Raw genomic sequence first — 108,723 nt, forward strand, 5'->3', positions numbered from 1 at the left:
TGCGCGAGGTATCGAGCTTCAGCTCGACATCTACGACAGCAGTCGCGACTGACGGGCGATTGGAGCGAGACCGATCGCCCCCGCGTCTGATCAGTTGATCGGCTGGGCGTCCAGAACACCCGGCGCCGGCGCCGTCATATAGGCCTCGATCCCGCCGGGGCCGACCGACGGCTGGCTCCATTGCTGGACCACCATTCCCATGGCGGCGATCAGGCCCGCCATCAGCAGCGCCCACAGAGCCGTCTTTCGTTCCTGAGGTGAAAAGACCCCGTTCGACCTACGCATACCAGCCTCCAAAGCTGATTGATCAACGCAAGCTACGCACCACTGTTCCTCAGGGGCGACGCTACACCCGTTGCCTGCTGATTCGCGTGGCGGGAGAGCCACACTCGCCGGTCAGGCGAGTGGGTTCGGGTCAGGATTCGATGATCTGACGGGCGCGCTGAAAGATCACTTCGAACATGGCGGGGGTCAGCCGGCCGGTGTTCGTGTTGAGGCGCGAGCAATGATAGCTGTTGAGGATCACATAGCCGCCCAGCGCGGCCTCGACGCCATGGCCGGGGGGGGCCGCGGAGCCTGGCAGGCCGAGTGCCTTAAGCACATTGCGCCGCGAGACATCGCCGAGGGTGACGATGACCTTGAGCCGGGGCAGGGCGGCGATGCGGGCGGTCAGGAAGGGGCGGCAGGTCGCCTCCTCGGCGGGCAGGGGCTTGTTGCCTGGCGGGGCGCAGCGGACGGCATTGGTGATCATGCAGTCGACCAGCCGCAGGGTGTCGTCGGGCCGGGCCTCGTACTGGCCGGTGGCGAAGCCGGTCCTGAGCAGGGTTTCGTAGAGAATCCAGCCGGCCCCGTCGCCGGTGAAGGGCCGACCGGTGCGGTTGGCGCCGGTGCGGCCGGGGGCCAGGCCCGCGACCAGCAACCGGGCGTCCGGATCGCCGAAGGAGGGGGCGGGGCCGTTGAACCAGTCGGGGTTGTGGCGCGCGTTCTCGCGGCGGTATTCGACCAGGCGCGGACAGAGGGGACAGTCGCGGGGCGGTTCGGCCACGGCGGTGTTGTGGGCGGTCGGCAAGCGGGCGAATCCTTCGGCGACGGGCGGGCGCGCACGCCTTCATTGGTGTAAGAAGCGGGGATGGAAAAGCCCGGCCCGCAGCACAAGGCGCCGCCGTCCGTTGCGCTCGACGGCGCGGCCGGGCTGGATGACGCCGTCGTCGTGGCCCTGGGCTGCAACGACCGGGGGGCGTGGAGCGACTGCCGTGAGGCGCTGGAAGCGGCGCTGGCGCGGTTCCGGGCTGAGGGCGTCGACGTGGTGGCGCGGTCGTCATGGTGGCGCTCGGTCGCCTGGCCCGATCCGAACGATCCGCCGTTCCTGAACGGGGTTGTCATCGTCCGCACCGAGCATGACCCGCATGAACTGATGGCGGCGCTCGGTCGGATCGAGGAGGCGTTCGGACGTCAGCGCGGCGCGGCCAATGCACCGCGGACCCTTGATCTTGATCTGATCGCCTATGGGCGGACGACCGGCGACCTCGACGGCCTGATCCTGCCGCACCCGCGCGCGGCCGAGCGGTTGTTCGTGATGGGGCCGCTGGCCGAGATCGCGCCGGGGTGGCGGCATCCCGACGGGGAGACAGCGGAGGGGCTGGCCGGGCGGGCGCGGATCGGAAAAGACGCGACCCCGCTGCGCTGACGCCTCATTCCCGCCCATGCGGCGTTGCACAATTGGGCCTGACCCTATAGTTTGTGCGGTTCTCCCCCCGCGCCCGAGGATATTCATGGCTCGCGTCACTGTCGAAGACTGCATCGAGAAGGTGCCGAACCGGTTCGGCCTGGTTTTGCTGGCGGGCAACCGCGCCCGCGCCATCGCCAACGGCGCGCCGCTGACCATCGATCGCGACAACGACAAGAACCCGGTCGTGGCCCTGCGTGAACTGGCCGACTCGACCGTCGTGCCGGATGAACTGCGCGAGACCGTCATCGTTGCACTGCAACGCGTTGACGAGCGGACCGAAGCCGAGGACCAGGCCGAAATCGTGGGCCTGCTGGCTGAACCCCAGCATATGAACATGGCTGAGGCCGAGCTGATCCGTGCGCTGCAAAGCGACCGCGACGGCGGCCAGGAGGAGCGGTACTGACGGCGGACCCCGCCAACGGTATAATCATCCTGCCGGCGCGGCAGCCCGCGCCGTCGCCCGAACCCGCCAATCTGAACGATCCCGGCGGCCCGCGTCCGTATGTGGACCCGGAACCCCATCCCCGCTCAAGGGTGCTGCGCCAGTTCGAACTGGTCGAGGCGGTGCGCGCCTATGATCCCACGGCGGATGAGGCGCTGCTGAACCGCGCCTATGTCTATGCGATGAAGATGCACGGGTCGCAGCTGCGGGCCTCGGGCGATCCCTATTTCGCCCATCCGATCCAGGTCGCCGGCATCCTGACCGACTACCGGCTGGACACGGCCACCATCGTCACCGCCCTGCTGCACGATGTGGTCGAGGACACCTCGGCGACCCGTGATGACATCGCCGCGATGTTCGGCGAGGAGGTGGCTTCGCTGGTCGAGGGTGTCACCAAGCTGTCGCGGCTGGAGCTTCAGGCCGAGCACACGCGCCAGGCCGAGAACCTGCGCAAATTCATTCTCGCCATCTCCAAGGATGTCCGCGTCCTGCTGGTGAAGCTGGCAGACCGTCTGCACAACATGCGGACGCTGAAACACGTCAAGCCGGAGAAACGCGAGCGCATCTCGCGCGAGACGCTGGAGGTCTATGCGCCGCTGGGCCGGTCGATCGGCATCCACTCGATCGCCTCCGAGCTGGAGGAACTGGCGTTCGAGCACCTGAACCCGACGGCCCGCACCGCCATTGAGCGGCGGCTGGAGGCGTTGAAGCTGGAGCACGGTCGCGCCATCGACGGCGTCTCCCGCGAGGTCGAGCGCGTGCTGCAGGAGGCCGGGGTTCGCGCCCAGGTCTTCGGCCGGCAGAAGACCCCGTACTCGATCTGGCGCAAGCTGCAGCGCAAATCCGTGGGCTTTTCGTCCCTGTCCGACATCTACGGCTTCCGGGTCATCGTCGAGGCCGAGGACGACTGCTATCGCGCCCTCGGCGTGATCCACCGCGCCTGGCCGATGGTGCCGGAGCGGTTCAAGGACTTCATCTCGACGCCCAAGTCGAACAACTACCGCTCGCTGCACACGACCGTAGTCGGGCCGTCGGGCCTGCGAATCGAGATGCAGATCCGCACCGAGCCGATGGACCGGGTGGCCGAGGACGGGGTGGCGGCGCACTGGGCCTACAAGAACAAGGCCTACGGCTTTGACCGAGAGGCCATGGAGGCCGACGGTGGGCGCGATCCGCTGCAGAACCTGCGCCACCTCGTCCAGGTCATCGAGCACGGCGAGGGTGGCGAGGACTGGGTCGAGCACGCCAAGCTGGAGATGTATCTCGAACAGGTGTTCGTGTTCACGCCCAAGGGGTCGCTGATCACCCTGCCGCGCGGCGGGATGCCTCTGGATTTCGCTTATGCCGTCCATACCGAGGTCGGGGATACGGCCGTGGGGGTCAAGATCAACGGCGAGCTCAAGCCGATGCGGACCCAGCTGCAGAACGGCGACGTGGTCGAGATCGTGCGCGGCTCCAAGCGGGAGATCCCGGTCGACTGGCGCTCGCTGACCATCACCGGCAGGGCCCGCTCGGCGATCCGGCGGCATATCCGTACGTCCGAACGCGGTGAGTTCCAGAAGCTGGGCCGGGCGACGCTGGAGCAGACCCTGTCGCGGGCCGGCAAGACCTTGGCCGAGGTGTCGCTGAAGGCCATGCTGGAGACTTTCGCGTTCGCCGCCGAGGAAGACCTGTATGAGGCCATCGGGCGCGGCCGGGTTTCGGCGGCCAAGGTCGGCGAGACCCTGTTTCCGGCGTTGAAGGGGCGGCTGAAGGCCGGACCCGACCGCAAGCGGATCGGCGACGAACAGGCGCGGTTGTTCGTGCGCGGGGGCGGGCTGACGCCGGGGATCAGCGTCCATTTTGGCCATTGCTGCTCGCCCGTGCCCGGCGACCGCATCGTCGGCATCCTCGAGCCGGAGGCGGGGCTGACCGTGCACACCATCGACTGTCAGCAGCTGGCGGACTACGCCGACGACGACTCGGTCTGGCAGGATCTGCAGTGGACGCCGCAGGCAGAGCAGGGCGCCGTGGCCTCCGCCCGCATCCGCGCCACCATCAAGAACGCTCCGGGCGTGCTGGGCCAGGTCGCCACCATCATCGGCGAGGCCGGCGGCAACATCCTGAACCTCGTGATGAGCCACCGGCAGCAGGACTTCTTCGACGTCGACATCGACATGGAGGTCGAGGACGCCAAACACGCGACTGCGATCATGGCGGCGCTGCGCACCAATCCGTCCGTCGATACGGTCGAACGGGCGCGGGGGTGACGACGTTGGCCAGATCGAGGAGCCGTGATAGTCTGGCCACCATGATCCACGTGACGATCCCCGAGGATTTGGAAAGTCAGGTCGCCGACCTGTCCGACGACTCGCGCCGTTCACTGGACCAGCGCCTGCGTGAGGCCATCGAGCAGTATCTTTGGGACCAGAAGCACGGTGAGATCGCCTTGCAGCGACTCTCGGATATCGATGCCGGTCGCAGCCAGACGATCAGCATGACCGAAATGAAGACCCGGCTTGGCCTGGTCGATTGAATTCGACGAGGGCGTAGAGAAGCAACTCGCCCGGCTATCGCCAGCCAACCAGCGGCGGATTACGGACTATCTCGAGACACGAATAGCGACCGCTGACCCGCGCGCGCTGGGTCAGGCCCTACAGGGTCGGCTTGCAGGACTATGGCGGTACAGGGTGGGAGACTATCGCATCGTGGCCAGGCTCGAGCATAATCGTCTGGTAGTGCTGGTTGTGGATGTCGGCCACCGCAGCGATGTCTACCGCTGATCGCTTGCAGCCTGCACCTCCACAGCTTAGGTCGGCTCCATGACCTCAGACGACGTTCTCGACGAATTCCGCGGCGCCGGCGCTCTGCGCGAAGGCCATTTCGTGCTGTCCTCGGGTCTGCACAGCCCGGTGTTCCTGCAGAAGAACCTGGTGTTCATGGACGCAGGCCGCTGCGCGCGGCTGTGCAAGGCGCTGGCCGAGAAGATCACCGGGGCGGTCGGAAGGGTCGATGTGGCCATCTCGCCTGCCGTGGGGGGCATCATCCCAGGCTATGAGACCGCCCGCTGGCTGGGCGTGCCGTCCATGTATGTCGAGCGCGAGGGCGGGACCTTCAAGCTGCGGCGTGGCTTCCATGTCGAGCCGGGCCAGAAGGTCGTCATGGTCGAGGATATCGTCACCACGGGCCTGAGCTCGCGTGAATGCATCGCGGCCATCCAGGCGGCAGGCGGCGAGGTGGTCGCGGCGGCCTGTATCGTCGACCGTTCGGGGGGACGCGCCGATGTCGGCGTGCCGCTCGTGGCGCTGGCGACGCTCGATGTGCCGGCCTATGCGGCGGACGCCCTGCCGCCCGAACTGGCGGCCCTGCCGGTCGAGGATCCCGGCAGCCGGCGACTGGCCAGGGCCTGAGCGATGACTGAAAGGCTTCGCTCCCCCTCTCGCTTGAGATTGGGCGTCAACATCGACCATGTGGCGACCGTGCGGAACGCACGGGGCGGGCAGTATCCCGATCCGGTGCGCGCGGCGGAGGAGGCCTTGGCCGCGGGCGCGGACGGCATCACCGCCCACCTGCGGGAGGACCGCCGCCATATTTCGGACGCCGACATCGACAGCCTGTCCGGCCTGCTCCGCGACCAGTCGCGGCCGCTGAACCTGGAGATGGCCGTGACGCAGGAGATGCTGGCCATCGCCCTGCATCATCGTCCCCATGCCGTTTGTCTCGTGCCCGAGAAGCGTGAGGAACGGACCACCGAGGGCGGGCTCGACGTCGTCGGCGGCCATAACTGGATCACCCCCTTTGTCGGCAGGCTGAACGAGGCCGGGTCGCGCGTGTCCCTGTTCATCGGGGCCGACCAGAACCAGATCGACGCCGCCCACCGCACGGGCGCGGCTGTCGTCGAGTTGCACACCGGCGCCTATTGCGACGCCGTGCGCGAAGGCCGGGACGAAGTGGCCGAAACCGAGCTCGCCGCCCTGCGGACGGGGGCCGCCCGCGCCGCGTCCCTCGGCATGGAGGTCCATGCGGGTCACGGCATCGACTATGAGACCGTGCAGCCGATCGCCGCCATCCCCCAGGTGGCGGAACTGAACATCGGGCATTTCCTGATCGGAGAGGCGATTTTCGTCGGCCTGGGCCCGGCCATCGCCCGGATGCGCGCCCTGATGGACGACGCCCGCGCCCCGGATGCGACCTGATGATCATCGGGGTGGGCGCGGACCTGTGCGACATCCGCCGGATCCAGACCTCGCTGGAGCGGTTCGGGGACCGGTTCAAACAGCGCTGTTTCACCGAGCTTGAGCGCGCCCGGTCAGACCGCAAGCCAGACCCGGCCTGGAGCTACGCCAAGCGGTTTGCGGCCAAGGAGGCCTGCGCCAAGGCGCTGGGCACCGGTATGCGGGCCGATGTCTACTGGCGCGACATGGGAGTGGTGAACCTGCGCTCGGGCCAGCCGACCCTGGCCCTGACCGGCCACGCCGCGGAACACCTGTTCCGCCTGACACCAGAGGGTCACGAAGCCCGGATACATCTGACGCTCAGTGACGAGCACCCGTACGCACTTGCCTTCGTGGTGATCGAAGCCTTGCCGATGGCTTAATCACGTTATACCGATTTCGCCGCAAAGACCGCGGACAGCGGCTGGGGGACAGAGTCACAATGAGCGACGAGCACAAGCCGCACGACAATCACGGCCACGGCGCGGGCCACGGCCACGACGCCGGACATGGTCATGACGACCACGGTCACGCGGCTCCCGCCGCTGCGCACGACCACGACGACCATGGTCACGCGGCTCCCGCCGCTGAACACGGCCACGACGACCACGGGCATGATGACCATGCCGCTCCGGCCGCCGCTCCCGGCCACGATGATCATGCCGCCCCGGCGGCACACGGCCATGATGATCACGGCCATGCCGCACACGACGATCACGCCCCGGCCGCGGCCCACGGCGACCATGGTCACGACGATCACGGCCACGCCGCCGCAGCCCATGATGACCACGCTCACGGGGCCCCGGCGCAGGACGCGCACGGCCATGACGATCACGGCGCCCACGCCGCCGCCCCGGCTGTGGCCGCCGCCGCAGCAGCAGGCGCCGCCGCGTCCAGGCCCCCGGTCTGGAGCGACTCCGGCGATGCGCCTTTCGAGGACGTCGACGCGACCCCGGTCTATGCCCGCGGTTCAGGCAAGAAGCGCAAGTCCAACGGCGGTTCGAGCAACGAGGGCATGGAGATATTCAAGACGATCTTCTTCGCCCTGCTGATCGCCCTGGTGCTGCGCGTGGTGCTGTTCCAGCCCTTCACCATTCCATCGGCCTCGATGGAGCCGAACCTCTACGAGGGCGACTACATCGTCGTGTCCAAATGGACCTACGGCTACTCGAAACACTCGATCCCGTTCAGCCCGCCGATCTTCAATGGCCGCATCATGCTGCCAGGAGTCAGCCACGAGCCCCGGCGCGGCGACATCGTTGTGTTCAAACTGCCGCGCGACAATGAAACGGACTACATCAAACGCCTGATCGGCCTGCCGGGCGATCGCATCCAGATGATCGACAATGTGCTGTTCATCAATGGAACGGCCGTGCGCGACGTCGAGATGAGCCGCCAGGACGTCCAGAACCTGTACGGGACCCAGCTGACCATCAAGCTGCGCGAGACCCTGCCGGAAGGCCGCCAAATCAACATTCAGGACTGGGGCCCCGGCAATATCTCGGACAACACCCCTGTGTTCGAAGTGCCCGCCGGCCACTATTTCATGATCGGCGACAACCGCGACAACTCTCAGGACAGCCGCTACGACCAGTCTGTCGGCGTCGGCTATGTCCCGGCGGAGAATCTGATCGGCAAGGCCGAGATCATCCTGTTCTCGTGGTCGCCCGGCGCCTCGCTGTGGAATCCGGTCAGCTGGTTCCAGAAGATCCGTCCGAGCCGGTTCTTCACCGTCCTCGACTGATGGCTGACAGACGGGCCGAGGCTGTTCAGGCGCTGCGGCGCCGCCTCGGCCACGACTTCAGGGATCCGACACTGCTGGATCTGGCGCTGACGCACGCCAGCGTCGGGGAGGGGGCCGAGCGCGACGCCCGCGGGCGCCCGTTCGCCGACAATCAGCGGCTGGAGTTTCTGGGCGACCGGGTGCTGGGCCTGCTGGTCGCCGACCGGCTGGTGCGCGACTTTCCGGGCTCCGATGAGGGCGAGATGTCCTCGCGCCTTCACGCGCTTGTCGACAAGGCGGCCTGCGCCCGCGTGGCCGAGGCCTTGGGGGTCGGCGACGCCATGCGGCTCTCGCCCGGCGAGACCAAACAGGGCGGGCGGCGCCGCGAGGGCGTTCTGGGCGACGCGATGGAGGCCTTGCTGGCGGCGGTCTGGCTGGACGGCGGGTTTGACGCGGTCCGGACGGTGTTCGATCAGGCGTGGAAAGACGAATTGTCCGCACCGCCGCAAAAATCGCTGACCAATCCGAAATCGGCCTTGCAGGAGTGGGCGCTGGGGCTGGGAAAGCCCCTGCCGGCCTACCGGATTGTGGAACGGCAGGGCTCGGACCACGCTCCCACTTTCACGGTGGAGGCCAGTGTGGCTGGATATCCGCCCTTGACCGCGCAAGGCCGTTCGCGTCAGGACGCGGAGAAGGCGGCCGCGATCGGCCTGCTGCAGCGTGAAGGCGTGATTTGACCGATACAGAAACCCAGCGGGCCGGCTTCGCCGCCATCATTGGCGCGCCCAATGCGGGCAAGTCGACGCTGGTCAACCGGCTGACCGGAACCAAGGTTTCGATCGTCACCCAAAAGGTCCAGACCACCCGCTTTCCGGTGCGCGGCATCGCCATCGAAGGCGCCGCCCAGATCGTGCTGGTCGATACGCCCGGCATCTTCACCCCGCGTCGCCGGCTGGACCGCGCCATGGTCGCCTCGGCCTGGGGCGGCGCCTCGGACGCGGATGTGGTCGTGCACCTGATCGACGCCGCCTCGCACATCGCTTCCGAAGGCAAGGAAGGGCAGGCCGCCGACCGGCGCTCGGCCGAGGACACCGAGACCATCATCGCCAACCTGAAGGCGACCAACACCCAGGTCATTCTGGCGCTGAACAAGATTGACGGCATGCGCCGCGACACCTTGCTGGCCCTGTCGCACGCCCTGTTCGAAACCGGCGTCTATTCCGAGGCCTATATGATCTCGGCCCTCAGTGGCGACGGGGTGGGCGACCTGAAACAGCGGCTGGCGCGGTCGATGCCGGTGGGGCACTGGCTCTATCCCGAGGACCAGTCTGCGGACGTGCCGATGCGGGTGCTGGCGGCCGAGATCACGCGCGAGAAGGTCTATCTGCGCGTCCATGAAGAACTGCCCTATTCGGCGGCGGTGGAGACCACAGCCTTCGAGGACAAGGCCGACGGATCAGCCCGGATCGAACAGATCATCTATGTCGAGCGCGAGAGCCAGCGGCCCATCGTGCTGGGTAAGGGCGGCCAAACCCTGAAATGGATCGGCCAGAAGTCGCGTGAGGAGTTGACCGAACTGCTGGACCGCCCTGTGCACCTGTTCATCACGGTCAAGGTCGACCCGAAATGGCAGGACAGCCGCGCGCTTTACGCCCAGTTCGGGCTGGATTTCGACGTCTAGACCCTTGTTTCACATTCCCAGAAAATCCGGGGGGCATCCCCGGCTGGCGATGGCCGCCATCGCCCTGTTGCTTATAGTCGTGGCCGGGCTGACCGCCTGGCCGATCGTCCGGCCCGCGCCGACAGCCCCGGCTTCCTTACCCTTGCCGCCGCACCCGCCAGTCGTCGTGGTCGAGTCCCTTCCGCAGCTGACGGAACAGCTGGACCGCTGGGGCGGTTCGGGCCAGTTCACCGGGGGTGTGCTGGTCGCGCGGGGTGACGAGGTGCTGTTCCGGCAGGTCCACGGGTTCGCCAACCGGAACCTGGGGACGCCGCTGGCCCTGAATTCCCGCTTCCGCCTCGCCTCGATCAGCAAGCAGTTCACCGCCGCCGCCATTCTGAGGCTGCAGGACCAGGGCGTGCTGTCGACCGACGATCCGCTGTGCAGATGGATCCAGCCGTGCCCGCCGGCCTGGGCGCCGATCCGGCTGCATCACTTGCTCGGCCACAGCTCCGGCATTCCGGATCTGATGGCGCGACCCGCCTGGGGCCTACGGCGGGTCATGCCGGCCACAATGGAGGAATTGACAGCAGAATCGACGCAGTATGGCCTTCAGTTTCCGCCGGGGACGAAGGTTCGCTACAACAACGCCGCCTACAATCTGCTGGGCGCCGTGATCGAGAAAGCCAGCGGGGCGCCGTTGCACGACTATCTGCGCACCGCCTTCTTCGAGCCCCTCGGCATGGCTGACACAGGGTATGACGACGGCGCTTCGGACGTGGTCATGGGCTATGCCAACCTGGCCGGCGGCCTGACCGAACAGCCTAACGCCAATGTCAGCATCATCGTGGGGGCAGGGGCGCTGTACTCCACGCTCGACGACCTGCTGGTCTGGCAGCGCGCCTTGCATACCGGCCATCTGTTGAGCCCGCGCAGCTATGCCATGATGATCGCCGATCACGCGCCTGCGGACACGCCTGACGAACGTGGTCGACCGCGGCGTGCCTGGGGCTTCGGCGTCTTCGAGAACAGCATAGGCCAGCGGGTCTCGCCGCCATTCCTCGATCGTCAGATATTTCACACCGGCAGCTGGTCGGGGTTCCGCAACCTGATGACCTACCAGCCGGACGGGGACGTCACCGTGATCGTGCTGTCCAACAATTTCCACCAGCGCGAGGCCGTATTCCTGCTGTCGCAGCAGGGCATGGCCGAAGCCTTGGGTCGCCCGTTCCCAACGGCAATGGCGCGCTGATCCGACCGATACATCCGCGACAAGCGTTATCGGTGATAACCGCGACAACAGCCTCGATATTCGAGACATCATCGACACGGATCAGCGCCTCTCAATGTGGGCCGTCTGACCGAGGAGCTGGACCTCAGCTCTCCCTCGCCCACCGTGCGCGCCGCGCCAGCTCGGCCTCGTCGGGTTCGATCTCGCCGAATGACCCTGTCGGCGGCGGCAGATCGGTCTTCTCCCAGGTGTGGGCCACCACCCCCGAGGCGGACTTCCGGGTCCTCGTCAGCGTCCATGCGCGAGGGTGCGCGCCGTCGTCGAACAGCCGTTTGCCCGCGCCGAGGATCACCGGGAAGGTCAGCAGGGTCAGCTGGTCGATCAGGTCGTGGGCCAGCAGGGTGTGGATCAACTCGCTCGAGCCCTGGATCAGCAGATCGCGGCCTTCGGTCGCCTTCAAGGCCCGCACTGCGTCAGAGAGATCACCGGCGAGGCGATGGCTGTGGGCCCAGGTCATGGGCGTGTCCGGCCCTGCCGCGACGTATTTGTTGATGCCGTTGAACGTGCGGCCGATCGCGTCATCCATATGCGGCCAGTAGGCGGCGAAAATCTCATAGGTCCTGCGGCCCAGCAGGAGATCGTAGTCCTCGCCCATGGCCTCGGCCATCAACCCGCCCGAGGCCTCGTCGAAGTGGGGCCAAACCCACCCTCCAAACCTGAAGCCGCCCGTCGTGTCCTCGTCGGGCCCGCCCGGCGCCTGCATGACGCCGTCGAGACTGACGAAACTCGCGGTTCTGATCTTGCGCACAATGCTTACCCCTTGGGCGGAACGTCGGGACTGTGGGCAAAGACGATCCTTCGCATCTCAGTCCACCAAGACCGTCACGGCGCGGACGTGCGCCGCCAGCTTGTCGAGACTGCCGGTCCAGCCCATCTCCATGCCGCTGAGCGGGCCGAGAGCGTCAGCCCTGGCTTCGAGCACTTCGGCGTTGAAATGCTGGATGGTCCGGCCGTCGATCTCCTCGAAACGAACCGTCGTTTCGACCTCGAACCAGGTCGAGCCGTCGGCGTAGTTGACCCACGTCCTCATCACCAGCCGCTCTGGCTCGTCCAGCGAGATGAAGCGACCGTCGAACGGATAGTCGTTCCCGTCCGGCGCCCGCATGACCATATGAATGGTCCCGACGGGCCGAACGTCCATTTGCACCACGGGCGTAGTGAAATGTTCGGGGGCCCACCAGACCGCAACATGGGCCGGGTCGGTCCACATCTTCCAGATCAGGGCGCGCGGAGCGTCGAACTCACGTCGGATCGACAGTCGGGTCAGGTGTTCGGGAATGGCGACGTCGATGGTCATGACGCGGCCGGTGTCCAGCCTTCCGACGGACTGGTGTTGACCATCCACGGCACGCCGAACTTGTCGATCAGCCCGCCGAAGCCGGGGGACCAGAAGGTCGCCGAGAAGGGCATGGTCGGCTGGCCGCCCTCGACGAGGGCGTCATACCAGCGCCGGGCCTGGGCGGGGTCCTCAGTATGCAGGGTGACGTCGAACCCGTTTTTAAGCTGGTCGAGGGGCGGCGCGAACTCGGGCGGCGAGTCAGAGCCCATGATCGCCTGGTCGCCGACCTGGAGCCAGCAATGCATCAGCCAGTCCTTGTACTCCGGACCGATCGGCATCTCCGGCGGCGCGTCGCCATAGCGCATGGCGGCAGTGATCTCGCCGCCAAGAACTTTCGCGTAGAATTCGAAGGCTTGGCGGCATTCGCCGCGGAAGCTGAGGCTGGTCACGATCTTCATGGTCATTCCTCCTTGAACGGGTTGCATCGAACGCGCGACGCCGGGGCGTTGTTATTCCGCCGGAACCTTGCGGCTCCTCGCGCGGCGGCTAACGGCAGGCGTTTGGCGGCTTTATCCGGCGCCGCCTTCGGCCAGAAAGGCCTCCAGCCGCTCGAAGGTGCTGGTCCAGCCGTGTTTGTGTCCGGTCAGGCTCTGTTCGGACTTCAGGCCCTCGTGGATGAAGTCCATCAGGGTGCCGCCGCCCGACATGTCGCTGAGCTGGACGGTCACCAGGGTGTCGACCGGCGGCCCATCCTCATGCGACTCGTCCCATTTGAAGGTGAAGACCAGTCGCTCGTCCGGGACGATCTCGCGATAGACTCCACCCTGCCACAGGTCCTGTCCGGTGTCGGGCGAGCGCAAACAGGCCCGCCATTCGCCGCCGACCCTCAAATCCCGGGTGGCGCTGACCGCCGGCCATTCGACCGGACCCAGCCAGAGCACCATGACCTCGGGACTGGTCCACGCCTTCCAGACAAGCGGGCGCGGCGCGTCGAAGAAGCGCTGCAGCTGCAGGGTCGGGCGGGTGTCGATACTGTCGACGAAGGTCATCGGGCGGGCTCTCGGCGGGTCCGGTCGCGGCCGGGGAGGGTCTGGGTCTTCAGCAGTTCGGCCAGCTGGTCGGCGCATGTGCCCCAGCCTTCGTGGAAGCCCATGGCTTCGTGCTGCTTCATCGTCTCGGCGTTCCAGTGGCGCGCAGTGGCGACATATACGGTCTTGCCATCGTCCCTCGGCGTCAGCTCCACCGTGGCAACCATGAAGGGCTGTCCGGCCGGCTCCCAGGCCGGGGTAAAGGCGTCCGTCGTGGTCCAGCGGCGGTTCGGAATGGCCTCAAGGAAGATGCCGCTGTTGGGAAAGCGTTCGCCGTCGGGGCCGTGCATGACGAAGTTGAACACGCCCCCGGAGCGGGGATCGACCTGGACGTCGGAGATCGTCCACGGCCGCGGGGCGAACCACTGCTGCAGCAGTTCCGGCGTCATCCACGCCTTCCAGATGGCCTCGGGCGTGGCGTCGATCACCCGGCGCAGGACGAGGGCATGCTGGTGCGCGATGCCGTCGGTGTTGCAGGGGTTGGTTTCAGTGTCCTGGGCCATTGGGGTCCCCCTTCTGGATTTTCTTCAAATAGGCGTCGAGGCGGTCGAAGCTGGCGTCCCAGTAGCGGCGATAGTGTTCCAGCCACTCGGCGATGCCCTTCATTCCCATCGGTTCGAGGCGGGCCGGGCGCCATTGGGCCTCGCGGCCGCGGCTGATCAGTCCGGCCTTCTCCAGCACCTTGAGGTGTTTGGACACCGCCGGCAGGCTCATGTCGAAGGGGGCGGCCAGGTCGTTGACGCTGGCCTCCCCCTCGCACAGCCGCGCCAGGATGGCCCGACGGGTCGGGTCGGCAAGGGCGGCGAATTTGGCGGACAGGGGATCGGTCTGCATGGGGTTGGACTTCGTGTGTAACTGACCGGTTAAATGCACCGGACCGGACGGGCTGTCAACCGTTCGGTTAAATAAAATCTCAGCAGGTAAGCAGGAGCGACCGTTCCGGAGTCCGCCATGCTGTCTCTCATCGCCGCCGCCGCCGCCGCCGCCGCTGCCGTCCTCGCCCTGTCCGGCCCTGCCGCCGCCGCGCCTCTTAGCGATCCGCCCGAAGCGGCAGCCGCCTCGGCTCTGGAGGCCATGCACAGCGCCGCTGCGCGGTCCGACGGCGCCGCCTGGGCCGAGCGCCTAGCGCCGGATCTGGTCTGGGTCGGCAATGAGACGTCCGAGCGCTGGAACCGCGAGGCCTTCCTCGCCTTCGCGGCCCCGGTGTTCGCCCGGGGCGAGGGCTGGGTCTACTCCGCTCGGGAGCGCCACGTGACCCTGGCGCCGGACCCCTGCGCCTGCGTCGCCTGGTTCGATGAGGTGCTGGACAGCGAGACCTACGGCACGGCGCGCGGCGAGGGGATGCTGGTGCGGGACGGCGAGGATTGGCGCGTGCTGCGCTATGCGCTCAGCTATCCGATCCCCAACGACCTGGCCGACGGCATGACGACCGAGATCAAGGCCTTCGAGGCCGCCACGCCGGTGGTCGATGCACCGGGCGAGGCAGCAGATACGCCAGAGGAAATGGCCGCCGCAGCGACCCTGGACGCCCTGCACCGGGCGGCCTCGACGGCGGATGGGACCGCATATTTCGACCTGTTCACGCCCGACGCCACCTATATCGGCACCGATGTCACCGAGCACTGGTCCATCGCCCAGTTCCGCGCCTATGCCGAGCCGTATTTCAACCGTGGCCGCGGCTGGACCTATACGCCGCGCGCCCGCTCCCTGACCCTCGCGCCGCTGGATTGCCGCTGCGTGGTCTGGTTCGACGAGGCTCTGGACAGCGCCAGCTACGGCACCAGCCGCGGTACGGGGGTGCTGGTGCGCGGCGACGACGGGAAATGGCGGGTGGCGCTCTACGCCCTGACCTTCCCCATCCCCAATGCGCTGGCCCGTGACATGACAGGCCGCATACGAGCGGCGGCCGAATAGGGCTCCGTCGGACAACGGAACGTATGGCCAACTCCGGTAGGGCGGGCTAACGGAGGCGATGGATTTCACCGACGACGCCTTCGTCCTGTCCGCCCGCGCCCATGGTGATACGGGCGTCGTGGTCGAACTGCTGACCGAGAGTTACGGGCGGCGTGCGGCCTATGTCGCCGGTGGGGCGTCGCGGCGGATGAAACCCTTCCTGCAGGCCGGGGCGCGGGTGACCGTCGATTACAAGGCGCGGACCCCGGACCATCTCGGCTCGGCGCGGCTGGAGCCGGTGGGGGAGGGACCCAGCGCCCTGTTCGACGATTCTCTGGCCCTGACCGGCCTGGCCGCCGCCGCGGCGGTGGCGCAGGGCGCGCTGCCCGAGCGGGAGCCGCACCCCGGCGCGTTTCTGGCCTTCGAGGCGCTGATGGGGACCTTCGCGATCCCCGACGTCTGGCCGGCCGTCTTTGTGCGCTTCGAGGCCGGGTTGCTGGAGGATCTCGGCTTCGGTCTCGACCTGAGCCGCTGCGCCGTCACCGGCGGCATGGACGACCTGATCTGGGTCAGCCCGCGCACTGGCCGCGCGGTCAGCTCGGACGCGGGCGCTCCCTTTGCCGACAAGCTGCTGAAACTGCCGCCCTTCCTGCTTGGCGCACAGGCCGGGTTGAACGCGGGCGATGTCCGGGACGGTCTGACGCTCACCGGCCATTTCCTGGAACAGTTTGTCTTCCACCCGCAGAACCGGCCGCTTCCGCCGGCGCGGGTGTGGATGCTGGTCAGGCTGGCGAATGAGAGGTGGGCGGATCAAGCGTAGCCTTATTGCTACGGTGGGACGCGAATTCGCGATCGACGCCCTTCGTCACGAAACCGATGAACGTCGTTCACCGCCGCGTCTTGGGCCGGGAATACCCCGTGAGCCGCGCCATCGCGTCTCAATCCCAAGGGGGCTCAACTTGACCAATCACCGTTTCCTGGCCGGAGCGTCTCTGCTCGCCATCGCCCTGGCGGGCGGCATGATGATGCCGAACGCCGCCGCAGCCCAAGCCGTCGTCGCCGGGCCGGACGGCCCGACGAACCTGGACGACGTCGTCGTCTTCGGCCTCGGCCAGAGCCGTCAGCAGGCCTCGATCACGGCAGCGGCGATCGCTACGGAGGCCCCCGGCACCAGCCCGCTGAAGGCCATCGAACGCCTGCCCGGCGTCAGCTTCGAGTCCGCCGACGCCTTCGGCAACTACGAATGGTCGGCGCGCATCACCCTGCGCGGCTTCAACCAGAACCTGCTGGGCTTCACCCTGGACGGCGTGCCGCTGGGCGACATGAGCTACGGCAACCACAACGGCCTGCACATCTCGCGCGCCATCATCTCCGAGAATGTGGGCCGCGTGGACGTGGCCCAGGGCTCGGGCGCGCTGGGCACGGCCTCGAGCGGCAATCTCGGCGGCACCATCCAGTTCGTGACCCGGCGCCCGGCCGATGTGTTCGGCCTCGACCTGGCCGGCACCTACGGCAGCGACGAGACGATGCGCGGCTTCATCCGCCTGGACAGCGGCGCCTTCGGCCCCGCCGACACCCGGCTGTCGCTGTCGTATGTCGATCACCGGAGCGAGAAGTGGAAGGGCGTCGGCGAACAGAACCAGCAGCAGATCAATTTCAACTTCGTCCAGCCCGTCGGACGCGGCGAGATCACCGGCTTCCTGAACCACTCCGAACGTCGGGAAGAAGACTATCAGGACATGTCGCTGGAGCAGATCGCGCGCCTCGGCCGTGACTGGGACAACATCTCGGGCGACTATGCGCTGGCGGTCGGGATTGCCGATGTCTATCAGGCCAACCCCGGCGGCGACTGCCCGCAACTGGGCGGCGGCACGGGGACCAACCGCTACCCCGGCGGCGTGCAGTGCGTGGACGACGCCTATTTCAACGCCTCGGGCCTGCGTGACGACACCCTCGGCGCCCTGACGCTGGACTATCCGATCACGGACAGGTTCAGGATTTCCGTGACCGGCTATGGCCACAAGAACGAGGGCCAGGGGCTGTGGTGGACACCCTATGTCCCGACCGCCACGGGCGCCTTCGACCAAAGCGGCTCAGTCATCGCCAACCCCGGACCGATCTCGGTCCGTTCCAGCGAATACGACATCGAACGCCGCGGCGTTATCGCTTCGGCCACCCTCGAACTGGGTGCCCATACGATCGAGGGCGGCTTCTGGCTGGAGGACAACGACTTCGTCCTGGCGCGGCGCTTTTATGGCCTTTCGCGGCCAGCCCACAATCGCAACGCGCGGGAATTCCAGGAAAATCCCTTCTTCACCCAGTGGGCCTACGAATACGACACCCAGACCCGCCACCTCTACATCCAGGACACCTGGTCGGTTACCGAAGCCCTGACCGTCAACGCCGGCTTCAAGGCGCTGAAGGTCGAGAACGCCGTCGCCACCATCACCGGCGAAAACAAGTCGGGAACGATCGAGGCCGACAACAGCTTCCTTCCCCAGGTCGGCTTCGCCTTCGATCTGAACCCCGATCACCAGGTCTTCGGCTCCTACACGGAGAACCTGCGGGCCTTCTCGTCCTCCAACTTCCAGGGGCCCTTCTCGGCGACGGCGGCGGGCTTCGCGGCGCTCAGGGCCAGTCTGGAGCCGGAAACCTCCAGAACCTACGAACTGGGCTGGCGCTTCCGCTTCGACCAGCTCCAGGGCTCGGTCGCGGCCTATGACGTGCTGTTCGAGAACCGCCTGCTCGGCGTCGCCCTCGGGGCTCCGATCCTCGGCCTCGGCAACGGCCTGCAGAACGTCGGTTCGGTCACGAGCCGGGGCTTCGAGGCCGCCGCGCTCTGGACCTTCACGCCCGCCTGGTCGGCCTTCGCCTCCTACAGCTACAACGACTCGACCTATGAGGACGATGTGTTCAACGGCGCCGGCGCCCTCGTCGCCGCCACGGGCGGCAAGACCGTGGTCAATACGCCCGAGACCCTGTTCCGGGCGGAACTGGCCTATGACGACGGCTCGCTGTTCGCCACCCTGGCCGCCGCCTATACCGGCGAGCGGTTCTCCAGCTATCTGAACGACGAGAGCGTCGATGGCTACACCGTGGCGGAACTGACGGCGGGCTACCGGTTCGACGAGGCGTCGGGCTGGCTGAACGGCACGGATGTCCAGCTGAACGTCACCAATCTGACGGACGAGGACCATATCTCGACCGTGGGCTCGGGCGGCTTCCAGAACACCGCCGGCCGGCAGACCTTCCTGCCCGGCGCCCCGCGTCAGGTGTTCGTCACCCTGCGTCGTCACTTCTAGCGCCGGGACGGGGCGTCCGGTCGCGGACGCCCCGTTCTTGTGTTTCATCCCCAAGGAGCCTCCGATGACGGGAATTTCCAGACGCGGCCTCGTGGCCGGGACCGCGACCGCCGGCCTGATCGCGGGCGTAGCCCAAGCGGCCCGGTCCGACCCGCATCCGCTATCGGAGCGGAGCCTGACCCGTATCGCCTTCGGATCCTGCGCCAAGAGCGACAAGCCCCAACCCATCTGGGACGCCGTGCTGGCGGCCCGACCAGACCTGTTCATCTTCCTCGGCGACAACGTCTATCTGGACACCCGCGACCCTGCGGTGATGCGCCGCAAATATGCCGAGCTGGCCGCCCAGCCGGGGTTTCAGCGCCTGAAGGCCAGCGGCATCCCGATTCTGGCCATCTGGGACGATCATGATTTCGGCGAGAATGACGCCGGCATGGACTACCCGATGAAGGAGGAGTCGCGCCGCCTGTTCCTGGACTTCTTCGGCGAGCCGGCCGACAGCCCGCGTCGCTCGCGCGACGGCATCTACACGGCCCATGTCTTCGGCCCGGTCGGCCGAAGGGTGCAGGTCATCCTGCCCGACCTGCGCTGGAACCGGACGGCTCTGGTCCCGCTGGAACTGGGCGACCAAGGCTATGAGGCATGGGTCAGGAAGCGCTTCGAAGCAGGCGAACCGACGCCCGGCCCCTATGCCCGCAATCCCGAAATGACCGCGACCCAGTTGGGCGAAACTCAATGGCGCTGGCTGGAGGATCAACTGTCGATTCCCGCCGACATCCGCGTGTTCGGTTCCAGCCTGCAGGTGGTGGCCGATTTCGCCGGCTGGGAGGGGTGGATCAATTTCGCCCACGACCACCAGCGGCTGATCGCCGCCATCCGCGACCGGAAGGCGAACGGCCTGATCTGTCTGTCGGGCGACACCCACTATGGCGAGATCTCGCGGCTGGACGTCAACACGCCCTATCCGCTGTGGGACATCACCTCGTCCGGCCTGACCGAGGTGTGGCCGGTCACCCCTCCGAACGCTCTGCGGGTCGGTGAGGTCTTCCGCGACCAGAATTTTGGCCTGCTGACTATCGGTTGGGGCGAGAGCGCCCCGACCGTCCTGGCCGAGGTCCGGGACGTCAACGGCGAGGTCCGGCTGGAACAGGCGATCCGGGTCGGCGATCTGACGGTCTGATCCGTCCACAACGGGGGCGGTCGAAGGGCTGGACTGGCCATTCCTCGAACAGTTCGTCTTCCATCCGCAGAACCGGCCCATTCCGCCCACACGGGTGTGGTTGATCGACAAGCTGCGCGAGGCGGGACGCCTCTAAAAGGTTGCCCAGCAAGTCTTGGGCACCTTACAAGTCCGGGGCGGAGGGGCCTCATGATCTATTTTCTGATTCTTCCGCTCTGGATTCTCGGCCTGCTGGGATGCGGGTTTCTGGCCCTCTTCAAGCCCGTGCGGGTGCTCGCAGCATATCTGGCGTTGATGGGTACGGTGGGGGTCTGGCTATCCTTTGCACTTTCGACCTTGGCGCTTGTAGCGCCGGCCTGGATTGATCTGCCTTTCGATTCCAGCGTCGGCGGGATTCTACTGATCGGGGGCTATCTGGCGGGAATGGCGGGCGGCGGTATTCTAGGCACCGTGCTAGGCGCGCTACTGGCGCGGAAACTGACAGGCAAGCGGCCGATCATTTCGAGACCAGCCTGAGGCGCGCGGGCTAGACTTCAGGCTTCAGACCGCCGATTCGGATCCCATGACCGTTCACACCCCGCCGCCCGAAGGCGGCCGCATCGTCGATGAGCCGATGAGCGAGGCGCTGTCGCGCCGCTATCTGGCCTATGCGCTGTCGACCATCACCAACCGGGCGCTGCCGGACGTTCGAGACGGCTTCAAGCCGGTGCACCGGCGCATCATGTACGCCATGCATGCCATGCGTCTGAACCCCCAGGCGGCGGCGCGAAAATGCGCCAAGGTCGTCGGCGAGGTCATGGGCGGCTATCATCCCCATGGCGACGCCTCGATCTATGACGCCCTGGTGCGCCTGGCGCAGGACTTTTCGCAGCGCTATCCGCTGGTCGACGGCCAGGGCAATTTCGGCAATATCGACGGCGATAACGCCGCGGCCATGCGCTACACCGAGTGCAAGCTGACGGCCGCCGCGGTCCTCCTGATGGAGGGCATCGATCAGGACTCGGTGGATTTCAAGGCCACCTATGACGATCAGGACGAGGAGCCGATCGTCCTGCCGGCCGGCTTCCCCAACCTGCTGGCCAACGGCTCGTCCGGCATCGCCGTCGGCATGGCCACCTCGATCCCGCCGCACAATGTCGGCGAGCTGATCGACGCCTGTCATCTGCTGCTCGACCGGCCCGACGCCACCACCGAAGAACTGGTGACTATCGTTCCCGGCCCCGACTTCCCGACCGGCGGCGTCGCCGTGGAGGGGCATGCCTCGATCCTCGACGCCTATCAGACCGGCCGGGGCGGGGTTCGCCTGCGCGCGCGCTGGGAGACCGAGGACCTCGGCCGGGGCGTCTGGCGCATCATTGTCACCGAGATGCCGTATCAGGTGCAGAAGTCCAAGCTTATCGCCGACCTCGCCGACCTGATCGAGCACAAGAAGGCGCCCCTGCTGGGCGACGTACGCGACGAGTCGGCCGAGGACATCCGGCTGGTCATCGAGCCGAAGAGCCGCACCGTCGAGCCCGAGGTGCTGATGGAGAGCCTGTTCAAACTCTCCGACCTCGAGGTCCGCTTCCCGATCAATATGAATGTGCTCGACGCCACCGGCACCCCGCGCATCATGGGGCTGAAAGCCTGTCTGCAGGCCTTCCTCGATCACCGGCGCGAAGTGCTGGTGCGGCGAGCCGGGTGGCGGATCGACCGGGTCGAGAAGCGACTGCATCTGCTGGAAGGCCTGCGGATCGTCTTCCTTAACATCGATGAGGTCATCCGCATCGTCCGCGAGGAGGAACAGCCCAAGGCCGTCCTGATCGCACGCTTCGGGCTCAGCGAGCTTCAGGCCGACTTCATCCTCGACACCCGACTGCGCCAGCTGGCGCGGATCGAGGAGATGACAATCGAGAAAGAATACAAAGCGCTGGCCGACGAACTTGCAGCACTACAGTCGCTGTCGTCCTCTCCGGCCAAGCAATGGAAACAGGTCGGCAAGGATCTGGAGGCCGTGCGCAAGGCGCTGGTCTCGCCCCGCCGCACCACCATCGCCGAGGCGGTCGACTCATCGGCCTTCGTCTCCGTAGAGGCCTTTATCCCGCGCGAGGCCATCACCGTCATCCTGTCCGAACGCGGCTGGATCCGCGCCGCCCGGGGCAAGGTCGAGGACCCGTCCGAGCTCAAGTTCAAGGAGGGCGACAGCCTGGCCTTCCTGGTGCCCGGCTATACGACCGACAAGATCCTCGTCGCCGCCTCCGACGGCCGCATCTTCACGGTCGGCGCCGACAAGCTGGCCTCAGGCCGGGGCCATGGCGAGCCGCTGCGGCTGATGATCGAGCTCGACGAAAAGGCCGAGATCGTCAATCTGCTGATGCACCAGCCCGGCGGCAAACTGCTGGTCGCCTCGAAAGCCGGATACGGCTTCATCGCCCCCGAGGACGAGCTTCTGGCCCAGAAGCGCGGCGGCAAACAGGTGCTGAACGGGGAGATGCTGGCCGCCCTGCGCGTCGCCGGCGACCACGTCGCGGCGATCGGCGACAATATCAAGGCCCTGATCTTCCCGCTCGCCGACCTGCCCGAGATGGGCCGCGGCAAGGGGGTCAAGCTGCAGACCTACAAACAGGGCGGCCTCGCCGACGTCGCGGTCTTCGACGGCGCCCACGGCCCCGAATGGGTCGACGGCGGCGGCCGCCGCCGCAACTGGCCCGACTGGAAGGACTGGCTCGGCAAACGCGCCGGGGCCGGACGGCAGGGGCCGCGGGGGCTGCGCAAATTCAGGTGACGCCGATTTCACTATCGACCGTCGCCCCGGCGCCCGATAATCGCTGAACGGTCGATCATCGACCGAGGTTGGAGACCGCCATGCTGACCACCCTGATCGTCATCGCCGTCATTGTCGCCGTAGTGCTGTTCGTGGTCGTCGGCGCCTACAACAGGCTGGTTGCGCTGGATCAGCGCGCCGACCAGTCGTTCGCCGACATCGACGTGCAGCTGAAGCAGCGCCAGGACCTGATCCCCAATCTGGTCGAGACGGTGAAGGGCTACGCCACCCATGAGCGCGGCACGCTGGACGCTGTCACCCAGGCCCGCGCCGCAGCCGCCGGCGCGACCTCGGTCAACGACAAGGTCCAGGCCGAAAACATGCTGACCGGCGCCCTGGGCCGTTTGTTCGCGGTCGCTGAGGCCTATCCCGACCTGAAGGCCAACACCAACTATCTGGAGCTGCAGCGCGAGCTGTCGGACATCGAGAACAAGCTGGCCGCCGCGCGCCGCTTCTTCAACAACACGGTCTCGGAGTTCAACGCCGTGCGCCGTCAGTTCCCGACCGTCCTGTTCGCCGGCATGGTCGGCTTCGGCAGCGACAAGCCCTTCTTCGACGTCGGCGAGGCTGATCGAGCCACGATGAACGCCGCCCCGCCCAAGGTCAGCTTCACGGCTTAGAGGATCGTCTCGATGGCCGCCGTCGGGCTTCAGACCCATATCTGGGCGAACAATACCCGCTCGGTCCTGCTGCTGGTCGCCTTTCCGGTGCTGATGGTCGGCATCCTCTACGGGGCGCAGCTGATCCTGATGGGGTTCGGTTTCCTGCCGGGGACCGGCCGGGGGCTCGGCGATGACATGGCGCTGGCGGCGTCGTGGCTGGGCTGGACCGTGCCGATGGCCGGGGTCGCGGCGGCCATCTGGTTCGCCATCGCCTATTTCGGCAGCCAGACCATGGTCGACCTGATGACCGGGGCCCGGAAGGTTGAGCGGCGGTCCGAGCCGGACCTGTACAATCTGCTGGAAAACCTGGCGATTTCGCGCGGTCTGCAGACGCCGACGCTGCGGATCATCGAGAGCGACAGCCTGAACGCCTTCGCCACCGGCCTGCACGAGGGCCAGTACAGCATCACCGTGACCCGCGGCCTGATGACGGCCCTGACCCGCGGCGAACTGGAAGCGGTGCTCGCCCATGAGCTGACCCACGTCATCAACAGGGACGTGCGGACCATGGTGATCGCCTCGATCTTCGCGGGGATCATCAGCGTCATTGCCGAACTGGTGTTCCGGGGCCTGTTCTATTCACGCGGCGGCGGAAAGCGGGACAACAAGAACGCCTTGCCGCTGATCCTCATCGGTTTGGCCTTCGCCGCCATCGGATTCACCCTCGCGATTGTCATTCGGATGATGCTTTCGCGGACGCGCGAGTTCGTCGCCGACGCGGGGGCGGTCGAACTGACCAAGAACCCCGACGCCATGATCTCGGCCCTGCGCAAGGTTGAGGGCCGGTCCAGCCTGAAGGGGCCGGATGAGGTGCAGCAACTGTTTCTCGACAATCAGCCCAACGGCGTGGGGCTGGAAGGGATGTTCGCCACCCATCCGCCGATCCAGAAGCGGATCGACGCGCTGGTGAAGTTTGGGGGCGGGGTGGATCCGGGGGCGTGGTCGGGCGAGGAGCCGCAGGCTTTCGGGACTTCCGTGCCGAGCACAGCAAGGCTGCCGTGATGATTGCGCTCCTGGTGGCAGCTCACAGTCGTAGCGAGGGTGTCCGGACCGCGATCCCGCAGAAGGCTCGCCTAGGCTTGGAGCCGGTCGATAACGGCGCCGCATTCGTCAACCTGATGGTTGAGTTGTTCAACCCAATCGGCAGTGGCTGTCTCGACGTCGGCGTCCGGGTCCAGAAACCTAAGAGGCGCCGTAATGCCGTCCGTGCGCTCCAACACAGCCGATGAGACGTGGTCCCGGTCGATCCCCAAAGGCGCGCCGAGTCTAACGGCGATGATCTCGAACGCACCCGCCATTTGGTTCATCTCTGACTCTCGGTCAGCGTTGCCCATCTGGCCGGAAAGGACGCTGGAGAGCGCATGGACAGCCGAGCACTGTATGGCGACCTCATAGTCCTGCATCGGCGAAGTTACTTGATGGCTAGCGGGCGACGCTACAGCCAGGAGAATTGTCAGGGACAGCAACGTATTTCCAATCAATCCATCCGCTCCCAGCCCAGCTTGGTCAGCTGTTCCATCGGGCGGAACCCGGCCTTGTAATCCATCTTCTTCGAGCCACGAACCCAGTACCCGAGGTACACGAAGGGCAGGCCGACAATCTGCGCTTGGCGCACATGGTCGAGAATGGCGAACCGGCCGAGGCTGCGGGCGTCCAGCGCCGGATCGAAGAAGCTGTAGACCATGGACAGACCGTCCCCGAGCAGGTCGGTCAGGCAGACGCCGACCAGATCGCCGGGGCCGCCGTCGGGCGAGGGCAGGCGGTATTCGATCAGATGTGTCCGGACGGCCGTGTCCTCGACCATGGCGATATAGTCGAGCCACCCCATGCTACTCATTCCGCCGCCCGGATGGCGGCCGTGAAGGTAGCGACGCAGCAGGTCGAACTGTTCTGTCGTGGCCTCGGCCTCGACCAGATCGCGGGACAGATCAGCGTTTCGGTTCAAGACCTTGCGTTGGGACCTTGAGAAGTTGAATTCCGGCACAGGCAACCGCACCGAGACGCAGGCGTCACAGGATTCACAGGCCGGGCGATAGGCGATGTTCTGGCTGCGGCGGAAGCCCGCCTGGGTCAGTTCGTCATTGACGTGAACGCCCTCGCTGAACGGCAGGTTGGCGAACACCTTCCGCTCGGTCTGGCCCGGCAAATAGGGGCAGGGGGCCACGGTCGTCATGTAGAAGCGTAGCTGACGCTGGGGAACGAAGGTCACGGCCTCAGGTCCGCATCCAATTTCGCCGACAGTGGGGCGCTGGCCGTTTCATGCCCGGATTTGCACCCGCGTCGCGGCGCGGGGCAAGACCCTTCGCCCCACACAAGCATGCGGGGCGCCGGTTCACAGGCTGGTGTCCGTCGGCAGGACCGGCGCCTCGCGCAACAGGACGATGGCGATGCGGCGGTTCCCGGCCAGGGTGGGGTCGTCGGGATACAGCGGGTCGGAGCCGGCCTTGCCCGACACCTGATAGACCCGGTCCGCATCCACGCCGGCGCTCTGCAGGATCAGGCGCGAAGCGTTTGCGCGGGCTGAAGACAGGGGCCAGTCCGTCGGCAGGGTCGCCCGGTTTGACCCGGGCGCCGCTGAGGTGTGGCCGGTGATCGAGATGCGGTTGGGAAGTTGGGTGATGACCCGCGATATGGTCCGCAGCAGCAGCTGGGCGCGGGCGTTCGGGCGAGCGGAGGCCGGGTCAAACATCGAGCGACCCTCCTGGTCCACCAGCTGGATGCGCAGGCCTTCTGGCGTCTGGTCGATAATCAGCTGTTTCGACAGCTCGGCCAGTTCGGGCATCGACTGCATCGCCTGGCGCAGCGATTCGGCGGCCGAGGCGAACTCGGCGGCCTCGCGTCGGGCGACCTCCTCGCGCAGGGCTTCCTCACTGGCGGCGGCGAGGTTTGCGTTCTGGCCGACCTCCTGGGGCGAGTCAGCCGGAGCTTCGGGCGCCAGTTCACTGATCACGGATTGCGAACCCGAACTCTTCGCGCCGTCATCACCGAGCGAAGTGCCGCCCAGAATGCCGCCGGAGCCTGACGTGGTCGAGGAGACGCTGGCCGGGGCGAAATATTCGGCGATGCCGCGCTTCTGTTCCGGATCGGTCGTGTTGATCAGCCACATCAGCAGGAAGAAGGCCATCATGGCCGTCACGAAGTCGGCATAGGCGACCTTCCAGGCGCCGCCATGGTGACCGCCTCCGACGACCTTTTTGATCTTCTTGATGAGGATCGGACGATCGCTCAGGGACATGGGGGCGCGGACCTTTGGCGGAGAACTCCGGGGCAGGGTGGGGGCGTCAAGGTTAAGGCCGCGTTTCCCATGGCGCGGCTTGCCCGGACGCAGTCGGTCGCATAGTCGTCAGACGTGAGCAGTTCCGATCCCGCCGCCTTTGACCTTGCCGCCTATCGCCGGGCGCTTGGTGGATTCGCGACCGGGGTCTGCGTCGTGACGGCCCATACGCCGGACGGGCCATACGGCATCACGATCAACTCATTCACCTCCGTGTCCCTGAAGCCGCCGCTGGTGCTGTGGTGTCTGGATCGCGCCTCCGACCGGCACGACGGCTTCGCGGGCGCCGAACGGTTCGCGGTGCATATGCTGCCGGTCGAGGACCGGGAGATGTCGGACCGGTTCGCCTGGGGGATTTGTCGCCTGTCGTCGGACGAATTCGACAATTCCAGCGCGGAGCCGCCGATCCTGAAGAACGCCCTTACACGGCTGGACTGCGTCGCCACGGAGCGAATCGTCATGGGCGACCATCTCACCATCGTCGGGGCCGTGAAGGCGTTCGAGACCCGGCCCGGGGCGGGCCTCACCTATTTCCGTGGACGCTACGGCGTCGCCGAGGAGCCGGGCGTATGAAGATCGGTTTCGCGGGCCTGGGCGTTATGGGCGGGCCGATGGCCCGGCATCTGGTTCGGGCGGGACATGAGGTGGCCGGCTTCAACCGCTCCCCGGACAAGGCGCGCGTCTGGTCGGAGGCGACCGACGGCCGATTCGCCGCCTCGGTCGCGGAGGCTGCCGCCGGCGCAGAGCTGCTGATTCTGTGCGTCGGCAATGACGATGACGTACGGCAGGTCACGGGCGAGGCGCTGCCGCATCTGGCCGACGGGGCCGTGATCCTCGACCACACCACGACTTCGGCCCGGGTGGCGCGCGAAATGGCCGCGCTGGCGGCGGAACAGGGGCGTGCCTTCATCGATGCGCCCGTCTCCGGCGGTCAGGCGGGAGCCGAGAATGGCCAGCTGAGCGTCATGGCGGGCGGCGACGCGAGGGCGCTGGCGCGGGTCCAGCCCACCTTGATGGCCTATTCGAAGGCGGTGAAACACATGGGGCCGTCCGGGTCGGGCCAGCTGACCAAGATGGTCAATCAGATCGCCATCGCCGGGGTCGTCCAAGGGCTGGCCGAGGCCGTGCATTTCGCCGAAGTTGCGGGCCTGGATACCGATGCGGCCTATGACGCCATCTCCAGGGGCGCGGCCCAATCCTGGCAGATGGACAACCGTTGGAAGACCATGGCCGAGGGCAAGTTTGATTTCGGCTTCGCCGTCGACTGGATGCGCAAGGACCTGGGCCTGGTGCTGGATGAGGCGCGGACCAACGGAGCCCATCTGTCGCTGACGGCGCTGGTGGATCAGTTTTACTCTGAAGTGCAGTCCATGGGCGGCGCGCGCTGGGACACGTCGAGCCTTGCAGCGCGGCTACAGGATGGGAAGCCGCGCGTCTGAACGTAACAATCGACACAAGTGGTTCACCACGCGGTCGTCCCCGTGTGGCTGCCCTGTAACAGCTTGACGCTAGACCTGCCCCGCATCGGGCAGGGGGTCGGGCATGCTTCAGAATCGCTCCGTGACGGGCCGAGTCCGATCAGGGTGCCGGATGTTTGGAGGCCGCCCCCGTGCCGTCGCGGTCCTGATCACTGCTCTTCTTCTCGCCGCTGTTCCGCTGATCGGAAGCGCCCGCACGGCGTCGCTGGCCAGCCGCTCTGTCGGATATGTCGGCTCGGCGACCGACGGCGGGCACTATGACTACGCCGGACTGGTTCACGTCCATACGACCTACTCGGACGATGCCACCGGAACCTATGAAGACCTGGCCCGCGTCGCGGGCGACCAGGGCATCCGGTTCTTGGTGGTCACCGATCACGAGACGCTGAAAGCCATTGGAGACGGCAAACAGGGCTGGCGCGACGGCGTGCTGATGCTGACAGGCGTCGAAAACGCCCGACCGGAAGGCCACCTGCTGGGGATGGGTATAACCAACGCCCCCAACAGTCGTGAAATCCCCACAACGGCCTATCTGCAAGCAGTCAAGGCGCAGGACGGTCTGAGCATTCTGGCCCATCCGGCGCATCGGAAATGGGCGTGGGACGGCCCCGTCGATGAGCGTATCGACGGGATCGAAATCCTTGATCTGGCGGACCAGTTCTATGCCGCGCCGCTGGAAGCCAAGCTGGCAGCAGTCGCCATGCTGCCGGTCAACCGGATCGCGGGCTATCTGGAACTGGGAACAAAGGCCGAGCCCGCGCTCCGAATCTGGGACCGGATCACCCAGCAGCGTCGGTTTGTCGGCCTGTACGCCGCTGATCTGCACCAGGCCATCGAGCTGTGGGGCGAAGAGAAGTTGGTCTTTCCGCCGGCGGAGGACGTCATGCGGATCGCTCGCAATCATATCGTTTCGGCCAAGCCGTTTTCGGGGGAGTTCACCGCCGATTCGGCCCTTGCGTACGGCGCGATCCGGGCCGGGCATCTCTATGTGGCGGTGGATGTTCTGGGAGATTCCACGGGGTTCATGTTCAAGGCGAGGAATGGCGAGGCCGAGGCGTGGATGGGTGACGAGATCCGCGCAGCGCCCGGAACACGCTACACGGTGGATCTGCCGGCGAGCGCTCAGAGGCTGGAAGCGGTCGTCCGTGTCCTGCGTAACGGCATCGAAGTGGCGCAGTCCGCGGCGGGACAGCGGGTCTACCACTATGTGGACGACCGGCCGGGGATCTATCGGGTTGAGGTAACCACCATAGTGCCGACCGCGTTCGGACCCGATCGCGAGATGACCTGGATCTACGCCAACCCGATCTATGCCCGGGGCGCGGTCGTTTGATTGAGCCAATTTCGCATAATATCTCTTATGCGCATTGCGGCTATAGACGAACGGAACTCCGCTACGGCCCCTCTCCCACCGTCGATGCGGCGTCCAGCAGGGCGATGGCCTCGCGCACATAGACGGCATGCGCGACCACCCCGATGCCGAGCGGTTCGTCAGACGGGCGCACCTCGGACGTCAGCACCCCGGCGATGAACGGATGATCGGGCTGGACCGTCCCGGGCAGTTTCCGTGCCGCGGGAGTCCAGAAAACCGGTCCGCCTGAGTTTCCCGGAAAAACTGGAAAATCAAGCAGGAAAACCGGAAAGCTCCGAACCGGCGTCAGCGGCCACGAAGCGATCCGTCCGGTGCGCAGGATCGGAAACCCCGCCGTATTGGAGGAATAGCCGCGCGGAAAGCCGAGGGTCAGCAGTTCGTCGCCCGGCCCGACCTGCCAGCTGTCCAGGTCCTCTCCCCTGGCGAGCCAGCCCAGCGGGATGGCGGCGCGGGCGAAGACCGGCGGGGCCGAAATCTCCATCACGGCGATGTCGCGCTGCGGATGTTTGGTCCAGACCGGATCGCCCGCCGTGTCGCGGATGCGCAAGGGATCAGGCGCGAACCGCCAGCCCCCACCCGGCATTTCGCTGCGCCAGCCGACGCGGGCCTCGCGGCCGGCCATGCCGTGCAGCACATGATGGGCGGTTACCAGCACGGTGCGCGCCGTGCCGTCCGGGCGCGGCGCGTCGATCAGAAAAGCCGTTCCGACGCGACGGGTGCCGTCGCCGTTGTTCTGGTCGATCTGCACGGTGGCGCTGATCAGGCCGAGGGTCAGATCCCAGGCGGGAGCCGCGAGCTCCGCGATCGGCGGCTCCTGGACCTGGACCTGCTCCCAGGCGGGTTGGGGCGGCGTCTGAAGATCGAACATCGTCCCTGCCCGGTTACTGGAGTTTGTCATTTGACGGCGGGCGGCCGGCGCGCACAAGGTCCGGCGTCATTTCAGGGGCTTCGACATGAATCGCCGCGACCTTCTCGCCACATCCGCCGCCGTGCTCGCGGCGAGCGCCCTTCCCGCCCAAACCCGCCCATCCGGAGCCTCGATGTCCCAAGGAACGCCCGTCCCGCCCGTCGCGAAGAAAATTCCGGTCCGCATCGAGCAGCTGGGGCGCGTCCGCACCGACGACTATCAGTGGATGAAGGACGACAACTGGCAGGCGGTGCTGCGCGACCCGACGCTGATCAAGGCCGACGTCAAGGAACACCTCGAGGCCGAGAACGCCTATCGCGAGGCGATGATGGCCTCGACCCAGCCGCTGCAGGCCACAATGTTCGAGGAGATGAAGGGGCGGATCAAGGAGGCGGACAGCTCGGTCCCCTCGCCTGACGGCTCTTGGGAATATTACGTCGAGTACCGGACCGGGGATCAGCATCCGCGATACATGCGCAAGCCGCGCGGCGGCGGCGGCGAGGTGCAACTGCTCCTCGACGCCAATGCGCTCGCCGAGGGCAAGGCCTATTCCGAGGTTTCGTCCACGGACCACAGCCCGGACCACGCCCTGTTCGCCTTTTCGGAGGACGCACAAGGCTCCGAGGTGCACCAGATCTTTGTGAGGGACCTAGCCACGGGTGCGGTTCTACCCGACCCGATCGGTTCGGCGACCGGCGACTTCACCTTCTCGCCGGACAGCCAGTGGATCTTCTGGACCAATCGCGACGACAACGGCCGGCCGGACAAGATTTTCCGCCGCCCGGCCCGCGGCGGCGAGACCTCGCTGGTCTATGAAGAGGCCGACGACGGACTGTTCATGAGCGTCGGCCGCACCGCCGACGACGCCTTTGTCCTGATCTCCATCGCCAACCAGGAGACGTCCGAAGCCCGGGTCATTCCGGCTGCGACGCCGACCGCCACGCCGGTCGTTCTGGAGCCGCGCCACGTCGGCCGGCTCTATGACGCCGACCACTGGGGCGACCGCTGGGTGCTCCGGACGAATGCCGATGACTCGATCGACTTCAGGATCGTCGAGGCTCCGACGGCGACGCCGGGCAAGGCCCACTGGACCGACCTGGTCGCCCATACGCCGGGCCGCTACATCGAGGGCGTGGCGTTGGTGAAGGACTATATCGGCCGTCAGGAACGGGCCGACGCCAATACGAAGATCGTCATCCGCCACCGTTCAGGCGCTGAGCACGAGATCGCGGTGGACGAACCCGCCTACTCCCTGTCGCTGGCCGGGGCGTCGGAGTTCGACACGACAATCATGCGCTACGTCTACAACTCGCCGTCCACGCCGACCTCGACCTATGACTATGATCTGACCACGCGGGAGCGGACCCTGCGCAAGGTGCAGGAGGTCCCGTCCGGCCACACCGTCTCCGACTATGTGGTCGAGCGGCTGAACGCCCCTGCCCCGGACGGCGAACTGGTGCCGGTGACCGTGCTGCGGCGCAGGGACACGCCGGTCGACGGGTCGGCCCCGCTGCTGCTCTACGGCTACGGCTCGTATGGAATTCCGATGTCCGCGAGCTTCTCGACCAACCGGCTGTCGCTGGTTGACCGCGGCTGGATCTACGCCATCGCCCACATCCGGGGAGGCTCGGACAAGGGCTGGGGTTGGTTCCTGAACGCCCGGCGTTTCACCAAGAAGAACACCTTCACCGACTTCATCGCCACCGCCGAGCATCTGATCTCGAGCGGCCACGGCAAGGCCGGCCATATCGTAGCCCAGGGCGGGTCGGCGGGCGGCCTGCTGATGGGGGCGGTCACCAACATGCGGCCCGATCTGTGGGCCGGCGTCATCGGCCAGGTGCCGTTCGTCGATGTGATCAACACCATGAGCGACACCAGCCTGCCGCTGACGCCGCCCGAATGGCCCGAGTGGGGCAATCCGATCGAGGACCCCGAGGCCTACGACTATATGATGAGCTACAGCCCCTATGATCAGGTCGGGCCGATGGCCTATCCGGCGGTGCTGGCCACCGGCGGCCTGTCGGACCCCCGCGTGACCTATTGGGAGCCGGAGAAGTGGGTGGCCAGGCTGCGGCCGGCCACGACCTCGGGCAAGCCGATCCTGCTGAAGATCAATATGGAGGCCGGGCACGGCGGGTCATCGGGGCGGTTCGACTATCTGAAGGAGGTCGCCCACGACTACGCCTTCGCGGTTTGGGCTATCGACAAGGGCTGGGGGCGGGTCTGACCCGCTCCCCCGTTTCCGATGGGTCCTGAGCTGAGAGATGCGACCGGGAGCGACCTGCCCGCGATCACCGCCCTCTACGCCCGTGAGGTCGAGGGCGGCACCGCCACCTTCGAGACCGCGCCGCCGAGCCCGGGGGAGATGGCGCAGCGTTTCGCGGCGGTCAGGGGACACGCCCTGCCCTGGCTGGTCGCGGAGATCGACGGCGTCTTCGCCGGCTATGCCTATGTCTCGCCGTTCCGGCCGCGACCGGCCTATCGCTACGGCGTCGAGGTCTCGATCTATATCGAGGACCATGCGCGGCGGCGTGGCGTCGGCCGGGCCCTGCTGGAAGCCCTGATCGCGCGGACCCGCGACAGAGGCCTGCGGCATCTGATCGGCGCCATCAGCGACAGCGACACCAGCGCGGCCTCGATAGCCCTGCACCGGGCGCTGGGGTTCCGGAACGCGGGCGTCTATCGCCAGGTCGGCTGGAAATTCGGGCGGTGGCTGGACGTCACCTTGATGCAGCTGGATCTGGACCCGGCCGGCGAGCCGCCGCAGTCTTCGGGGCTGGACCTGTGCGGCGGCCTTGCCTGAACACCCCCGATCAGTGAGGCGGAATCTCCGGCGGGGGCGTGGTCAGCCAAGGCGCCAGGCGGAAGCGGCGCGGGGTCTCGCCGAGGGCGCCTTGCCGGATGAAATGCTGGGCGAAGGCTACGACGTCCCTGATGGTGACCTCATCGAACGGTTTGGACACCACGCCGAGGGCTCCCGCGAAGCCATCGGGAATCTGCTCGGGATTGGCGGTCAGGAAGACCACGGCGCAGCCATATTCGCTGACTACGTATTGGGCGATCTGGGGGCCGGTCAGCCCGTCCAGCAGATTGATGTCGATCAGGGCCAGATCGGGCCGCTCGCGCTCGGCGATGACCAGCGCCCCGGCCTTGTCCATAGCGCAGCCGACCACGTCACAGCCGGATTCGGCCAGAACCAGTTCCAGCTCCATGGCGAGCAAGGCCTGGTCTTCGACAATCATGACCCGAAGGTCGGGTGGATCGGACACAAACTCCCCCGGCACTAATCAGACGTCTCAACACGTTTTGTGTCCGCTAGCGGACACCCTAACGCCTTGATGGCAATTCGGTTCAGTCCGGGCTAGTTAAATCGCGCATTCCAATGCACGGGGGAACAATGGGCGCGGCGGCGGAAGACCAGCTCGTTGAGCTTCAACGGCGGCTGCTTGGGGGGTACCAGCTATTGCAGACGCTGGTCGGAATCCGTCTGCGGGCGGTCACCGATCCCGAAAGCGCGCGGCACCTGAACTGGCTGAGCGACGTCATCGCCGCCATGGACTTGATCAGCCGACGGATCAACGCGGACGGCCCACTGGATTTCGGGGGCTATCTCGAGGACGTGGCCGACTTCTGGAGTCGCGTTTGCGAGGGCCGACCGGTGCGCCTGAAGGTGCGAGGCCAGGCGGCCCTGCTGCCCGACACCCACCTGCTGCCGCTGGCGATCATCACCCACGAGCTGATCTCCAACGCTTGCCGCCACGCCTTCCCGGATGACCGGCGCGGCTCGATCGCCGTGGCTTTTTCGCGGGCCGTTGGCGGCGTCAGCCTGGTAGTGCGCGACTCGGGCGTCGGGGCCGCGAAGCTGGTCCCGGGCGAAGGCCTGTCGCTGGTCCAGGGCCTGGTCGAACACCTCGGCGGCTCGATGAGCATCGAGACGGCCCCGGGAGGCGGGGTCGGCGTGCGGATCAGACTGCCTCTGGATACCTCGCCGGTGCACTGAAGCCGCTCCGCTTCCCCCTGAAGTCCGTCGAAAGGCTGACGCGGTCAGCGGGGCGGATGGCTGGGGAACAAGGACTCGAACCTTGAATGACGGTACCAAAAACCGGAGTGTTACCATTACACCATTCCCCAGCAGGTCCGGCGCATCCGGGGCCGAAGCGCCGGAAGGCGGTCGAGATACGCGAAGGCCGCGGGCGATGCAAGAACCGGTTTCCAGACTATTTTCCCGGACCGCGAAACGACGCTTGCCGGGGTGAAAGCCCGTGGCTATAAGCCCCCTCCTCAAGTCGGAGTGTGGCTCAGCCTGGTAGAGCACTGCGTTCGGGACGCAGGGGTCGGAGGTTCGAATCCTCTCACTCCGACCATAATCTTTCGTGGCGCTAACGCTCGCCGCGCGGCGGCTCGCTGCTTGAGCGCCGAAAGGGGTTTCCCGGCCTCTTCCTTCCTTCTCAATCCCCCGCCTTCGCCGCCACCGCCGTCAGATGCGCGCCCACGACCTCGATCGTGCGGCCGGCCAGCGCCCTGCGGCGGGCCAGAAGGTCGGGCGAGCCGGCGTCATAGTCGGCCATGAGCTTGCGGACAAAGTCGCCTGAGCGAACCTCGGCGAGAACCGTGTCCATGGCCGCCCGCGACGGCTCGCCGATGATGCGCGGGCCGGTCAGATAGGCGCCGTATTCGGCGGTGTTGGAGATGCGGGTGAAAGCCCCGGCGACCCCGCGCTCGAACATCAGGTCGGTGACCAGCTTGACCTCGTAGAAGCATTCGAACCAGGCCACCTCGGGCGGATAGCCGGCGTTCACCAGCTTCATGAAGGCGGCGTCGACCAGTTCGGCCACCCCGCCGCACAGCACCACCTGTTCGCCGAACAGGTCGCTCTCGCATTCGGCGGCGAAGGTGGTCTCGAGAATGCCCTTGCGGCCGCAGCCGAGCGCCGCCGCATAGGAGAGGCCCAGCGCATGGGCGCCGCCCGAGGCGTCCTGATGCACCCCGAACAGGGCGAACACCCCCTGCCCTGCCTCGTACAGGTCGCGGATGCGCGGGCCGATGCCCTTGGGCGAGGCGAGGATGACGTCGAGATCGGGGCGCGGCTCGACCAGGCCGAAACGGACCGACAGGCCGTGGGCGAAGATCAAGGCCGCGCCCGGCTTCATCGCCGGGGCCAGTTCGTCACGCCACAGGTCGCGGTGGGCCTCGTCGGAGACCATGATGGCCGCCACATCGGCCGAGGCGGCGGCCTCGGCGGCGGTCAGGACGGGGAAGCCGTCGGCGAGAGCCTTGGCGCGGGTGGCGGAGGCGGCCTTGAGGCCCACCACGATGTCGGCGACGCCGGAGTCGCGCAGGTTCAACGCATGGGTCCGGCCCTGGCTGCCGTAGCCGATGACGGCGACGCGCTTGCCGCGAATGATCGACAGATCACAGTCGCGGTCATGGAAGACGGGCAAGGGCGTGCTTAGGTGGTCAGTCATGAGCACAGACATAGCGCCTTCCGTCGTCGTCGCCTTCTGGAAAGAGGCCGGTCCGAAGATGTGGTTCGCCAGGGACAAGGCCTTCGACACCCTGTTCCGCGTGCGGTTCGAGGACGCCCACTTCATGGCGGCCCGGCGCGAGCTGGACCCTTGGGCGGAGACGCCGGAGGGGTCGCTGGCGCTGCTGATCCTGCTGGACCAGTTTCCGAGGAACGTCTTCCGGAGTACGGGCCACGCCTTCGCCACCGACCCGCTGGCGCGGATGTTCGCGGTCATGGCCATCGACGGTGGGCAGGACCGGGCGGTTGAGAATGATCTGCGGCGATTCTTCTACCTGCCGTTCCAGCACCATGAGGACATGGCGAGCCAGGCGCGGCAGCTGGCGCTGTTCCAGCGGATGGACCGGGCAGCGGAGGATCGCTGGGCCGAGCATCATCACCGGGTGATTGCGACCTTCGGCCGGTTTCCGCACCGTAACCGCGCACTGGGGCGGGAGACGACGCCGGAGGAGCAGATGTTTCTGGATCAGGACGGATTCCGGGGTTGAGGCCTCGGCTTTTCGTCTGGCGTCGCGAAGGCTAGGCTGCTTGCATTACGACTGGCTGGGAAGCTCCTGATGCTGCGTTTCATCGTCCTGGCAATCGCCCTGCTGATACCCACTGTACTCCGAGCGCAGTCGGGGTCGCCAGATGACGCTGTTGGTTTCGTCCATGAAATCCGTGTGCTGAACACGACCGAGACTTCGTCGGGCAACGGGTCGTCGGGGAGCTCCCGGAGCGGAGGGACGCTGATCGAGCGCGTCATTGCCTTTCGCGACACCGGTCTGGAACTGGAGTTCGACCTGCCACTAGGAGCCACGGCCGAGGAGCGCGCGAGGGAATGGCAATGGCCCGCGAGAGTACTCAAGGCCGCGGATGGGACGCTGCACTTGCTCAATGCCCCCGAGCTGGAGGCGAGGATCGATGCCTGGCTGACAGCCGGTGGAATGACCCGCGAGGCGTGCGGCCATTGGATATTCACTTGGGACGCCTTCAAGATCGAATGTGACCCGCAGTCCGTGATCACGGCTCTCAATGCATTCGACCTAAGACTCGGCACCCTGGGCGCCGGGGTTCCGTACACCGAACGTGGCGGTCTTGGTCCGGTGTCTCTGCAGGCAGGGACGATCGAAGTCGAAGGCTCTACGTTTGTAGCGGAAACACCGGTCGATCCGATCTTCATACGCCGGGAGCGCGCCGAAACAGACCTCGTGGTCGCGGAGATCACCGGTGACCGTTCATTGACACTCGAGGCGGCGCTCGAGGCCCGGGAGGCGGAACAGGTCACGGGTACGATCACCACAACACTGACGACTGACAATCGAGGACGCGTTGTCAGTCGGACAACGATCGCCGACCTCACGACAACGGACGCGGAGGGCGGGGTCGAACGCAGTACATCCACGCAGAGGGTCGAGCGGCGACCGCTCTAACCGTCCGAACCCGCGACCCGGGGACGGTAGGGTATCCGAGGGTGTGGCCACGTTCCTGTGAGCAACCGAATCAGCGACCTGCCATGCGGCGCGAATCACCGGCACAGTCGTCGTCATGAACGCCGTCGCCACCCTCGCCGATCTCCACGCCCGCACCGGCGCCGTCGCGGGCGATCACCCGGAATGGCAGTACCTCCATCTGCTGCGCGACATCCTCGACAACGGCAGCCGGCGCGACGACCGAACCGGCACGGGAACGCTGGGGGTGTTCGGGCGGCAGATGCGGTTCGATCTGGCCAAGGGCTTTCCGGTCCTGACGACCAAGAAGCTGCACCTGCGGTCGATCATCGTCGAACTGCTGTGGTTTCTGCGCGGCGAGACCAATATCGGCTGGTTGAAGGACAATGGCGTTTCGATCTGGAACGAATGGGCCGACGCCGAGGGCGAGCTGGGGCCGGTCTATGGCAAACAGTGGCGCTCGTGGGCGGCGCCGGACGGAAGGGTGATCGACCAGATCGCCAAACTGGTCGAGGGGCTGAAGACCAATCCCAACAGCCGCCGCCATATCGTCTCGGCCTGGAACCCGGCCGACGTCGACGACATGGCCCTGCCGCCCTGCCACTGCCTGTTCCAGTTCTTCGTCGCCGACGGAAAGCTGAGCTGCCAGCTGTACCAGCGGTCGGCGGATGTGTTTCTGGGGCTGCCGTTCAACATCGCGTCCTATGCGCTGCTGACGCATATGGTCGCCCACGTGACAGGCTTTGAACCTGGAGAGTTCATTTGGGTCGGTGGTGATTGCCACCTCTATACGGATCACCTGCCACAATCGCGTCTTCAGATGACACGACAACCGATGGATTTCCCTCGATTGTCATTCGAGCGGCGGGTCCATGATCTGTTCGAGTTTCAGCGAGAGGACATCGTGCTTACGGGCTATCAAGCCCACCCGCACATCCCGGCCAAGGTCTCCAAATAGCGGTGCGTCGTCCGGGCCTTTTCATAGGATCATCCAGCAGGCCCTGGATGTCGCCTATTCACTCCAGGCGATGCTGGAATACGAAACCGACCCTACCGTATGGACGCAGGGTGTTTTTCGGCCTTCGTCACAGACACTGGCCGACCTCGTCGTGGAAGCCCGAACCACGGATTTCGCAGCCTTCATCTTCGCGCCCGACGACGTCATCGAGGTCCGTGGCGAGCGATCCAATGTTGTGAGGGACAATGTGCTGTTCGAACTCGGCCTGTTCGTCGGTTCACTCGGGATCGAACGATGCTTTGTTGTGACGCCCCGCAACACTGAGGCGCTGAAACTCCCCTCCGATCTACTCGGAGTGATGCCACTGAGCTATGCGGCTGATCGAGGCGATGGACGGTTGAAAGCTGCCCTGGGTCCGGCAAGCCACGCAATCCTGCAAGCCGTGCGGCGGCAAGGCGGTCGGAGCGAGATTCCGGCCTCAGCAGACGTGCCGGCGTCACCGTTCACCGAGGCGGACATCCAGGAACTGACGCGCCGGTTCATTGCGCAATGGGACAGTCCGCCTATCGCGCTCGCGAGAGCCCGACTGCGAAAAGGGGCTCCCATGCATATGATCGAGGATGAGGATGGTGAGGCCACCGCCGATGTTGAGGCCCTGTTCAACTTCCTCAATGGCATGGCTGACGCCGTATTGGCCGGCCGAGCGGACGAAAACCGGCTTCGCCCCGTATTCGAGAGCCCGGTTCGTAGTGTTTGGTCCCACGCCTTCACCTACCTGGCCCCGCTGAACGTCGCGGACGGGTGGTGGAATCCCCTGCCAAAAATTGCAGAGTTGCATCGACGCTGGCTGAGGGACGAGACATGAACCTCTCCGACCTATCCGCCTCTATCCTGCGCATCTCCGACATCTACGCCGCCGAGCATGGCATCGAGCGATCCGGTGACTGGGCCCTGCTGAAGGTGCAGGAGGAACTCGGCGAGCTGACGGCCGAGCATCTGCGCATGAGCGGGCGGGCGCGGGGCGAGGCGGACGCCGGCAAGCTGGGGGATGAGGCGGCGGATGTGCTGGGGATGCTGCTGATCTATTGCGACCGGGCGGGGATCGATATTGAAGCGGCCATGCAGCGCAAATGGCTGCACTGGCTGGAGCCGCGCTGATGCCCCTACCCCAACTCGTTCTCGTCGTCGCCCGCGCCCGCAACGGGGTAATCGGGCGCGACGGCGACCTGCCGTGGCGGCTGCGCAGCGATCTGCAGCGGTTCAAGGCCATCACGCTCGGCAAGCCGTGCATCATGGGGCGGCGGACGTGGGAGAGTTTGCCGCTGAAGCCCCTGCCCGGACGGTTGAACCTGATCCTTTCTCGCGACGAGTCTTTCGAGGCGCACAAGGCCGTGGTCTGCACGACGCTGGACGAGGCGGTCGAGATCGCGCGCGAGACGGCCGAAGAGGACGGGGTCGACGAGATCTGCGTCATCGGCGGCGTGGCCCTGTTCGAAAAGGCCCTGCCGCGGGCGCGGCGGCTGTACCTGACCGAGGTCGAGGCCGAGCCCGAGGGCGATGTGCTGTTCCCGGCGTTCGACGAGGGGGCCTGGAAGGAGGTATCCTCCGAGGTCCATCCGGCGGGCGAGAAGGATGACCACGGGTTCGTGTTCCGGGTGCTCGAAAGACGGGCATAATGCCTGGCCCGCGGTCAGAAGGCTCCGCCTTCTCGACCCGACGCGGGCTGTGAAAGGAAATGACCATGCTGATCGTGACCACCAATGACGCGCCCGGCTATCGGGTCGTGAAGACGCTCGGACTGGCGCGGGGCATTACGGTGCGGTCGCGCAACATCATCTCCGACGCCATCGGCGGCCTGCAGTCGATGCTGGGCGGCAGGGTGGGCGCCTATGTCAAACTGGCCGAGGCGTCGCGGGCCGAGGCCTATCAGGAGCTGGTCACGAACGCGCAGGCGATGGGGGCCAACGCCGTGATCGCCATGCGCTATGAGGCCAATGAGATCATGGAAGGCGTCACCGAGGTGCTGGCCTATGGGACGGCGGTGGTGGTGGAGGGGGAATAGGGTGTGGGGTGTGGGGGGTGGGGGGTGTGAGAGTTCCGCGCCGCGCTGCAAATACCATCCTCGACACCCCATCCCCCACACCCCATACCCTCAACTGAGCGTCGCCATCGCGCTGCGCTCAAAATCCTTGAGCTCGTCCAGCCGGCCGTCGCGGATCTTCTCGACCCAGTGGGGGTCGGCCAGCAGGGCGCGGCCGACGGCGACGAGGTCGAACTCGTCGCGCTCCAGCCGTTCGATCAGGCCGTCGAGCGAGGCGGGTTTGGAGGCAGCGCCGCCGAAGGCCGCGATGAATTCGCCGTCGAGGCCGACCGAGCCGACGGTGATGGTCGGCAGGCCGGTCAGCTTCCTGGTCCAGCCGGCGAAATTGAGGTCTGAGCCCTCGAACTCCGGCTCCCAGAAGCGGCGCTGGGAGCAGTGGAAGACGTCGACGCCGGCCTCGGCCAGCGGGGCCAGCCATTGGGACAGTTCGTCGGGCGTCAGGGCGTTCTTGACGGCGTAGTCCTGCAGCTTCCACTGCGACAGGCGCAGGATCAGGGCCATGTCCGGGCCGACGCCCTCGCGCACCGCCTTGACCACCTCGGCCCCGAAGCGCGCGCGCTCGTGGATCGTGCCGCCGCCCCAGCGGTCGTCGCGGTCGTTGAGGCCGGACCAGAAGAACTGGTCGATCAGATAGCCGTGGGCGGCGTGGATCTCGACCGCGTCGAAGCCGAGCTCGCGGGTGGCGCGGGCCGAACGGCCGAAGGCTGAGATGGTGTCGGCGATGTCCTCATCGGTCATCGGCTCCAGACCGCGCTTGCCCGGGGTGGTCATGCCCGCGGGGCTGTCGACCTTGCCGAGGGGGGACCAGTCCTCGCCGCGGCCGCGGGCCGAACCAACGTGCCAGAGCTGGGGGGCGATCAGGCCGCCGGCGGCGTGAACTTCCTCGACCACCTTCTTCCATTCCGGCAGGGCCTCGCCGTGGAAGACGGGGACGGCGGCGTCATTGCGGGCGGCAGGGCGTTCGACGACCGTGCCCTCGGTGATGATCAGACCCACCTGCCCCTCGGCCCGGCGACGGTAATAGCCGGCGACGTCGCTGGTCGGGATGCCGCCCGGCGAAAAGGACCGCGTCATCGGCGCCATGACGATGCGGTTGGGCATCTTCAGGGACTTGACCTGGAAGGGACGGAACAGGGCGTCGATGGACATGATCGGTTCTCAGGTGACTGGAACACACAAGGTGGCGGTTAGGGTTGCGTTTGAAAACCCTAAAGCTCGAGTTTTTTCGCCAGGGCCTCTGCGAAGCCCGCGAACCGGCCCGCGATGTCCCCGTCGGGATCGCTGACCACGATCGGCACGCCGGCGTCCCCGCCTTCGCGCACGGCCGCGTCGAGCGGCAGATCGCCGAGGTAGGGGATGCCCAGACGAGCCGCCTCGGCCTCGGCCCCGCCGCGGCCGAACACCGGGCCGGTCATGTTCTCGATCAGGCCGAGTGTCGGGGTCTCGACCTTCTGGAACAGGGTGTGGGCGCGGCGGGCGTCGGCCAGCGCCACTTCCTGCGGGGTGGAGACGATGATGGCCCCATCCAGAGGCGTCTTCTGCACCAGGGTCAGCTGGACGTCGCCGGTGCCGGGCGGCAGGTCGACGACGAGGATGTCGAGCAGCGCGTCCTCCGTGCCCCAGCGGGTCTGGGTCAGCATCTGGGTCAGGGCCTGGGAGGCCATCGGGCCGCGCCAGATCATGGCGTCATTGGCCTTGGTCAGCAGGCCGACCGACATGACTTTCAGACCGTGGGAGACATGGGGGGTGATGGCGTTGTCGATGTATTCCGGCGCGCCCGAGACGCCCAGCATGGTCGGGATCGACGGACCGTAGACGTCGGCGTCGAGCAAGCCGACCGACAGGCCTCTTGCAGCAAAGGCGGCGGCGAGGTTGACCGCGACGGTGGACTTGCCGACCCCGCCCTTGCCGCTGGCGACGGCGAGGACGCGGCGGACGTGGGCCGGACGGGCCGCGGCGACCGGGGCCTTGGGACGGCCCTGATCGACGGCCTGGGGCGAGAGGGAGGCGCGGCGCGGTGTGGCGGCCACGGTCTCGGCGGTCAGGACGACGGCGACGCGGGTCATGCCCGGCAAAGCCTTGAGCGCGGCCTCGGCGGCGTCGCGGACCGGGGCATAGAAGGCGGCGTCGGATGCTGCGACCTCGAGCGCGAAGCCGGCCCTGTCTTCGGCGACAACCAGACCCTGAACCAGACCGGCGGCGACCAGCCCCTGTCCGGTTTTCGGATCGATCACGGCGTCGAGGGCGGCGAGGACGGTTTCGCGGTCGGGCACGGAGGATTCCTGACGGGTTGCCGGGTCGGGTTGAGCGTTCTATCGCCGAACGCCCCGTCCTGTCCGGACCAAAATCCGAGCCCGTTCTTGCCCGAGCCCCTGATCACCCTGCTGGCCGGCCCGACCGCCTCGGGCAAGTCGCGGCGCGCGCTGGAGATGGCGGCGCGGACCGGGGCCGTGATCATCAATGCCGACAGCCAGCAACTGTACGCCGACCTGCGCGTGCTGAGCGCCCGCCCCTCCATCGAGGAAGAGGCGATGGCGGAGCACCGGCTGTATGGCGTCGCCGATGCGACGGACGCCTGGTCGGTGGGGCGCTGGAGCCGGGTGATCATGCCGGTCCTGGCCGAACTGGCGGCGGAGGAACGTCCGGCTCTGCTGGTGGGCGGGACCGGCTTGTATTTCACGTCCCTGACCATGGGGTTGGCGAATATTCCCGATGTACCGCTGGAAGTGCGGGAGGCGGCGGGAGCGACGTTCGACGCCGGGGGGGAGGCCCGTTTCCGACGCCGACTGGCGGAGGCGGACCCGGCGGCCGTGGCGCGGATCGAGGCGGGCGACCGGCAAAGGCTGACCCGGGCCTGGGCCGTGGCGCAGCACACGGGTCGGACGCTCAGCGACTGGACCGCCGACACGACGCCGTTGCTGGCGCCGGGGTCGTGGACGGGACTGGTGATCGAGCCGGAGCGCGCGGCCCTGTACGCCACCTGCGACCGGCGGGTGGCGCAGATGGTCGAGGCCGGGGCGCTGGACGAGGTGCGGGCGCTGGTCGCGCGCGGACTGGACCCCGCCCTGCCCGCGATGAAGGCCGTCGGGGTGCGCGAGTTCGCATCCCATCTGGCGGGCGAGACGACGCTGGCGGCCGCCGTTGAGGCCACGCGGCAGGCCACGCGCAACTACGCCAAGCGGCAACTGACCTGGTTCAGGAACCAGACGCCCGGATGGACCCGGGTCTGACCGGGCCCGCCGGGATCAGGCGCCGGCGCAGCCGGTCAGGGTCTCGCCGGGGCGGACGACCGTCGCCTTCAGCGGATAGACGGTCTCGCTCATGCCGTCCGAACAGGCCGGATCGATCGTCAGGATGATGACCAGCGGATTATTGAGGCTGGTCGTGACCGTATAGGTCGCTACCGCCGTCGTAACCTGGGGGCCCGGGTTGGCGGCGGTCTCCTGGGGCCGATCGACGCCGTTGTAGTCGAGCGTCGCCGACGTGACCGCGATGGCCCAGAACGGTTCATTGCCGCGGACGGTGAAGGGCTGGCTGAGGTCAAGGCCGCCGAAGACCGTGGTCGTCGCGGGCGGCGGCGGCGCGGGATCCGGCGCAGGCGCGGGCGCCGGCATGAACTGGTCACAGGCCACGAGCAGCAGCAGCGGCGCGGCGGCCACGGCGGCGAAGGTCACAGGACGCATCGGAATTCTCCCCAACAAGACGTCACACAACACAGTTCCCGGAGTCCGGGTCAAGGGCGCTGCTCCTGTTGCGCGAGTGCGCCACCGTGGCGAAGCCCTTGGAAGCCACATCCAAAGCGCCTATATTCCCCCTGTCCGGGTTCGCCCGGACTATGGCGATAAACGCGCTTGTAATAAGCGGACCGGACCCGGGTGCGATTCCCGGCGGCTCCACCATTTCTTCCCCGCGTTATCGGCGGAGCGAGCATGGGGCCGACTAGCATCGACGGACGTGTAAAGAAGACTGCTTTCGCCCGTCCTGGCCCACCGTATCGGGCCATTTTCTAACTGCGAACGATAACTTCGCTGGAGAAGTCGCTCTCGCCGCATAAGCGGTTCGGGTGATTTCGAACACTTAAGTCCTCGGGGATCAGTTCCCGGGGCGGGGCCCGGAGGGCGCCTGCCAACAGAAGCCCTCCACCTACCTCCAGTGACGCGCCCTCCTCTTGCTTTTGGAAGATGTGGGGGCCTGCCAACAGAACCCCTGGCACTTTCACCATCTTGGCGCCTTCCGCACGCGCCCGCTCGCGGCTATCAGTTCGCCCGAACAGCCGAGGCGACCCATGGCCGAAGAGACGCCCCCCGTCGACGAGATGCACTATGAGCAGCTGGCGCAGGACGCCCTGCGCGGCGTCATCCGCTCGGCGCTGGAGCGGGCCGCCCTGCCCGACGGCATCCCGGGGGCGCACCATTTCTATGTGACCTTCAAGACCCGCGCGCCGGGCGTCAGCGTGCCGCCGGACATTCTGGCCAAATATCCCGATGAGATGACCGTCGTCCTCCAGCACCAGTACTGGGACCTGAAGGTCGAGCCGACGAAATTCTCGATCATGCTGAAATTCGGCGGCATGCCCAAGGTTCTGGCCATGCCCTACACGGCCGTGACCCGCTTCTATGATCCGTCGGTGCAGTTCCTGCTGCAGTTCGAGGCGCCCGCCACCGTGGAGGAGATCGCCGCCGAGGTGGCGGCCGCCGAGCCCACCCCGCCGACCGACGGCGACGATGGTCCCAAGGTCGTGTCGCTGGACCAGTTCCGGAAGAAATAGGCGGGCGGCGGGACGCCTCTCAGCGACGAGGGGCGCTGGACGCCGGCGCCTGCCACTGCGGGACGGTGCAATTCCAGGTGCGGCTGAGCGAGGGTATGGACAGCGCGCGGCGCTGCGACTGCTCGCTGTGCCGGATGCGCGGGGCCGTGGCGGTGACGGCGGGGCTGGGCGGGGTAGAGGTGCTGGAGGGGGCGGAGGCGCTGACCGGTTCAACACCGGCGTGGGGCGGCATTTCTTCTGCGCGAAATGCGGGATCTATACCCATCACCAGCGTCGCTCGAACCCCAATGAGTACGGGGTCAACGCCGCGTGCCTGGAAGGCGTGAGCCCGTTCGACTTCGCCGTGGCGCCGGTCAACGACGGCGTGAACCATCCCAGCGACGGCGGCGGCGGGGTGGTGGGGGTGTTGCGGTACGAGCGGCTGCGATAGTCAGGCCCGCGGAAACACCCGGATCGTAATCCGTTCGCGCTCGCCGGCGCGGCGTTCGACCAGCAGGCGGGCGACCTGGGCGTCGTCGTGGAACAGATAGCCCTTGATGGCGTCCAGCAGGGCCTTGGCGAGGTTGTCGAGGTCGATATGCGGCGGGTCGCCGACGTGCTCCATGACGATCTCGACGACGAAATCGCCCCACGACGGGCGGGCGCTCCACTCCTTGCGCATGAACTCATAGACCAGCGGCTTGTAGTATTTGGCCTGGGTGGTCAGGCCGTCGATGGTGATCTCGACCGCCTCGCCGGCCTCGCGCAGGCGGACCTTGCCCGTGCCGATCCATCCCGCCGTCAAGGGCGGCACCCGGGCGGGACCTCGCCGATCAGGGTCGCGGAGCGGATGGCGACCGGCGGGGTCAGTTGCTCTTCGGCGTCGGCAGGCGACATCTGGATGCGTTGGGCGACGTCCAGCCCCTCGACCAGCCGTCCGAAGGCGGCGAAGCCCTGGCCGTCGGGATTGCGTCCGCCGCCGAAGTCGAGGCTGGGCGTGTCGCGGGTCACGATGAAGAAGCTGGAGGTGGCGGTGTCGGGACCGTCGCGGGCCATGGAGATGGTCCCGGCGAGATGGCCGAGACCGGTGTCGCGGGAGCGCTCCAGATATATGGACGGGCGCGAGTCGTCGTCGGAGCCGCGCGGGGTGGCGGCCTGGATGACGTCGATGGGATTGGGGTTGTCGTTGGTGGCGCTGACCACGGTGCGGAAGAAGCTTCCGCCCGCATAGTCGCCGTCGGTGACGTAGCTGAGGAAGTTGCACACGGTCAGGGGGGCGCGCTCGAGTTCCAGCTCGACGACCATGCGGCCGGCGTCCGTTTCCAGCACCACGCGTGGCAGGTCGTCGCCGGTCGCCGTGGTCGCGCAGGCCGGGAGCGCCAGAAGCGCGACCGAGGCCGCCGCCAGTATCATCGTCCGCATCGCAGGCTCCTCCGCTTGTCCGCTCGCCTGCCCGTGCTACACCGCCGCGCATCCTCCCGCCACGCCTGAAGAGCCGCGCCCGCCATGACCAACCGCACCGAAACCGACACCTTCGGCCCCATAGAGGTCGCCTCGGACCGCTATTGGGGCGCCCAGGCGGAGCGGTCGCTGGGCAATTTCCGCATCGGCTGGGAGAAGCAGCCGCTGCCGATCGTGCGGGCGCTGGGCATCGTCAAGCGCGCGGCGGCCGAGACGAACATGGCGCTGGGCAAGCTGGATCCGAAGCTGGGGGAGACCATTGTCGCGGCGGCCGATGAAGTGATCGAAGGCAAGCTCAACGACCACTTCCCGCTGGTGGTCTGGCAGACCGGCTCGGGCACCCAGTCGAACATGAACGCCAATGAGGTGATCTCGAACCGGGCGATCGAGATGCTGGGCGGCGAGATGGGATCCAAGACGCCGGTCCACCCCAACGACCACGTCAATATGAGCCAGTCGTCGAACGACACCTTTCCGACGGCGATGCACGTGGCCTGCGCCGAACAGCTGGTCAACGACCTGATCCCGGCGCTGAAACATCTGCATGGGGCGCTGGCCGCCAAGGCGAAGGCCTGGGCTCACATTATCAAGATCGGCCGGACGCATACGCAGGACGCCACGCCCCTGACGCTGGGCCAGGAGTTCGGCGGCTATGCGCAGCAGGTCGCCAACGGCATCGAGCGGATCGAACTGACCCTGCCCAAACTGATGGAGCTGGCCCAGGGCGGCACGGCGGTCGGCACCGGGCTGAACGCGCCGGTCGGGTTCGCCGAGATGGTGGCCGAGAAGATCGCCGCCATCACCGGCCTGCCGTTCATCACGGCGCCGAACAAGTTCGAGGCCCTGGCGGCGCATGACGCCATGGTCTTCAGCCACGGGGCCATCAACACGGTGGCCGCCAGCCTGTTCAAGATCGCCAACGACATCCGCTTCCTCGGCTCCGGCCCGCGCTCGGGCCTGGGCGAACTGGCCCTGCCGGAGAATGAGCCGGGCAGTTCGATCATGCCGGGCAAGGTCAATCCGACCCAGTCCGAGGCCCTGACCCAGGTCTGCGTCCAGGTGTTCGGCAACCACGCCACGGTGACATTCGCCGGCTCGCAGGGGCATTTCGAGCTGAACGTCTTCAACCCGGTGATGGCCTACAACTTCCTGCAATCGGTGCGGCTGATGGCCGATGCGGCTGTGTCGTTCACCGACAACTGCGTGGTCGGCATCGAGCCGCGGGAGGACAATATCAAACGCGGGCTCGACAACTCGCTGATGCTTGTCACGGCCCTGAACGGCAAGCTCGGCTATGACGCCTGCGCGAAGATCGCCAAGACGGCCCACAAGAACGGGACGACCCTGCGCGAAGAGGCCGTCGGCGGCGGCTATCTGACGAACGAGGAGTTCGACGCGTGGGTGCGGCCCGAGAAGATGATCTCGCCGGGATAGCGGGGGCCTACCCCGGGTTGGTGGCGGCAATTTCAGTTCAGGTGTAGGCTGCCTTGATGGGCAAGGCCGAACTGAAGATCGAGATCGATCCCGCCATAGTCGCTGAGGCAGAGCGGCTGGGTGTTGACCTGACGACGGCAGGGCTGGCTGGTGTCGAGCAGGCGCTGGCGCGGCGGCGGAACGCCCTGAAGTCAGAAGCGGAACGCGCCGCAGACGCTCGTGCCTGGGCTGAGGAAAACGCTGAGGCGCTCAAGGCCTACAACGAGCGGATCGCGCGCGACGGCATCTTCGGCGAGGACTTCCGGACCTGGTGATGCGTCAGTTCGACCTGTTCCCGAATCCGTCGCCTCGCTCCCGGGCCGCCGCACCCTTCATCGTCCTGATGCAATCCCATTTTGTGGATGAGATGCCGTCGGCGCTGATCGCGCCGTTGATCCGCGAGTCTCGGAGCGGCGACTTCACGCGCGTCTCTGTCTCCGTAAAGCTGAACGACGAGGCCCTGCACCTCTCGCTGGCGGAAATGGCCCCGATCGCCAAGTCCGACCCGAAGCGATCCGTCGGCGATCTCAAGCCGTACGAAGACGACATCCGTCGCGCCCTCGACCGCCTGTTCACCGGCTTCTGACGCCTACGGTTTGTCGCGGATCGTCCGGCCGATCGGGGCCAGGGCCAGTTTGGCCAGCTCCAGGTCCTTCAGGGCGAAGGGGATGCCGATGATGGTGATGAACTCAGCCACGGCGATCAGCAGGTGCGACAGGGCGATGTACCAGCCGGCGAACAGGAACCAGATGACGTTGAGAACGGTACCCATCGGTCCGGTGCCGACGTCATGCGCCCCCAGTTCGTCGCGCCAGACCACTTCCCTGCCGAAAGGCCAGAAGGAATAGCTGGCGATCCGCCAAGCCGCGAAGCTCCACGGCAGGCCGACGATGGTCAGGGCCAGGACGGCACCGCCGAACAGCCAAAGCAGGCCGGACAGCCAGCCTCCGAAGACAAACCAGAGCAGGTTGAGGATCAGGCGGATCAAAGGCGTCGTTCCCGTCGCGCCCAAACGGGCGCCTCTCCCAGATAGGATGACGGCGGACCCTGTGACAGTCGTTGTCTCGTGAATTCGCGGTAAGCCGCCTGTCCCGGTGCGGGCTGTCAGCGACCGCTCACCCTGTCGTAGGGCGGGGTGGTGTTCGCGGGCCTGACTCGAGGCTAGGATGGCGGGATCGTCGGCTGTCCCCGCATCAGCCGGCCTGTCGGAGGGGCTCATGGGCGAGATCGTCAATCTGAACCGGGTGCGCAAGGATCGGGCGAAGGCCGAGGCCAGGGCGGCGGCGAGCGAAAACCGCGCCGCCCACGGCCGGTCGAAAGTGGAGCGGACCCGGGCGGAAGCGGAACGCGAGCGCGCCGCCCGGCTTCTGGATGGATCAAAGCTGGAGGATTGAGCATGACCGACCCGCGTCAGGATCCCCGTATCAGACACGGCCTGATCCCCATCCTCGTCGCCATGCGGGTCAAGGCCGAGCGCGAGCGCCGCACGGCGGATGCGGCCAAGAAGGCGGGAACCGCCCCGGAGAAGCCGAAGAAGAAGCGCGGCTGGTTCGGCTAGGCTGCGGCGACTCTCGGCGCCCGGATCAGCAGGGCTTGGCCCGACAGCACCAGTACCAGCCCGGCCAGTGCGGGCCAGCCGAAGCGGGCTCCCTCGAACAGGACCGAGACCAGCATGGCGATGGGCGGGGTCAGGGCCGAAATATAGCTGGCCATGGCGTAGCCGATGGTGCGCGCGATGGTGAAATACAGGCCGAAGGCGATCACCGAGCCGAACACCGATAGATAGAGCAGCGACCCGATATAGGTGAAGGTGGGGTCCATGCTGAACTCGACCCCCGTGGCGAGGCCGAAGAGCGCGAGCAGACCAGTCCCGTAAGCCATGGCCCAGGCGGTCGAGGGAATGGCCATGGAGCCATGGTTCTGACCCTTCCACGCGAAGAAATTGCCGAAGGCGGAAGCGGTCGTGGCGATCAGGGCCAGGCCGACGCCCAGGGCCGCCTGGCCGTCAAAGCCCGCTTTGAGCACCTCGCCACCCGAGAGCACCGCAACCCCGACAAGGCCAAGGACCGCTCCGCCCCAGGAAGCGGCGGCAGCCTTCTGGCCCGCGGCCAGCCGGAACAGCACAAGATTGATGAAGGTCAGGGAGGCGAATGTGACCGCGACAATGGCCGAGGCGACGTGGCCTTCAGAGGCGTAGGTGAAGCTGTAGCTGATCGAGAAGGCGAAGAACCCCTGCGCCAGCGCCGCCAGATGTTGGGCGCGGGTCAGCCGCAGGTTCTGGCGGGCGATCAGGCAACCCAGGAACAGGATCGCCGCCGCCAAGCCGAACCGCCAGACGATGGAGGCCAGCGGGGCCACGGTCCCGAGCTGCAGGGTGATGGCGTACCAGGTCGTGCCCCAGATCATGGCGCAGATCAGAACCCCGCCGATCCCCAGCAGGGTGGTCCGCGCCAGGGGCGGACGGGCGACGGGAGGAAGGGAAACGGAGGAGGTCACCCACGGCAAGTGGAGGATGCTCTCAATCCAGGCAAGCCGAGTTATGGGTCGGGTGACACAAGCCGGGCTTATGCCGCCCGAAAGCCGCCGTCAGCCTCGCAGTTTGAGCCGCGCGCGCACCTCAGCCGGCACAGCCTGATAGACGTCCGCCGGGCGGATGTTGAGGCGCGCGCGCACCGCCTCCAGCGGTTGCTCGAACAGGGCCTCATAGTCCAGCGCGGGCAGCCAGCGGGCGGCCCGGCCGTTGCGGTACGCCTGCCAGGCCGCGCGGCGGGCGGGGACGGAGCGGACCTCGCGCTGGATCTCGCGGGCCGCGCCCCAGCCGATGAAGGCGAAGCCGAGGTTGCGGGTCTGGCCGTAGGAAAAGGAAACCACGCAGGCCTCCCCCAGCGCATCGGTTCCGTAGCCGGTCAGGACATGCCAGATGTCGTGGATGTCGCGCAGGCGGCGGGAATACCAGACGACGGGGTGCGGCGCATCGATGAAGGGCACCACCTCGCGCTCGACCTCGGCCAGGCCGTCGGCGGTGAAGCCGCGCGCCTCGCGGAAGGCGCGGTAGGATGCGCCGACCGTGCCCGGCTGGAACCGGGCCAGCCAGACCGGGTCGTCCAGCTTGTGGGCCAGTTCCTCGCGCAGGAAGGCCTGGCGGCCGCCCTCCATGGTCGACAGCATCCGCCGATAGCCGCGCGAGACGGACCGGCCGCTGAGCGCCTGCATGATGCGGAACACCTGGATGGTGTCCTCCTTGTCGCGGACCAGGCGGCGAAACGCCTTCAAAGCCGTCACCGGGCGCAGCCGCTCGGATCGGACCTTGCGGAAATCGTCGATATCGGCGGAGATCAGGGTCATGGCGGCGTCCGGGAGGATGGCGCAGTGTAGCGAATGTAGCGTCCGCCTGGAACGGCCCCGCGTAGCTTGGGTTAACAGCGATAATGCTCCTTTGAAAGCCGCGCCCTGATGCCTTCCGCTCATCCCCCGGCGCCGGTTCCGCGGTTGCAGTCGCTCGCCCTGGCCTGGCCGCCGCACGTGTTGCGTCAGGAGGATGTGGCCGCCAACGGCGCGGAGATGTTCGCCACCACCCACGGCGGCTTCGAGCGGCTGGCGCCGATCTATCGCAACGCCCTGATCGAAAGGCGGCATTCCTGCGTGCCGATCGCGTGGTATCTGAAACCGCACAGCTTCTCCGAGCGCAACGACCTGTTCCTTGAGAACGCCGTGCCGCTGCTGGCCGAGGCGGCGGGCAAGGCGCTGGATCAGGCGGGACTGGCGGCTGGGGACATCGACGCCATCGTCGTGGTCTGCACGACCGGGATCGCCACCCCGGCGCTGGACGCGCGGCTGATGCACGTGATGCCGTTCCGGCCCGACGTGCGGCGCGCGCCGATCTTCGGACTGGGCTGCGCCGGCGGCGTGGTCGGGTTGGCGCGGGCGGCCGACATCGCCCGGGCGCATCCGGACGAACGGGTGCTGTTGCTTGTGGTCGAGCTGTGCGCCCTCACCTTCCGGGCCCAGGACCGGTCCAAGAGCAATCTGGTCGCCACCGCCCTGTTCGGCGACGGGGCGGCGGCGGCGGTGATCTCGTGCCGCGACGATGCTGCGGGTCCGGCGCTGGGCGCCAGCCGCGAACACACCTGGCCCGACAGTCTGGACGTCATGGGCTGGGACGTCGCCGACGACGGTTTGAAGGTGGTGTTCAGCCGCGACATCCCGACCCTGGTCCAGAACGATTTCCGCCCGGTGGCGACACAATTTCTCGCCGACAACCGCATGACGGCGGCGGACGTCGGCGGCTTCGTCTGCCATCCGGGCGGGGCCAAGGTGATCGAGGCGCTGGAGGCCTGTTTCGAGCTGTCGGACGGCGCACTGGTCCATACGCGGGCCGTGTTGCGCGACCACGGCAATATGAGCGCGGCGACGGTGCTCTTCGTGCTCAAGGCCATGCTGGACGACGGCGCCAAGGGACCGCTGCTGCTGACGACCCTGGGGCCGGGGTTCACCGCCGGGCTGATGCTGGTGCACGCCTGATGTGGCTCTGGCCTGTGCTGGCCGGGGTGGCGGCGCAAAGGCTGTGGGAGCTGTGGCTGGCGGACCGGAATACGCGCAGGCTGTTGGCCGGGGGGGCGATCGAGGTCGGGGCGGACCACTATCCACTGTTCGTGCTGCTGCACGCGAGCTGGCTGGCGGCGATCGCCGTGGCCACGCCGGCGGCGACGGTTCCCAATCCGTGGTTACTGGCGGTCTATGGCGTGTTGCAACTGGGCCGGTTGTGGGTGATCGCGACGCTGGGCCGGTTCTGGACCACGCGCATCATCACCCTGCCCTCGGCGCCGCTGGTGAAACGCGGGCCGTACCGGTTCGTTCGGCATCCGAACTATTGGGTGGCGTCGCTGGAGATCGCGGTGCTGCCGCTGGCCTTCGGACAGGTCTGGATCGCTCTGGTCTGGAGCCTGGCCAACGCGTTACTGGTCGGCTGGCGGATCCGGGTCGAGGACCGGGCGCTTGAGGGGAGGAGAGAATGCTGACCGGTCGAAATCGGCGGTAGCGATCCTGACTGCATCCTGCCCCGAAGCGCAGGCGCCCTGCCCTGTTCGGGCCGACGGGTGAACGCCGATCATACTACGGTCGCGACGAGGCCGCGCGCTCGCAGCCGTTCTCCGGCAGGGTCCGGGTCAGCTCGGGAGAGCCGTCGAAACCGTGCTGACGTAAACGACCGGAAACGTTTTGAGCAAGGGGAGGTCTATGGCGTATTCGTACCGGCCGGTGAGCTTGGCGACACGCCCGTTTCCGTTGTCGCTGACCACCAGGGTTACTTGAACGTCCGGATCGCCGAGGACCGTCAAGTCAGCCTTCACGAGCGCCGCCAGCTGCCCTTCGTTCATCGAGGGATTCAACATCAGGTTTCTTGACGCCGTCCGGAGCGCGAAATGCAGGCTGGATGCGCAGTGCTGGCCGTAGGCGAACTTCGCGATGCCGAACAGGAGGATGATGAAGACCGGAAAAATTAATGCGAATTCGACGGCCGAGGTCCCGGATCGGTCATCGATCAGGGACCTGTGTGTCGCGGGACGAAGGCTAGCGAACACGGAGCGTCCTGCTCCCGATGATCACCTTGCTGACCTGAGCATCCGGATCGTACGCGCGGCCAAGGATTTCGACGTAGATGGCCGGCGCGGCGCTGCTGCAGGTGGTGCTGCAGATCATGATGGCTGAACCGCATGCGCATGTTCGGGTGACCTCCACCACGGCCCCGGGGGGCGGTTTGTCCCACCCGGCCATGGCCAGTTCTGCAGCGACCTTGTCGTCCTTTCCACCGGCCATGTAGTAGTCCGCCGCCACGCTCAACGCGGCACGCAGGTTCTGTTGACGGCCGGCGGCTTCCCAGCCCAAATAGCCAGCGGCCACGACAATGATCAGAACCGGCACGATAATCGCGAACTCGACGGCGGAATGGCCTCCGTCATCCTGCCTCAGAGAAGAGAGAAGGCGGATCATTCGACTAACTGCACGATCGAGTAGGCGGGAATGGTTCGAAGGCCCAGCGCACTGCAATCCACCGCCACGCTGGCGCTGCCGCTCCACTTGACCGTGTCGCCGACCACCTGGGTGCATCCGTTGATCCCGGAGAAATTGCCGAGATACTCGATCGCCTGCGTCGGCATATAGATAGCTCCCGTCAGCCTGGACGCCGCCGTGCCGTTGAACCTGCTCGTATTGCCGCTCCTGTTTGCACGATCCGCAAAAATCAGAATCCCGGCGTATGGACCACTCGTCGGGGCCTGCAGGTCAAGGCTTGCCGTGCCGTTGATAGTCACCTTGGCGGCGCCGTGCAGATAGATCGTGACGCCCGATCCCCTGAGCGTCGCATTGGATGACACGTTCAGATCGCCATCCAGATAGTAGATCCCCGGTTCGAGGGCGCCATCGCCCTTGATGTCGAGCCCGCTGCAGTATCGGCCCGGAGAGAGGCTGTAGCTTGTCTTGGGATTGTTCGGCGCGCTCTTGCAGCCCCCAGAAGGCTGTTGGGGTGGAGAGACATTCGCAAACGGATCCGCGACGGGAGGCGCTTCGGTCAGGGCGGCCGGACATTTTGTCAGCGTTACCGCGGAATTCGTCTGCACGCCGCCGACACTGATCAGACAATCCGCCGAGAGCGAGGCGGCTCCCTGTATGCTCACGGCGTCCACGGCCGTTGAATTCGCCATTACGCTACAGCCGTTGAAAGTGACGTTGGCATTACCCGCGAAGTTCGCGGCGCTTGAGGCCGTGCGGTTCAGGGCGAGCACACAGGCATCCTGGGTCCTGGCGAACCTCGCAACCGCCCGGCCCGTCAGAGTGATCGGTCTGGAATCAAAAACCTGTGAGAAAAACCGGTCCACGGACGCGGTGAGGACCACCTCGACTGCATCAGACTGGCCCGTGTATTTTCCAGACACCGGCGGCAGATGCACGGTAATACCACCTGCCGCCGGATCAAAGCCGTTGTCTTCTGCTGACGAGAGCGCAGCGGCTCTTACAACCGCATCGTCCGAACCAGATCGTTTCTCGATCCCGGCGGCGAAGACGGCGGAATCTGACGCGGACTGAAGCTGCAGGTTTTTATAGTACCAGTATGTGGTTTCGACGGAGAGGCCCGCTCCCCCCACGATCAGGGGAAGAGCGAGGGCTCCGATCAGTGCGACGTTGCCCTTTTCGTCAAGCTTGGCTCGATCAAAGAACCGCCGCATTCTTGCAAGTGCGTGGGCCATCAGTCGAGTCTGAACGGGCGGCCTGAAGAAATCCGGAATTTCCATCGTTAACGTTTCGCTCATGGACATTAAGGCTTGGACGGCTCCGGGTGCAGGCTTCGTGAGGGTGCCGCCATGTTGAAGAAGCGGTCAGTGTCCCTGTCCGGTCACGCCACCTCGGTGGCGCTGGAGGCCGAATTCTGGGCCATTCTGGACGCGGTCGCGGTCGCCGGCGGCCTGTCGCAGGCCGGGCTGATGAAGCGGATCGATGAGCGCCGCGGGCGCACGCCGCTGGCCTCGGCCTGCCGGCTTCTGGCCCTGTCGTGGGCGGGTGGAGATCAATCTTTCATCGGACGCCGTTCGGCCGATTGACAGCGGCCAAGGTTGGCGCATGGTCAGCTCTCCAGAAGGATGACCGCCGTGTTCGACAAGATCGACAAGACCCTGATTCCGCCCGCCCTGTTCGGGGGTCTTATCGCTATCGGACTGATCGGCGCGGGGGCCTTCATCGGATCCGGCGTGGTCAACGCCCAGGTCGGCAACCGGCAGGTGACGGTGCGCGGCGTAGCCGAGCGCAATGTGGTCGCGGACCTCGCTGTCCTGACCCTCAGCTTCAAGGCGGCCAATGACGACCTGCCCACTGCTCAAGGGCAGATAGATCGCGACCTCGGCCTGGTGCGGGCCTTCCTGACCCGGCAGGGCTATCCGACCGAGGCGATCACCATCGGCCGCCTGCAGGTGACCGACACCCGTGCTCGCGAGTACGGTTCGACCGAGAACGTCGTCCGCTACATCCTGTCCCAGGGCGTGACGGTGCGGACGACCGATGTCCAGCGCGTGGCCACGACCGAACGGGCGCTGAACGATCTGGTGCGCGAGGGCGTGCAGCTGGATTTCGCCGCCCCGACCTATGTCTTCACCAAGCTCAACGAGGTGCGCCCGTCGATGATCGCCGAGGCGACCGCCTCGGCCCGGTCTGGCGCCGAGCAGTTCGCCAAGGATTCCGGCGCGCCGCTGGGACCGATCCGTCAGGCGACCCAGGGCTCGTTCGAAATCCTCGCCCGCGAGGACATCGACAGCGAATCGACCTCGCTCGACAAGCGGGTGCGGGTCGTCGCGACGGTCAGCTACCAGCTGCGCTGAGGTCGGCGGGGCCTCAGGCGGGGTCTGGACCGGGCTGGGGCATGGTCGGCGGTTGGACGGCCGGCAGGTCCGGCATCTTCGGCGCATCAGGCAGTTCCGGACGCGGCAGGTCGATGTCGACCGAGACGTCGGTTCCGTCGGGCGCTTCAATGCCGCCGCGGTTCGAGAAGACCACGAAGGCGATGATGATCATGACCACCACCAGACCGCCCACGAGCAGGGCGATCCAGCTGCTGCCGCCGCTGCGGGCGGGCGGGTTGTTGATGGTGGTGTGATGTACGACGTCCGGCCGCTCGGGCGGGGGAGTGTTGGGATCGGTCATGGGTCAGTTCGCCGTCGGTACGGCCGGGGCGGAAACCTCCGGCAGGTTGACGTCGATATTCACTTCCTTCGTCTCAGGCGCCATGCCGCCGCGGGCGAAGACGAACCAGGCCACAATGGCCAGCACCACGACAATTCCACCGATGATGAAGGCGAGGCCCGTATTGCCGCCGCTGCCCGTGTTGTTGATGTTGTCGGCCATGAAGTCTCTCCCGTTGAACCCTCTTGGCAAGCGGAACGGCGATCAGGCTTGACGGTTCCGTGAAGGCTTGCGCACGCGGCCGCTGACATCCGCCGTCGTGCCCCTTATGTTCTTTCGATGAGTCTCCCCGACATCCCTGCCCCGCGTATCTCCGACCTCGCCCGTTCGCGCGGACCAGGCGGGTTCGAAGCGCCCGCCGCCGACTATCTGGCCGGGCTGAACCCTGAACAGCGCGAGGCGGTCGAGACGGTGGATGGCCCGGTGCTGGTGCTGGCGGGGGCCGGCACGGGCAAGACGCGGGTGCTGACCACGCGGCTGGCGCACATTCTGGCGACCGGACGGGCCAGACCGTGGGAGCTGCTGGTCGTCACCTTCACCAACAAGGCCGCGCGCGAGATGCGCGAGCGGATCACCCATCTGATCGGGCCGTCGGCCGAGGGCTTGCGGTGGCTGGGGACGTTTCACTCGGTGGCGGCGCAGATCCTGCGGCGGCATGCGGAGCTGGTCGGGCTGAAGTCGACCTTCACCATCCTCGACACCGACGACCAGGAGCGGGTCTGCAAACAGGTGCTGGAGGCGCAGAATCTGGACACCAAACGCTGGACGCCCAAATCGCTGAACGGCCTGATCGATCACTGGAAGAACCGCGGCTGGACGCCGGACAAGCTGCCGCCTGCCGAGGATTTCGCCAACGGCAAGGGCCACGGGCTGTACGCCGCCTATCAGGCCCGGCTGGTCAGTCTGAACGCCTGCGACTTCGGCGATCTTTTGCTGCACAATCTGACAATCCTGTCCCAACACGCGGATATCGAAGAGGAATATCGACGACGGTTTCGCTACATCCTGGTCGACGAATATCAGGACACCAATGTCGCCCAATACCTGTGGCTGCGGCTGCTGACGGCCTCGACGGGCAATGTCTGCTGCGTCGGCGACGACGACCAGTCGATCTATGGCTGGCGCGGGGCCGAGGTCGACAACATCCTGCGGTTTGAGCGCGACTTCCCCGGCGCCAAGGTCGTAAGACTGGAGCGCAACTATCGGTCTACGCAGCATATTCTTGGTGCAGCGTCAGGACTGATCGCCGCCAATCGCGACCGGCTGGGCAAGACGTTGTGGACCGAGGATCTGAGCGGCGACAAGGTGCGGGTGCGCGGCGTTTGGGACGGCGAGGCCGAGGCGCGGCTGGTCGCCGACGAGATCGAGACGGCGCGGCGGGCCGGCACGCCCTACAAGGACATGGCGGTGCTGGTGCGCGCCTCGTTCCAGATGCGGGCCTTCGAGGAGCGGTTCGTCCTGCTTGCCGTGCCCTATGTGGTCATCGGCGGGCCGCGCTTCTTCGAACGGGCTGAAATCCGCGACGCCCATGCCTATCTGCGGCTGATCCTGAGCGAGGACGACGATCTCGCCTTCGAGCGGATCGTCAACGTCCCCAAACGCGGCATCGGCGACACCAGCGTGCAGAAGGTGCTGCAGATCGCGCGTCTTTCCGGCGTGTCGGCCATGAGCGCGGTGCGCGACCTGATCGTCTCGGACGAGCTGCAGGCGCGGACGCGGACGGCCCTGTCGAACTTCGTGCGCGACATCGACCGCTGGCGCACCTTCGCCCGGACCACGACCCACTGGGAGCTGACCGAGACGGTGCTGGAGGAGAGCGGCTACACCGACATGCAGAAGGCCGACCGGGCGACCGGCCAGACGCGGCTGGACAACCTCAAGGAGCTGACCCAGTCCATGCAGCAGTTCGAGACCCTGCCCGCCTATCTGGAGCATGTGTCGCTGGTCATGGACCTGGATCGCGGCGGCTCGGACGATGCGGTGCAGATCATGACCCTGCACGGGGCCAAGGGGCTGGAGTTCCCGCTGGTCTTCCTGCCCGGCTGGGAGGAAGGGGTCTTCCCCAGCCAGCGCAGCATTGACGAGAAGGGCGAAAAGGGTCTCGAGGAGGAACGCCGCCTGGCCTATGTCGGTGTGACCCGGGCCAAGTCGGATGCGCGCATATCCTTCGCCGCCAACCGCCTGGTCTACGGCCGCTGGACGTCGCAGCTGCCCAGCCGGTTCGTCGACGAGCTGCCGATCGACCACGTCGAGGCCGAGAGCGACACGGGCTACTATGGCGTCACGCCGGGCATGAGGGACGCCAAGAGCCGCTGGGACGAGATGCCGACCTTCGGGGCGGGTTATTCGTCCCCGGGCTGGAAGCGGGCTCAGTCGTTCACGGCCGGGCGGGCGCCGGCGGCGAAACCGGCGCGGCATACGCTGATCGAGGGGGATGGAAGGCTGGTGGCGACAGCGGACCCCAAGGCGGGCGGCGACTGGCTGCTGGGCCAGCGCGTGTTCCACCAGAAATTCGGCTACGGCGCGGTGACGGCGATCGAGGGCAACAAGCTGCTGATCGACTTCGAGAAGGCGGGCGAGAAGAAGGTGATCGATACGTTTGTGGAGAAGGCCTAACGCTTGGAGGTCGGAACGACTTCTGGCTCACAACCCATCCTCTCGCAGAGCCGTCGCTGCATATCGGCCTCAAAGGCAGGCTGGAAATATTCCATCAATTCGCCCGTTCTCCGCGAGAGAATGACCGCTCTTGCCGTCAAGGAGCGACCAATCGGACTCTCGTAGAATTCCACAACGCCTACGAGCTCCTCATGGGTGAATTCTTCCGCATAGACGGCCACAACCCGATCCATGTAGCCGGGCATGACAGCCGTGAGGGATTCGAGCGCGACGTCCTGAACGACTTCGCGCTTTTCAGCCGGAATGCGGGGATCGGCCAAAATGTTCTGAAGCATGCTCTCGACCATGCCGTTCATCATCTTGTCGAACTGGATGGCGGCGAAGTAGCGCCGGACCAACGCCGCCTTGGCCTCGACCTCGGCCGACCGGGCGGGCGGAGCGGCGGTCTGGGCTGCGGCCGGCAAGGCTTGGCCCAGCATCAGCGCGAGAGCCACGGCGAGGCCTGATAGTATTTTCGTCACGACTGTATCCCCCTGTCCGGCCCGCACTATGTGCCGCAGCCGGAACGATTGCGCCAGCCTCAACCGTCGCTTGCGTCGGCTACAACGACGGAGTGAGCCGCCACCGTCTCCCACACCCCTACCCCCACCAGCACCGCCGTCGCCGCCATGGCCAGCCCCAGCGGGGTCAGCAGGGGCACGGCGAAAATCAGCGCGGCCAACGCCGCGATCCCGCCGAGCCGGGACGGTGACCACCGGCCGAAGGCCGCCAGCTTGAAGACCTGGGCGCCGATCAGGAACAGCATGGGGCCGCCGAGCACGATGGCGGCGGTGGCGAAGTCGATGTGGCCGCCCGGGTGGCTGAGGGACATCTCGTCGCCGACGGCGGTGAGGACGATGCCCGCGACGACGAGGACCGGGGTGTAGGTGTAGGCGCGGCGGGCGACCCGGCCCGTGTCGCTGGAATTGGCGATCACGTCTGAGGCGGCGTCATGGGCCTTGCTGAACCAGATCCACCACATGGCCAGGGTGCCGACGAAGGCGGTGGCGAAGGCTGCCACGACCGACGGCGTCCATTCGAGCCCGGCGAAGGTCGCGCCGGTGACGAGGATGGACTCGCCCAGGCAGATGATGATGAACAGGCCGACCCGTTCCGCCATGTGGCCGCCCTCGACCGACCAGTCCGTAGTATGGGAGCGGCCCAGACCGGGCACCCAGAAATAGAGCGCGGGCGCGGCGAACTCGCCGACGACGGCGATCAGCCACAGGGTCAGCCGTGTCTGGCCGTCCATCAGGCCGCCGGCGATCCACAGCACCGCACCGGCGACGGCCCAGACGCAGATGCGCTGGAAATTGCGACGCAGAATCTCGTCCCGCCGCACAGCCCAGAGGGTGAAGAGGCCGCGGCCGACCTGGATGGTGACGAAGGCGCAGGCGAAGACCAGCCCCTTGTCCCCGAACGCCTCGGGCAGGGAGGTCGACATCACCAGACCGGCGCCCATCAGCAGGAAGAGCATGAGACGGACCAGCGGTCGCTCGGGGTCCAGCCAGTTGGTGATCCAGCTGGTGTCGATCCAGGCCCACCACAGGGCGCCTAGCAGGATGGTCGCCTGCAACACGCCTGCCCACGTCAGATGCTCCAGCAGCGCATGCGAGAGCTGGGTTATGGCGAAGACAAAGACGAGGTCGAAGAACAGCTCGACGAAGCCGACGCGCGCGTGACCGCCGTCCCTGCGCCTGAGCAGATCGCCCGCCATCGATACCAACCCTTCGTTAAGCCTGAGGGCCGACCCTGCCTCCGTGCATGAGTCCCGTCCAGAGATGGTCCAGACCGACCCCGCCCCCAGTCTGTGGGAGCGGGCGATCTGCGGCGTGATCATCGCCATGCTGACCGGGGCCCTGATCGGGCCGGTGTTCGCGCCCCTGCAGGAGGAGACGCCGGTCCTGCGTCTGGTCTGGCTGCCGGCCTATGCGGCCATCGCGGGGTTGCTGATCTTTCGCATCGACCGGCTGTGGCGAGCGTGGCCGGCGATGATCGCCATCGCCGCCCTCGTCGGCCTGGCCTTCGCCTCGCGCTACTGGTCGATCGATTTCGTCACCACCATGCGCCGGGTGATCGCCCTGGCCATCAGTTCCGCGTTCGCCCTCTACCTCGGGGCAGTGTTCCGGGGGCCGCATCTGCCTCGGCTGCTGATGCATACGGCGCTGTTCATGGCCATCGGCAGTCTCGTCATGGTCTTCGCCTTCCCTGCCATCGGCGTACACCAGTTCGACAACGCCGGCCTGTGGCGCGGCCTCTGGTACGAGAAGAACCAGATGGGGGCGGTGATGGTGATCGGCGCGACCGCCGCCGCCGCCTGCCTCGCGTCCCCCGACCCGCGCCGGTTGCTGCCCGCAGTGGCGCTTGTCCTGTCCAGCGGCCTGGTGCTGGCGACCCAGTCCAAGACCTCGCTGCTTTGTCTGGTGGTCGGCCTGGGGATGATCGGCGGCCTCTGGACGCTGAGGCGCGGCGGCGCGGCTTTCTCGGTCGTCGCGGTCTGGAGCGTCGTGGTGCTGGCGGGTCTGGGGGTCTGGGGCTGGGAGACCCATTCGGTGGCGGTGCTGGAGGCGCTGGGCAAGGATCCGTCGCTGACCGGCCGCACCGAGATATGGGACAGTCTGATGCGCAAGGTCGCGGACCGGCCGTGGACCGGCTACGGCTACGGCGCCTTCTGGGGCCGGATCGGGGAGTCCGCCCCCGCCGACTGGGTGCGCAAGGAGACCGGCTGGATCGTGCCCTCGGCGCACAACGGCTGGATCGATCTGCTGGTCCAGCTGGGCTGGCCGGGCGCGGTGCTGGTCGGGGCGCTGGTGGCCGCAACGACGCTGATCGCCGTGCTGCGATGCATGGGGTCGGGCATGCGAGAAGGCTGGTGGGCGTTGGGCTTTCTGGCCGCCTTCTTCGTGCTGAGCCTGTCCGAGAGCATACTGATGGCGCACCAGGGCCTGCCCTGGGTGCTATTCATAGCGGTGATGACGCGGGCAATGCTGCCGTCGCCTTCAGCCGCCCCCGCCCCGCTTGTGGAGAAGCGCCGCCGGGCCTACCAGACCGGTCCCCGAATCGTCTCACAGTATCCCTATGGGTCCCAACGCCGCGCCTTCCCTGTTCGATGACCTGCCCGAGCCGCAAGGCCCGGCGCCGACGCCTGCATCGCCCGCAACAGACGCGCCCGCGCCCGATCCGGCGCTGACTCCGCAGGCCGCCGCGCCCCGACCGCAGCCTGAACCCGTCCGCACCGCCCCTGCCCCGTCCGCGCCGCCGTTGGCCGGGAACTATTCCGCTTCGTCGATCGAGGTGCTGGAAGGCCTTGAGCCGGTCCGCAAACGCCCCGGCATGTATATCGGCGGCACCGACGAGCGGGCGCTGCACCACCTGTTCGCCGAGGTGCTGGACAACGCCATGGATGAGGCTGTGGCCCGCCATGCGAAACTGATCACCGTCGATCTCGACGCCGAGGGCTGGTTGTCGGTCAAGGACGATGGGCGCGGCATCCCGGTCGATCCCCACCCCAAACATCCGGGCAAGTCCGCGCTGGAAGTGGTCATGACCGTCCTCCATTCGGGCGGGAAGTTTTCCGGGAAAGCCTATGAAACCTCAGGGGGTTTGCACGGCGTTGGGGTCTCGGTCGTCAATGCGCTGAGCGAGCGGCTGGACGTCACGGTCTGGCGCGACGGGCATGAGTGGAAACAGTCGTTCAGCCGCGGCCTGCCGCTGGGATCGATCGTTCAGGGACCGGTGTCGAAGAAGAAGGGCACGCTGATCCGGTTCCGGCCGGACGAGGAAATCTTCGGCGTCGGCGCGGCCTTCAAGCCCGCGCGATTGTTCCGCATGGCGCGGTCCAAGGCCTATCTGTTCCGGGGTGTGGAAATCCGCTGGGCCTGTGCGTCCGAACGAATCACCGACCACACGGCGACCGAGGCGGTGTTCCACTTCCCCAACGGCCTGGCCGACGCCCTGTCCGAACGGATCGGCGATATCGAGACCGTGACCCCGGCCTTCGCCGGCCGGGTCGAGCGCAAGGGCGAGGCGGGCGCGGTGGAATGGGCCGTGACCTGGAGCCCGATCGGCTTCGGCGAGGCCGACGGCTTCGTATCCTCCTATTGCAACACGGTTTCGACCCCGGACGGCGGCACGCATGAGGCGGGTTTCCGCGCGGCCCTGGTTCGGGGGCTGAAATCCTATGGCGAACTGACCAACGAGAAGCGGGCGGGCCTGATCACGGCCGAGGACGTCATCGCCAACGCCGGAGCGCTGATCAGCGTCTTTGTGCGCAATCCGGAGTTCCAGGGCCAGACCAAGGACCGGCTGTCGTCGCCGGACGCCCAGCGGCTGGTCGAACAGTTGATGCGCGATCCGCTGGATCACTGGCTGACCGAGAGCCCCAAACAGGCCAACACCCTGCTGGGATTCGTCATCGAGCGGGCCGAGGACCGGCTGAAGCGGCGCAAGGACAAGGAGGTCCAGCGGGCCCAGGCCACGCGCAAGCTGCGCCTGCCCGGCAAGCTGTCGGACTGTTCCCGCCAGTCGGCCAACGGCACGGAACTGTTCATCGTCGAGGGTGACTCGGCCGGCGGCTCGGCCAAACAGGCGCGCGACCGCACTACCCAGGCCATCCTGCCCCTGCGCGGCAAGATCCTGAACGTCGCCTCGGCCACGGCGGACAAGCTTCGCGCCAATATCGAACTGTCCGACCTGGCCCTGGCCTTGGGCGTCCAGCCGGGCAGCCGGTTCAATATCGACGACCTGCGCTACGAGCGCATCGTCATCATGACCGACGCCGACGTGGACGGGGCCCATATCGCGGCGCTGCTGATCACCTTCTTCTACCGCTCCATGCCCGAGACGATCCGGCAGGGTCGCCTGTTCATGGCCTTGCCCCCGCTCTACCGGATCAGCGCCGGTCCCTTGTCCGAATACGCCCGCGACGACGCCCACCGCGACGAGCTGCTGGCCACGGTGTTCAAGGGCAAGAAGGTCGAGATCGGCCGGTTCAAGGGCCTTGGCGAGATGATGGCCTCCCAGCTCAAGGAGACCACCATGGACCCGAAGAAGCGCACCCTGGCGCGGGTCACGGTGCCGGCGTCGGAAGACGAGATCGAGGACCTGGTCGAACGGCTGATGGGCAAGAAGGCCGAGGCCCGTTTCCAGTTCATCCAGGACAACGCCCAGTTCGCGGTGGCCGATCTTGACGTGTAGAATGCCTCATGGCTGAGGATACGGGCGAGCGCGAAGCGCCGACGGAGGACGATCCGGTCGCGGTGTTCCATGAGTGGGCGAGCGAGGCCGACCAGCGCGCTTGGGGCGAGCTTACAGCAAGCAGGGCCCTTCGTCGCCCAGTCACTCGCAGTTCGCAGGCTCCCCGTAGCGGTCGATGACGGCGGTCGTGTGATCGCCATTGAGAACGAGCACAGTCATCCGGTCGTACTCGCAGTCCGGCATGTCGGCGGCATCCCGGTAGCCGAGGGCGCGGGCGATCAGGGGCACGGTGTTGCTGTGGCCGACGATGAGGATGATGGCGTCCGGAGATTGCTCGCGGACCAGGCCGGCGATCATCTGGACATGTTCCGGGACCGTCCGGCCCTCGAAGGGCGTAATGACCAAGTCCGGGCGGCGGCCGTTGGCGCGGACGTAGAGAAGAGGCTGAGCCGTCAGTCCCGTTCTCTGCGGCGGGGTGCGCATGATCATGGTCGGCGGCCGATCCGCCAGCAGGGCCGCAAGCGCCTCCGCCCTCGCCTGCCCCGCCTCGGAAAGCGCCGGATCGGCGCTGGCGTCGGCCTTTTCCGCATGGCGGACCAGGACGACGGTCTGGGCCATGGCCGAGCCGGCGGTCAGGATCGACAGCAGGCTCGTGAGCAGGAGGCGTTTCGTGATCTCAAACCCCCGTTTTGGGCAGACAAGCGAGCGGCGCGGCGGCTGTCGAGCGTCAGTGCGTCTTGACCTCGCCCGGCCGGGCGAAGGCGGGCTCGCCGCTGACCTCGGCGTAGACAGAGCTGAGATCCTCGAAAACCCGGTTCCAGGCGAAGCGCTCGACCGTGCGAGCGCGCGCGGCGACACCCAAGGCCTCGATGTCGCGAGCGAACAGGGCCTCGATGGCCGCCGCATAGTGGCGGGGGTCGGCGCTCTTCGCCAATTGCCCCACGGTGTCGTCGACTGTCTCCTTCACCCCCCCGGCGTTCACCCCGACGACCGGGCGGCCGCAAGCCATGGCCTCCAGCACGATCAGGCCGAACGGCTCCTTGTCATTGGCGTGGACGAAGGCGTCGCAGCTGGCGATGATTTTCGCGACGGCCTTGGGGTTGGCCTCGTACGGCAGGGAGATGACCCGTTCCTCGGCCGGCATTCCCTGTCCGGCCCCGACGAGCACCAGATGGTAGGGATCGCCGAGGGCCTGAACGGCCTGGATCAGGACGTCGATGTTCTTTTCCCGGGCCGGACGGCCGGCGAAGCAGAGCAGCCGGGCCGAAGCGGGCAGGCCCAGCTTCTTTAGCAGCCAGTCGCGGTCGCCACGATCAGGGCGGAAGGTGTCGATCTCGACCCCCAGCGGCCGGATGACGATGTTTCCGACCCCGGCCTCTTCCAGCCGGCGGGCGATGTAGCGGCTGGGCGAGATGACCCGGTCGAACTGGCCGAACAGACGGGCCCAGCGCTTCTCGACCGGCTTCTTGGCCCATTCACCGAAATGCAGGGCGGCGAGGCCGGCGGGGTCGGAGTGACAGAAGCCGACGACCGGGCAGCCGGCGCGCTGGCCGGCCTCGAGGGCCCCCTGCCCCGGCGTGTAGGGATCACCGGCCTCGATGATCGCCGGATTGAGCGAGGCGACCCAAGCCGCCCAGCGGCTGACCGAGGTCGGCCAGCGGTAGCCGTCGCCGAACGGCAGCTTGGTCGCGTGCAACTGGACGATGCCGTCGTCGCCGGCCTTGTGGTGGGCGCCGGGCACGACCAACGAATGGGCGACATCAGGACGCTCGGCCTCCAGCCAGGCCTTCTTGGACAGGAGGTAGCGTTTCACCCCGCCCGAACGCGGCGCATAGAGCATGGTGGTGTCGATCAGCCGGGGCCGACCGTCGTCGCCGGCGGCCTTGGTCGCGGCCAGGGTCTCGGAGACCTCCTCATCCCAGCCGGGGAACAGGCGCAGCTCGCCTTCCTGAACCTCGAGCCCGGCGAGGCTCATGAGCTCCCGCTCGGTGGCGCTGATACTGGACGCGCCGACGCGCCGGACCCGTCTCTGGATGCGACGGGCCTTGCGGACCCTGGACATATGCGACTTCACCATGCGCGGCCCGTAACGCCGACGACGGCGAAGCTCAAGCGCTGTCCGTCGGCGGAGTGTCTTGCGAGGGCGAAATCCCGCGTCGGGCGAGGGCTTCGCGCAGCAGACATTCGACCTGGGCATTGACCGAGCGCAGCTCGGCGGCGGCCAATCGCTCGACCGCCGCCATCACCCCGGACGAAGCGCGCATCAGGAAGGGCTTTCTGAGCCTGGCCATGCCTCAGCCGTACAGGGCGCCGGTGTTGATCACGGGCCGGGCTTGACGATCAGCGCACAGAACCCCCAGCAGTCTGATCAGCAGGATCAGGATGCCGTTCGCTGTGCTGGCGGGGCGTTCCGTGGATCGTGAGTGTTCGTGCGCCATCGTTCCCTCCCAAAATCGATATGATAATGATATCATTTTGATCGCGATATTGACAATAGCCGCGCTTGCCGAACGCGTCCCGCCCGCGCGTTCGGCCTTGCATTCGCCTCAAATTCGAGAAACTTGAGGCAGGCTGATACGGTCCCTGTTAGAGGATCGGCGGCGTCTCTGCGTGTGTCGTCCACAGGGGTTTCTACCGAATGCGTATTCTACTCGCGACCGCGGTTGCGATTGCCCCCCTGATGGCAGCCACCGGCGCCATGGCCGAGGTCGTGATCACGACCGTGCGGACGACGCCGATCACGACGTCAAACGCGACCGCCACCGGCACGGCGGACGATATCCGAATCTCCGGCGGCGGCGGCATCACCCTTGCGTCCGGGACTGCAGTCACGGTGAACTCCGACCACGACTTCACGATGGAAGGCCAGTCGTCGATCACGATGTCGCCCGCCGCCGATGGCGCCACCGCGGTACTGATCAATCCGGGGGTCACTTCCGACATCACTATCGGCTCGACAATCGCTATCGGCGACACCATCACGACCTACCCCGACACGGACAATGACGGTGATATCGACGGACCCTGGGCCACGGGGTCGGACCGCTACGGCATCCGCTACGCGGCGGGCGCCCCGGTCACCGGGAACCTGACCGTCAGCTCCCTTGGCTCCATTGGCGTGGAGGGCAATAATTCCTACGGCATCTCCATCGAGTCCGGCCTGATCGGCAATATCCAATCCCAAGGCGCCATCCGGGTTTTCGGCGACAACTCCGTCGCCATCCGGACCCAGGGACCCGTCACCGGCAATATCATGCTGCTGGGGTCGGTGACCGCGCGCGGCATGAACACCTCCGCCATCTCGATCGGCGGCGATGTCGGCGGACGGCTGACACTGCAGGGCGATATCAGCGCCACAGGCTATCGCTACACCAGCGCCGGCAACGCCGCCTTCGAAGCAAAGCTCGAAGCCGAGGACAAGCTGCAGGGCGGACCCGCCGTCATCATCGCCGGCAACGTCGCCGGCGGCGTGGTGGTCGATCGCCCGCCTGTCGATACCAGCCCGACCAACCCGGACGAGGACGGAGACGGGATCGCGGATGGATCCGAAAGCACCGGCGCCATCAACAGTTTCGGTGCCGCGCCGGCGATCCTCGTGGGCTCGACGACACAGTCCATCACACTCGGCGTGGTCGGGACGGACGATAACGCCTTCGGCTTCATCAACCGCGGCACGATCACGGGTCAGGGCATCTACGCGGGTATCGCCGCGAATGCCGTGGTGTTCGGCGGCAATCCCGGCCAGACCGTGACCATCAGCAGCGGCGTCCGCAACCAGGGGACCGTCACCGCCTTGGCCAGCGGGGCCAGCGCCACAGCCTTCCGCTTCGGCACGGGCGCCAGCACGCCCCAGCTCTACAACACCGGCGCCATCACCGGCGGCGTCGCCAGCGAAGTCGCCGCCAATGCGGTCGCCATCCAGATTGACGCGGGTGCCTCGCTGCCCAGCATCAACAACAACGGCTCGATCCTGGCCTCCGCCGGGGGCGGCGCCGCCACTGTCACCGCAATCAACGATCTCAGCGGCACGCTGACCTCGATCACCAACACCCGCTCACTCCAGACGATACTGAACCCGAACCAGGCCGGCGATCCCGTCAGGGGGACAACGACGGCCATTAATGTCCGCGCCAACACCACGGGCGTCACGGTCTTGCAAACCGGCATAGTGGGCCCGCCCACGGCTCTGGATCCCGACACCGACGGCGACGGCGTGCCAGACAGCTTCGAACCGATCCTTGTCGGCGACATCCTGTTGGGTTCCGGCGCCGATACCGTGGATATCCGCAACGGTCTCGTCTTGGGCGACATCGACTTCGGCGCCGGGGCCGACAGCCTGTCGATCACCGGCGGCGCCATCGTACGGAGCGCCCTGTCCGATATCGGCGGCGACCTGACGATCAACGTGGCCAATGGCACCCTGGACGCCCGGAATACCGCCCCGCTGAACGTCACCAGCCTGAACGTCGGCGCCGCCGGCGACCTGATCTTCACCATCGACCCGGCGAACAGCGCTTCGGGCGGATTCAATGTCGCCGGAACCGCCACCCTGGCCGACGGCGCCGGTCTGGGCGTCCGCTTCACCTCCCTGCTGGCGGCTCCGCAGCGTTTCACCCTGATCGATGCGACGACGCTGAATTTGGGCGCCATCGACTTCGGTTCCACCGCGCAAAATTCGCCCTACCTCTACCTCGTCTCCGCCGGAGCCGATGTGCCGGCGGGCGAGGTCTTCGTCGATGTGCGCCGACGCACTGCGGCTGAGGCCGACCTGATCGCCGTCGAGGCGGCCATGTTCGAGTCCTTCTATTCCGCCCTGGGCGGCGCGGCGGATGTCCGCAACGCTTTCCTGGCCCAGACCGGGCGCGAGGGCTTCATCAACCTGTATGAGCAGCTGCTGCCGGACCATGCCGGGGGTCCCCTGCTCTCGCTGTCCTCCGGCACCGACGCGGTGACGCGGGCGCTGACGGGCCGCAACGCCTCGGCGGCGCCCGGCGAAACCAGCGCCTGGGTGCAGGAAATCAATTTCTACGCCGACAAGGACAAGACCGACACCTACGGCTTCCGCTCGGAAGGCTTCGGTGTCGCCGGCGGCATCGAGCGCGGCACGGGCCTCGGCGCCGTGGGCGTCAGCGCCGCCTTCACCTCGTCCGACCTCAAGGACCCCGAGTCCGAGGCCGAGGAGGTGCTGTCGGCCAGTCTGCTGGAGTTGGGCCTCTACTGGCGCGCCCAGGGCCAGTACTGGACGACCTGGGCACGGGGCGCGGCGGGCTATGCGACCTTCGCGTCCAAACGCCGTTTCGTCGGCGCGGGCCTGAACCTCGCCAATACATCCGACTGGAACGGCTTCACCCTCGCGGCGGCCGGCGGCGTCTCCTACGAGCGCAACTACGGTCGCTTCAGCATTCGGCCCGAGGCCTATGCCGAGTTCTTCTCGCTGAGTGAGGACGGCCACGTCGAGACCGGCGGCGGCGACGGCTTCGATCTCGAGATAGGCGACCGCAACGGACACCTGTTCTCGGCCACGGCGGCCGTCAACCTCGGCATGTCGATGGGCGAGAACAGCTGGCTGCGTCCGGAACTTCGCGTCGGCTGGCGACAGAATATCTCGGTCGATCCGGGCGAGACCATCGCCCGCTTCCGCTCGGGCGGTCCGGACTTCACCCTCAACGGCGGCTCCATCGAAGGCGGCGGACCGATCGTCGGGTTCCGGCTGAACATCGGCAATGAATTGGGCATGCTGTCCATCAACGCCGACGCCGAGATGATTGAGGACTATATCCGCTACATGTTGTTCCTGCGAGCGAGCTTCCGGTTCTAGGGTACAGGAAACCTGCGGGTTTCACGCGGACGGGCGGCTAGCTCAGCTGGTCAGAGCACCTCGTTTACACCGAGGGGGTCGGGGGTTCGAACCCCTCGCCGCCCACCAGCCATCCGCCGCCCCGGTTCCGCCCGGTCCGCCGGTCAGACTGCGTTCACCATTGCCGGGTAACCCTGTCCCATCGGGAGAAGGCGTCATGATCAAGACCATCAAGACCGGCGGGAGCATCCTCGCTGTCGTCGGCGCGAGCCTGCTGCTGCAAGGCTGTATCGTGGGCGCCGTCGTGGGCACGGCCGGCGCGATCGTGGGTGGAGCGGCCCAGGCCACCGGCGCCGTGGTAGGCGCGGGCGTCGACGCAGTCACGACCTCAGACGAAGAGACCAAGGCCAGACGCGAACGCGAGCAGCGGGCCGAAGAGCGCGAACAACGCCGTTGCGAACAGCGCCGAAGCCAAGGCCGCGACTGCTGATCTAAAGCGTCAGCACGCAGCGTTCGTGGATCGTAGGGCGCGAGACCATGATCCGGCTCAGACCCGGCCATTCGGGCTTGAGGCGCTCGGCGAACCACAGGCACAGATGTTCCAGTGTCGGTAGTTCCAGGCCAGGCTTTTCATTGAGCAGGCCATGATCCAGCTCCTCAGCCGCCGCCTTCAGCGCGCGGTCGAGGGCGCCGAGATCCGCGACCCAGCCATGCCCGTCCAGCGCCTCGCCACGCACCGTGGCCTCAACCGAGAAGGAATGGCCGTGCATCCGGCGATAGGGACTGCCGTCCGGCTCGTTCGGGAAATGGTGGGCCGCGTCGAAGGTGGCCGCCTTGGTGATCTCGAAAACGCTCATCTTACGCCGATGTATTTGTGGGTCTGGACGCTGAGCCGCCACTTCGGGTGGGTCAGGCAATAGTCGATGGCCGCCGCCGTGTTGGCCGCCTGGTCGGGCCCGTCCATAGGTTGGAGCCAGAATCGCTCGAACGGCAGATGCTCGAACCGGTCCGGCATGGCCGTGGGCTGGGGAAAGACGAGTTTTAGTTCCTGTCCAGAGGTCTGGAGCACGGGCGCAGCAGCCTTGGGGCTGATGCAAATCCAGTCGATTCCGTCTGGCGCCGGGAGCGTGCCGTTGGATTCGACGGCGATCTCGAACCCGCGCGCGTGCAGGGCGCCGATCAGGGCGGCGTCCAGCTGCAACAAGGGCTCGCCCCCGGTGCAGACGACCAGTTTCGGATCCCCTGCCCGCCCCCGCCACATCGCCGCGACATGATCCGCCAGGGCGTCGGCGGTCACGAACTTGCCGCCGCCGTCGCCGTCCACGCCGACGAAATCCGTGTCGCAGAAGGTGCAGACGGCCGTCGCGCGGTCGCGCTCAAGCCCGTTCCACAGATTGCAGCCGGCGAAACGCAGGAAGACGGCGGGCCGTCCGGCCTGCCCCCCCTCGCCCTGCACCGTCAGGAAGACCTCCTTGGCTGAATAGGTCATGCGGCTGCCCATTCGGCATGGCCCGCGGCGCGCAGTTCACAAGCCGGGCAGTCGCCGCAGCCGTAGCCCCAAGGGTGGCGATGGGTCCGGTCGCCCCGATAGCAGGTGTGCGACGCCTCAACGATCAAATCGACCAAGGGCGCGCCGCCGATGCGCTCGGTCAGGACCCAGGTGTCGGCCTTGCTCAGGGTCATCAGCGGCGTCTCGATGACGACGGGCTTGTCCAGGCCCAGGCTGAGCGCCTTGGCCATGGCGTCGATCGTATCGCGGCGGCAGTCGGGATACCCCGAATAGTCGGTCTCGCACATGCCCCCGACCAACGCATCCAGACCACGACGGTCGGCCAGGGCGGCGGCGCAGGTCAGAAAGACCAGGTTGCGGCCCGGCACGAAGGTGGTCGGCAGGCCGCGGGCGTCCATCTCGATGGCCCGGTTGCTGGTCAGGGCGCTGGCGGCGATGTGGCCATAGCCGGTCAGATCGACGACGTGGTCCGGCCCCAGCCGCTCGGCCCATTGCGGCAGCACCGCCGCCATGCCGTCGCGGACCGCCAGTCGGGCCTGCATCTCCACGACGTGGCGCTGGCCATAGTCAAAGCCGACCGTCTCGACACGCGCGTACCGCTCCAGCGACCAGGCCAGGCAGGTCGCGCTGTCCTGTCCGCCCGAGAACAGGACGAGAGCCGATTTGACGGGCGTAGGCAGGGAATCGCTCATGACAAACCTGCGGTCGGCCGGTCGGCCGCGCGCATGGACAAGGGGGATGGGCCGCTGAATGGCGGGGCGGGCCTTCTACACCAGCCCCGCAAGCAGAGCAAAAGCGGCTAAAAAAACGGCTCAAAAACGGCGATTATCGCCTTAACCCTTCTGCAAACGGTTCTGATCCAATGTCCGCCGGCCCCAGTGGAGTAGCGGCCCGCCATGCCGACCATAGAAGTTCTGACCGAGCGCGCCGAGGCGGTCTCGCCCCAGACGCCGGGAATCGACGTCTTCTCGCGCTTCGAGCGTGAGCCCGACACGCTGGTTATCCCGGTCGTCGAGAACGGACGGCCCGTAGGTCTGGTCGAACGCAACGCTTTCCTGCTGAAAATCGCCGGCGCCTTCGGCTACGCCCAGTACGCCAATCGCCCGATCCTGCATGTCATGGATCTGGAACCGGCCGTGGTAGAGGCCGGCGTCAGCATCGACACCTTCTGTGACATCCTGCTGAAAGGCGACCCGGCCGCCTTGACGCGCGGCTTCATCGTCACCCGCGAGGGGCGCTATCATGGCGTCGGCACGGCCGGCTCCTTGCTGCAGGCCGTCAACGAGCTCCAGCGTCAACAAAACGTCGAGCTGGCGGAGCAAGCCCGCATCCTGACCGACACCCGGACCCAGGCCCTCGCCTCGGCCCGCGCCAAGAGCCAGTTCCTGACCATCATGAGCCATGAGCTGCGCACGCCGATGAATGGCGTGCTGGCGGTGGCCGAACTGCTTCGCCGCCAACCGTTGAACGCCCAGTCTCACGCCCACATCAACACGATCGTGGAATCGTCCGAAACCTTGCTGCGCATTCTCCAGGACGCGCTCGACCTGTCGCGCGCCGAAGCCGGCGAACTGGAGCTCCATCCGACGGCCACGCCCCTGCGCGCCCTGATGGACGACGTCCAGGCGACCTGGGCTCCGCGGGCTTCGCAGGACAATGTGACCCTGATGGTGAGCTATGAGGGGGACACCGAACTGGCCGCCGTCGTCGATGGCGCGCGGCTCACCCAGCTGTTCAACAACCTGATCAGCAACGCCCTGAATTTCGCCCGCAACGGTGTCGTCGAGGCAGGGCTGAAGGCCGTCGCCGACGGCGATCGCATCCGCCTGGAGGCCCGGGTGCGGGACGATGGCGCCGGCATTGACGCCGAACGTGTCGATGCGATCTTCGAGCCCTTTGTGCACGGCTCGGGTCAGGACGGCGCGGGCCTGGGCCTGGCCATCTGCCGCCAGATCGTCGACCGCATGGGCGGCCGTATCTGGGCCGAGAACAATCCGGGCCGCGGAGCGACCTTCGCCTTCGATCTGGACGTCGAGCGGACCCAGGTCGAAGCCGCTGCGACCTCCAATGTCGAAAACTTCGGCGGCGCGGACCTGGCGAGCAATCCCCACATCCTGATCGTCGACGACAATGCAACCAACCGCGTGGTGGCCCAGGCCCTGTGCGAGATGTTCGGCTGCACCTCCGAGACCGCCGAGGACGGTGTCGAGGCCGTCGAAGCGGTGCAGGAGCGACGTTTCGATCTGATCCTGATGGACATCAAGATGCCGCGCATGGACGGCGTCCAGGCGACCCAGGCGATCCGCGCCCTGAACGGTCCAGCGCGCGACATTCCGATCGTCGCCCTGACCGCCAACGCCGATCCCGACGATGCGAAGAAATATCTCACCATCGGCATGGCCGCCGTCGTCGAGAAGCCGATCAAGCCGGAACGTCTTCGCATGGCCATGAACCTCGCGCTCGAACAGGCCGCAGCGACCGCCGCCGTTGAGGTTGCTCCGGAGCGCAATCGCAAGAGCCACTCGGTCGCCTGACGCACCGGTTGGTGAATGGGCGCCCTTGCGCTCATTTCCGCACGGACCGAGAAGCGGACCCATGCGTTCTCCGATCCTCGACATCCTCCCTCAACTGGCCGCCGGCGCCGCCCATACCCACGCGCTGGGCTTCGTCTACGATAGCCTGGACGGCGACCGGGTCCGCATCCGCGCGCCGTGGCGCGAAGACCTCGTGGGCGATCCAGACACCGGCGTGCTGTCGGGCGGCCTGGTCACCACCCTGCTGGACCATGTCGGAGGGCTCGCGGTCTGGATCGCTCTTGGGCGATTCGAATCGATCGCCACCCTGGATCTGCGGGTCGACTATATGCGGGCGGCCCGGGCACGGCGCGACCTGGTCGCGGAGGCGCGCTGTTACCACCTGACCCGGTCGGTGGCCTTCGTTCGCGCCTGGGCCTTCGAGGACAGTCCCGACGATCCCGTCGCCGCGGCCCAGAGCGCCTATATGCTGGCCTCGAGCGCCAGTCGTGGCCTCGGCTCCAATCTCAAGGCCGGCCCGGAGGACGGGCGATGAGCGACCTGCTGGACCGCCTGCCCTACGCCCGGTTCCTCGGCCTGACGACCGCGAGCGAAGGACAGGCGCTGACCGTCACCATGCCGTTCTACCAGAAGCTGATCGGCAATCCGGTCCTGCCCGCCCTGCATGGGGGATCGACCGCCGCCCTGCTCGAACTGACCGCCGTCGCCCAGGTCGCCGCCCTGTACCCCCGGTTGCGACTGCCGAGGCCGATCAATGTCACGGTGGCCTATCTGCGCTCGGGCCGGCCCGTGGATGTCCATGCCCGCGCCCGGATCAGCAAGGCGGGACGGCGGGTCGCCCACGTTCTGGCCGAAGCCTGGCAGGAAGACGAGACCCAGCCCATCGCCGCCCTGACCGCGCATTTCCTGATGGCGGATGATGACTCCTAGTTGCATTTGATTGCAACCTGTGCTGGTTTTCCTCTCGTGACGCGAGGTCACGAGAGGATCAAGCATGTCCAGACTGTCTGTCGGCGAAGCTCTCGCCGCACGCCTTTACGCCGCAGAATCAGCAATTGATCAGGCCCTGATCGAAACCGCGACCCTGGCGGCGGCCCTGCCCACAGCACGCGCCGAGGCTTGGCTATCCGCCGTGACTGGCCAACGCGCCTTTGCGGGCGCCGCCGCCACCATCAGCGCCCTCTCTGACGCGCGGGCCCATATCGTCCAGACCCACAACACCCTGACCGCCCTCGCCCGCAACCTGGGCCTGGAGGCTCTGGCGGTCGGTCCATTGGACAAGCCCGGGGACGGTCCGCCGATCGGCGGGGGTGGCGGTGATGGCCCCGGGGTCGCGCCGGACGTGGTCAACAAATCCCTACCAAGCAAGACCTCGATATGTTAACGAGTTGTTCATCAGTTCCAGTGGGAGGCTTACATGATCAAGACGGAAGTTATCGCCAGCGTCGCCGGCGACCTGAATTCGACCGAACACGCTGTTGACGCCGCCATCGCGCGCGCCACCACCCTGGTGCAATCGATGATCGGCGGTCGCGCCGCTCTCAATCTTTCGCCGGTCGTCGGCGCCGAGGCCCAGCAGAAGGCCATGGAAGCGATCGCCAGCCTGAGCGCCGCGCGTCAGGCTATGGTGGCCTGCCACGCCGAGATGGCCAAGGATCACCGTCGTCTGGGCTATGGCGTCTACGCCGGTATCGAGGAAAAGGGCCCGCGGCCCAGCGCGATCGGCGAGCATCGTCTCCGCGCGGTTTAATTCGACGTAGTATCCGCCAGCGGTCATTCCCGCTGGTGCTGACTTAAGGCACTATCGCCCCCATGCTTGCCGCTTGGGGGCGATTCTATGTTTGAGACGATATACGCCCAGCTCCTTCTGGCAGTCGCGATCCTCGTCATCACATTCGCCTTCGTGAAGGGCGACGAGCCTGAGCGACTGGCGGCTGCGGCCTACACGATGTGCACCCTTGCCACAGTGATGCTCGGGGATGGCTCCAGCCCGAGCGTCCCGCGCTGGGGGTTTATGGGGATCGAGATCGTACTGTTGGTCGTGTTCGTCGGAATCGCCTGGAAGAGCCAGCGGAACTGGCTCATCTGGGCCGCCGCCGCTCAGGTCTTGACCGTCACCTCCCACGTTCTGATCGTGGCGAACCTCCGACCGCCCCGCGACGCGGTCGCCGCCGTCATCAACATGTCCAGCTATGGGGTGTTGATCGCCATGGCCATCGGCACCTTCTGGGCGTGGCAGGAGCGCCGCGCGGCCGGACTGAAGTAGGCTGGACGGCCTGATCGGAAACCGTCAGCGAAAGACGAAGCGATTGCTTGACACCCTGCAGACCCAGATCGGGGCCGCGATCACAGTCTTGGTCGTCGCCTTCGCCTTTCTGAAAGGCGACGAGCCGGAGCGGATCGGGGGCGGCGCCTATGTGTTGGCCTGGTTCGCCAGCCTGCTGATCCAGGACGACGGGGCCGGCACCGGCGTCCAATGGGGGCTGATGGGCGTCGATTTCGTCCTGATGGCCGTCTATGCGGGATTGAGCTGGAAATCCCGTCGGGCCTGGCCTGTCTGGGCGTCGGGGCTGCAGGCGCTGATCGTCATGAGCCACCTGCTGACCCTGGTCGATATCCGCCCGCCGCTCATGGCCTTCTATGCGGTGATGAACCTGGCCAGCTACGGCATCCTGCTGGCCTTGGCCATCGGCGCCTTCCGGGCGTGGCATGAGCGCCGCGTCATCGGGCTGGAATAGTCAACCGGCGTTGATCCGGAAGGCATTTATTCCTATATTGCCGTCGAATCGACCGTCCGGTCTGCGGTGAACACATGCCCCTCTCTCACGCCCAACTCTGGAAGGCGATCGACGGCCTGGCCCGTCATGAGGGGCTCAGTGTCTCGGCCCTGGCCAGGCGGGCCGGACTGGACGCCACCAGTTTCAATCCGTCCAAACGGTTCGGACCGGGCGAGCCCGCGCGCCCGCGCTGGCCCTCCACCGAAAGCCTGACGCGGATCCTCACGGCGACAGGGCTGTCGCTGGGCGACTTCGCGGCCTTGGCCCACGACGCCATCGAACGGCCGTCGACCGTACCCATGCTGGGCATGGCCCAGGCGGGGCAGGACGGCTTTTTCGATGATGCGGGCCTGCCGGTCGGCGACGGCTGGGAGCAGACCGACCTGCCCCGCCCAAAGGACAGCCTGCTGAGCCTGCGCATCGTCGGGGACTCGATGGCTCCCCTGTATCGCGAGGGCGACCGGGTGATCGTTGACCGCGACGCGACGGAGGCGCGCAAGGGCGACCGGGTGGTCGTGCGCACCACGGGCGGAGAAACCCTGGCCAAGGAGGTGGCGGCGCTGACGGCAAAAGTCGTCACGCTCGCTTCGGTCAATCCCGCCTATGAGCCGCGCACCCTGGGTCGCAAGGAGATCGTGTGGATGGGCAGGATCCTCTGGGTGAGCCAGTGATTTGGGCCGCGGTCAAAAGGCTCCGCCTTTTCGACCCGACACGGCCAAGCGCTTCGCGCGGCGTCCAAAAAGGAAAAGACCGCCCCCTTTCGGAAGCGGCCTCTTCATTGCGCGGCTGGACGCGCCTTAGTTGGTGGTGACGTAGCGGGCGTTGACCCAACCGCCACCGGCGATCTGAACCCATTCGCCCTGCGAACCAACGGCGCTGAACGACTGGCCGGCGCGCAAGGTACCGGCCTGGCGATAGTTGGTGCCGGGGCCCGAGCGGATGCGCAGGTTGGACGTGGCGCGATAGGCCCCGCCCGAAGTGGCGCTGGTGGCGCGGGCGCGTTGCTGGTTGCAGCCGATGTAGGAACCGGCGGCAGCGCCGGCGCCCGCGCCGACCACGGCGCCGAGGGTGCGTTCATTGTCCGACACCTGGCTGCCGGCCAGGGCGCCGAGCACGCCGCCGATCATGGCGCCCGCGCGTTGGCGGCCGCCGGGAGCGTCGCAGTTGGTGACGCCGTTGGCCTGCTGGGCCATCGAGGCGGTCGGGACCGCTGTGACCAGCGCCGCCAGGGCGGCGGCGGTGATCAGGGTGGATTTCAAAATCTTCGACATGGCTCTCTCCATTCATCGAGGTTGGTCGATGGCAGGGAGAATGCGCGACCACGGATGAAGGCTCCCGGAGCGCCGCCGTTATATTGGGTTCATGTACGTTAGCGCACAGGCCGAAGCCTTATTGTCACGCTTCGGCCAGCCGTCCGTACGCCCCCGCCTCGATCAACTGGATCGTCTGCGGCAGGCCATAGATGGCCGCGAACGAGCCGAAGCGTGGGCCTTGGGACGCGCCCAGCAGAACTTCGTACAGCGCCCCGAACCATCCACGCAGGGGTTCAAAGGCATGCGCCTTGCCCACCGCATAGACCTCGGTCTGGATCCGTTCGCCGTCGGTCGTATCGGCCGGCAGGGCCTTTAACCGCGCCGCGAGGTCCAGCAGCGCCGCCTTCTCCCTGTCATGGGGCGCCCGGTACGACTTTGTCGGCTTCACGAAGTCCTCGTAGTAGTTCAGCGCATGGCCCATCAGCCGGTCGAGCATCGGCTCGGTCTCCGGCGTCGCCTCGGGCAGATACTTCGCGAAATAGGCCCACAGCTGGTTCTTGTCCGACGCGTTGGCCACGGCGACGAGGTTCAGCAGCAGGGCGAACGACACCGGCGAAGTGTGCGTCGGCGGCGACCCGGCGTGGATCGACCAGACGGCGTTGTCGATCCGCTTGGCCGGCTCCTGCGTCTTGTAGGCCTCGATGGCCGCCAGCCAGTCGTCGATGGCCCGCGGGATGACGTTGAAATGCAGGCTCTTGGCCGATTTCGGCGACTGGAACATGTACCAGCTCAAGGACTCCGGCGTGCCGTAGCGCAGCCATTCGTCCATGGTCAGGCCATTGCCCTTCGATTTGGAGATTTTGCGGCCCTCGACGTCGAGGAAGAGCTCGAAATTGAATCCCTCGGGCGGCACACCGCCCAGGGCGCGACAGATCTTGCCACTCTCGCGCACGCTCTCGATCAGATCCTTGCCCGCCATCTCGTAGTCGACGTCCAGCGCCGTCCAGCGCATGGCCCAGTCGGGCTTCCACTGCAGCTTTACATGGCCGCCGGTGACCGGAACCATCGTCGTCCCCGCCGTCGGGTCGTCGAACGTGATGGTCCCCGCCTCGATGTCGCGCTCCAGGGTCGGGACCTGCAGCACATGGCCGGTGGCGGGGCTGACCGGCAGGAAGGGTGAATAGGTGGCGCGCCGCTCCTCGCCCAGCGTCGGCAGCATGATCGCCTGCACTGCGTCGAACCGCGCCAGCAGGGTCAGCAGCGTCGCGTCGAACCGGCCCGACTTGTACTGTTCCGTCGAGGACAGAAATTCGTAGTCGAAGCCGAAGCCGTCGAGGAAGGCGCGCAGGCGGGCGTTGTTGTGCGCCCCGAAGCTGTCGTGCGTCCCGAAGGGGTCGCGCACCACGGTCAGCGGCTTGTGCAGGTCCTCGGCCAGCATCTCGGGGTGGGGAATGCCCTCGGGGACCTTGCGGAGCCCGTCCATGTCGTCGCTGAACGCAATCAGCCGCGTCGGCCAGTGATCGCCGGTCAGGGCGCGGAAGGCGTTGCGCACCATGGTCGTGCGCGCCACCTCGCCGAAGGTGCCCATATGCGGCAGGCCGGACGGACCGTAGCCGGTCTCGAAGATGACGGGCCGTTGCAAGGCCGCGAAGGTGGCCAGCGCCTCGTCCGCCTTGCCGGCGTCGATCAGCAGCTTCGCCGCGTTGCGCTCGGCGTCCGACAGCCGCTTCTTCAGCACATGGGCCAGAAGATTGCGGGCCTGTTCGAACGGCCAGGATTTGGCCTCGCGCGCGAGGGTTTCGAGGTTCTGCAGCATGAGGCGCGGTTTGCAGGGTCAGGGGCGTGGGGTCAACGTCCCGCTTCGTATCGCCGCAAGCGGCGTCAGGGTCGTGGGAAGGTCAGCTTGAACCGGGCCCCGTTGCCACTGTCCTTCTGCTTACAGGCAAGCGTGCCGCCCAGTTGCGCCGTGAGGCTGACGACGACCTTCATCCCGAGGCCTGAGCTGGTGCGCGGATCGAACCCTTCCGGCAGGGGTGGCCCGTCGTTCGCTACGCAGAGGTCGTACACCCCATTGACGAGGCGGTACTCGACGTCGATCTCACCCTTGCCGTATTTGGCCGCGTTTGTGATCAGCTCGTTGGCGATCAGACCGAGCGACTGCACCGCCGCCGAGGGCAACGGGGCCTCCGCCCCCTCGACACGGATCGGGCGGTCCAGGGCATCCGACAGATCGGCGCAGAGCCGCCGCAGGAAGGCGAAGGCCTCAATATCCTGACCCGGTTCAGCGTAGAAATTCCGATGAACCTGAGCCACCGCCGCGACGCGGTTGGCGGCGATCTGCAACTGCGCCGAGGCGTCCATCAGGCCGGGCGCACGGCTTTGCATGGCCAGCAGAGAGGAGACGAACTGCAGGCTGTTGGCCACGCGATGGTCGATCTCGCGTGACATCAGATCGGCGTGCGAAACCGCCTGCCGCGACGCCCGCCTGAGCTCCAACTGATCCATGACGACCGAGGCGAGGTCGGTCAGGTCGGCCATGGCCGCCTCATCGAGATCTCGAGGCTGGAAGTCGAGGACGCACAGGGTCCCCAGATTAAAGCCCTCATGGGTGGTCAGTGGTGCGGCGGCGTAGAAGCGCAATCCGAAATCCCCCGCGACGAGCGGATTGGCAAGCGAGCGGGGATCCAGCGAGGCATCGGTCAACGCATAGGACGCGTTGGACATGATTGCGGACGAACAGAGACCGGGCAGGCGTTCGATCTCGGTGACGTCAAGGCCGTGGTGCGACTTGAACCAGATGCGGTCGTGATCGACGATGCTGATGATGGCGATCGGCGTCCTGAACCTGCGGGCCGCAATGGCGGCGATGCGATCGAACGACCCATCCGGTGGCGTATCGAGGATGTCATAGCGCTTGACCGCCGCGAGGCGCAGCGCCTCGCGGCGTTCGTCGATGACATCAATCGAGGCGGACATTCAACGATCTCATATCGGCGAGGAGAGATTACTAATGCCACCAGGTCAAAATCGGCAACAGCAAGCGCCACGACAGCGTCCGATAAACGGGGCCGGATGGAGCCGGTTCCGGCGGCTTGACCGCCGGAACGCCTCATGCGCTTAACGCCGCCTCATGCGAACCGCCGATTTCGACTTCGACCTGCCGGACGACCACATCGCGCTGCGCCCCGCCGAGCCGAGGGATTCCGCGCGCCTCATGGTGGTGCGGGACGGCGAACTTGAGGACCGGATCATCCGTGACCTGCCGGACTTCCTGCGGCCCGGCGACGCCCTGGTGTTCAACGACACGCGGGTGATCCCCGCGCGACTGTCGGGTGTGCGTGAGCGGGTCGGGCCGGATGACGAGAGCCTGACCGTGGCGGTCGAGGCCACCCTGCATCACCGCGACGCGCCCGACGTCTGGTCGGCCTTCATGAAGCCGGGCAAGCGGATCAAGGCCGGGGATCGTATTCGCTTCACTGCTCCCCTTCCCCTCGAGGGGGTGGAGGAAGGTTCGCCGGAGGCGAACCGACGACGGGCCGGGGGATGGGGTGGAGGCCGTGAGTCGCAGAAACTGGCGCGGAGGGCGCCGTCCGGCGACGGGCTGAGCCCATCGCCTCACCATCCACAGCCTGCCTTCACCCCCACCCCAACCCCTCCCCCCTCGAGGGGGAGGGGCTCTATGTGCTCGCTTGGCCAGCTCGACGCCACCGTGGTCGACAAGGGTGTGGATGGGCTGGTGACGCTGCGCTTCGATCTCGCCGGGCCGATGCTGGACGAGGCGATCCGCGACGTCGGGGTCATGCCCCTGCCCCCCTATATCGCCGCCAAACGGGCCGAAGACGACCGCGACCGCTCGGACTACCAGACCATGTTCGCCCATTGGGACGGATCGGTCGCCGCCCCGACGGCGGGACTGCATTTCACCCCGGCCCTGATGGGGGCGATCCGGGCCAGGGGCGTCTCGACCCATGCCGTGACCCTGCACGTCGGGGCCGGCACCTTCCTGCCGGTCAAGGCCGACGACACAGCCGATCACAAGATGCACTGCGAGTGGGGCGAGGTCTCCACCGATACCGCCGCCGCCCTGAACGCCGCACGCGCCGCCGGGGGACGGATCGTCTGCGTCGGCACCACTTCGCTGCGGCTGCTGGAGAGCGCCACGATGCCCGAGGGCGAGATTCGCCCCTTCCACGGCGACACAGCCATCTTCATCACCCCCGGCTACCGCTTCCGCGCCGCTGATGTGCTGATGACCAATTTCCACCTGCCGAAATCGACCCTGTTCATGCTGGTCAGCGCGTTCGCCGGGCTGGAGGTCATGAAGGCGGCCTATGCCCATGCGGTGGCAGAGGGGTATCGGTTCTATTCCTATGGGGATGGGTCATTGCTGTTCCGGAGCCTGACATGAGCCCGCCGACGTCTTCCTTCCCCCCTTGCGGGGGAAGGTGGCGCGCGGAGCGTGACGGATGGGGGGTGACACACCGGTCCGGCCCCGTTTTCGCGACTTCATTTTCTCATAGGCTAAGCCAGCCCCCCTATCCGACCGGCTGCGCCGGCCACCTTCCCCCGCGAGGGGGGAAGGAGATCGTGTAGTGCCCTTCCCCTTCGACATTACCGCCACCGAAGGCCGCGCCCGCACCGGGGTGCTCAAGACCGCGCGCGGCGACATCCACACCCCCGCCTTCATGCCGGTGGGAACGGCCGCCACGGTCAAGGCCATGACGGTCGATCAGGTCAAGGCCACCGGCGCCGACATCATCCTGGGCAACACCTACCACCTGATGCTCCGCCCCGGTCCCGAGCGGATGGAGCGGCTGGGCGGGCTGCACAAATTCATGGGCTGGACCAAACCCATCCTGACGGACAGCGGCGGATTCCAGGTCATGTCGCTGGCGGGCATTTCGAAAGTGAAGGAGGACGCCGTCACCTTCGCCAGCCATATCGACGGCTCGAAACACGTCCTCAGCCCCGAACGCTCGATCGAGATCCAGGCTGACCGGATCGGCGCCGACATCTCCATGCAGCTGGACCAATGCGTCAGCTGGCCGGCAGAGGAGCCCGCCGCCCGCGCCGCCATGGAGCTGTCGGCTCGCTGGGGCGCCCGTTCGAAGGCCGCGTTCGGCATGCGTGAGACCCAGGCCCTGTTCGGCATCCAGCAGGGTTCAACCTTCGAGAACCTGCGCCGCGAATCGTCCGACCGGTTGCGGGAGATCGGCTTCGACGGCTACGCCATCGGCGGCCTGGCCGTCGGCGAGGGGCATCAGGCCATGTGCGAGGTGCTGGACTACGCTCCCGACATGCTGCCCGCCGACCGCCCCCGCTATCTGATGGGCGTCGGCAAGCCGGTCGATCTTGTCGAGGCGGTGGCGCGCGGCGTCGATATGTTCGACTGCGTCCTGCCGACCCGCGCGGGCCGCCACGGCCAGGCCTGGACCTGGGCGGGTCCGATCAATCTCAAGAACGCCCGTTTCGCCGAGGATCAGGACCCGCTGGAGCCCGACGTCCCCTGCCCGGCCTCGCGGGACTACTCAAAAGCTTATTTGCATCACCTCGTGCGGGCCGATGAAATCCTCGGCAAGGTGCTGCTGAGCTGGCACAACATCGCCTTCTTCCAGACCCTGACGGCGGCGATGCGCGACGCCATCGTGCACGGCCGCTTCGAGGCCTTCCGCCGCGACTTCCACGCCCGGCATACGTCGAACAACAAGAGCTAACGCTGGCTGCGGCCCCGCGGCCGGAACCAGCCAGGGGCGGCCGGCGGGGCGCAGTTGCGCTGCATCCCCGTCCCTTTCAGGAAAGCCCGGCGCATGCGGCCGGATTGGATGGCCGACTGAACATGGCGACTGTGCTGTTCCGCCCCCGACAACTGGCGAATCCAGCTGCGGCCGGGGATGAAGTCGGTCGTGGCGTCCCGGATCGCATCCAGCGCCGCCGCCGAGGCCGCGTCCGCCGCCCGCTCGCTCAGGAAGGAGCCGTCCTGAGCCGGCGGCTCGTCGGTATCGGGACCCAAAGCCTCGTTCAACCGGGCGATCTCGGCCCCGATGGTGGCGCACTGGTTCAGGTTGCGCAGGTCGTAGGGATTGGCTTCGGCCTGCAACAGGACTGTGGGGATGTACTGGCGGCGCAGGTTGAAGTCGTCCAAAGGCGCCGTGGCGGCCGCGCCAAGCCCGGCGCCGAACTGCTGCACCCCGCCCGCTACGGCGCCACATGCCGACAGGGGAATACAGAGAGCGAGGATCAGACCGGTGGCGCGCATTCCTCCTTCAATCACGGAGTGACGCGGTTCGGAAGCGCCGCCGCGATTGACGAAGGGATGGTACGCCCTCTCGGGCTCGAACCGAGGACCCTCTGATTAAAAGTCAGATGCTCTAACCAACTGAGCTAAGGGCGCATACCACGCCGGTCGCGTTCGCGGCCCGGCGACGCGCCTTCTGTTGCAAACCGTCGTCCGGGTCAAGGGCTGGCTCGACGCGCGGCGAGCCTGACGGTAGGCAGGAGGCATGAAACCCCTGTCGGGCCTGCGCATCCTCGAGTTCGATGGTCTGGGACCCGTCACGTTCGCGGGAATGGTGTTGGCCGACCTGGGCGCGGATGTCCTGCGCCTGAGCCGCAGCGCCGATGCAGGGACGCCGGTGTTCAGCGAGGTCGGCGGCGCGGTGCTGCATCGCGGACGCGCCGCGGTCGGGGTCAATCTCAAGGACTCCGGCGACCTTGTGGAAGTGCTGGAGCTGATCAGCGCGGCGGACGCCCTGATCGAAGGCTTTCGGCCCGGCGTCATGGAGCGGCTGGGCCTCGGGCCGCACGTCTGCGCCGCGCGCAATGCAAGGCTGGTGTATGGCCGGGTCACCGGCTGGGGTCAGACCGGCCCGATGGCGCAGCAGGTCGGCCACGACATCAACTACATCGCCCTCAGTGGTGCACTCCACGCCTTGGGAGAGCCTGACCGTCCGCCGCGGGCGCCGCTGAACCTCGTCGGCGACTATGGCGGCGGCGCGATGATGCTGGTCACGGGCGTCCTTGCCGCCCTGCTGGAAGCGAAGGCCACGGGGAAGGGCCGGGTGGTGGACGCCGCCATGACTGACGGGTCGGCCCTGCTGATGAGCCTGTTTCAGGCCTTGGGCGCACGCGGTCTGTGGAGCGAGGCGCGCGGGGCCAATCTGCTGGACGGAGGGGCGCCCTTCTATCGCTGCTACGGCTGCAAGGATGGGCGGTTCGTCGCCGTGGGCGCTCTGGAGCCGCAATTCTACGCCGCCCTGATCGCCGGGCTGGGGCTGGCGCCGGAAACAGCACCGCAGTTCGACCTGCCGGGCTGGCCCTCGCTGCATACGCGTCTGGAGGCGATATTCGCCGCCCGCGACCGGGATGAATGGGCGGCCCACTTTGAAGGCACGGACGCCTGCGTCACACCCGTCCTGACAATGGCCGAGGCGTCCCGGCATCCGCACAATCTGGCGCGAAGGACCTTCGTCGATCCGGGCGTTGTCCAGGCCGCGCCGGCGCCGCGATTCGACGGAACGCCCGCCGAGCCCGCGGCGGAACCGGCGGCGATGTCGCTGGCCGAGGCCTCGGCCCGCTGGCGCTGAGGGTCAGGCGACCGCCACTTCTGCCGTTTTCCGTTTGGCGGCGCAGGCCTGGGCCAGGGTCGAAGCCAGCAAAACGGGGTCGATCGGCTTGGTCAGGAAGGCGTGAACCCCGACCGCGTCCCAGGCGGCGCGGTGCACATCGAGCGCATTGGCGGTCAGGGCGACAACGGGCGTGGCTCCGTTCACATCACCTGCGCGGATCCGGCGCGTGGCCTCGAGCCCGTCCATCACCGGCATCTGCATGTCCATCAGGATGGCGTCGAACCGCTGACCGGACGCCGCCTCCAGCGCCTCGGCGCCGTTCGCGACCAGGGTCAGGCGGCAGCCGTGCGGCTCCAGCAGCAGTTGCAGGATGCGGCGGTTCACCTCGTGATCGTCGGCGGCGAGGATGGAGCGGCCCGCCAGGGACCCGCTTGTTTCCACCGGACGGACCGGCTGGACCGCCTCGCCTTCGATCGCCGTCATCGGCAGGCTGAGCGTAAAAACCGAACCTTCCCCGTCGGTGCTCTCGGCGGTCAGCGAGCCGCCCATCAACTCAGCGAGCTTGCGGCTGATCGACAGGCCCAGGCCGGTGCCGCCATAGCGCCGGGTGGTGCCGACGTCCGCCTGTTCGAAACTGTTGAAAATCTGTCCCAGCCGATCCGCGGGAATGCCGCAGCCGGTGTCGGTGACCGCCATGTTCAACCGACCGCTCGCCCAGCTGGCCGCGATCAGGATCTCGCCGTCGTGGGTGAATTTTACCGCATTGGACAGAAGGTTGAACAGGATCTGCTGCACCCGCAGCGGGTCGGTTCGCACCGCAGATGGCACATCCGGCGCGATCCGCACCTTCAGCCGGACGCCGTTGGCCAAAGCGCGCGGCTCCCACAGACGAACGACAGTCGACAGCCGGTCGCGCACGATCATGTCGGCGCTTTCCAGCTCCATCTTGCCGGCCTCGATCTTGGAAAAGTCGAGCACGTCGTTGAGCAGGCCCATGAGGACATCGCCAGCGTCGATCAGCATCGACACATGCTCCCGTTGCTGTCCATCCAGACGGGTGCGGCGCAAAAGATTGGCGGCCGAGATCACCGCATTCATCGGCGTGCGAATCTCGTGGCTCACCACGGCGAGGAAGTCCGACTTTGCCGCGCTGGCCACCTCGGCCTTGCGGCGCGCGCTTTGCTCGGCGTCGCGGGCGGTCTGCAGGGCGCCGGTCGTCGAATTACTCTGCCGCACCGCGACAACCAGGTGGCTCATATACAGCAGACAGGCGATGGCAATCAGCAGCGCGTGCCAATTCTGCGTCGCGACGGCGCTGAACAACGGCAGGCCAAAGAAATAGGTCGCATGGGGTGTCACCGCCGAGATCAGGAGCGGCCGCGCATGGTGCATATGCAGGCTGACGTGCAACAGGCCGCCGGCGCACTGGACCATGGCGAACACCTGCCCGACTTCGCCGCCCTTGAACCACATGAAGGCGCTGATCGCCGCATAGACGGTGACGCTGAGCACGGTGGTGGCGCAGCACAGCACCAGATATGGCCGGTCCGGCTCCCAATCGGGCTCGCGTCGGAACCGCCTGAAGACCGCCCAGTCCAGGGCCTGGGTGACCAGAACGGCTGCGAACCAGATCAGGGGCCAGACCGAGTGCACGACGAGCAAGGCCGTGCAGCCGATAAAGGCCGCCAGTGCGATCCGTGTCTTGAGCTCCCGGTATCGCACCTGCGACACCATGGCGTAGGCCGTGACAGTCATCAGCGCCCCTCCGAATTCTCGCTTACGGCAAATTCTGAAAGGATTGGTTGCCGGGCGTGGTGACCACGCGGGCGTTCGGGGTTATGGAACAGGCGAGCCGGCCAAGCGTTGGAAGGCCGTTCCGGGGGAGACGCTGCTGATGAAACGCCTGATTGCCATTCTGGCCCTTTCGACCGCTTTTGGCGTCGCCGCCTGTGACGATCCCAACGCCGATGATCGGGAGGTCGCCGAGGCGCCGATGGAAGCGCCGCTCGCGCTTCCCGCCGAAGACGCTGGCGCGCCGGTCGCGGCCCCCAGCGCCGTCGATTCGCCGCCCGCTGATTCGAGCACCCTTCCCTCCGAAAAGCGATCGTCCGAGGAATCGGTCAAACCCGAAAGCGAAACCCTCTTTTATTGATCCCGGTCGCCGCCTCATCGGCGCCATTGTGGGATGCGCCGGCGTCGATGTCCGCGCCCTGACCAAGGTTCCAGTTTGACGCCAAGGCCCGCCCTGATTCTTATCGGCACGGCGGGCGTCCTGTTGCTGGCCTCCCCCGCAGCGGCGGACCCGCGCGCACAAATTCGCGGCGAGATGGACGCAGGCTTGCGGGCCCAACTGGTCCGCGCGGTGGGCGAGGTCGATGACGCCCCCTCCAGCCGGTTCGAGGCCCGGCGCCGTGCGCGAGGCGCGCTGGAAGCGGCCGAGGCGCTGTTACGGTCCGAGGGCTACTATCAGCCCGTGCTTGAGGATGTCGTCGAGGGCGAAGAGACGCCGATAGCCATCGTCAACGTCACTCCCGGCCGGCGATTTGAACTGGCCGAGGTACAGGTGCTCTGGGCTGGCCCGTCGCCTGACGAGGTGACCGGGACGGCTGTCCGCGCCGAAATCGGCCTGACCCCGGGACAGCCCGGCCGCGCGGGCGACATCATCGCCGCCGAGGGGCGGATCGTCGCTGGCCTGACGCGCCGCGGCTATGCCGATGCGGCGGCCCAGCCGCGCCGGGTCGTGGTCGACCACTCTACTTTTTCCGTCCAGCCCGGCTTCCACATCGCCTCCGGGCCGCTGGTGCGGCTGGACGGCGTTCGGCTGGAAACACGCGGCGCGACCAATCCGGACTGGGTGGCCGGCCTGGCGCCCTGGTCAGAGGGCGAAGTCTATGACCCGGAGGACGTCGCCGAACTGGAGCGCCGGCTGCTCGAAACCGGCGTCTATGACGGTGTAGGTGTGGCCTTGGCGCCGACCGACCAGACCAACACCGATGGGAACCGTCCGATCATCGTCACCCTGACCGACCGCCCCCGTCGCATCCTGGAAGCCGGGGCGACCTTCTCGACCGCCGAGGGATCGGGGGTGGACCTGATCTGGACCTGGCACAACCGGTTCGGCCGCGCTGATACGCTGGTCTGGCAGGCTCGCGCCGCCGACGTCGACAGCCGGCTGGGCGCGTCCCTGAGCCTGCCGCACTGGCGCCGCCCCGGCGAGACCCTGAGGCTGTCTGGCGCGCTGCTCAACGAGGATACAGCCGCCTATCGCCGCACCGCCGTGGCCCTGGCCGCCGACCTGCAGCAGCGGATCGGAAAGACCTCCTATGTGAGCTACGGCGTCGGGCTGGACGCCGGGCAGTATGATGAGAACCGCTTCGATCCGGTGACACAGCTGCCGGTCAATTTCGACCGCGACCTCGTCATCCTGACCGGGCGAGGCAGCGCCTATCTGGATCGCTCGAACGATCCCCTTGATCCCACGACCGGATGGCGGCTCACCGCTTCTGCCCAGCCCACTGCCGTGGCGGGCGAGGATACGGTGCTGTTCCTGCGCACCGAGGCCCAGGCGACCGCCTATCTGCCGCTGCAGGACGGGGCGAAGACGGTCCTGGCAGGGCGGGTTCGGATCGGCTCGATCATCGGTGCAGAGGAACTGACCGTGCCGTCCGACCGCCTGTTCTATTCGGGCGGCGGCGGTTCGGTGCGCGGGTTTGAGTATCAGGGCGTGGGGCCGCGCCTGCCGGACAACACGCCGCGGGGGGGCCTGAGCCTGTTTGAGACCTCCATCGAAATCCGGCGCGACGTCTGGCGCAATTTCCAGGCGGTGGCGTTCGTTGACGCAGGCGCCATCGGCTTCCAGGAGACGCCGGACCTGGACAACCTGCGCTACGGAGCCGGGGTCGGCGTGCGCTACAAGCTGCCGTTCGGTCCGATCCGCGCCGACATCGCCTTCCCGCTGGACCGTCGGGACGGCGATGCCGACTTCCAGATCTATGTCAGCATCGGACAGGCGTTTTGACCGACGCCGCCCCTCCCCCCGACGACGCACCGGACACGCCTGCCGAGACGGCGAAGAAGAAGCGCACACGGATGCAGGCCCTGGCCTTCTTCGGTGGCCTGGCCGCGGCGGTTCTCGCGGCGCTGATGCTCGTCGTCGCGGTCGGTGGGCGGATGTATCTGCTGTCGGACTCGGGTCGGGGGCTGGTGACCAGTTTTGTTGCGGGCAAGAAACTCGGCCGCTATGGCCGGATCAATGTCGAGGGCGTGCGCGGCGATCTGTTCGACGACTTCACCATCGACCGAGTCACCGTCACCGACGCCAAAGGGGTTTGGCTGGAGGCGCGCAAGGTCCGCGTCGACTGGGACTGGTGGCCGCTGATCACCCGCCGATTCCACGCTACCGAGGTCAAGGCCGAAGTCATCCGCCTGATCCGTCGGCCGGACGTCGAGGCCTCGACCGAACCGCCGGGGCCGCAACCCCTGTCCGTCGATATCGACCGTTTCACCGCCGAGGTGGAGCTGTTGGAGAGCTTCAGCAAGGAATATGGTCGCTGGAAGCTGTCAGGCGAGGCGAATGCGCCGCGCAAGGGCTCGAAGACGGCCGTGCTCAATGCCGTCAGCAACAGCCGGCCGGGCGACTATCTGCGTCTCAATGCGACGGTCGGGCACGGCCTCGCAGATCTGCGGTTGAACCTGAGGGCCAATGAGGCGCGTGGCGGACCGCTGGCGGGCGCCCTTGGCTATTCCCCGGACCAGCCCTTCTTCGCCACAGCCGTGGTCAATGGCGAGGTCATCGACGCGGTCGTACGCACCGGCGACTTTGTGCCGCTGGTGATCAAGGGTCGCTATGGCGAGGCCCGGACCCGGATTTCAGGCTTCGCGGACTTCTCCGGCTCAGACCTGCTGGCGCCCTTCGCCGAGCGGATCGGCCGTACCGTGCGGTTCGGCTTCGCGACCTCGAGCGACAGCGATGACGACGGCCGGATCGGCGTCGCCTGGCGTCTGATCGCCCAGAACCTTGAGTCGCGCGCCAGCGGCGAGATCAGGCTTAGCGACCAGAGCAGTCCCGACGGGATCACGCTCGACATCTCGACCCGTTCCCTGACCCGCCTCGCCGGACAGGCCGCGGGAGGGGCAGCGGCCTACCGGGGTCTGTTCCGCGGCACCGCCGCGCAGTGGCGGCTGGATGGCTCAGTGGACCTGATCGGCCCCGAGGTCGCAAGCTATCGGGCGCAACGCCTGCGGGGTCCGCTGAACATTCAGGTGCGGCAAGGCCGGATGGACGTCGACGGCGACATCCGCGTCGCCGGAGGCTCAAGCGCGGGCATTGTCGGCGGGCTTCTGGGTCCGACACCGCGCCTGTCGTTCGAGGCGGTGCGTCAGGCGGACGGAGCCATCCTGCTGGAGCGGGTCAATCTGACCGGCCGGGCCCTGACCTTGGCAGGTTCAGGCGGTCGCAACCTCTTCGGCGCTCTGGGTTTCCGGGGAAACGCCGAGATCACCGACGTCTCGCAGTTGCGCAAGGGCGCCCGCGGCCGGTTCGGAGGACCGATTTCGGCCTCGACGGCGCGTTCCGGCGCTCCGTGGCGGCTGACCTTCGATGGACGGGGGCGGGGTGTGACCGTCGGCATGGACGAGTTGGACCGGTTGCTTGGCCCGACGCCCCGGCTGCAACTCACCGGGGCGCTGGACGATGGTCGAATCGCCGTCGAGCGGGCGCAGTTGACCGGCGCCCAGGGTTCAGCGGCCGCCCGGGGCCTGATCGAGAGCGACGGACGGTTGCGTCTGGCGCTGAACTGGGACGCCCGGGGGCCGTTCGGCGTCGGCCCCGTGGCCATAGACGGCGCCATGACGGGGCGGGGCGCACTGACCGGCACACTGGCCGAGCCGCGCGCCGACCTGACCGCAGCATTCGGCAAGGTCAGCGCCGGGGCTCTGGCCCTGACCAATGCTGAAATGATCCTCAGCTTCCGGCGCGGCGCCGACGCCTCCGATGGACACATCGAACTGAGGGCGGGATCGAACTACGGACCGGCGCGGGCCAGTGGAAACTTCTTCCTCGGCGGCGATCGTCTGCGCCTGACCGAGGTGGACCTGAACGCGGGCGGGGTCACGGCCCAGGGGGCGATTGCCCTGTCGAGCAATGTCCCGTCCAGCGCCGACCTGACGTTCACCGCCCGCCCCGGCGCTTTTCTGGCCTCCGGCACGGCCGACGGGCGCATCCGCCTGACCGAAGGCGCCGGCGCCGAGACGGCGATCCTCGATGTCACGGGGCGCAATGTGCGGTTCGTTGGGTCGACCTGGGTCATCCGCACTCTCGACCTGAACGGTCGGGGCACGCTGGAGCGCCTGCCCTTCACCCTCAAAGCTGACGTGGGCGGGGCCACACCTGTGTCGTTCGATGGAACGGGCGTCTATTCACGCACTGGCCCATCCCAGACCGTCGTCCTTGAGGGCGGCGGCCGGGTGCGCGAGATTGCCTTCACCACTCGCAATCCCGCCGTCATCGCCCTGTCCGGCGACGGCCGCGTGGTCCGGGTTGATCTCGGCATCGGCGGCGGGGTGCTGCTGGGCGAGCTGCGCCAGGATTCCCGCGCCGCCATCATCGAGGCCAATCTGACCAGCGTCGACCTGGGCTCGCTTATCCAGGACATGCGCGGGCGGGTGACCGGCCGGCTTTCGCTGCGTGGGGCCGGCGACGACCTGTCGGGTTCGGCCAATATCACCCTCAACGACATCCGCAGCATCGACGCGCCGCGCGGGATCGCCGTCGACGGGACGCTGAACGCCGTGCTGGTGAACCATACCCTGCGCATCCAGGCCAACGCCGCAGACGGCGACGCGGTCCGGGCCGTGGCCGACATCACCCTGCCGGTCGAGGCCTCGGCGGCCCCGCTTCGGCTGGCGATCGTGCGGAACCGCGAGATGTCGGGCGAGATCTCGATCCAGGGCCAGATCCAGCCGATCTGGGATCTGTTGGCCGGCGGCGAACGCTCGCTGTCGGGCCAGGTCGCCGCCCGCGCCACCTTGGCCGGCTCCATTGCCAAGCCGCGCATCAACGGTCGGCTGGATCTGCAACAGGGCCGTTTCCGCGACAGCGCCACCGGCGTCCGCCTCGAGAACATCACCCTCGCCAGCCGCTTTGACGACACCACCGGCCTGGTCGAGACCTTCAGCGCGATCGACGGCACGGGCGGCTCCGTCTCGGGCAACGGCCGGATCGGCCTGACACAGGGTTCCGGCTCCAGCTTACAGCTACAGCTCACCCGGTTCCGGATCATCGACAACGATATCGCGGAGGCCAAGGCGTCCGGTCCCCTGACGGTGACCCGTGGCGAGGACGGCAATATCACCCTGATCGGCCAGATGGATATCGACGAGGCGCGCATCCAGGCCAATCCGCCCGGATCGACCGGGATCGTCCGGATGGATGTGATCGAGATCAATCGGCCCGGCGGCGATGTCCCCGAGGAGGACCAGAACCGCCAGCGCGGCCTGCAGTTCGGCCTCAATATCGGCCTGAGCTCGCCCGGCGGCGATGTCCGGGTGATCGGGCGCGGGCTGAATGTCGAGATGAACGTCAACGCCCGGGTGACCGGCACCATCGCCCGGCCGACGCTGAGCGGCACGGCGCGGGTGGTGCGCGGCGACTATGATTTCGCCGGCAAGCGGTTCGTATTCGACGAACGCGGCACGGTGACCCTGTCAACCCATCCCGAGCAGATCCGGCTGAACCTGACGGCGACGCGTGACGATCCGGCGCTGACCGCCACCATCCGCGTCACCGGCACGGCGGCCCGGCCCGAGATCGCCCTGACCTCCACCCCGGCCCTGCCGCAGGACGAGATCCTGTCCCAGGTGCTGTTCGGGCGATCCGCCTCGCAGCTGTCCGGCTTCGAGGCGGCCCAGCTAGCCGCGGGCGTTGCGGCGCTGGCCGGCGGCGGCGGCTTCGATGTGATCGGGAATCTGAGGGAACTGGCCGGACTTGACCGGCTGTCGTTTGGCGGCGAGGCCTCGGGCCTGACCGTCGCGGGCGGTCGCTACATCACCGACGACGTCTATCTGGAGATCATCGGCGGCGGCGAGAACGGCGCGGCGGTCAATGTCGAATGGCAGGTCCGCCGCAACCTGACGATCAGTTCGAAATTTGGCGGACAGGGTGAAGCCAGCCTGTCGATCCGCTGGCGCCGTCAGTCGCGACAGCCGGGCGCCGGTCGCGAGGACCGACGCCCGAACCGGTGACGGGTCCCTACTGGGCGGCCGCCATACGCAGCTTGTCGAGCGCACGCGCGCCGCGAATACCGGCGATGTGCATGACCAGTTGGATAACCAGAATCACGAAGCCGACATAGACCTGCCAGGTCGGAGCAGCGGCCGTTTCAGGCATGCCCGCCTGCCCGGCCATCATCATCCCGAACAGGCCGGACACCAGGCCGAAGGCCACCAGAATCGCGAAGATGATCGGGATCACGACATTCGGCTTGCTCCATTGGACAAGGCCGAGCACCAGCTGGATGGCGGAGATGCCGATCGCGCTCCACAGGGCGATCTGCATGGCCATCTCGCCCATGCCGGCCATTTCCGGCGTATCCGCCGACGCTTGAGCCATCGCCGCCTCGATCTCGGCGGAGCCGCCGGTCATCAGCAGTGCGACGCCGATCGCGCCCCAGACCACGCCGAGGAAGATCGCGATGGCGCTGGCCCGCGCGGCGCCGATCGCCTCGGCCTCCGTATTGATCGGCGCCGTCGGATTCGACGCCTTGATCCAGTCAGTCATTGAATAGCCCTCCCTTGAAGATGGCGGGAGCCTAGCCCGCTCGCGCGCGGAGCGAAACCCATGCCTCACCTTCACCTTTCCCGCCCGGACCGCTAGGGTTCACGCGCATGCGGATTCTGCCCCCCGACCAGATCGTGCTCGACCATGTCGCGGCGCGCGAGACCGCCATCGTCGGCCGCGCCGTCGACTGGGCCAATGTCAGTTCGGGCAGCCGAAACGCGAGCGGGCTGGCGCATGTTCTGGCGCTGCTTGAAGCGGAAGCGCGGCGCCTGCCGGCCGAGGTCGAGCGCATCCCGACGCGGACATCCACGACCATAGCTGACGACGGCGCGGTGCGGACCGAGGCCCATGCCGACGCACTGAGAATCACTACCCGTCCCGACGCGCCGATCCAGGTCGTGCTGACCGGCCACTATGACACTGTGTTCCCGGCGGAGAGCCCGTTCCAGACCGTCTCCACCCGCGCCGACGGGGCCCTCAACGGCCCCGGGATCGCCGACATGAAGGGCGGGATCAGCGTTATGCTGGCCGCGCTGGAGGCGTTCGAGACTCATCCCGACCGCGGCAGTGTCGGCTGGACCGTGCTGCTGTCTCCGGATGAGGAGATCGGCTCGCCCGCCTCCGCCCCCCTGCTGGCCGAACTGGGCGCGCGCGGTCATGTCGGCATGACCTATGAGCCCGCATTGGCGGACGGCACCCTGGCCGGAGCGCGCAAGGGCAGCGGGAACTACCATCTGATCGTCACGGGCAAGGCCGCCCACGCCGGACGCGCCTTCCACGAGGGCGCCAACGCCGTGGCCGGCGCAGCCATCATCGCCGCCCGCCTGCACGGCCTGAACGGCCAGCGCGACGGCGTGACGGTCAATGTGGCGAAGATCAGCGGCGGCGGCGCCCTGAACGTCGTGGCCGACAGCGCCGTGGTCCGCTTCAACGTTCGCGTCCCGGACGCCCAGTCGTCGGCCTGGATCGCAGAGACGGTGCGCGGCATCGCGGCCGAACCCCCCTTCCCCGGCCTGACGCTGGACCTCCACGGCGGCATGACCCGCGCGCCCAAGCCGATGGACGCCTCCCAGACCGCCCTGTTCGAGGCCGTGCGCGAGACCGGCGCCCTGCTGGGCCAGCCGATCGCATGGAAGCCGTCGGGCGGGGTCTGCGAGGGCAACAACCTGCACGCCGCCGGCCTGCCCAATATCGACACCCTCGGCGTGCTGGGCGGCGACATCCATTCGGATCAGGAGTTCGCCTGGCCCGCCAGCTTCGTCGAACGCGCCCAGCTCAGCGCCCTGATTCTGTGCAAGATCGCCTCGGGCGAGATCGATGCGCTGAAACTCAAAGCCCTGCGTCTGGAGACGATGTAACCATGCTCGTCGTCCGACCCGCGGCCCCGGCCGATCTCGACCACCTGCTGGAGCTCGCCATCCTGTCGGGGCCCGGCTTCACCAGCCTGCCCGAAGACCCCGACCAGCTGGCCGAGCGCCTCGACCTGAGCCGCGACAGTTTCGCCGGCGTGCTGGAGCCGCGGCAGCGCTGGTACACCCTGATGCTCGAGGAAACTGAGACCGGCGACGTCGACGGCATCGGTTCGGTCAAGGCGGCGGTCGGGCTGAACCGGCCCTTCTTCTCCTTCCGCGTGGTGACCAACACCCAGTCGTCGCCCTCGCTGGGCATCAAGCTGGAACAGAAGACCCTCGTGCTGGTCAATGAATGCACCGGCTGGACCGAGGTCGGCTCGCTGTTCCTCAAGGCCGACCGGCGCAAGGGCGGCGCCGGCCGGCTGCTGAGCCAGTCGCGCTACATGCTGATCGGGGCCGAGCCGGACCTGTTCGCCGACACCGTCCTGGCCGAGCTGCGCGGGGTCTTTACGCCGGACGGCGCCTGCCCGTTCTGGGACCATGTGGCGCACAAATTCTTCCCCATGGAGTTCGACGAGGCCGACCGGATGACCGGCTCGACCGACAAACAGTTCATCCTCGACCTCGCCCCGCGCCATCCGATCTATATCGACCTGCTGCCCGAGCCGGCGCGGGCGGTGATCGGCAAGGTCCATCCCCAGGGGGTGCCGGCCATGGCCCTGCTGGAAAGCGAAGGTTTCCGCCCCAACGGACTGGTCGACATCTTTGACGCCGGCCCGACCGTCTCCTGCGACCGTGACAACATCCGCACGGTGCGCGACGCGCGCCGGCTGACGGTCGCTGTCGCCGCCGAGGTCGAGGCGGAACTACCGGCCCTGATCTCCACCCACAGCGCGGCGAGCTTCAGATCGGTGCGTCAGCGGGTGGCCATTGAGGGCGATACGGTCACTCTGACCGCCGAGACCGCCGATGCGCTGAGGGTGCGCGCGGGCGATACCGTGCGCGTGAAGGCTTGAGCGACAGCATGACCCATTTCAAATCCATCGACCCCGCCACCGGCGAGACCGTCTGGGAGGGCGCCGCCGCCTCGGCCGTCGAGGTCCAGACCGCCGCTGACCGCGCCCGCGCCGCCTTTCCCGACTGGGCGGACCGGCCGCGTCAGGACCGGATCGACGCCGTGAAACGCTATCAGGCGGTGCTGAAGGCTCGCGCGCCGCAGATGGCCGAGTCGATCAGCCGCGAGACCGGCAAGGCGCTGTGGGAGACCACCGCCGAACTCGGCGCCATGGCTGGCAAGGTCGACCTCTCGATCCGCGCCTATGACGAGCGCACCGGCGAGCGCACCGCCGAGACCGGCTTCGGCCACACCACCCTGCGCCACCGGCCGCACGGGGTGGCGGCCGTCCTGGGCCCGTTCAACTTCCCCGGCCACCTGCCCAACGGCCACATCGTCCCGGCTCTGCTGGCCGGCGACACCGTCGTCTTCAAGCCGTCGGAGGAAGCGCCCCTGACCGGCCAACTGATGGCCGAGGCCTTCGCCGAGGCCGACCTGCCCGACGGCGTGATCAATGTCGTCCAGGGCGGGCGAGAGACCGGCGCGGCCTTGCTCGACGCGGGCATCGACGCCCTGATGTTCACCGGCTCGGGCGCGGCCGGCGCGCATTTCCGACGCAAATTCGCCGACGACCCGCATGTGATTCTGGCGCTGGAGCTGGGCGGCAATAATCCACTGGTGGTCTGGGACGCGGCTGACGCCGAGGCGGTGGCCGGGATCGTGGTCCAGTCCGCCTTCGTCACCACGGGCCAGCGCTGCTCCTGCGCCCGACGCCTGATCGTGCCCGAGGGGCGGCAGGGCGACGCCATCGTCGAGGCCGTAAACGCTATGGTCGACCGGTTGATCTTTGCTCCGTGGAAATCGACGCCCGAACCCTATGCTGGACCGTTGATCTCGGTGAAGGCGGCGCAAGGCGCGCTGAAGGCGCTGCAGGACCGGATCGACAGGGGCGCCAAAGTCATCCGCGCCTCCGGCCCCGTCGGCAATCTGCCCGGCGCCTTCGTCAGGCCCGCCATCATCGACGTCACCGGCGTGGACGTGCCGGACGAGGAGATGTTCGCTCCCTTCCTGTCAGTGACCCGCGTCGGCTCGTTCGAAGCGGCGATCGCCGAGGCCAACGCCACCCGCTACGGCCTGTCCGCCGGCCTGGTCTCTGACGACCCCGCCAACTGGGACCGCTTCATCCGCCGCATCCGCGCGGGCGTGGTGAACTTCAACCGTCCGACCACCGGCGCCGCCGGCGACATGCCCTTCGGCGGCCTCGGCGCCAGCGGCAATCACCGGCCCAGTGCGTATTACGCCGCCGACTATTGCGCCTATCCGGTGGCCAGTTTCGAGGCCGTGTCGGTGAAGAATATTGAGAGCGAGATCAAGGGGCTGCGGGCGTGACCCTCTCCCAGAGGGAGAGGGAGGGGCCCGCCGCTAAGCGGTGGGAGGGTGAGGGGTTTCGCTCTCAGCCGGGACGCACCGTAACCCCTCACCCGCCCGCGCAAGGACGGATGCTGACGCATCCGTGCGCAGCCTCCCTCTCCCTTCGGGAGAGGGATCAATGACCGCCGTCGAAGCCAACGCCGACGGCCTGATCGGGCCGACCCACTCCTATGCGGGCCTGTCGCCGGGCAATCTGGCGTCCAGCTTGAACAAGGGCGAGGCGTCGAACCCGCGGGCGGCGGTGCTGCAGGGCCTCGACAAGATGAAGCGGCTGGCCGACCTGGGCCTGCCGCAATACGTCCTGCCGCCGCACGAGCGACCCGACATCCCCTTCCTGCGCTCGCTCGGCTTCACCGGCTCCGACGCCCGCGTCCTCGAACAGGCCTGGAAGGACGCGCCGTCCTTCGCCGCCGCCGCCTGTTCGGCCTCGCCGATGTGGGCCGCCAACGCCGCGACCGTGACTACCAGCGCCGACAGCGCCGACGGCCGGGTGCATTTCACCCCCGCCAATCTGGTCACCAACCTGCACCGCTCGCTGGAGCACCAACAGACGAAGCGGGCGCTGGACGCCCTTTTCCCCGACCCTGAGCGGTTCGCGGTCCATGACGCCCTGCCCTCGGTCGCCCACCTCGCCGACGAGGGCGCGGCCAATCACGTCCGGCTGTGCGCCGACCACGGCGAGCCGGGCGTCAACATCCTCGTCTGGGGCCGCGAGGCGTATGAGCCGTGGAGCGGCGCATATCCGGCCCGGCAGACTCGCGAGGCCTCCGAAGCCGTCGCCCGCCGCCACGGCGCCTCGGGCGCGGTGCTGGCCCGCCAGTCCCGCGCCGCCATCGCCGGCGGGACCTTCCACAATGATGTGGTCTGCGTCGGGGCGCGGGAGACCCTGTTCTTCCACGACCTCGCCTTCGAGGACACGGCGGGCACGAAAGCAGCCATCCGCGCCGCCGCCGACGGTCTGTTCGAGCCGATCTTCGTCGAGGTGTCGAGCGCCGACCTGCCGCTGGCCGACGCCATCTCCAGCTATCTGTTCAACTCCATGCTGGTGCAAATTCCCGGCGAGGACCGCCTGACCCTGATCTGCCCGACCGAGACTCACGACAATCCGCGCAGTCATGCCGTCGCCCAATCCCTTGTCGCCTCCAACGGCCCCATCGGCCGGGTCGAATACGTCGATGTGCGCCAGTCGATGCGCAACGGCGGCGGCCCCGCCTGCCTGCGCCTGCGCGTGGTCCTGACCGAGGCCGAACAGGCGGCGACCAACCCGGCCATGCGGCTGACCGATGACCTCCACGCCCGGCTGTCGGCCTGGGGCATCGCCTGGTACCGCGACACCCTGACCCCCCGCGACCTCGCCGATCCCGCACTGTTGATCGAGAGCCGGGGCGCCCTGGATGCGCTGACGGAGATCCTCGGCCTCGGCGGAGGGTTCTATCCCTTCCAGCGGGCCTGATCCGATGTCAGCCTTCTCGCTCGTCATGGAAGCTGAAGCCGACAGAGCGTCTCGCATTCCGCCGCAGGGCACACGATGACCGACGCCCCGATGACCCCCGCCCGCCGCCTGCGCAACATCATCGGCGGCTCGGCCGGTAATCTGGTCGAATGGTTCGACTGGTTCGCCTACGCCGCCTTCACCGTCTATTTCGCGCCCGTCTTCTTTCCCAAGGGCGACAGCACCGCCCAGCTGCTGAGCGCGGCGGCGGTGTTCGCGGTCGGCTTCCTGATGCGGCCGGTCGGAGCCTGGGTCATGGGGGTCTATTCCGACCGGCGCGGCCGCAAAGCCGGGCTGACCCTCTCGGTGACCCTGATGTGCACCGGCAGTCTGGTCATCGCCTGCACCCCCGGCTACGCCGCCATCGGCCTCGCCGCCCCGGCCCTGCTGCTGTTCGCACGGATGATCCAGGGGCTCAGCGTGGGCGGCGAGTACGGCTCATCGGCCACCTATCTGTCGGAGATGGCCACGGCGAAGCATCGCGGCTTCTGGTCCAGCTTCCAGTACGTCACCCTGATCTCGGGCCAGCTGCTGGCCCTCCTGCTGCTGATCGTCTTGCAAAGGACCATGGCCGAGGCTGATCTGGCGGCCTGGGGCTGGCGCATTCCGTTCCTCGTCGGGGCGGCGCTGGCGGTGGTGGTGTTCTGGCTGCGGCGGCGGCTGGACGAGACCCCCGCCTTCATCGCCACGGACGCCGGCGAAGCGCCGAAATCCAGCGCCCTGCTGTTGATCCTGAAACATCCGAAGGAGGCGCTGATGGTCCTCGGCCTGACCGCCGGCGGGACCGTCGCCTTCTATACCTACACCACCTATCTGCAGAAATTCCTCGTCAACACGACCGGCTTCTCCAAGACCACGGCAACCGAAGTCAGCGCCGCGGCCCTGTTCGTCTTCATGCTGTTGCAGCCCGCGGTCGGCGCCTTGTCTGACCGGATCGGGCGACGGCCGGTGATGATCGCCTTCGGGGTGCTGGGGGTGTTGTTCACCGTGCCGATCATGACCGCCCTGTCCGGGGTCGAGAGCCCGTTCATGGCCTTCCTGCTGGCCATGACCGCCCTGATCATCGTCAGCGGCTACACCTCGATCAACGCCGTGGTGAAGGCCGAGCTGTTTCCCGCCCATATCCGCGCTCTGGGCGTCGCCCTGCCCTACGCCATCGCCAACGCCCTGTTCGGCGGCACAGCGGAATACGCCGCCCTGTGGTTCAAGGGTGAAGGCATGGAGAGCGCCTATTTCTGGTACGTCACCGGCCTGATCGGCGTGTCACTACTGACCTATATCCGGATGCGAGATACGGGCCGCAATAGTCTGATTACCTGCGACTAGGCAGCGAACCGACCGCCCCGGGCTGCATAGGCTTGGGTGCCGCGGGTGAAGACAGTGTCGGTCGGCAGGACGGTCTCGATGGCGACGTCGTCCGCGCCCTTCAACCGCCCGTAGATCGGGCCGAAATCCTGCAGGGTGTCGCGCTTCAGCTGGTCGATGGAGTCGATGACGAAATAGACCTGCTGGAAGTCGTCGATACGGTAGAGGGTCCGCATCACCCGCTCGAGGTCGAAGCCGAGGCGGTTGGGGGACGCATCCTCAAGCGAAAAGACGCTCTCGGTCGCCGAGGACACGATCCCGGCCCCGTAGATACGAAGGCCGTCCGTATCCTGCATCAGGCCGAACTCGACCGTGTACCAGTACAGCCGCGCCAGATTCTGCAGCACGCCCAGCGAGGCCGCGCGCTGCCCGCCCTTGCCGTAGGCTTCCATATAGTCGGCGAAGTCCGGGTCGGAGAGCATGGGCACATGGCCGAAGACATCGTGGAAGATGTCCGGCTCCTGCAGGTAGTCCAGCTGATCCGGCTTGCGGATGAACTGGCCCGAGGGGAAGCGGCGGTTGGCCAGATGGTCGAAGAAGACTTCGTCGGGAACCAGTCCCGGCACGCACACCACGGTCCAGCCGGTCAAGGCCTGAAGCTTCGGGTTCATCACTGCGAAATCGGGGATGCCGCCGGTGTTGAGGTCCAGCGCCGTCAGTCCCTTGAGGAAGACGTCGGCGGCGCGGCCGGGCAGGATCTTCATCTGCCGGGCGTAGAGGATATCCCAGGTCTGGTGCTCGACCTCGCTGTAGGAGGCCCAGTCCTGCGGGATGGTCCAGTCGGAGGCGGCGCCTTGCGGCGGCGCATCGAACACGTGCTCGAAATCGGACATGGACGCGCTCCTGCAGTCTGCGGGCTCTGAAGGGCCCTTGTCGCCAATCTAGGCGCGACGCGCGGCCCGCGCCAGCGTCGGCCACAGATCGGGGCGCTCAGTGAATGGCGAAGGCCTTGGGCGCATGACGGCCCCGGGAGTCCACAGTGAACCAGCGCGTCTCCGCCTCCCGCGTCAGGGCGGAGAGTTCCGGATCGTGCTCCAGCGCGGTCTCGGCCGCATAGGCGACGAAGCCGCCGTCCGGGCCGATGGCCAGAACCTGATAGAAGGGCTGGTCCGGGGTGATCTCGCCCGTCTCGCCGGGCATGCCGGCGTAGCTGGCGTCGATGTCGATCACCACGCCGCGGAAGGCGTCGTCGCGGTGGCGGACGATCTGGCCGAGGCCGAATTTCGCAACAGTTTCCTGGGTCATGGCGAGAGAATGCCTGTCCCAACCTGAGCCCTGTCCGCTGAGGCCGTTCATTTTCACGACAGACACGCTTGGCGCGGACGATCACACGGTCCTAGAGTGTTGGGGACGGGCGCCGCTTTGGACCGCCCACCATGAAAGTTCGGCCCATGCCGGAGACCGACGGCGCGCCGCCACGGCGTGACGACCGGTCCCAGCCCCGCAGGTCTGGCAGGCAGCGCGCCGCGAACGGCGCCGCCGGCGACCTTGGGGCGTCAGGTCGCGATGCGCCGCTGTATGGCGCGCTCGATCTCGGGACCAACAACTGCCGGCTGCTGATCGCAAAACCGGCGCGCGACGGCTTTCGGGTGATCGATTCCTTCAGTCGTATCGTGCGTCTGGGCGAGGGACTGTCGCGGACGGGCCTTCTCGATGACGCGGCCATGGACCGGGCCTATGAAGCCCTGATGCTGTGCGGGGAACGGGTCGCCAAGAAGGGTGTCGATTCCTCCCGTCTTATGGCCGTCGCGACCCAGGCCTGCCGCCAGGCCGAGAACGGCCCGGCCTTCATCGAACGGGTGCGCATTGGCACGGGGCTGAAACTGCGGATCATCGACCCCATCGAAGAGGCCCGGCTGGCCGTTCGGGGCTGTCTGAACCTTTTCGATCACTCGGTGGAGGCGGTTCTGGTCGTCGATGTCGGGGGCGGCTCAACCGAACTGAACTGGCTTTCGAAGCGCGGCGATTCCTTCGTTCTGGAGGGCTGGATGTCGGCGCCGGTGGGGGTGGTCACGCTGGCGGAGCGGCACCCCGAGCCGGCCGGCAGTCTGGACGACTGGTATGAGGCCATGGTGGTCGATATGGGCGCCGCGATTGCGGAGGCTCCCGTCGATCCGGCCCTGCGCGAGCTCTTTGTCAGCGGTCGCGCCCATATGGTCGGCACCTCAGGGGCGATCACCAGTCTGGCGGGCATTCACCTGGGCTTGCGGCGCTATCAGCGCAATCTGGTTGACGGCCTGTGGATGACCCGGGCCGATTGCGAGGCCGCAGCAGACACGCTGAAACGTCTCGGCGCCGCCGGACGCGCCGCCGAACCGTGCATCGGTCCTGACCGCGCCGACCTGGTGTTGGCCGGCGCCGCCATCATGGAGGCGGTGCAGCGCGCCTGGCCATCGGAACGGGTGCGGGTCGCCGACCGCGGCTTGCGCGAAGGCCTGCTCCTGCAGCAGATGCGCGAAGACCGGAAGCCGACCAGACGCCGCCGTGGCGGTCGGTCCTAGACCATTTTTGCCTCAGGTCGGATCGACCTGAATCCAAAAAATGGTCCAGCATCACACTGGAGCGAAATCCGAGTCTTGGCGGACTGCGTCCACCAAGACCGATTTCGCTCTAGCTAATTGGTGACCTGAACCGGCAGGGTCACGTCGCAGACCGAGAAATCGGCCCCGCGCGAGGCCCGCGTCTCGTCCACCATGGTCCGGAAACGCGGCGAATCGGTCGCCAGCACCCGCACGCCCGGCCGTTCGGCCTCGGCGATGTCGGCGGCGATGCGAACGCGGGTCATCCGGTCGGGCTCGGCGGTGACCATGCCGTTGTCGCCCTCGCCGACGCGCAACGACCGCACGATATCGAGCCCCGAAACCGTCATGCCCCAGATTGTGTAGCGCTTGTCCAGCGCCGGATAGGCCTGGCGCATCAGGAAGAACTGGCTGTTGGCGGTGTCATTGCCCTCGTCGCGGGCCATGCCGGCTACGCCGGGGCAGTACAGCCCCCAGCCGTGCACCTTGCCGTCGCCGGTCAGGGCGAAGGCGGCGTCGGGCTGGGTCTGGACCGGCAAGGAATGGAAGAAGCCGACGCGCGCGCCCGCAGGCTCGGCCACCGGGGCGAATGGCATGGCCGCATCGCGGCGGAAGGTGAATTCGCCCTTCAGGTCCGGATAGGGGCTCTGGCCCTCGCCATTACCCAGCGGATCGCCAGTCTGGGCCATGAACCAGTCGATGACCCGGTGCCACGGCACATTGTCATAGAAACCGCGGCGAGCCAGCAGCTTGATCCGCTCGACATGCAGCGGAGCGACCTCGGGCGTCAGTTCCACCAGAATGCGGCCGCGCGTGGTGTCGATGACCAGAAGGTTCTCAGCGGGCACCGCGCGCCACTCCGGGGCCGCAGCCGTGGTCTCGACGGCGGGCGCGGGCGGCGGCGGCGGTCCGCCGACGTCCTGGGCCATAACCGGCGCCGCGAGCAATGAAAGGAAGGCCGCAAGGCCGATCATGGTTTTCATCCTGTCCTCCCCGGCGCCGATCATCCGCCCGTCACCTGAACGGGCGGCTGAACGTCGCAAATACTGAACAGCGCGCCTCGTTCGGTCCGAACCTGCTCGACCAAAGCGGCGAAGGCGGGGCTGGCGGGCGTCATGACGCGGACCACAGGCCGCTCCCCTTCCGGCACGGCGCCCGCGGTGCGGGCGCGGGTCATCAGGTCTGGATTATCGACCTTGCCGTCAGCGGCCCGGGGTCCGGGGGTCAGCGCTGCGACCACGTCGAGACCATCCACGACCCGACCAAACGGGGTGTAAAGACTGTTCAGGCTGGCGTTGGCGCCGGTCATGAGGAAAAACTGGCTGTTTGCGCTGTTCGGATCCTGACTACGGGCCATTCCCGCGACTCCGGGACAGAACAGGGCCTGGGCCGCCGCCTTGAAGTCGGACGTGACCATCATCTGGGCGTCGGGCTGGGTGAGAACGGGCATGGATCCGGCGATCCCCAACTGGCCGGTCGGGTCGGTCATCAGATTGACGTATCCGAGGTCGCGCCCGCGGCGGAACTGGAACTCGCCCGGGACGTCGGGCAGGTCGCTGCCGCCCTGGCCGGTGCCGAGCGGATCGCCCGTCTGGGCCATGAAGCCTTCCAGCACGCGATGGAATTTCAGGCCGTCATAGAAGCCTCTGTCGGCCAGGGTTCGAACGCGTTCGACCGACTGCGGGGCGATGCGCGGATCCAGTTCGACAAGGACGCGGCCCTTGGCCGTGTCTATGACCAGGAGGTTCTCCGGTGCGACGGTGCGCCACTCGGCAGCCGGCGACGCCGTCTGGGCGAGGGCCGGGACGGAAGCCGGGAGGAGCGCCATCGAAAGGGCGCTGGCCGCTGCGATCTTGAAGCTCATTCTAATCCTTGACCTTGGCCCGCACCAGTTCGGCGACGGCGGGGCTGACGAAACTGTCGATCGCGCCGTCCAGACGGGCGATCTCCTTGACGAGGCGTGAGGCGATAGCCTGGTGCCTCGGATCGGCCATCAGGAAGACCGTCTCGATGTCGGCATTGAGGCGCTGGTTCATCGCCGTCATCTGGAACTCGTATTCGAAGTCCGCCACGGCGCGCAGTCCGCGCACGATGATGCCGGCGTCCAGCTCCTCGGCGAAATGCATCAGCAGGCTGGAGAACGGCTGCACCTCGACCTTGGGACCCAGATGAGCGACCTCGGCGCGAACCATCTCGACGCGCTGGTCCGTCGAGAACATCGGACCCTTGTCATCATTGCGAGCCACCCCGATGACCAGCCGGTCGACCAGCTTCACCGCACGACCGATGATGTCCATATGCCCGTTGGTGACGGGGTCGAATGTGCCTGGATACAGGCCGATGCGCATCGCTTTGCTCCCCGTCTCCCCAATGGTTTAGCAGGTGCGAAACCGCGGGCCTAGATCGGCTGGATCGGGTTCGAGGCCCAAGCGCCCTGAAGGCGGTCGATCAGGCCGGACGGCGTTGCGAAGGTGCGACCACCGATCGCCGCGACCGCGCAGGCGGGCGTGGCGCTGTTGCACAGGAAGGCGGCGTCGAAACGGGTGAGGTCGCCGGCGAGCACCGGTTCGATCCTGCCTGTCAGACCGGCATGGGTCAGGCCGCGCTGGACGAGGGCCTGGGCCACGCCCGCCAGCATTGACGCTTGCGGCCAGACGACGTCGTCGCCGCTGACGAAGCCGACGTTCCAGAGACTGCCTTCCGAGACCCGGCCTTCGTCGTCAATGAACAGGGCGTCGTCGAAGCCGGCAGCGCGGGCCGCGCGTCGGGCGCGGATCAGGCCGAAAGTCGCGACATGCTTCAGATGCGCCGCCTCGCGGGCATAGGCTTGGAGTTGCAAGCGCGGCGCATCGGCGAATGGCGGAGGCGGAGGCGACACGGCGATCATCACCTTGGGGGTGCCCTGCCAATCTGGAGTCCGGGGACTGATGTCCGGCGAGAACAGACTGACCCGCAGCCAGCAGGCGTCCCGGCCCGCCACGGCCTTGCGCATCAGATCGCGCAGCCGTTCTTCGCCAACCGGTTGGCCGAACAGTTCTGTCGCCTCGGCCTCCAGCCGGGCCAGATGCAGGTCCAGGCCTCGCACACCGCCCTGCTCCACCCGGAATGAGGTGTAGGCGCCGTAGTTGATCAGCGCGACATGGGTCAGATCGTCCGGCGTTGCCGGCGCGCCGTCGACGCTGAGGTCAACGGCACCCGCCATGGATCAGCCCTCGCCGCCCTCGGCGTCAGGCGCCTGTCCTTCGCCTTCGACCGCTTCCTCATCGCCGCCGCCGCTGTCCGGCAGCCGCTCGACGGAGACGACCTTCTCGCCCTCGGCCGTGCGGAAGATGGTCACGCCCTGGCTGGACCGACCAACGATACGCACCTGATCGACTGGCGTGCGGATCATCTGACCGCCCGATGTGACCAGCAACAGTTCGTCGCCATCCTCGACCGGGAAGGAAGCCGCCAGCCGGTTGCCCGCGCGGCCGCCCAGGCCGTGAGCCGTCAGCCCCTGCCCGCCCCGGCCGGTGCGCCGGTATTCATAGGCCGAGGACCGTTTGCCGAAGCCGGTCTCGGTGACCGTCAGAATGTACTGCTCAGCCGCGCCCAGTTCCGCGATCCGCTCTATGCTGAGGGCCGCGTCGCCTGCCGCCTCGTCGTCGGCGTCGATCGTCGGGGTTTCATCCTCAACCTCGCCGGTCGCGCGGCGCATGGCGGTGGCGTGTTTGACATAGGCGGCGCGTTCGTCCGGCGTCGCATCGACCCGGCCCAGCACGGCCATGGAGATGACCTCGTCGTCCTTCTGTAGACGCACGCCGCGCACGCCGGTCGAATCTCGGCCCTTGAAGACCCGCACGTCGTCGGCCTTGAAGCGGATGGCGCGGCCCAGGGCGGTCGTCAGCATGACGTCGTCCTCGGCGGTGCACAGGGCCACCCCGACCATGTGGTCGCCGTCTTCCAGCTTCATCGCGATCTTGCCGGCGCGGTTGACGGTGGCGAAATCGCTGAGCTTGTTGCGGCGGACGTCACCCGACCGGGTGGCGAACATGATGTCGTAGTTGGCCCAGTCCGCCTCGTCCTCGGGCAGGGGCAGAACGTTCATGATCGAATCGCCCGGCTCGATCGGCAGCAGGTTGACGAAGGCCTTGCCGCGCGACTGCGGATTGCCCAGCGGCAGGCGCCAGGTCTTCAGCTTGTAGGCCTTGCCGTTGGTGGCGAAGAACAGCACCGGCGTGTGGGTCGAGGCCGAGAAGACGCCGACCACGGCGTCATCCTCCTTCATCGCCACGCCCGAACGGCCCTTGCCGCCGCGATGCTGGGTCCGATAGGCGTTCAACGCCACGCGCTTGACGTAGCCGCCATGGGTCACGGTCACGACCATGTCCTCGCGCGGGATCAGGTCCTCGTCTTCGAGCTCATAGTCGCCCTCGCCGATCAAAGTCCGGCGCGGAACGGCGAACTCTTCCTTCACGACCAGCAGATCCTCGCGGATCACGGCCAGGATGTTGGCGCGGTCGCTGAGCAGGGTCAGATGGCCCTGGATGGTGTCGGCCAGACCGCGCGCCTCGCCAAAGATGTCGTCGCGGCCAAGGCCGGTCAGGCGGGACAGGGTCAGGCCGAGGATAGCGCGGGCCTGTTCATCCGTCAGATTCAGCTTGTCGCCGTCCACCAGCATGGAGCGCGGGTCGGCGATCAGCTCAATCAGGGCGATCATGTCGCCGACGGGCCAGCTCTTGGCCTGCAGCCGCTCGCGCGCCTCGGCCGGATCCGC

The 108,723-nt window shown here is 67.2% G+C and carries 119 protein-coding genes, 4 tRNA genes, 1 other RNA gene and 2 pseudogenes (2 of these 126 only partly in view); 74 read left to right on the plus strand and 52 right to left on the minus strand.

Features of this window, described 5'->3' with window-relative positions:
- Positions 1-52: the end of a DUF4279 domain-containing protein gene (locus tag Q8K49_RS00310; protein ID WP_305303435.1), read on the plus strand. Its footprint begins 362 nt before the window's first position; 52 of the gene's 414 nt are visible here — the last part of the coding sequence; its start codon lies off the left edge, out of view; its stop codon occupies positions 50-52.
- A 38-nt stretch (positions 53-90) separates the two neighbouring features.
- Here Q8K49_RS00310 and Q8K49_RS00315 read toward each other — a convergent pair whose 3' ends face one another.
- Both Q8K49_RS00315 and Q8K49_RS00320 read right to left on the minus strand, forming a co-directional pair.
- On the minus strand, positions 91-222 hold the full coding sequence (locus Q8K49_RS00315) for a hypothetical protein (RefSeq protein WP_305303436.1): 132 nt from the start codon (positions 220-222) through the stop codon (positions 91-93).
- A gap of 193 nt (positions 223-415) precedes the next feature.
- Positions 416-1,069, minus strand: coding sequence for a uracil-DNA glycosylase (locus tag Q8K49_RS00320; RefSeq protein ID WP_305303437.1), 654 nt, complete (start codon positions 1,067-1,069; stop codon positions 416-418).
- 60 nt (positions 1,070-1,129) lie between these two features.
- On the opposite strand from Q8K49_RS00320, the gene folK reads away from it, so the two are divergent.
- The 8 genes from folK (at position 1,130) to acpS (ending at position 6,747) form a co-directional block, all read left to right on the plus strand.
- On the plus strand, positions 1,130-1,687 hold the full coding sequence (folK, locus tag Q8K49_RS00325; protein ID WP_305303438.1) for a 2-amino-4-hydroxy-6-hydroxymethyldihydropteridine diphosphokinase: 558 nt from the start codon (positions 1,130-1,132) through the stop codon (positions 1,685-1,687).
- An 85-nt stretch (positions 1,688-1,772) separates the two neighbouring features.
- Complete coding sequence (rpoZ, locus tag Q8K49_RS00330) at positions 1,773-2,132, plus strand: DNA-directed RNA polymerase subunit omega (RefSeq protein WP_305303439.1); 360 nt, start codon at positions 1,773-1,775, stop codon at positions 2,130-2,132.
- Positions 2,133-2,233: 101 nt separating this feature from the next.
- On the plus strand, positions 2,234-4,420 hold the full coding sequence (locus Q8K49_RS00335; protein ID WP_305303440.1) for a bifunctional (p)ppGpp synthetase/guanosine-3',5'-bis(diphosphate) 3'-pyrophosphohydrolase: 2,187 nt from the start codon (positions 2,234-2,236) through the stop codon (positions 4,418-4,420).
- 41 nt (positions 4,421-4,461) lie between these two features.
- Positions 4,462-4,686 carry a hypothetical protein gene (locus Q8K49_RS00340; protein WP_305303441.1) on the plus strand — a complete coding sequence of 75 codons (225 nt, stop codon included), beginning with the start codon at positions 4,462-4,464 and terminating at the stop codon, positions 4,684-4,686.
- Positions 4,670-4,933, plus strand: coding sequence for a type II toxin-antitoxin system RelE/ParE family toxin (locus Q8K49_RS14785; RefSeq protein ID WP_370867709.1), 264 nt, complete (start codon positions 4,670-4,672; stop codon positions 4,931-4,933). The genes Q8K49_RS00340 and Q8K49_RS14785 overlap by 17 nt, the downstream gene beginning before the upstream one ends.
- A gap of 39 nt (positions 4,934-4,972) precedes the next feature.
- On the plus strand, positions 4,973-5,560 hold the full coding sequence (gene pyrE, locus Q8K49_RS00345) for an orotate phosphoribosyltransferase (protein WP_305303442.1): 588 nt from the start codon (positions 4,973-4,975) through the stop codon (positions 5,558-5,560).
- 3 nt (positions 5,561-5,563) lie between these two features.
- Entirely contained in the window at positions 5,564-6,346 is a 783-nt protein-coding gene (locus Q8K49_RS00350; protein ID WP_305303443.1) for a pyridoxine 5'-phosphate synthase, read from the plus strand.
- Positions 6,346-6,747, plus strand: a complete 402-nt coding sequence (gene acpS, locus Q8K49_RS00355; protein ID WP_305303444.1) for a holo-ACP synthase — start codon at positions 6,346-6,348, stop codon at positions 6,745-6,747. The genes Q8K49_RS00350 and acpS overlap by 1 nt, the downstream gene beginning before the upstream one ends.
- A gap of 5 nt (positions 6,748-6,752) precedes the next feature.
- Here acpS and Q8K49_RS00360 read toward each other — a convergent pair whose 3' ends face one another.
- Positions 6,753-7,208 (minus strand): hypothetical protein, encoded by a 456-nt coding sequence (locus Q8K49_RS00360; RefSeq protein WP_305303445.1) that lies wholly within the window; start codon positions 7,206-7,208, stop codon positions 6,753-6,755.
- A gap of 171 nt (positions 7,209-7,379) precedes the next feature.
- Between Q8K49_RS00360 and lepB the strand changes: the two genes are divergently transcribed.
- The 4 genes from lepB to Q8K49_RS00380 are packed head-to-tail and all read left to right on the plus strand — an operon-like array spanning position 7,380 to position 10,999.
- Entirely contained in the window at positions 7,380-8,108 is a 729-nt protein-coding gene (gene lepB / locus Q8K49_RS00365) for a signal peptidase I (protein ID WP_305303561.1), read from the plus strand.
- Entirely contained in the window at positions 8,108-8,824 is a 717-nt protein-coding gene (gene rnc, locus Q8K49_RS00370) for a ribonuclease III (RefSeq protein ID WP_305303446.1), read from the plus strand. The genes lepB and rnc overlap by 1 nt, the downstream gene beginning before the upstream one ends.
- Complete coding sequence (gene era / locus Q8K49_RS00375) at positions 8,821-9,768, plus strand: GTPase Era (RefSeq protein ID WP_305303447.1); 948 nt, start codon at positions 8,821-8,823, stop codon at positions 9,766-9,768. Before rnc ends, era begins: the two co-directional genes overlap by 4 nt.
- A 49-nt stretch (positions 9,769-9,817) precedes the next feature.
- A complete protein-coding gene (locus tag Q8K49_RS00380) occupies positions 9,818-10,999 on the plus strand; it encodes a serine hydrolase (RefSeq protein WP_305303448.1) in 1,182 nt (393 codons plus the stop codon).
- 124 nt (positions 11,000-11,123) lie between these two features.
- On the opposite strand, the gene Q8K49_RS00385 is transcribed toward Q8K49_RS00380, so the two are convergent.
- The 6 genes from Q8K49_RS00385 to Q8K49_RS00410 form a co-directional block, all read right to left on the minus strand.
- Complete coding sequence (locus Q8K49_RS00385; RefSeq protein WP_305303449.1) at positions 11,124-11,786, minus strand: dihydrofolate reductase family protein; 663 nt, start codon at positions 11,784-11,786, stop codon at positions 11,124-11,126.
- Positions 11,787-11,843: 57 nt separating this feature from the next.
- The gene (locus tag Q8K49_RS00390) at positions 11,844-12,335 is read right to left on the minus strand and encodes an SRPBCC domain-containing protein (RefSeq protein WP_305303450.1); all 492 of its coding nucleotides are present in this window, start codon (positions 12,333-12,335) and stop codon (positions 11,844-11,846) included.
- The gene (locus Q8K49_RS00395; protein ID WP_305303451.1) at positions 12,332-12,775 is read right to left on the minus strand and encodes a VOC family protein; all 444 of its coding nucleotides are present in this window, start codon (positions 12,773-12,775) and stop codon (positions 12,332-12,334) included. The genes Q8K49_RS00390 and Q8K49_RS00395 overlap by 4 nt, the downstream gene beginning before the upstream one ends.
- Positions 12,776-12,886: 111 nt before the next feature.
- Complete coding sequence (locus Q8K49_RS00400; RefSeq protein WP_305303452.1) at positions 12,887-13,366, minus strand: SRPBCC domain-containing protein; 480 nt, start codon at positions 13,364-13,366, stop codon at positions 12,887-12,889.
- On the minus strand, positions 13,363-13,908 hold the full coding sequence (locus Q8K49_RS00405) for an SRPBCC family protein (RefSeq protein WP_305303453.1): 546 nt from the start codon (positions 13,906-13,908) through the stop codon (positions 13,363-13,365). The genes Q8K49_RS00400 and Q8K49_RS00405 overlap by 4 nt, the downstream gene beginning before the upstream one ends.
- Complete coding sequence (locus Q8K49_RS00410; protein WP_305303454.1) at positions 13,892-14,239, minus strand: helix-turn-helix transcriptional regulator; 348 nt, start codon at positions 14,237-14,239, stop codon at positions 13,892-13,894. Before Q8K49_RS00410 ends, Q8K49_RS00405 begins: the two co-directional genes overlap by 17 nt.
- A gap of 117 nt (positions 14,240-14,356) precedes the next feature.
- Between Q8K49_RS00410 and Q8K49_RS00415 the strand changes: the two genes are divergently transcribed.
- From Q8K49_RS00415 to Q8K49_RS00455, 8 genes are all read left to right on the plus strand, one after another.
- Entirely contained in the window at positions 14,357-15,319 is a 963-nt protein-coding gene (locus Q8K49_RS00415) for a nuclear transport factor 2 family protein (protein WP_305303455.1), read from the plus strand.
- 58 nt (positions 15,320-15,377) lie between these two features.
- The gene (gene recO, locus Q8K49_RS00420) at positions 15,378-16,118 is read left to right on the plus strand and encodes a DNA repair protein RecO (protein ID WP_305303456.1); all 741 of its coding nucleotides are present in this window, start codon (positions 15,378-15,380) and stop codon (positions 16,116-16,118) included.
- 139 nt (positions 16,119-16,257) lie between these two features.
- Entirely contained in the window at positions 16,258-18,600 is a 2,343-nt protein-coding gene (locus Q8K49_RS00425; RefSeq protein ID WP_305303457.1) for a TonB-dependent receptor, read from the plus strand.
- A 64-nt stretch (positions 18,601-18,664) separates the two neighbouring features.
- Complete coding sequence (locus tag Q8K49_RS00430) at positions 18,665-19,777, plus strand: alkaline phosphatase D family protein (protein ID WP_305303458.1); 1,113 nt, start codon at positions 18,665-18,667, stop codon at positions 19,775-19,777.
- A 189-nt stretch (positions 19,778-19,966) separates the two neighbouring features.
- Positions 19,967-20,293, plus strand: coding sequence for a hypothetical protein (locus tag Q8K49_RS00440; protein ID WP_305303459.1), 327 nt, complete (start codon positions 19,967-19,969; stop codon positions 20,291-20,293).
- Positions 20,294-20,339: 46 nt separating this feature from the next.
- A complete protein-coding gene (gene parC / locus Q8K49_RS00445) occupies positions 20,340-22,541 on the plus strand; it encodes a DNA topoisomerase IV subunit A (protein WP_305303460.1) in 2,202 nt (733 codons plus the stop codon).
- Positions 22,542-22,621: 80 nt separating this feature from the next.
- Complete coding sequence (locus tag Q8K49_RS00450) at positions 22,622-23,200, plus strand: LemA family protein (protein WP_305303461.1); 579 nt, start codon at positions 22,622-22,624, stop codon at positions 23,198-23,200.
- 12 nt (positions 23,201-23,212) lie between these two features.
- Positions 23,213-24,244, plus strand: a complete 1,032-nt coding sequence (locus tag Q8K49_RS00455; protein ID WP_305303462.1) for a M48 family metallopeptidase — start codon at positions 23,213-23,215, stop codon at positions 24,242-24,244.
- A 71-nt stretch (positions 24,245-24,315) separates the two neighbouring features.
- On the opposite strand, the gene Q8K49_RS00460 is transcribed toward Q8K49_RS00455, so the two are convergent.
- From Q8K49_RS00460 to Q8K49_RS00470, 3 genes are all read right to left on the minus strand, one after another.
- Entirely contained in the window at positions 24,316-24,645 is a 330-nt protein-coding gene (locus tag Q8K49_RS00460) for a hypothetical protein (protein ID WP_305303463.1), read from the minus strand.
- Positions 24,646-24,719: 74 nt separating this feature from the next.
- Complete coding sequence (locus tag Q8K49_RS00465) at positions 24,720-25,451, minus strand: arginyltransferase (protein ID WP_305303464.1); 732 nt, start codon at positions 25,449-25,451, stop codon at positions 24,720-24,722.
- Positions 25,452-25,574: 123 nt separating this feature from the next.
- Entirely contained in the window at positions 25,575-26,477 is a 903-nt protein-coding gene (locus tag Q8K49_RS00470; protein ID WP_305303465.1) for a flagellar motor protein MotB, read from the minus strand.
- A gap of 114 nt (positions 26,478-26,591) precedes the next feature.
- On the opposite strand from Q8K49_RS00470, the gene Q8K49_RS00475 reads away from it, so the two are divergent.
- The 3 genes from Q8K49_RS00475 to Q8K49_RS00485 all read left to right on the plus strand — a co-directional run bounded on the left by Q8K49_RS00475 (position 26,592) and on the right by Q8K49_RS00485 (position 29,327).
- Complete coding sequence (locus Q8K49_RS00475) at positions 26,592-27,089, plus strand: flavin reductase family protein (RefSeq protein WP_305303466.1); 498 nt, start codon at positions 26,592-26,594, stop codon at positions 27,087-27,089.
- Positions 27,086-27,955, plus strand: a complete 870-nt coding sequence (locus tag Q8K49_RS00480; protein WP_305303467.1) for an NAD(P)-dependent oxidoreductase — start codon at positions 27,086-27,088, stop codon at positions 27,953-27,955. Before Q8K49_RS00475 ends, Q8K49_RS00480 begins: the two co-directional genes overlap by 4 nt.
- 151 nt (positions 27,956-28,106) lie before the next feature.
- Positions 28,107-29,327 (plus strand): hypothetical protein, encoded by a 1,221-nt coding sequence (locus Q8K49_RS00485; protein WP_305303468.1) that lies wholly within the window; start codon positions 28,107-28,109, stop codon positions 29,325-29,327.
- A gap of 61 nt (positions 29,328-29,388) precedes the next feature.
- On the opposite strand, the gene Q8K49_RS00490 is transcribed toward Q8K49_RS00485, so the two are convergent.
- Complete coding sequence (locus Q8K49_RS00490; protein WP_305303469.1) at positions 29,389-30,234, minus strand: serine protease; 846 nt, start codon at positions 30,232-30,234, stop codon at positions 29,389-29,391.
- A gap of 85 nt (positions 30,235-30,319) precedes the next feature.
- Between Q8K49_RS00490 and Q8K49_RS00495 the strand changes: the two genes are divergently transcribed.
- On the plus strand, positions 30,320-32,500 hold the full coding sequence (locus tag Q8K49_RS00495; protein ID WP_305303470.1) for a S9 family peptidase: 2,181 nt from the start codon (positions 30,320-30,322) through the stop codon (positions 32,498-32,500).
- An 18-nt stretch (positions 32,501-32,518) separates the two neighbouring features.
- Positions 32,519-33,076 carry a GNAT family N-acetyltransferase gene (locus Q8K49_RS00500; RefSeq protein WP_305303471.1) on the plus strand — a complete coding sequence of 186 codons (558 nt, stop codon included), beginning with the start codon at positions 32,519-32,521 and terminating at the stop codon, positions 33,074-33,076.
- Between the two features lie 10 nt (positions 33,077-33,086).
- Here the strand turns inward: Q8K49_RS00500 and Q8K49_RS00505 are convergent, their stop codons facing one another.
- The gene (locus Q8K49_RS00505) at positions 33,087-33,515 is read right to left on the minus strand and encodes a response regulator (protein WP_305303472.1); all 429 of its coding nucleotides are present in this window, start codon (positions 33,513-33,515) and stop codon (positions 33,087-33,089) included.
- A gap of 140 nt (positions 33,516-33,655) precedes the next feature.
- Here Q8K49_RS00505 and Q8K49_RS00510 point away from each other — a divergent pair, with 140 nt between their 5' ends.
- Positions 33,656-34,273 carry a sensor histidine kinase gene (locus tag Q8K49_RS00510; RefSeq protein ID WP_305303473.1) on the plus strand — a complete coding sequence of 206 codons (618 nt, stop codon included), beginning with the start codon at positions 33,656-33,658 and terminating at the stop codon, positions 34,271-34,273.
- Positions 34,274-34,330: 57 nt separating this feature from the next.
- Here the strand turns inward: Q8K49_RS00510 and Q8K49_RS00515 are convergent.
- Positions 34,331-34,404 (minus strand) — tRNA-Gln (locus Q8K49_RS00515).
- Between the two features lie 156 nt (positions 34,405-34,560).
- Here Q8K49_RS00515 and Q8K49_RS00520 point away from each other — a divergent pair.
- A tRNA-Pro gene (locus Q8K49_RS00520) sits at positions 34,561-34,637 on the plus strand.
- Between the two features lie 84 nt (positions 34,638-34,721).
- On the opposite strand, the gene ilvC is transcribed toward Q8K49_RS00520, so the two are convergent.
- Entirely contained in the window at positions 34,722-35,738 is a 1,017-nt protein-coding gene (gene ilvC, locus Q8K49_RS00525; protein WP_305303474.1) for a ketol-acid reductoisomerase, read from the minus strand.
- Between ilvC and Q8K49_RS00530 the strand changes: the two genes are divergently transcribed.
- The 7 genes from Q8K49_RS00530 to Q8K49_RS00560 all read left to right on the plus strand — a co-directional run bounded on the left by Q8K49_RS00530 (position 35,737) and on the right by Q8K49_RS00560 (position 40,247).
- Positions 35,737-36,285: a DUF924 family protein gene (locus tag Q8K49_RS00530; protein WP_305303475.1), complete on the plus strand. Its 549-nt coding sequence runs from the start codon at positions 35,737-35,739 to the stop codon at positions 36,283-36,285. The genes ilvC and Q8K49_RS00530 overlap by 2 nt on opposite strands.
- Before the next feature lie 69 nt (positions 36,286-36,354).
- Positions 36,355-37,209 (plus strand): hypothetical protein, encoded by an 855-nt coding sequence (locus Q8K49_RS00535; protein ID WP_305303476.1) that lies wholly within the window; start codon positions 36,355-36,357, stop codon positions 37,207-37,209.
- Between the two features lie 115 nt (positions 37,210-37,324).
- Positions 37,325-38,185 carry a thymidylate synthase gene (locus Q8K49_RS00540; RefSeq protein WP_305303477.1) on the plus strand — a complete coding sequence of 287 codons (861 nt, stop codon included), beginning with the start codon at positions 37,325-37,327 and terminating at the stop codon, positions 38,183-38,185.
- Complete coding sequence (locus Q8K49_RS00545) at positions 38,100-39,050, plus strand: nucleotide-binding protein (RefSeq protein ID WP_305303478.1); 951 nt, start codon at positions 38,100-38,102, stop codon at positions 39,048-39,050. The genes Q8K49_RS00540 and Q8K49_RS00545 overlap by 86 nt, the downstream gene beginning before the upstream one ends.
- Positions 39,047-39,343, plus strand: coding sequence for a phosphoribosyl-ATP pyrophosphohydrolase (locus tag Q8K49_RS00550; protein WP_305303479.1), 297 nt, complete (start codon positions 39,047-39,049; stop codon positions 39,341-39,343). Before Q8K49_RS00545 ends, Q8K49_RS00550 begins: the two co-directional genes overlap by 4 nt.
- Positions 39,343-39,861, plus strand: a complete 519-nt coding sequence (locus Q8K49_RS00555; protein ID WP_305303480.1) for a dihydrofolate reductase — start codon at positions 39,343-39,345, stop codon at positions 39,859-39,861. Before Q8K49_RS00550 ends, Q8K49_RS00555 begins: the two co-directional genes overlap by 1 nt.
- A gap of 65 nt (positions 39,862-39,926) precedes the next feature.
- Positions 39,927-40,247: a YbjQ family protein gene (locus Q8K49_RS00560; protein WP_305303481.1), complete on the plus strand. Its 321-nt coding sequence runs from the start codon at positions 39,927-39,929 to the stop codon at positions 40,245-40,247.
- A gap of 90 nt (positions 40,248-40,337) precedes the next feature.
- Here Q8K49_RS00560 and Q8K49_RS00565 read toward each other — a convergent pair whose 3' ends face one another.
- The gene (locus tag Q8K49_RS00565) at positions 40,338-41,435 is read right to left on the minus strand and encodes an NADH:flavin oxidoreductase (RefSeq protein WP_305303482.1); all 1,098 of its coding nucleotides are present in this window, start codon (positions 41,433-41,435) and stop codon (positions 40,338-40,340) included.
- Between the two features lie 59 nt (positions 41,436-41,494).
- Positions 41,495-42,559, minus strand: coding sequence for an Mrp/NBP35 family ATP-binding protein (locus Q8K49_RS00570; RefSeq protein WP_305303483.1), 1,065 nt, complete (start codon positions 42,557-42,559; stop codon positions 41,495-41,497).
- 87 nt (positions 42,560-42,646) lie between these two features.
- Here Q8K49_RS00570 and miaA point away from each other — a divergent pair, with 87 nt between their 5' ends.
- Entirely contained in the window at positions 42,647-43,516 is an 870-nt protein-coding gene (gene miaA / locus Q8K49_RS00575) for a tRNA (adenosine(37)-N6)-dimethylallyltransferase MiaA (protein WP_305303484.1), read from the plus strand.
- Positions 43,517-43,531: 15 nt separating this feature from the next.
- Here the strand turns inward: miaA and Q8K49_RS00580 are convergent, their stop codons facing one another.
- Complete coding sequence (locus Q8K49_RS00580) at positions 43,532-43,969, minus strand: hypothetical protein (RefSeq protein ID WP_305303485.1); 438 nt, start codon at positions 43,967-43,969, stop codon at positions 43,532-43,534.
- A gap of 94 nt (positions 43,970-44,063) precedes the next feature.
- Here Q8K49_RS00580 and ssrA point away from each other — a divergent pair.
- Both ssrA and Q8K49_RS00590 read left to right on the plus strand, forming a co-directional pair.
- Positions 44,064-44,430: a transfer-messenger RNA gene (gene ssrA, locus Q8K49_RS00585) on the plus strand.
- Between the two features lie 141 nt (positions 44,431-44,571).
- Positions 44,572-45,054, plus strand: coding sequence for an SspB family protein (locus tag Q8K49_RS00590; protein WP_305303486.1), 483 nt, complete (start codon positions 44,572-44,574; stop codon positions 45,052-45,054).
- 430 nt (positions 45,055-45,484) lie between these two features.
- Here Q8K49_RS00590 and Q8K49_RS00595 read toward each other — a convergent pair whose 3' ends face one another.
- Positions 45,485-45,838 carry a RusA family crossover junction endodeoxyribonuclease gene (locus Q8K49_RS00595; protein WP_305303487.1) on the minus strand — a complete coding sequence of 118 codons (354 nt, stop codon included), beginning with the start codon at positions 45,836-45,838 and terminating at the stop codon, positions 45,485-45,487.
- Positions 45,835-46,455 carry a peptidylprolyl isomerase gene (locus tag Q8K49_RS00600; protein WP_305303488.1) on the minus strand — a complete coding sequence of 207 codons (621 nt, stop codon included), beginning with the start codon at positions 46,453-46,455 and terminating at the stop codon, positions 45,835-45,837. The genes Q8K49_RS00595 and Q8K49_RS00600 overlap by 4 nt, the downstream gene beginning before the upstream one ends.
- Positions 46,456-46,539: 84 nt before the next feature.
- Between Q8K49_RS00600 and fumC the strand changes: the two genes are divergently transcribed.
- Genes fumC through Q8K49_RS00615 form a run of 3 tightly spaced genes read left to right on the plus strand, consistent with a single transcriptional unit; the run spans position 46,540 to position 48,553 of the window.
- On the plus strand, positions 46,540-47,928 hold the full coding sequence (fumC, locus tag Q8K49_RS00605) for a class II fumarate hydratase (RefSeq protein ID WP_305303489.1): 1,389 nt from the start codon (positions 46,540-46,542) through the stop codon (positions 47,926-47,928).
- Positions 47,929-47,984: 56 nt separating this feature from the next.
- Complete coding sequence (locus tag Q8K49_RS00610) at positions 47,985-48,242, plus strand: type II toxin-antitoxin system CcdA family antitoxin (RefSeq protein ID WP_305303490.1); 258 nt, start codon at positions 47,985-47,987, stop codon at positions 48,240-48,242.
- The gene (locus Q8K49_RS00615) at positions 48,242-48,553 is read left to right on the plus strand and encodes a CcdB family protein (protein ID WP_305303491.1); all 312 of its coding nucleotides are present in this window, start codon (positions 48,242-48,244) and stop codon (positions 48,551-48,553) included. Before Q8K49_RS00610 ends, Q8K49_RS00615 begins: the two co-directional genes overlap by 1 nt.
- Positions 48,554-48,556: 3 nt before the next feature.
- Here the strand turns inward: Q8K49_RS00615 and Q8K49_RS00620 are convergent, their stop codons facing one another.
- Positions 48,557-48,955 (minus strand): YccF domain-containing protein, encoded by a 399-nt coding sequence (locus Q8K49_RS00620; protein WP_305303492.1) that lies wholly within the window; start codon positions 48,953-48,955, stop codon positions 48,557-48,559.
- 229 nt (positions 48,956-49,184) lie between these two features.
- Between Q8K49_RS00620 and Q8K49_RS00625 the strand changes: the two genes are divergently transcribed.
- Entirely contained in the window at positions 49,185-49,361 is a 177-nt protein-coding gene (locus tag Q8K49_RS00625) for a DUF4169 family protein (protein ID WP_305303493.1), read from the plus strand.
- A gap of 2 nt (positions 49,362-49,363) precedes the next feature.
- Complete coding sequence (locus Q8K49_RS00630) at positions 49,364-49,525, plus strand: hypothetical protein (RefSeq protein ID WP_305303494.1); 162 nt, start codon at positions 49,364-49,366, stop codon at positions 49,523-49,525.
- Here Q8K49_RS00630 and Q8K49_RS00635 read toward each other — a convergent pair.
- On the minus strand, positions 49,522-50,463 hold the full coding sequence (locus Q8K49_RS00635; RefSeq protein ID WP_305303562.1) for a DMT family transporter: 942 nt from the start codon (positions 50,461-50,463) through the stop codon (positions 49,522-49,524). The two genes, Q8K49_RS00630 and Q8K49_RS00635, sit on opposite strands and share 4 nt — an antisense overlap.
- 90 nt (positions 50,464-50,553) lie before the next feature.
- Positions 50,554-51,312 carry a Coq4 family protein gene (locus Q8K49_RS00640; protein ID WP_305303495.1) on the minus strand — a complete coding sequence of 253 codons (759 nt, stop codon included), beginning with the start codon at positions 51,310-51,312 and terminating at the stop codon, positions 50,554-50,556.
- 144 nt (positions 51,313-51,456) lie between these two features.
- On the opposite strand from Q8K49_RS00640, the gene Q8K49_RS00645 reads away from it, so the two are divergent.
- Together Q8K49_RS00645 and Q8K49_RS00650 are read left to right on the plus strand one after the other, a co-directional pair.
- On the plus strand, positions 51,457-52,488 hold the full coding sequence (locus tag Q8K49_RS00645; RefSeq protein ID WP_305303496.1) for a type III polyketide synthase: 1,032 nt from the start codon (positions 51,457-51,459) through the stop codon (positions 52,486-52,488).
- Entirely contained in the window at positions 52,488-52,985 is a 498-nt protein-coding gene (locus Q8K49_RS00650; protein ID WP_305303497.1) for an isoprenylcysteine carboxyl methyltransferase family protein, read from the plus strand. Before Q8K49_RS00645 ends, Q8K49_RS00650 begins: the two co-directional genes overlap by 1 nt.
- Before the next feature lie 147 nt (positions 52,986-53,132).
- Here Q8K49_RS00650 and Q8K49_RS00655 read toward each other — a convergent pair whose 3' ends face one another.
- The 3 genes from Q8K49_RS00655 to Q8K49_RS00665 are packed head-to-tail and all read right to left on the minus strand — an operon-like array spanning position 53,133 to position 55,277.
- Positions 53,133-53,546: a TadE/TadG family type IV pilus assembly protein gene (locus Q8K49_RS00655; protein WP_305303498.1), complete on the minus strand. Its 414-nt coding sequence runs from the start codon at positions 53,544-53,546 to the stop codon at positions 53,133-53,135.
- On the minus strand, positions 53,536-53,955 hold the full coding sequence (locus tag Q8K49_RS00660; RefSeq protein WP_305303499.1) for a hypothetical protein: 420 nt from the start codon (positions 53,953-53,955) through the stop codon (positions 53,536-53,538). The genes Q8K49_RS00655 and Q8K49_RS00660 overlap by 11 nt, the downstream gene beginning before the upstream one ends.
- Complete coding sequence (locus Q8K49_RS00665) at positions 53,952-55,277, minus strand: pilus assembly protein TadG-related protein (protein WP_305303500.1); 1,326 nt, start codon at positions 55,275-55,277, stop codon at positions 53,952-53,954. Before Q8K49_RS00665 ends, Q8K49_RS00660 begins: the two co-directional genes overlap by 4 nt.
- Positions 55,278-55,322: 45 nt before the next feature.
- Between Q8K49_RS00665 and Q8K49_RS00670 the strand changes: the two genes are divergently transcribed.
- Together Q8K49_RS00670 and Q8K49_RS00675 are read left to right on the plus strand one after the other, a co-directional pair.
- On the plus strand, positions 55,323-55,559 hold the full coding sequence (locus Q8K49_RS00670) for a ribbon-helix-helix domain-containing protein (RefSeq protein WP_305303501.1): 237 nt from the start codon (positions 55,323-55,325) through the stop codon (positions 55,557-55,559).
- Positions 55,560-55,607: 48 nt separating this feature from the next.
- Positions 55,608-56,330 carry an SIMPL domain-containing protein gene (locus tag Q8K49_RS00675; RefSeq protein WP_305303502.1) on the plus strand — a complete coding sequence of 241 codons (723 nt, stop codon included), beginning with the start codon at positions 55,608-55,610 and terminating at the stop codon, positions 56,328-56,330.
- 13 nt (positions 56,331-56,343) lie between these two features.
- Here Q8K49_RS00675 and Q8K49_RS00680 read toward each other — a convergent pair whose 3' ends face one another.
- Entirely contained in the window at positions 56,344-56,652 is a 309-nt protein-coding gene (locus Q8K49_RS00680) for a hypothetical protein (RefSeq protein ID WP_305303503.1), read from the minus strand.
- A 3-nt stretch (positions 56,653-56,655) separates the two neighbouring features.
- Positions 56,656-56,853, minus strand: a complete 198-nt coding sequence (locus tag Q8K49_RS00685) for a hypothetical protein (protein WP_305303504.1) — start codon at positions 56,851-56,853, stop codon at positions 56,656-56,658.
- A gap of 117 nt (positions 56,854-56,970) precedes the next feature.
- On the opposite strand from Q8K49_RS00685, the gene Q8K49_RS00690 reads away from it, so the two are divergent.
- The gene (locus tag Q8K49_RS00690; protein WP_305303505.1) at positions 56,971-59,307 is read left to right on the plus strand and encodes an ATP-dependent helicase; all 2,337 of its coding nucleotides are present in this window, start codon (positions 56,971-56,973) and stop codon (positions 59,305-59,307) included.
- Here Q8K49_RS00690 and Q8K49_RS00695 read toward each other — a convergent pair.
- Both Q8K49_RS00695 and Q8K49_RS00700 read right to left on the minus strand, forming a co-directional pair.
- Positions 59,304-59,801: a DUF2059 domain-containing protein gene (locus tag Q8K49_RS00695; RefSeq protein ID WP_305303506.1), complete on the minus strand. Its 498-nt coding sequence runs from the start codon at positions 59,799-59,801 to the stop codon at positions 59,304-59,306. The genes Q8K49_RS00690 and Q8K49_RS00695 overlap by 4 nt on opposite strands.
- 86 nt (positions 59,802-59,887) lie before the next feature.
- Positions 59,888-61,063, minus strand: a complete 1,176-nt coding sequence (locus Q8K49_RS00700) for a low temperature requirement protein A (protein WP_305303507.1) — start codon at positions 61,061-61,063, stop codon at positions 59,888-59,890.
- 64 nt (positions 61,064-61,127) lie between these two features.
- Between Q8K49_RS00700 and Q8K49_RS00705 the strand changes: the two genes are divergently transcribed.
- Both Q8K49_RS00705 and parE read left to right on the plus strand, forming a co-directional pair.
- Positions 61,128-62,459, plus strand: a complete 1,332-nt coding sequence (locus tag Q8K49_RS00705; RefSeq protein WP_305303508.1) for an O-antigen ligase — start codon at positions 61,128-61,130, stop codon at positions 62,457-62,459.
- On the plus strand, positions 62,425-64,542 hold the full coding sequence (gene parE, locus Q8K49_RS00710) for a DNA topoisomerase IV subunit B (RefSeq protein ID WP_305303509.1): 2,118 nt from the start codon (positions 62,425-62,427) through the stop codon (positions 64,540-64,542). Before Q8K49_RS00705 ends, parE begins: the two co-directional genes overlap by 35 nt.
- Positions 64,543-64,683: 141 nt before the next feature.
- Here the strand turns inward: parE and Q8K49_RS00715 are convergent, their stop codons facing one another.
- The 4 genes from Q8K49_RS00715 to Q8K49_RS00730 form a co-directional block, all read right to left on the minus strand.
- Positions 64,684-65,160, minus strand: a complete 477-nt coding sequence (locus Q8K49_RS00715) for a histidine phosphatase family protein (protein ID WP_305303510.1) — start codon at positions 65,158-65,160, stop codon at positions 64,684-64,686.
- A 109-nt stretch (positions 65,161-65,269) separates the two neighbouring features.
- The gene (locus Q8K49_RS00720) at positions 65,270-66,517 is read right to left on the minus strand and encodes a glycosyltransferase (protein WP_305303563.1); all 1,248 of its coding nucleotides are present in this window, start codon (positions 66,515-66,517) and stop codon (positions 65,270-65,272) included.
- A gap of 133 nt (positions 66,518-66,650) precedes the next feature.
- Positions 66,651-66,833 carry a hypothetical protein gene (locus Q8K49_RS00725; protein WP_305303511.1) on the minus strand — a complete coding sequence of 61 codons (183 nt, stop codon included), beginning with the start codon at positions 66,831-66,833 and terminating at the stop codon, positions 66,651-66,653.
- A gap of 3 nt (positions 66,834-66,836) precedes the next feature.
- Positions 66,837-66,980, minus strand: a complete 144-nt coding sequence (locus tag Q8K49_RS00730) for a hypothetical protein (RefSeq protein WP_305303512.1) — start codon at positions 66,978-66,980, stop codon at positions 66,837-66,839.
- 200 nt (positions 66,981-67,180) lie between these two features.
- On the opposite strand from Q8K49_RS00730, the gene Q8K49_RS00735 reads away from it, so the two are divergent.
- The 3 genes from Q8K49_RS00735 to Q8K49_RS00745 all read left to right on the plus strand — a co-directional run bounded on the left by Q8K49_RS00735 (position 67,181) and on the right by Q8K49_RS00745 (position 70,829).
- On the plus strand, positions 67,181-70,360 hold the full coding sequence (locus tag Q8K49_RS00735) for an autotransporter outer membrane beta-barrel domain-containing protein (RefSeq protein WP_305303513.1): 3,180 nt from the start codon (positions 67,181-67,183) through the stop codon (positions 70,358-70,360).
- Between the two features lie 31 nt (positions 70,361-70,391).
- Positions 70,392-70,468 (plus strand) — tRNA-Val (locus Q8K49_RS00740).
- A gap of 88 nt (positions 70,469-70,556) precedes the next feature.
- A complete protein-coding gene (locus Q8K49_RS00745; RefSeq protein ID WP_305303514.1) occupies positions 70,557-70,829 on the plus strand; it encodes a hypothetical protein in 273 nt (90 codons plus the stop codon).
- Between the two features lies 1 nt (position 70,830).
- Here Q8K49_RS00745 and Q8K49_RS00750 read toward each other — a convergent pair whose 3' ends face one another.
- The 3 genes from Q8K49_RS00750 to queC are packed head-to-tail and all read right to left on the minus strand — an operon-like array spanning position 70,831 to position 72,541.
- The gene (locus Q8K49_RS00750; protein WP_305303515.1) at positions 70,831-71,196 is read right to left on the minus strand and encodes a 6-carboxytetrahydropterin synthase; all 366 of its coding nucleotides are present in this window, start codon (positions 71,194-71,196) and stop codon (positions 70,831-70,833) included.
- Positions 71,193-71,828 carry a 7-carboxy-7-deazaguanine synthase gene (gene queE / locus Q8K49_RS00755; RefSeq protein WP_305303516.1) on the minus strand — a complete coding sequence of 212 codons (636 nt, stop codon included), beginning with the start codon at positions 71,826-71,828 and terminating at the stop codon, positions 71,193-71,195. The genes Q8K49_RS00750 and queE overlap by 4 nt, the downstream gene beginning before the upstream one ends.
- Entirely contained in the window at positions 71,825-72,541 is a 717-nt protein-coding gene (gene queC / locus Q8K49_RS00760; protein ID WP_305303517.1) for a 7-cyano-7-deazaguanine synthase QueC, read from the minus strand. The genes queE and queC overlap by 4 nt, the downstream gene beginning before the upstream one ends.
- A 204-nt stretch (positions 72,542-72,745) precedes the next feature.
- Between queC and Q8K49_RS00765 the strand changes: the two genes are divergently transcribed.
- From Q8K49_RS00765 to Q8K49_RS00800, 8 genes are all read left to right on the plus strand, one after another.
- On the plus strand, positions 72,746-74,383 hold the full coding sequence (locus Q8K49_RS00765; RefSeq protein WP_305303518.1) for a response regulator: 1,638 nt from the start codon (positions 72,746-72,748) through the stop codon (positions 74,381-74,383).
- 61 nt (positions 74,384-74,444) lie between these two features.
- Positions 74,445-74,918: a PaaI family thioesterase gene (locus Q8K49_RS00770; protein WP_305303519.1), complete on the plus strand. Its 474-nt coding sequence runs from the start codon at positions 74,445-74,447 to the stop codon at positions 74,916-74,918.
- Positions 74,915-75,313, plus strand: a complete 399-nt coding sequence (locus tag Q8K49_RS00775; RefSeq protein ID WP_305303520.1) for a PaaI family thioesterase — start codon at positions 74,915-74,917, stop codon at positions 75,311-75,313. The genes Q8K49_RS00770 and Q8K49_RS00775 overlap by 4 nt, the downstream gene beginning before the upstream one ends.
- A 64-nt stretch (positions 75,314-75,377) precedes the next feature.
- The gene (locus Q8K49_RS00780) at positions 75,378-75,767 is read left to right on the plus strand and encodes a hypothetical protein (RefSeq protein ID WP_305303521.1); all 390 of its coding nucleotides are present in this window, start codon (positions 75,378-75,380) and stop codon (positions 75,765-75,767) included.
- A gap of 33 nt (positions 75,768-75,800) precedes the next feature.
- The gene (locus Q8K49_RS00785) at positions 75,801-76,133 is read left to right on the plus strand and encodes a hypothetical protein (RefSeq protein WP_305303522.1); all 333 of its coding nucleotides are present in this window, start codon (positions 75,801-75,803) and stop codon (positions 76,131-76,133) included.
- An 87-nt stretch (positions 76,134-76,220) separates the two neighbouring features.
- Positions 76,221-76,649 carry a hypothetical protein gene (locus Q8K49_RS00790; RefSeq protein WP_305303523.1) on the plus strand — a complete coding sequence of 143 codons (429 nt, stop codon included), beginning with the start codon at positions 76,221-76,223 and terminating at the stop codon, positions 76,647-76,649.
- 43 nt (positions 76,650-76,692) lie between these two features.
- The gene (locus Q8K49_RS00795) at positions 76,693-77,121 is read left to right on the plus strand and encodes a hypothetical protein (protein ID WP_305303524.1); all 429 of its coding nucleotides are present in this window, start codon (positions 76,693-76,695) and stop codon (positions 77,119-77,121) included.
- Positions 77,122-77,195: 74 nt separating this feature from the next.
- Entirely contained in the window at positions 77,196-77,831 is a 636-nt protein-coding gene (locus tag Q8K49_RS00800) for a helix-turn-helix transcriptional regulator (protein WP_305303525.1), read from the plus strand.
- 126 nt (positions 77,832-77,957) lie between these two features.
- Here the strand turns inward: Q8K49_RS00800 and Q8K49_RS00805 are convergent, their stop codons facing one another.
- From Q8K49_RS00805 to Q8K49_RS00815, 3 genes are all read right to left on the minus strand, one after another.
- Positions 77,958-78,431: an SH3 domain-containing protein gene (locus tag Q8K49_RS00805; protein ID WP_305303526.1), complete on the minus strand. Its 474-nt coding sequence runs from the start codon at positions 78,429-78,431 to the stop codon at positions 77,958-77,960.
- 124 nt (positions 78,432-78,555) lie between these two features.
- Positions 78,556-80,229 (minus strand): lysine--tRNA ligase, encoded by a 1,674-nt coding sequence (locus Q8K49_RS00810; RefSeq protein WP_305303527.1) that lies wholly within the window; start codon positions 80,227-80,229, stop codon positions 78,556-78,558.
- A gap of 65 nt (positions 80,230-80,294) precedes the next feature.
- Complete coding sequence (locus Q8K49_RS00815) at positions 80,295-81,389, minus strand: sensor histidine kinase (protein WP_305303528.1); 1,095 nt, start codon at positions 81,387-81,389, stop codon at positions 80,295-80,297.
- A 154-nt stretch (positions 81,390-81,543) separates the two neighbouring features.
- Between Q8K49_RS00815 and Q8K49_RS14790 the strand changes: the two are divergent.
- The 3 genes and pseudogenes from Q8K49_RS14790 to tgt form a co-directional block, all read left to right on the plus strand.
- Positions 81,544-81,975, plus strand: a pseudogene (locus Q8K49_RS14790) (S-adenosylmethionine:tRNA ribosyltransferase-isomerase); the annotation flags it as partial.
- Between the two features lie 132 nt (positions 81,976-82,107).
- A pseudogene (gene queA, locus Q8K49_RS14795) lies at positions 82,108-82,821 on the plus strand (tRNA preQ1(34) S-adenosylmethionine ribosyltransferase-isomerase QueA); the annotation flags it as partial.
- Between the two features lie 184 nt (positions 82,822-83,005).
- Positions 83,006-84,127, plus strand: a complete 1,122-nt coding sequence (tgt, locus tag Q8K49_RS00825; RefSeq protein ID WP_370867710.1) for a tRNA guanosine(34) transglycosylase Tgt — start codon at positions 83,006-83,008, stop codon at positions 84,125-84,127.
- Here the strand turns inward: tgt and Q8K49_RS00830 are convergent.
- Both Q8K49_RS00830 and Q8K49_RS00835 read right to left on the minus strand, forming a co-directional pair.
- Positions 84,124-84,669, minus strand: coding sequence for a hypothetical protein (locus tag Q8K49_RS00830; protein WP_305303530.1), 546 nt, complete (start codon positions 84,667-84,669; stop codon positions 84,124-84,126). The two genes, tgt and Q8K49_RS00830, sit on opposite strands and share 4 nt — an antisense overlap.
- A gap of 58 nt (positions 84,670-84,727) precedes the next feature.
- Positions 84,728-84,804, minus strand: a tRNA-Lys gene (locus Q8K49_RS00835).
- Between the two features lie 109 nt (positions 84,805-84,913).
- Between Q8K49_RS00835 and Q8K49_RS00840 the strand changes: the two genes are divergently transcribed.
- Positions 84,914-85,996 (plus strand): CaiB/BaiF CoA-transferase family protein, encoded by a 1,083-nt coding sequence (locus tag Q8K49_RS00840; RefSeq protein WP_305303531.1) that lies wholly within the window; start codon positions 84,914-84,916, stop codon positions 85,994-85,996.
- Between the two features lie 3 nt (positions 85,997-85,999).
- On the opposite strand, the gene Q8K49_RS00845 is transcribed toward Q8K49_RS00840, so the two are convergent.
- Positions 86,000-87,733 carry an ATP-binding protein gene (locus Q8K49_RS00845; RefSeq protein ID WP_305303532.1) on the minus strand — a complete coding sequence of 578 codons (1,734 nt, stop codon included), beginning with the start codon at positions 87,731-87,733 and terminating at the stop codon, positions 86,000-86,002.
- Between the two features lie 139 nt (positions 87,734-87,872).
- Here Q8K49_RS00845 and Q8K49_RS00850 point away from each other — a divergent pair, with 139 nt between their 5' ends.
- The 3 genes from Q8K49_RS00850 (at position 87,873) to Q8K49_RS00860 (ending at position 94,219) form a co-directional block, all read left to right on the plus strand.
- Positions 87,873-88,130 (plus strand): hypothetical protein, encoded by a 258-nt coding sequence (locus Q8K49_RS00850; protein WP_305303533.1) that lies wholly within the window; start codon positions 87,873-87,875, stop codon positions 88,128-88,130.
- 75 nt (positions 88,131-88,205) lie between these two features.
- The gene (locus tag Q8K49_RS00855; protein ID WP_305303534.1) at positions 88,206-89,996 is read left to right on the plus strand and encodes an autotransporter assembly complex family protein; all 1,791 of its coding nucleotides are present in this window, start codon (positions 88,206-88,208) and stop codon (positions 89,994-89,996) included.
- Positions 89,993-94,219: a translocation/assembly module TamB domain-containing protein gene (locus tag Q8K49_RS00860; RefSeq protein WP_305303535.1), complete on the plus strand. Its 4,227-nt coding sequence runs from the start codon at positions 89,993-89,995 to the stop codon at positions 94,217-94,219. The genes Q8K49_RS00855 and Q8K49_RS00860 overlap by 4 nt, the downstream gene beginning before the upstream one ends.
- A gap of 7 nt (positions 94,220-94,226) precedes the next feature.
- On the opposite strand, the gene Q8K49_RS00865 is transcribed toward Q8K49_RS00860, so the two are convergent.
- A complete protein-coding gene (locus tag Q8K49_RS00865; RefSeq protein WP_305303536.1) occupies positions 94,227-94,754 on the minus strand; it encodes a hypothetical protein in 528 nt (175 codons plus the stop codon).
- 107 nt (positions 94,755-94,861) lie between these two features.
- Between Q8K49_RS00865 and Q8K49_RS00870 the strand changes: the two genes are divergently transcribed.
- The 5 genes from Q8K49_RS00870 to Q8K49_RS00890 all read left to right on the plus strand — a co-directional run bounded on the left by Q8K49_RS00870 (position 94,862) and on the right by Q8K49_RS00890 (position 101,409).
- Positions 94,862-96,112, plus strand: a complete 1,251-nt coding sequence (locus Q8K49_RS00870; protein WP_305303537.1) for a hydrolase — start codon at positions 94,862-94,864, stop codon at positions 96,110-96,112.
- 2 nt (positions 96,113-96,114) lie between these two features.
- Entirely contained in the window at positions 96,115-97,122 is a 1,008-nt protein-coding gene (locus Q8K49_RS00875; RefSeq protein ID WP_305303538.1) for an arginine N-succinyltransferase, read from the plus strand.
- Positions 97,123-97,130: 8 nt separating this feature from the next.
- Entirely contained in the window at positions 97,131-98,549 is a 1,419-nt protein-coding gene (gene astD, locus Q8K49_RS00880; RefSeq protein ID WP_305303539.1) for a succinylglutamate-semialdehyde dehydrogenase, read from the plus strand.
- 160 nt (positions 98,550-98,709) lie between these two features.
- Positions 98,710-100,044, plus strand: a complete 1,335-nt coding sequence (gene astB, locus Q8K49_RS00885) for an N-succinylarginine dihydrolase (RefSeq protein WP_305303540.1) — start codon at positions 98,710-98,712, stop codon at positions 100,042-100,044.
- A 75-nt stretch (positions 100,045-100,119) separates the two neighbouring features.
- Positions 100,120-101,409 (plus strand): MFS transporter, encoded by a 1,290-nt coding sequence (locus tag Q8K49_RS00890; RefSeq protein WP_305303541.1) that lies wholly within the window; start codon positions 100,120-100,122, stop codon positions 101,407-101,409.
- Here Q8K49_RS00890 and phhA read toward each other — a convergent pair.
- Positions 101,406-102,281: a phenylalanine 4-monooxygenase gene (gene phhA / locus Q8K49_RS00895; RefSeq protein WP_305303542.1), complete on the minus strand. Its 876-nt coding sequence runs from the start codon at positions 102,279-102,281 to the stop codon at positions 101,406-101,408. The genes Q8K49_RS00890 and phhA overlap by 4 nt on opposite strands.
- Before the next feature lie 97 nt (positions 102,282-102,378).
- Positions 102,379-102,693 carry a heat shock protein HspQ gene (gene hspQ / locus Q8K49_RS00900; protein WP_305303543.1) on the minus strand — a complete coding sequence of 105 codons (315 nt, stop codon included), beginning with the start codon at positions 102,691-102,693 and terminating at the stop codon, positions 102,379-102,381.
- A gap of 146 nt (positions 102,694-102,839) precedes the next feature.
- Between hspQ and Q8K49_RS00905 the strand changes: the two genes are divergently transcribed.
- Complete coding sequence (locus Q8K49_RS00905) at positions 102,840-103,949, plus strand: Ppx/GppA phosphatase family protein (RefSeq protein ID WP_305303565.1); 1,110 nt, start codon at positions 102,840-102,842, stop codon at positions 103,947-103,949.
- Positions 103,950-104,062: 113 nt separating this feature from the next.
- Here Q8K49_RS00905 and Q8K49_RS00910 read toward each other — a convergent pair whose 3' ends face one another.
- The 5 genes in view from Q8K49_RS00910 to gyrA are tightly spaced (at most 50 nt apart) and all read right to left on the minus strand, a layout consistent with a single transcriptional unit that may run on beyond the window.
- Positions 104,063-104,941 carry a peptidylprolyl isomerase gene (locus Q8K49_RS00910; RefSeq protein WP_370867711.1) on the minus strand — a complete coding sequence of 293 codons (879 nt, stop codon included), beginning with the start codon at positions 104,939-104,941 and terminating at the stop codon, positions 104,063-104,065.
- Positions 104,942-104,970: 29 nt separating this feature from the next.
- Complete coding sequence (locus Q8K49_RS00915; protein ID WP_305303545.1) at positions 104,971-105,831, minus strand: peptidylprolyl isomerase; 861 nt, start codon at positions 105,829-105,831, stop codon at positions 104,971-104,973.
- Position 105,832: 1 nt separating this feature from the next.
- Positions 105,833-106,315, minus strand: a complete 483-nt coding sequence (gene coaD / locus Q8K49_RS00920; RefSeq protein WP_305303546.1) for a pantetheine-phosphate adenylyltransferase — start codon at positions 106,313-106,315, stop codon at positions 105,833-105,835.
- Positions 106,316-106,365: 50 nt separating this feature from the next.
- Positions 106,366-107,169: an aminotransferase class IV gene (locus tag Q8K49_RS00925; protein WP_305303547.1), complete on the minus strand. Its 804-nt coding sequence runs from the start codon at positions 107,167-107,169 to the stop codon at positions 106,366-106,368.
- A 3-nt stretch (positions 107,170-107,172) separates the two neighbouring features.
- Positions 107,173-108,723, minus strand: partial view of a DNA gyrase subunit A gene (gene gyrA / locus Q8K49_RS00930; protein WP_305303548.1) — the 3' portion only. It continues 1,236 nt past the right edge of the window; the window shows 1,551 of its 2,787 coding nt (coding positions 1,237-2,787); its start codon lies beyond the right edge, outside the window — the gene reads right to left on this strand; it ends in the stop codon at positions 107,173-107,175.

Origin of the sequence: Brevundimonas sp. (assembly GCF_030682035.1) — a bacterium.
GTDB lineage: Bacteria > Pseudomonadota > Alphaproteobacteria > Caulobacterales > Caulobacteraceae > Brevundimonas.

Bases quoted from the DNA above. Each gene is read 5' to 3' on its own strand.
- Q8K49_RS00800 (WP_305303525.1), top strand. From the start codon at position 77,196: ATGCCCCTCTCTCACGCCCAACTCTGGAAGGCGATCGACGGCCTGGCC.
- Q8K49_RS00840 (WP_305303531.1), top strand. From the start codon at position 84,914: ATGAAACCCCTGTCGGGCCTGCGCATCCTCGAGTTCGATGGTCTGGGA.
- Q8K49_RS00545 (WP_305303478.1), top strand. From the start codon at position 38,100: ATGATCTGTTCGAGTTTCAGCGAGAGGACATCGTGCTTACGGGCTATC.
- Q8K49_RS00395 (WP_305303451.1), bottom strand. From the start codon at position 12,775: ATGAAGATCGTGACCAGCCTCAGCTTCCGCGGCGAATGCCGCCAAGCC.
- Q8K49_RS00845 (WP_305303532.1), bottom strand. From the start codon at position 87,733: ATGACTGTCACGGCCTACGCCATGGTGTCGCAGGTGCGATACCGGGAG.
- Q8K49_RS00815 (WP_305303528.1), bottom strand. From the start codon at position 81,389: ATGTCCGCCTCGATTGATGTCATCGACGAACGCCGCGAGGCGCTGCGC.
- Q8K49_RS00700 (WP_305303507.1), bottom strand. From the start codon at position 61,063: ATGGCGGGCGATCTGCTCAGGCGCAGGGACGGCGGTCACGCGCGCGTC.
- Q8K49_RS00665 (WP_305303500.1), bottom strand. From the start codon at position 55,277: ATGTCCATGAGCGAAACGTTAACGATGGAAATTCCGGATTTCTTCAGG.
- Q8K49_RS00455 (WP_305303462.1), top strand. From the start codon at position 23,213: ATGGCCGCCGTCGGGCTTCAGACCCATATCTGGGCGAACAATACCCGC.
- Q8K49_RS00690 (WP_305303505.1), top strand. From the start codon at position 56,971: ATGAGTCTCCCCGACATCCCTGCCCCGCGTATCTCCGACCTCGCCCGT.
- Q8K49_RS00670 (WP_305303501.1), top strand. From the start codon at position 55,323: ATGTTGAAGAAGCGGTCAGTGTCCCTGTCCGGTCACGCCACCTCGGTG.
- pyrE (WP_305303442.1), top strand. From the start codon at position 4,973: ATGACCTCAGACGACGTTCTCGACGAATTCCGCGGCGCCGGCGCTCTG.
- Q8K49_RS00870 (WP_305303537.1), top strand. From the start codon at position 94,862: ATGCGGATTCTGCCCCCCGACCAGATCGTGCTCGACCATGTCGCGGCG.
- Q8K49_RS00850 (WP_305303533.1), top strand. From the start codon at position 87,873: ATGAAACGCCTGATTGCCATTCTGGCCCTTTCGACCGCTTTTGGCGTC.
- Q8K49_RS00450 (WP_305303461.1), top strand. From the start codon at position 22,622: ATGCTGACCACCCTGATCGTCATCGCCGTCATTGTCGCCGTAGTGCTG.
- Q8K49_RS00640 (WP_305303495.1), bottom strand. From the start codon at position 51,312: ATGACCCTGATCTCCGCCGATATCGACGATTTCCGCAAGGTCCGATCC.
- Q8K49_RS00770 (WP_305303519.1), top strand. From the start codon at position 74,445: ATGCGTTCTCCGATCCTCGACATCCTCCCTCAACTGGCCGCCGGCGCC.
- Q8K49_RS00430 (WP_305303458.1), top strand. From the start codon at position 18,665: ATGACGGGAATTTCCAGACGCGGCCTCGTGGCCGGGACCGCGACCGCC.
- Q8K49_RS00790 (WP_305303523.1), top strand. From the start codon at position 76,221: ATGTTTGAGACGATATACGCCCAGCTCCTTCTGGCAGTCGCGATCCTC.
- hspQ (WP_305303543.1), bottom strand. From the start codon at position 102,693: ATGACCCAGGAAACTGTTGCGAAATTCGGCCTCGGCCAGATCGTCCGC.
- Q8K49_RS00910 (WP_370867711.1), bottom strand. From the start codon at position 104,941: ATGATCGGCCTTGCGGCCTTCCTTTCATTGCTCGCGGCGCCGGTTATG.
- Q8K49_RS00905 (WP_305303565.1), top strand. From the start codon at position 102,840: ATGCCGGAGACCGACGGCGCGCCGCCACGGCGTGACGACCGGTCCCAG.
- Q8K49_RS00340 (WP_305303441.1), top strand. From the start codon at position 4,462: ATGATCCACGTGACGATCCCCGAGGATTTGGAAAGTCAGGTCGCCGAC.
- Q8K49_RS00610 (WP_305303490.1), top strand. From the start codon at position 47,985: ATGGGCAAGGCCGAACTGAAGATCGAGATCGATCCCGCCATAGTCGCT.
- rpoZ (WP_305303439.1), top strand. From the start codon at position 1,773: ATGGCTCGCGTCACTGTCGAAGACTGCATCGAGAAGGTGCCGAACCGG.
- Q8K49_RS00415 (WP_305303455.1), top strand. From the start codon at position 14,357: ATGCTGTCTCTCATCGCCGCCGCCGCCGCCGCCGCCGCTGCCGTCCTC.
- Q8K49_RS00775 (WP_305303520.1), top strand. From the start codon at position 74,915: ATGAGCGACCTGCTGGACCGCCTGCCCTACGCCCGGTTCCTCGGCCTG.
- parC (WP_305303460.1), top strand. From the start codon at position 20,340: ATGACCGTTCACACCCCGCCGCCCGAAGGCGGCCGCATCGTCGATGAG.
- Q8K49_RS00830 (WP_305303530.1), bottom strand. From the start codon at position 84,669: ATGCGCGCCACCGGTCTGATCCTCGCTCTCTGTATTCCCCTGTCGGCA.
- Q8K49_RS00540 (WP_305303477.1), top strand. From the start codon at position 37,325: ATGAACGCCGTCGCCACCCTCGCCGATCTCCACGCCCGCACCGGCGCC.
- Q8K49_RS00750 (WP_305303515.1), bottom strand. From the start codon at position 71,196: ATGAGCGTTTTCGAGATCACCAAGGCGGCCACCTTCGACGCGGCCCAC.
- Q8K49_RS00405 (WP_305303453.1), bottom strand. From the start codon at position 13,908: ATGGCCCAGGACACTGAAACCAACCCCTGCAACACCGACGGCATCGCG.
- parE (WP_305303509.1), top strand. From the start codon at position 62,425: ATGGGTCCCAACGCCGCGCCTTCCCTGTTCGATGACCTGCCCGAGCCG.
- Q8K49_RS00705 (WP_305303508.1), top strand. From the start codon at position 61,128: ATGGTCCAGACCGACCCCGCCCCCAGTCTGTGGGAGCGGGCGATCTGC.
- Q8K49_RS00725 (WP_305303511.1), bottom strand. From the start codon at position 66,833: ATGGCCAGGCTCAGAAAGCCCTTCCTGATGCGCGCTTCGTCCGGGGTG.
- Q8K49_RS00915 (WP_305303545.1), bottom strand. From the start codon at position 105,831: ATGAGCTTCAAGATCGCAGCGGCCAGCGCCCTTTCGATGGCGCTCCTC.
- astB (WP_305303540.1), top strand. From the start codon at position 98,710: ATGACCGCCGTCGAAGCCAACGCCGACGGCCTGATCGGGCCGACCCAC.
- Q8K49_RS00875 (WP_305303538.1), top strand. From the start codon at position 96,115: ATGCTCGTCGTCCGACCCGCGGCCCCGGCCGATCTCGACCACCTGCTG.
- recO (WP_305303456.1), top strand. From the start codon at position 15,378: ATGGATTTCACCGACGACGCCTTCGTCCTGTCCGCCCGCGCCCATGGT.
- Q8K49_RS00495 (WP_305303470.1), top strand. From the start codon at position 30,320: ATGAATCGCCGCGACCTTCTCGCCACATCCGCCGCCGTGCTCGCGGCG.
- Q8K49_RS00615 (WP_305303491.1), top strand. From the start codon at position 48,242: ATGCGTCAGTTCGACCTGTTCCCGAATCCGTCGCCTCGCTCCCGGGCC.
- Q8K49_RS00925 (WP_305303547.1), bottom strand. From the start codon at position 107,169: ATGGCGGGTGCCGTTGACCTCAGCGTCGACGGCGCGCCGGCAACGCCG.
- folK (WP_305303438.1), top strand. From the start codon at position 1,130: ATGGAAAAGCCCGGCCCGCAGCACAAGGCGCCGCCGTCCGTTGCGCTC.
- Q8K49_RS00720 (WP_305303563.1), bottom strand. From the start codon at position 66,517: ATGAGCCTCGCCGGGCTCGAGGTTCAGGAAGGCGAGCTGCGCCTGTTC.
- acpS (WP_305303444.1), top strand. From the start codon at position 6,346: ATGATCATCGGGGTGGGCGCGGACCTGTGCGACATCCGCCGGATCCAG.
- Q8K49_RS00510 (WP_305303473.1), top strand. From the start codon at position 33,656: ATGCACGGGGGAACAATGGGCGCGGCGGCGGAAGACCAGCTCGTTGAG.
- Q8K49_RS00500 (WP_305303471.1), top strand. From the start codon at position 32,519: ATGGGTCCTGAGCTGAGAGATGCGACCGGGAGCGACCTGCCCGCGATC.
- Q8K49_RS00590 (WP_305303486.1), top strand. From the start codon at position 44,572: ATGGCCGAAGAGACGCCCCCCGTCGACGAGATGCACTATGAGCAGCTG.
- coaD (WP_305303546.1), bottom strand. From the start codon at position 106,315: ATGCGCATCGGCCTGTATCCAGGCACATTCGACCCCGTCACCAACGGG.
- Q8K49_RS00600 (WP_305303488.1), bottom strand. From the start codon at position 46,455: ATGCGGACGATGATACTGGCGGCGGCCTCGGTCGCGCTTCTGGCGCTC.
- Q8K49_RS00550 (WP_305303479.1), top strand. From the start codon at position 39,047: ATGAACCTCTCCGACCTATCCGCCTCTATCCTGCGCATCTCCGACATC.
- queE (WP_305303516.1), bottom strand. From the start codon at position 71,828: ATGACCTATTCAGCCAAGGAGGTCTTCCTGACGGTGCAGGGCGAGGGG.
- Q8K49_RS00380 (WP_305303448.1), top strand. From the start codon at position 9,818: ATGGCCGCCATCGCCCTGTTGCTTATAGTCGTGGCCGGGCTGACCGCC.
- Q8K49_RS00625 (WP_305303493.1), top strand. From the start codon at position 49,185: ATGGGCGAGATCGTCAATCTGAACCGGGTGCGCAAGGATCGGGCGAAG.
- lepB (WP_305303561.1), top strand. From the start codon at position 7,380: ATGGAGATATTCAAGACGATCTTCTTCGCCCTGCTGATCGCCCTGGTG.
- Q8K49_RS00440 (WP_305303459.1), top strand. From the start codon at position 19,967: ATGATCTATTTTCTGATTCTTCCGCTCTGGATTCTCGGCCTGCTGGGA.
- Q8K49_RS00785 (WP_305303522.1), top strand. From the start codon at position 75,801: ATGATCAAGACGGAAGTTATCGCCAGCGTCGCCGGCGACCTGAATTCG.
- Q8K49_RS00350 (WP_305303443.1), top strand. From the start codon at position 5,564: ATGACTGAAAGGCTTCGCTCCCCCTCTCGCTTGAGATTGGGCGTCAAC.
- Q8K49_RS00560 (WP_305303481.1), top strand. From the start codon at position 39,927: ATGCTGATCGTGACCACCAATGACGCGCCCGGCTATCGGGTCGTGAAG.
- Q8K49_RS00810 (WP_305303527.1), bottom strand. From the start codon at position 80,229: ATGCTGCAGAACCTCGAAACCCTCGCGCGCGAGGCCAAATCCTGGCCG.
- Q8K49_RS00745 (WP_305303514.1), top strand. From the start codon at position 70,557: ATGATCAAGACCATCAAGACCGGCGGGAGCATCCTCGCTGTCGTCGGC.
- Q8K49_RS00865 (WP_305303536.1), bottom strand. From the start codon at position 94,754: ATGACTGACTGGATCAAGGCGTCGAATCCGACGGCGCCGATCAATACG.
- Q8K49_RS00715 (WP_305303510.1), bottom strand. From the start codon at position 65,160: ATGGCCCAGACCGTCGTCCTGGTCCGCCATGCGGAAAAGGCCGACGCC.
- Q8K49_RS00390 (WP_305303450.1), bottom strand. From the start codon at position 12,335: ATGACCATCGACGTCGCCATTCCCGAACACCTGACCCGACTGTCGATC.
- Q8K49_RS00780 (WP_305303521.1), top strand. From the start codon at position 75,378: ATGTCCAGACTGTCTGTCGGCGAAGCTCTCGCCGCACGCCTTTACGCC.
- Q8K49_RS00630 (WP_305303494.1), top strand. From the start codon at position 49,364: ATGACCGACCCGCGTCAGGATCCCCGTATCAGACACGGCCTGATCCCC.
- Q8K49_RS00565 (WP_305303482.1), bottom strand. From the start codon at position 41,435: ATGTCCATCGACGCCCTGTTCCGTCCCTTCCAGGTCAAGTCCCTGAAG.
- Q8K49_RS00505 (WP_305303472.1), bottom strand. From the start codon at position 33,515: ATGATTGTCGAAGACCAGGCCTTGCTCGCCATGGAGCTGGAACTGGTT.
- Q8K49_RS00535 (WP_305303476.1), top strand. From the start codon at position 36,355: ATGCTGCGTTTCATCGTCCTGGCAATCGCCCTGCTGATACCCACTGTA.
- Q8K49_RS00685 (WP_305303504.1), bottom strand. From the start codon at position 56,853: ATGGCCGACAACATCAACAACACGGGCAGCGGCGGCAATACGGGCCTC.
- Q8K49_RS00530 (WP_305303475.1), top strand. From the start codon at position 35,737: ATGAGCACAGACATAGCGCCTTCCGTCGTCGTCGCCTTCTGGAAAGAG.
- astD (WP_305303539.1), top strand. From the start codon at position 97,131: ATGACCCATTTCAAATCCATCGACCCCGCCACCGGCGAGACCGTCTGG.
- fumC (WP_305303489.1), top strand. From the start codon at position 46,540: ATGACCAACCGCACCGAAACCGACACCTTCGGCCCCATAGAGGTCGCC.
- Q8K49_RS00315 (WP_305303436.1), bottom strand. From the start codon at position 222: ATGGCGGGCCTGATCGCCGCCATGGGAATGGTGGTCCAGCAATGGAGC.
- rnc (WP_305303446.1), top strand. From the start codon at position 8,108: ATGGCTGACAGACGGGCCGAGGCTGTTCAGGCGCTGCGGCGCCGCCTC.
- Q8K49_RS00400 (WP_305303452.1), bottom strand. From the start codon at position 13,366: ATGACCTTCGTCGACAGTATCGACACCCGCCCGACCCTGCAGCTGCAG.
- Q8K49_RS00580 (WP_305303485.1), bottom strand. From the start codon at position 43,969: ATGCGTCCTGTGACCTTCGCCGCCGTGGCCGCCGCGCCGCTGCTGCTG.
- Q8K49_RS00480 (WP_305303467.1), top strand. From the start codon at position 27,086: ATGAAGATCGGTTTCGCGGGCCTGGGCGTTATGGGCGGGCCGATGGCC.
- Q8K49_RS00735 (WP_305303513.1), top strand. From the start codon at position 67,181: ATGCGTATTCTACTCGCGACCGCGGTTGCGATTGCCCCCCTGATGGCA.
- Q8K49_RS00490 (WP_305303469.1), bottom strand. From the start codon at position 30,234: ATGTTCGATCTTCAGACGCCGCCCCAACCCGCCTGGGAGCAGGTCCAG.
- Q8K49_RS00485 (WP_305303468.1), top strand. From the start codon at position 28,107: ATGTTTGGAGGCCGCCCCCGTGCCGTCGCGGTCCTGATCACTGCTCTT.
- Q8K49_RS00410 (WP_305303454.1), bottom strand. From the start codon at position 14,239: ATGCAGACCGATCCCCTGTCCGCCAAATTCGCCGCCCTTGCCGACCCG.
- phhA (WP_305303542.1), bottom strand. From the start codon at position 102,281: ATGTCCGATTTCGAGCACGTGTTCGATGCGCCGCCGCAAGGCGCCGCC.
- Q8K49_RS00555 (WP_305303480.1), top strand. From the start codon at position 39,343: ATGCCCCTACCCCAACTCGTTCTCGTCGTCGCCCGCGCCCGCAACGGG.
- ilvC (WP_305303474.1), bottom strand. From the start codon at position 35,738: ATGACTGACCACCTAAGCACGCCCTTGCCCGTCTTCCATGACCGCGAC.
- Q8K49_RS00470 (WP_305303465.1), bottom strand. From the start codon at position 26,477: ATGTCCCTGAGCGATCGTCCGATCCTCATCAAGAAGATCAAAAAGGTC.
- Q8K49_RS00650 (WP_305303497.1), top strand. From the start codon at position 52,488: ATGTGGCTCTGGCCTGTGCTGGCCGGGGTGGCGGCGCAAAGGCTGTGG.
- Q8K49_RS00730 (WP_305303512.1), bottom strand. From the start codon at position 66,980: ATGGCGCACGAACACTCACGATCCACGGAACGCCCCGCCAGCACAGCG.
- Q8K49_RS00805 (WP_305303526.1), bottom strand. From the start codon at position 78,431: ATGTCGAAGATTTTGAAATCCACCCTGATCACCGCCGCCGCCCTGGCG.
- Q8K49_RS00460 (WP_305303463.1), bottom strand. From the start codon at position 24,645: ATGCAGGACTATGAGGTCGCCATACAGTGCTCGGCTGTCCATGCGCTC.
- Q8K49_RS00660 (WP_305303499.1), bottom strand. From the start codon at position 53,955: ATGATCCGCCTTCTCTCTTCTCTGAGGCAGGATGACGGAGGCCATTCC.
- queC (WP_305303517.1), bottom strand. From the start codon at position 72,541: ATGAGCGATTCCCTGCCTACGCCCGTCAAATCGGCTCTCGTCCTGTTC.
- Q8K49_RS00680 (WP_305303503.1), bottom strand. From the start codon at position 56,652: ATGACCGATCCCAACACTCCCCCGCCCGAGCGGCCGGACGTCGTACAT.
- Q8K49_RS00890 (WP_305303541.1), top strand. From the start codon at position 100,120: ATGACCGACGCCCCGATGACCCCCGCCCGCCGCCTGCGCAACATCATC.
- Q8K49_RS00765 (WP_305303518.1), top strand. From the start codon at position 72,746: ATGCCGACCATAGAAGTTCTGACCGAGCGCGCCGAGGCGGTCTCGCCC.